Below are 98,822 nucleotides of genomic sequence, written 5' to 3' on the forward strand. Positions count from 1 at the left end.
AGCTGCCCGGCCCGGCGCTGCGCGGCGTCCCGGTCGGCCTCGATCACGGCCGTGCGCGCGGCCAGGTCGGCCGCCCGGGCCTCGGCGGCGCTCGCGGCCCGCCGCGCCTCGGCCAGCTCCGCGGCGAGCGCGTCCCGCTCGGCGGTACGGGCGGCAGCCTGCTCCACGGCGGCGGCCATGTCGGCACGGGCGCGCTCGACGGAGGCGGCAGCCTCGGCACGGACGGCCTCGATCGCCGCGCTCGCCTCGGCGCGGGCGCGTTCCAGCGCCGCCTCGGCGTCGGCGCGTGCCACGTCGGCGCGGTCCCGTTCGGCGACGGCCTGCCGCACGGCGGCGGCCTCGGCGTCGGCGCGTTCAGTGGCGGTCCGGGCCGCGCGCTCCGCCTCGGCGGCCCGCCCCTGGGCGGCCTGCGCGTCGGCGCGGGACTGCTCGGCCCGGTCCAGGGCCTCGGTCGCGGAGCGGGTGGCCCGTTCGGCGTCGGCGCGGGCGCCGTCCCGTTCGGCGGTCAGCTCGGCCGCCCGGCGGCGTTCGGTGTCGCGTTCGGCGCGTACCGTGCGCAGTTCGTGCCGGGCGGCGTCGCGGTCGCGTTCGGCCTGCACCCGCAGCGCCTGCGCGGCGCCGGCCTCGGCGCGGGCGGCGTCGCGGGCCTCCTCGGCCGCGGCGGCCCGCTCGGCCGCCGCCGTGGCCGCCGCGTCCGCCCGGTCGGCGCGGTCGGTGGCGGTGTCGCGTTCGGCGTACGCGGCGTGGGTCTGCTGACGGTCGCGGGCCGCCGCCGCGGTGGCGTCCTCGGCCTCCCGGCGGGCCTCGTCGCGTTCGGCGTGGGCCGCCGCGACCTGCGCGGCCGTCTCCGCCCGCAGTTCGGCGAGCTGCCGTTCCACGCCGGCCGGGGACAGTTCGGCGTGCAGCGCCTCGGTGAGCGTCTCCACGATCTGGTCGAGCCGGTCCACCGCCTCCCAGGTGCGCGCCACCTGCCCGGGCAGGCCGGGGGAGTTGCGGTGGCGCATCCGCGAGTTGCGGGCGGCCCGCTGGCAGGCGCCGTCGTTGTCCCGGCAGTAGCGGAACGGGCGGCCCGCGCCGACGCGTTGCGGCACGTCACGTCCGCAGTGGGCGCAGGGTCGGGTGTCGGTGGCGGGCTCGGCGTCCATCGGGGGCGGAGTCTATCCGGCGGCGTTCGCGCGGGCCGCGCCGTCGAGGGTGTAGCGGCGTTGCAGCAGCACCGCGACCACCATCACGGCGGCGGGCAGCAGCCCGAAGCCGTAGCGCAGCGCGTCGAGCGCGGCCGGGGACTGGGTCACGCTCTGCCCGGCGGTCGAGGCCACGAAACCGCCGGCGGCCAGGCACAACGCGTACGCGTAGGGGCCCAGCGCCGCCCCGGTGGCCTCGGTGGCGGTCCACACCCCGGTGTACGTGCCGGCCCGCTCGGTGCCGCCGGCCGCGCGGATCACGTCGGGCAGCATCGAGAACGGCAGCAGTTGCATGCCGGCGAACGCCACCCCGAGCACCGCCACGGCGGCCACCAGCACCGGCAGCCCGGCCGGACGGCCGATCGCCAGCACGAGCGACCCGGCGGCGAACGCGGCCTGCCCGGCGAGCAGGGCACGTTGCTTGCCGATCCGCCGCGCCACCGCCAGCCAGCCCGGCGTGACGAGCAGCGCGGGCGCGACGAACGCGGCCACCAGCACCGTGGTGAGGCCGGGGCGGCCCAGCTCGTACTCGGCGTAGTAGGGCACACCGGCCAGCACGAGGTGGGTGGTGGTGGACATGGCCAGGTACGCGCCGACCAGCCAGCGGAACTGCCTGTCGCGCAGGCTGGCCGCCAGCGCCCGCCACCCGCCCGGGCCGTGCGGCGGGACCGTGTCGGCGGCGGTGCGGCGCAACCGGCCGATCCCGGCGACGCCGACGAGCATCGCGGCGAGCATGCCGGCCGCCAGCACCACGCCCATCCGCAGGTAGCCGTCTCGGGTGGCGTCGTCGCCGCCGGCCAGCAGCGGCGCGAGCAGCCCGGAGACCAGGATGCCGAGGGTCAGCACCACCATCCGGAACGCCATCAGCCGGGTCCGCTCGTGGTAGCCGATCCGCAGGTCCGCCGGGGTCGCCAGGTAGGGCACCTGGTACGCGGCGAACAGCAGGTTGCCGGCGACGAAGAACACCGCCACCCAGCCCGCCGCGGCGGCGCCGGTGAGGTCGCCGGGGACCGCGAACAGGGCGGCGAACGCCAGCGGCAGCGCGCACCCGGCCAGCAGCAGGCGGCGGCGGTGCCCGAGGCGGGCCTGCTCGACGTCGCAGCGGTGCCCGATCCACGGGTGCAGCAGCACGTCGGCGATCTTCGGCAGCAGTAGCGTGAGCCCGGCGAGCCACGGTGCGACCGCCAGCACGTCGGTCAGGAAGTAGAGCAGCAGCAGGCCGGGCACGGTGACCCAGACGCCCATGCCGAGCGATCCGGTGGCGAACCCGACGAGCGGGCCGCGCGGCAGGGTGACCGCGTCGGAGCGCTGATCCAGCCCGGTCATGGCGATCTCCTGTCCTCGGGGCACGCCGCCCCCAATCCAACGGTTGCTGGATTGTAGGGGGAACAATGGCCGGATGACCATGCCTCGCCGCCGGCCGGGCCGGCCCCGCCGCGACGACCAGCGGCCGACCCGTGACCTGGTGCTCGCCGCCGCCACCGCGTTGTTCGCCGAGCGGGGCTTCGACGCGGTCAGCGTCCGCGACGTCGCCGCCGCGGCGGGCGTGGACGCCGCCACCGTCGTGCACCACACCGGCACCAAGGCGCAGCTCTACGACGCCTGCTTCGCCCGGGTCTTCAGCGCCGAACGCGAGGTCGTCGAGGCGGCCGGGGAACGTGCCCGGGCGGCCCTGTCGGCCGGGCCGCCCGACGCGCTGCGGGCGCTGCACGACCTGGTGGACGTGTTCGTCGACTTCCTGGAGGACCGGCCGGAGACGACAGCGCTGTGGCTGCGCCGCTGGCTGGAGCCGCAGCGGCACGGCGAACTGGACCGCCGCTACGCCGCGCCGCTGTACGCGTTGGTCGAGGAGCTGTTGCTGGCCGCGGCCGAGGCGGGCACGCTGACCGAGCCGACCCCGCACGTGACGGTGCGCAGCCTGGTCTGGGCGGTGCACGGGCACGTGGTGGCGCTGGCCGCCGGGGCCGGGTCCGGCGCCCGGGAGCGGCGCGAGTTCCGGGCGTTCGTGCACCGGTTCCTCGACGCGCTCTACCAGGGCGGCCCGAACGACACCCGGACTTGACGCCGGCCCGCCCTCCGGGGATTATCCATCGGTCGTTGGATTAAGGAGGCGGGTATGGCCACACCGAGGGTCGCGGTCGTCGGCGCCGGCGCCGCCGGGCTGGCCACGCTCAAGGCGCTCGCCGACGCCGGTGTCCCGGCGATCGCGTTCGAGACGGCCGACACGCTCGGCGGCCTTTGGGTGTACGGCGCACCCGACTCGCCCGCGTACCGCACGCTGCACCTGAACACCAGCAAGGGCCGCACCGAGTTCGCCGACCACCCGATGCCGGCCGACTGGCCCGACTACCCCGATCACACCCGCGTCGCCGGCTACCTCGGCGACTACGCCGACCGGTTCGGGCTGCGCGATGCGGTACGGCTGCGGCACACCGTCGAGCGGGTCACCCGCGCCGGCGACGGCTGGCGGGTGCGTGCCACCGGCCCGGACGGCCCGGTCGAGGTCGACGTCGAGGCGGTCGTGGTCGCCAACGGGCACAACCGGTCCCCGAAGCGGCCCGAGCCGTACCCGGGCGAGTGCACGGCCGAGCAGATGCACAGCCACGACTACCGGGGACCGGAGCAGCTCGCCGGGCGGCGGGTGCTCGTGGTCGGCGGCGGCAACTCCGCCATGGACATCGCCGTCGACGCCTCGTACGCCGCCGAACGCACGCTGCTGTCGCTGCGCCGCGGCGTCTGGGTGGTCCCGAAGTACCTGCTCGGCCGCCCCTCGGACACGCTGAACGGCGCACTGGCCCGGCGGCTGCCGTGGCGGCTGCGGCAGCGGATCAGCCAGACCATGATCACCACTGCGGTCGGGTCGCCCAGCCGGTACGGGCTGCCCGCGCCGGCGCACGGCTTCCTCCAGGACCACCCGACGCTGTCCGACGCGCTGCTGTCCCGGCTCACCCACGGCGACATCCAGGCCCGGCCCGGCATCGCCCGCTTCGACGGCGACCGGGTCGAGTTCACCGACGGCCGCGCCGACGAGGTCGACCTGGTCGTGTGGTGCACCGGCTACCGGGTCGAGATGCCGTTCCTCGACGCGGCGCTGGTCGGCGACGGCGCGGACCGGCTGCCGCTGTACCGGCACGTGTTCCACCTGGACGCGTCCGGGCTGGCGTTCGTCGGGCTCATGCAGTCCACCGGCGCGGCGTTCCCCCTGGTCGAGGCGCAGGCCCGGCTGGTGGCCGCGCGCCTGGCGGGCACCTGGGCGCCACCGGACGCGGCCCGGCAGGCCGCCGCCTGCCGCGAGGAGCTGCGCGCCGCCACCGCCCGGTGGGGGCAGCGCCGCCCGCACATGCGCGTGGACTTCGACGTCTACCTGGCCCAACTGGGCCGCGAGCTGGCCGCCGGGCGGCGCCGGGCCGGAGCGGCCCGATGAGCGCGGCAGGCCGGGACCCGGCCGCCGGGCCGCAGCGGACCGGAGCCGGCGCGCCGGGCCGCAGCGCTCTGGCCGGGCGGCGGGTGCTGGTCACCGGCGCCCGGGGCACGTTCGGGCAGCATCTGGGCGCGGCACTAACCGCCGCCGGCGCCCGCGTGGTCGGGCTGGACCTGCACGCCGACCTCGACGCCACACCGCCGGTGCTCGGCGTCGACCTGACCGACCCGGCCGCGACGCCACCCGCGGTGGCCGCCGCCGTCGACCGGCTCGGCGGGCTCGACCTGCTCATCAACAACGCCGGGGTGGGCGGGCCCGCGCCCGCCGAGCTGCCGCCGGACGAGGTGGTGCGCCGCCAGATCGAGGTGAACCTGCTCGCCGCCTGGCGCACCACCGCCGCCGCCATGCCCGCCCTGGAGGAAGCCCGCGGTCGGGTGATCTTCGTGGCGAGCCGGATGGCCGTGCTGCCGCTGCCGCTCGCCGCCGCGTACGGGGTCAGCAAGCGGGCGCTCGTCGCGTACGCCGACGCACTGCGCCACGAGGTCGGCACGCACGTCGGCGTCAGCGTCGTCTACCCCAGCATGGTCGCCTCCCCGATCCACGACAGCACCGTGGCGGCCGGGCTGTCGCTGAGCGGGGTGTCCCGCCCGGAGCCGGTCGAGGGGGTGGTCGCCGCGATCCTGCGCGCCGCCACCGCCCGGCGCGCCCCACGGGACGTGGCCACCACCCGGCGCGGCCGGATCGAGATGGCGCTGGCCCGGCACGCTCCGGCGCTCGCCGACCGGATCGTGCGCCGTACCGTCGCCGGGCGGCTGGCCGCCGGTGCCCTCGACGGAGCGGCGCTGGCCGAGGGAATGGTCCGGCGGCACCGGCAGGACCGCCGGTAGCGTGCTCGCATGGCTGTCTCGCCCTACATCGCCCGGCTGCGCCGGCACGTCGGCCACGACCTGCTGATGCTGTACGGCGTCAGTGGGGTGGTCACCGACGGCGCGGGCCGGGTGCTGCTGGCTCGCCGGGGCGACAACGGCCGCTGGTCCGTCCCGGCCGGCACCGTCGACCCGGGCGAGCAGCCCGCCGACGCCCTGGTGCGTGAGGTGCGCGAGGAGACCGGCGTAAAGGTGGCGATCGACCGGCTCGCCGGCGTCGCGACCCATCCGGTGGTCTACCCCAACGGCGACGCCTGCGAATACCTGAACGTCTGGTTCCGCTGCCGGGCGGTCGGCGGGGCGCCGACGGCCGACGGCGACGAGTCACTGGCGGTGGCCTGGTTCGCCCCGGACACGCTGCCCGACCTGGACGACTGGTCCCGGCTGCGGATCGGCACCGCTCTCGCCGACGACGCCCCGCCCTGGTACGCCGCGCCGGGGGAGAGTCACCCGGCGCTGACCTGCCCGGACAACATCTAGCCGAACGCCACCTCGTACGGCCGGTCCGGGGCCAGTTCCACCACACGGTGGCCGCCCGGCGCGTGCACGACCACGCGCTGCGCCACCGGGGACACCAGCCGCGCCCGCAGCCGGCCCGGCGCCCAGGTCAGCTCATCGACGGTGACCCGGCCCCGGCAGGGGATGCCGCGCAGCGTCCCGGCGGGCAGGCCCGGCAGCGGCGCGGGCAGCAGCCGCAGCGTTACCGGACGCGACTGCACCAGCGACTCGATCAGCACCGCAGGCACCGTGCAGACTGCTGCCGGGCCACGCCCACTCGGCGAGCGCACCGCGCCCGTCGACCAGGAAGCCGGTGGCCGTACCCCGGCCCACCGGTCGGCGCCGGTCACCTCGGCGGCCCGCCACAGCGCGTTCCGGGCCGCGGCGACGTCCATGGTGGCGTTGGCCGCGACGGGTGCGGTCCGGCCGGTGTCGTCGTACGGGCCGTTCTCGGGTCGGACAGCGTCAACCGTCGGTGAACCGAATGCGGCAACGACGGCGATAGCTCTTGTGTGCAGCGAATGAGTGAAGACGGGGGCGGGCGCGCCACGGAGCTCAGCAGCGATGTCGAGCTGCTGCGCGCGGTGGCGCGTTCGCAGGTGGATGCCCTGCAACTCCTGCATCGGCGGCATGCCCCATGGCTGCGCGCCCGGCTGACGCGTCGGTGCGCCGACCCCGACGTCGTCGACGCCGCCATCCAGGACACATTCGTGGCGGTGTGGCGCGACGCTCACCGGTACTCGGACACGGGAGCTGACGCTGCCGCGTGGATCTGGACCATCGCGATCCGTCGTCTGCTCTCCACGCTGCGGGGGCCGGCTCATCGATGGCTGGGGGTTTCGGGGGTGGCCGTGCCCGAGGGGGCCGTGACGACGCCGTCCGCCGAGGAGTTGGTGCTGCTCGGGGTCGAGCACGGTGATCTGGGTGCTGCCCTCTCCCGGCTCCCGCCGGAGCTGCGGGCGGTCATCCAGACCACCGCGATCGACGGGTTGACGGTGCGCGAGGCGGCTCGGCTGCTCGGCGTTCCGGAGGGCACCGCCAAGACCCGCTTGATGCGGGCTAGGGCAAGGCTGCGGGAGTTGCTGACGTGAACGCGGAGGAGGGGCGGATGAGCTGGCACGTGCATCCAGAGTTGATTGACGAGTACCAGCGGGGTGGGCTCGACGCGGCCCGGGTGATGGCGGTGGAGGTCCACATGACCGGGTGTGAGCCCTGCCGGGCCACTGTCCGTGGCGATCCCCGCTGGCTCGACGACAACTTCCAAGCCGTGCTCGACGTGGTGCAGGCGCCCCGCCGCAGCCTCGCCGAACGGATGCTGTGCCTGCTCGGTGTGCCCGAGCACCGGGCGCTCGTCCTGGCGGCCACCCCGGCGCTGCGCCGCTCCTGGCTGGCGGCCACCGCGGTGGTGCTGGCCTTCGCCGTCTCGGCCGCCTACCTGGGCCGGGAAGGGCAGCCCACCCTGCTGTGGTTTCTCGTGGCGGCGCCGGTGCTGCCGGTGCTCGCCGTGACGACCGCGTACGGCGCGGTGGTCGACCGCCTGCACGAGATCTCCTCGACGACCCCGATGGCCGGTCCGAGTCTGGTGTTGTGGCGGGCCCTGGCCGTGGTGGGGGTCTCGATGAGCATGGGCGTCGCGGCCGCCATGCTGCTGCCCGATCGCGGCTGGTACGCCGTGGCCTGGCTGCTGCCCGCCTTCCTGCTCTGCCTCGGCTCCCTGGCCATGGCCACGGTGATGCCGCTACAACTCGCCGCCGGCCTGCTCGGCGGCGCCTGGCTGACGATGGTGACCGTGCTGGCGAACGTGCTGGCCGCGCCCGGTGTCTCGGTCGACACGGCCGTGCAGCGGCAGATCTTCGGACCCACGGCCCAGGCGGCGTATCTGGTCGCCGGGCTGGTGGCCGCCCTGATCCTGATCATGCGGCGGCGCCGCCTCGAACTGGGAGGTTCCCGTTGACCACCGTACGTATCGCCGGGCTCGGCAAGCGCTTCGGCTCCACTGTCGCCTTGGACGACGTCGATCTGGAGATCGGCACCGGGCTTACCGGCTTTCTCGGCCCTAACGGCGCGGGCAAGACGACCCTGCTGCGCTGCCTGGCCACGGCGCTGGCCCCCGACTGCGGCCGGCTCCACGTCCTCGGACACGACCCGGCCGCGGCCGAGCAACGGACGGCCCTGCGCCGCCGCCTCGGCTACCTGCCGCAGAACCCGGGCCTCTATCCGAACTTCACCGCCTTCGCCCTGCTTGACTACGTCGCCGTGCTGAAGGAGCTGACCGACCGGCGCGAGCGGCACCGTGAGGTGCGCCGGGTGCTGGAGGAGGTCCAGTTGAGCGACCGAGCCGGGACGAAGGTTCGCAAACTGTCCGGTGGGATGCGCCAGCGGGTCGCTCTGGCGCAGGCCCTGTTGGGGAACCCGGCCCTGTTGATCCTCGACGAGCCGACCGTGGGGCTCGATCCGGAGCAGCGGATGAGCTTCCGGGCCCTGATCTCTCGTCTCGGCGAGAGCCGGACCGTGCTGCTGTCCACCCACCAGACGGAGGACGTGGGTGCGCTGTGCGAACGGGTCGTCGTGATGCGGGACGGGCGGCCGGTCTTCGACGGTACGCCCGCTGCCCTCGCCGGCCTCGCCGGCGACCGGGTCTGGCTGTCCGCGCAGCCGCCGGGCGGGTCGCGAACCTACTGGCGTACGGCTGACGGGCGGTACCGGACGCTGGGTGAACGGCCGGACGGGGGAGAGCCGACCGCGCCCTCCATCGAGGATGGCTATCTCACGCTGCTCGGCCCGGCCGCCGTCGGGACGCTGCAATGAGCGCCACCGTGGCGGCGCCGGCCGTCTTCTGGTCCGTGCCCGCACCACGCGTCGCCACCCTGGCCCTCGCGGTCACCGAGACGCGGATCCTGTTGCGGAGCGTGACGCTCTGGGCCGGCGCGCTGGTGACGGTGGCGCTGGGCACCGTGTGGGGCTGGACCCGGATGCCGACCTGGGACACCGTCGGGGACAACGCCGGCATGGCCGCGGTGGTGCTGGCCGGCGTCCTGCTCGCGCTCGGACACCTCGCCGTGTCCCGCGATCACCGGCACGGAGTGACCGAGGCGACCATCACCCTGCCGGCCGAGCGGGCCCGGCGAACGATCGCGTTGCTGGTGTTGATCCCGGTCGCCGCGCTGCTGGGCGCGCTCGTGCTGGGTGCTCAGCTGGCGTTGCTGCTGCCGGACGTGCCGGCCGGCACCTTCGACGGGTGGAACCTGGCACCCGTCGTGCTGATCCCGCCGATCGGCGCCGCCCTCGGGGTCGCCGTGGGGCGGTGGCTGCCGGCGACCGCGGCGGGCCCGCTCGCGGTGGTGGCCAGCGCGATTATGATCCACGTGCTGCCTGGTATAGGCAACGGTGGCAACAACGTCGGCTGGTGGCTGTCGCCAGTGCTGCTGCGGCAGAACTGGGCGCCGGGCGCGCCGGAGCCCACCGGCTGGCATGCGGCCTACCTGCTGGCGCTGCTGGCCGTGGTGGTCGCGATCGCACTGGCGCGGTACCGCATGGTGGTGTCGACGGTGGTAGCGGTGGTAGCCATGGCGCTGGGCGCGGTGGCGGTGTCCCAGCAGATGCGGGACCAGCCGGGTAGTTTCAGCCAGCCCGTGACCAAGGCGATGATGGACGACTACATCGGGCCCGCCGTACTGCGCTGCGAAGAGCACGACGCCGTGCGGTACTGCGCTCTGCCGGGCTACCAGAGTTGGATCCCGCTGTGGCGGGATGCCGTCGAACCGGTGACGCGGGCCGTGCCGGCGGGCGTGGCCGGTGTCCTGCCTGGCGTGCGGCAGCGCGACAACGTCCAGTTTTTGCAGTCGGCTACGGCGGAGAGGCCGACTGTGGACACCGACCTCATCTGGGGCCGACACGGCAAATGGGCAGCACAGTCCAGGGTCGGCCTGGTCCAGCGGTACGTGCGGGCGCTCACGGCCCTGCCGGCGGCGACCGCGGACGATCCGTTCGGCAAGCAGTCATGTTCGGGTGCGGGTCAGATGCGCACCGTCGTGGCACTGTGGCTGATCGCGCAGGCCCTGCCCGATGGACGAAAGGTGCTCGAAAGCAACCAGGTGCGACTCGGCCGGCTCAAAGCAGGCCGTGCGGAGACCGACGCCGCCGTCACGCTGCTCGGTCAGCCGCGCGAACGGGTGACGGCGATCCTGGCGGCGCACTGGGACGCCGTCGTCTCGGCCGCTCTGGTCGGCGACATCCTCGATCCGCTCGGCGTCCGGGGCATCGCCGCCGCGGGGACCGAGCAGGTCACGCCGTGTCGGTGAGGATGCGTTGGCGGCAGGCTCTCCTGCTGCTACGGCCGCTGATCCGCGCGGTACCGTGGGGGCCGCCCGCCGTAGCCGCGTTGATGTCGGGCCTTGCCGTGCTGCCCGCCCTGCTCGACGACCCAGCACCGGGGGTCGGGCTGTGGGGGCTACGATCGGCAGCGGTGCTGTTCGGGGCGGCGGTGAGCTTCGCGATGGTGGACCGGATGGCCCCGCTGACAGTCGTGCCCATGCCGCGTTGGCTGCGCCAGTGGCTGCGGCTGATGGTGATGTTGGTGCCGGCGGCGATCGTCTGGCTGGTGCTGTACGCGATGGTTCGCAGCGCCTTGGGCGCGGCCGCCATCGGGCCCGCCAAGGACCTCGTCGTCGAGGCCGCGGTGTGCGGGCTGACCGGCCTCGCCGGGGCCGCCGTCGCAGCCCGGTACTGGCACACGTCGACAGCGGCACTGGCCGGGCCCGGCACACAGGCGGTCCTCGTGGCGGCAAGCCTCTTCCTCAGCGGGACGTACTCGCCGTGGCCGGTGCCGGGTACGCCGAACTGGTCCCCGGTTCACCGGTACTGGCTCGCCTCGCTGCCGATCATCGTGCTAGCGCTGGTCCTGGCGAACCGGGACACCTGGCCGCTGCGGTTCCGGCCGGCACGGCGAGCCGCCGCTCCGATCCCGGCCCCAGCTCGCCGTTGCCGGTGAGGAACGCGTCCGTCCAGTCGTCGGCCGGCGCGTGTCGTGGACGCGGTGCGCCGTCACCGGCCGGTCCCGGCGCTGGTGTCCCGCACTGTCAGGTGCGGCTCCAGCAACGTTACCTCCGGCACCGACTCGCCGCTCAACCGCCGCATCAGCAACGCCACCGCCTGCCGGCCGACCTCCTCGGCGGGCACCGGCACGCCGGTGAGCCCGGACTGTTCGGCCAGCTCGTCCGGGCAGATCGCGACCACCGACACATCACGGGGCACCCGCCGGCCCAGCAGCGGCAGCGTGGCCAGCACCGGCCCGACGGCCGACTCGTTCTGCACCACCAGCCCGGTGACGTCCGGGTGGTCGGCGAGCAGCGCCTCCAGGTCGTGGCGTACCGCGGCCGGTCCCTCCTCGCAGGGCCGGGTCACCGCGTCGACGCCGAGCCGCCCGGCGGCGGCGCGTACCCCGGCGCGGGTGCGGTGGGCGAACCCGGTGCCCCGGTCGTAGACCGCGGCGGGCGCGCCGAGCAGCGCGATCCGCCGGTGCCCGGCGGCGGCCAGGTGTTCCACGCACAGCTCACCGGCGCGCCGGAAGTCGAGGTCCACGCAGGCCAGGCCGGTGCTGTCGGCGGGGTGCCCGATCAGGACACCCGGTAGCGCCAGCTCCCGCAGCAACGGCACCCGGGAGTCCTCCAGCTCCACGTCCATCAGCAGCACGCCGTCGACGAGCGCGCTGCCGGCGATGCGGTGCAGGCCCGCCGGCCCCTCGTCGGCGGTGACCAGCAGCACGTCGTGGTCGTGGCGGCGGGCGGTGGTGACCACCGCGGTGGCGAAGCGCATCACCACCGGCACCTGCATGCCGGTACGCAGCGGCAGCACCAGGGCGATCACGTTCGCCTTGCGGCTGGCGAGCGCGCGGGCCCCGGCGTGCGGGTGGTAGCCCAGCGCGCGGACGCTGGCGAGCACCCGGCCGCGGGTGGTGGCCGAGATGGTGCGTTTGCCGCTGAGCACGTACGACACGGTGCTGGCCGCCACCCCGGCGTGGCGGGCCACGTCGGCGATGGTGACCTGCTCACCGGGGCTCCGGCCGGTCACCGGGCCGCCCCGAAGCTGGTCCCCGCCGGTTCGGCTGTGGCGTCGCCGCCGGTCACCGTGAGCGCGCCGACGAGCCGGATGTCCCGCGCGGACCGGCCGACCAGCACCGAGTGGACGGCGTCCTCCACCACCATCGCGGCGCGCGTCTCGTCCCACCAGGCCAGATCGGCGGTACGCAGCCGCATCGTCACCCGGGCGGCGCAGCCCGGGTCGAGCGTGACGCGGGCGAAGTCGCGCAACTGCCGCAGCGGCTGCTTGACCCGGGAGCGCCGCTGCCGGGTGTAGAGCTGCACGACCTCGGTGCCCGGGCGGCGGCCCGTGTTGGTGACCTCGACGCTCACCTCCACCTCCTCGCCGGCGCGCGCCGTGGCGGTGCTCAACCGGAGGTCAGCGTAGTCGAACTCGGCGTAGCTGAGCCCGTGCCCGAACGGGTACAGCGGCTCGCCCCGGTGGTAGAGGTAGGTGGCGTCGGCGCCGATGACGTCGTAGTCGAGCAGGTCGGGCAGTTCGGCGGCGTCGGCGTACCAGGTCTGGGTAAGCCGCCCGCCCGGGTCGGCGGCGCCGAGCAGCACGTCGGCGAGCCCGTTGCCGTGTTCCTGGCCGCCGTGGGCGCTCCACAGCACGGCCGGCAGGTGTTCCTGCGCCCAGCCCACCGCGTACGGGTAGCTGCTCGTCAGCGCCAGCACGGTACGCGGGTTCGCGGCGTGCACGGCCCGCAGCAGCTCCGCCTGGCCGGTCGGCAGCGCCAGGTCGGCACGGTCCTCGGTCTCCCGGCCGTTGACCATCGGGTGGTTGCCGAGCACCACCACCGCCGCGTCGGCGGCGGCCGCCAGCGCGGCGGCCTCGGCGGCCCCGTCCACGAGCAGCGTCACTGTGAACACGGCCGGGTCGCCGGTGGCGACGCTCAGCCGCCCGTCCGGTGCGACGCCGACGTGCCGGCCGGTGGCCAGGTGGTGCAGCAGCGCGGTCCCGTCGGGCCGGTGGTGCAGGCGGAACGTCTCGCGTACCACCCAGCCGCCCGGTCCGTCGCGGTCGGCGACGAGCGCCCCGGAGTCGTCGGCGCCGACGTACCGGCCGGTGTCCACGGCGCGCAGCGCCACCACGTCCTGCCCCCAGTCGACCACGTCGAACTCGGACGGGCTGTCGCCGAGTGCCAGCGGGCCGTCGCCGTCGTGGCGTACCGCCCGGTCGCCGACGTGCAGCGTGATCCGGTCCGTGCCGGGGTGGGTGGTCACCTCGGGCAGGCGTCCGAGCAGCCCGGCGTACGCGCTGATCGCGTACGGCGGGGTGCCGCTGTACCAGTCGGTGAGCACGGTGTCGGCGAGCGGGCCGAGCACCGCGACCCGGGTGCCGGGGCGCAGCGGCAGCAGGCCGTCGTTGCGCAGCAGCACCACCGACTGGCGGGCGGCCTCGCGGGCGAGTTCCCGGTGGGCGAGGCTGTCGAGCGTGTCGGGCGGCACGTCGTCGTGCGGGTCCGGGTCCAGGTCGCCCAGGCGCAGCCGCACGGACAGGATCCGGCGCACCGCCCGGTCCACGTGGGCGGGCTCGATCAGACCGCGGGCCAGCGCCTCGGTGAGCCGCTCCACAGTGGGGGCACTGTCCTCGTCGTCCTCGGTGAAGCTGTCGATGCCGGCCCGCAGCGCGGCGGCGAAGCCGGCCACGTGGTCGGGCAGGTGTTCCTGCACGCCGGCGATGTTGCCGACGGCTCCGGCGTCGCCGACCACCATGATGTCGTCGTCGGCGTAGCCGCGCAGTTCGCCCTCGATCAGCGGGCTCAGGTGCGCCGGCACGCCGTCGACCAGGTTGTACGACGCCATCACCGCCACCGCCGCGCCAGCCGCCAGCGGGGCGCGGAACGCCGGCAGCTCGTACTCGTGCAGCACCCGTGGCGGCAGGTCGCTGGAGGTGGTGGCCCGGTCGGTCTCGTTGTTGTAGCCGAGGAAGTGCTTGAGCGTCGGCGCGGTACGCAGCCTGATCGGGTGGTCGCCGCGCAACCCGAGGCCGTACGCGGTGGCGAGCCGGCCGGTCAGCCACGGATCCTCGGACCAGCCCTCCTCGTTGCGTCCCCAGCGGGGGTCGCGCAGCGGGTTGACCACCGGCGCCCACACGTTGAGGCCGACGCGATCCGGGTCGGCCCGGTGCTTGACCCGCACCTCGTCGCCGACGGCGGCGCCGACGGCCCGGATCAGGTCCGGGTTCCAGCTCGCGGCCAGGCCGATCGCCTGCGGGAAGACGGTGGCGGTGCCGAGCCACGCGACGCCGTGCAGCGCCTCGGTGCCGGTGCGGAACGGGCGCAGGCCGAGCCGGGGCACCGGCGCCTGCCACTGGTGCAGCAGGCCGAGCTTCTCCGGCAGCGTGAGCCGGGCCAGCAGGTCGTCCAGACGGTGGGGGACGGGGTCGGTCATGGTGGGCGCCTCCGGTCGGCGTACGGGTCGCCACTCGTTCGTCGAAGCGCTTCGACGAACGAGCCGGTGATGCGGCGGCGCGCACGCGAGTCAAGGGTGGTGGTGGCCGGTCGGCGGGGTCGGCCCGGAGCGGTGGTGAAGCGCTTCGACAACCGCCGAAAAACACGCCGCTTCGGGGTTGCCCGGTCCCGGAACGCGGCGTTACCGAGGTTGACACCTTCCGGCCGGTGCGGTCAAGGGGTCAACCGGCGGGCAGCCGCCCCGCCTCCACTGTGGCCAGCGCGGCGGTGGCCCCGCCCAGCGCACCGGCTGCGGACCCGAGCGTGCTGGCCTCCAGCCGTACGCCGGGCGGGACCGGCGCGCGGGACGCGATCTCGGCGTGGGCGGCCGGCAGCAGCCACGGCGCGAGCGCCGCCAGGTGCCCGCCGACCACCACCACCTCCGGGTCGAGCAGCCCGGACAGCACCGACGCCGCCTGCCCGAGCAACCGGCCGATCTCGGTGAGCCCGGTCCGTGTCGGCTCGTCCCCGGCGCGGGCCAGGGCCTGGATCCGTTCGACCTCCGGCAGATGGTCGGTGACCGGCCCGGCGCCGGGCAGCAGACGGCCGACCACCGCGTCCACGCCCAGCAGCGCGGTGAGGCAACCACGCCGCCCGCAGTCACACGGCGGGCCGTCCGCCGCCAGTGGCAGGTGGCCGACGTCGCCGGCGAAGCCCCGGCCGCCGCGCAGCAGCCGGCCGCCGCTGATCAGTCCCGCGCCGATCGCCGGACCGCCGGTGAGGTGGATCAGGTCGGTCGTGGCGGCGTACGGGCCGTGCCGCCGCTCGGCCAGCACGGCGAGGTTGGCCTCGGTGTCGACGGCGACGGGGAAGCCGGGATCGCGCAGCGCGCGGCGGACCGACGCGGCCAGCGGCACGCCGCGCCAGCCCAACGCCGGGGCGGCCGGCACGGCGCCGTCGGGGTCCACCAGCCCGGGCACGGCGATGGTCAGGCCGAGCACCGTACGGTCCGCGCCGACCCGGGTGACGGCACGCCGGGTCAGCGCGGCGAGCGCCTTCACCGTCTCCTCGGGAGCGGCGGTAGCGGCGGGGAACGCGCGCCGCCAGGTGAGCACCGGGTCGCCGCCCAGTCCGGCGGCGACCGCCACCAGTTCGTCCGCGCCCACGCGCAGGCCGAGCCCGACGTAGCGAGAGCCGTCGAGGACGAGCATGGTGGCGGGGCGGCCCACCCGGTTCTCGGTCAGCCCGGTCTCGCGCAGCAGGCCGTGCTCGATCAGCTCGGCCACCAGGCTGGAGACGGTCGCCTTGTTCAGGCCGGTCCGTGCGGCCACGTCGGCCCGGGAGCAGGGGGCGTGCCGGCGGACGTGCCGGAGCACGGCGGCCCGGTTGGTCACCCGCACGTCGCCGAGGTCGGCCGTCGGCCGGTCGATGCTGATCACGTACTGCCCGCCTCCTGCGCCCGGCCCCGAGTTCGGCTACAGCTTAAACTAAAGGGGCGAGATTCCGGCCGGCCGGTCGTCGCCGCCGAACCACGGCGCGAACGGCGTCACCGGGGCCGGCTCGCCGTCGAGCACCGCCCGGCGCGGCGGGTCCGTCCCGACGACGCTGACCCGCCGGACGTCCAGCGGCCCGTCCACGCGCACGCGCAGCGTGTCGCCGTCGCGCACGGCGGTGACAGTGGTGTCGCCTTCGGGGTCGTGCACCACGCTCACGCCGTCGACGCCGCCCCAGGCCACCAGCGTGACGTCCCGGAACGGGCCCGTTCCGACCGTCGCCGCGGGCGCCACCGTGGGGATCAGCGCGCCGTGCCGCACGTACAGCGGCAGCCGGTCCAGCGGCACGCTCACCCGCAGGTGCCGTCCGCCGGGGTGCCGCTGCCCGGTGTACGCGTCGAGCCAGTCGTCGCCGGCCGGCAGGTACACGACGCGTTCCCCGGACGGGTCGAGCACCGGCGCCACCAGCAGGTCGGGGCCGAGGCGGTACTGGAGGTCGGTGGCCCACGCGACCGGGTCGTCCGGGGTGTCGACGAGCAGCGCCCGCATCATCGGGCCGCCCGTGCGGGCGCTCGCCACCGCAGCCGACCAGAGGTACGGCAGCAGCCGGTAGCGCAGCCGCAGCGCGTCCACCGCGTGTCGTTCCGCCTCGGGCGGGAACTCCCACGGCAGCCGGCTGGTGGTGCCGTGCAGCCGCACCAGCGGCGAGAGCGCGCCGAACTGGGTCCAGCGCACGTAGAGGTCCGGCTCGGGGGTGCCGTGGAAGCCGCCGGTGTCATGGCTCCAGAACGGCACCCCGGACAGGCCGTGCGACAGGCCGCCGCGCAGCGTGCTGGCCATGCCGGGCCAGGTGGCGTTGACGTCGCCGCTCCACTGCGCGCTGTGCCGCTGCCCGCCCAGGTACGACGAACGGGCCCACACCGCGCGGTGCCCGGCGACCTCCTCGGTCACGTCGGCTACCGCGTCGTTGTACAGCAGCGCGTACACGTTGTGCAGTTCGACGCCGGTCATGCCGTTGTGCGCGACCGCGTCGGCGGGCACGCCCTCGGCGAAGTCGGTCTTGAACACCGCGACGCCCTGGGCCAGCAGGGGCCGCAGCAGACCCTGGAACCAGCGCACCGCGGCCGGGTTCGTGAGGTCCACGATGGCGCCGGCCGGGTAGCTGCCGTGCCAGGTGTCGGCGACGTACGTGCCGCCGTCGGGCCTGCGCAGCAAGTATCCGGCGGCCTCGGCCTCCGCGTAGAGCGGGCTGCCGGTCATCAGGTACGGGTTCATCCACAGGCACACCCGGAAGCCCTGCTCGGTGAGGTCCTTGAGCATGCCGTCCGGGTCGGGGAAGGCGTCGGCGTCCCAGCGCAGGTCCGACCAGTGCCCGGCGACCTGCCAGTAGCAGTCCAGGTGCAGCACGTCGCAGGGGATGTCCCGCTCGCGGAGGCGCCGGGCCCGTTCCAGCACGCGCTGCTGGCTGTCCGGGAAGAAGCCGGACGAGATCCACGCACCGAACGCCCACCTCGGCGGCAGGTACGGCCGCCCGGTGAGCGTGTCCAGCCGGTCGAGCACCTGGGCCGGGGTGGGCCCGGCCAGCACGTAGTAGTCGAGCAGGTCGTCCGGGACGAGGATCTGCACGGTGCTGTGGGTGCTGGCGCACATGTCGAACTGCACCGGCAGCCCGCTGTCGACCAGGACGCCGTAGCCGCGGTCGGACAGGTAGAACGGGACGTTCTTGTGCGAGCGGTCGGACTCCCCGCCGAAGGCGTCGAAGTTCCACATCAGCGGGCGCTGGCCGCGCTTGTCCAGCGGCGTGAACTTCTCGCCGAAGCCGACGAACCGTTCGTCGCCGGGCGCGACGAAGCTCTCGTGCCAGGCGACCGGCTCGCCGTCGACTGTGGAGCGGCCCAGCGGCAGCGTGCGCCGCCGGCCGCTGATGTCCCGGGTGCCGGCGTCGGAGGCCAGCAGCAGCCGCCCGTCGGGGGCGCGGAAGCGCAGTCCCCACGGGTCCAGGCGCAGCTCGGCGACCACGCCACCGGCGCCGACGCGGACGTGGTCGCCGTCGACGGTCACGGTGGCCGGGTGCGGCCGCGGGTCGACCAGCGTCAGCGCTGCGGCGGAGCGGCTGCGGACGGAGAGGTCGTCGGCGAGGCGTACCCGGATGATCCCGTCCCCGGCGGCCTCGATGCGCGCGACGAGCGTGCGACCGGACGTGCAGGTCGCGGTCAGCGTGACGCCGTGCGCGTCGGTCGCGGCCACCTCGGCCCGCAGCACGTCGTCGGCGCCCTCCTCGCCGGGGGCGCGGACCGGCAGGTCGGGCGGGTCGGCCACGAACGTCTCGTACGGGACCAGCGGCGGGCGGTACGGCATGGGCGTCTCCTCGCGGCGTCCACGGGTGGTCCCGCCAGTTTCTTTGGAATCCCAACTAACTGTCAATGATCGACGGCATTGACTTTCCGTCGCACCTCTTCCTATTTTGGCCGGGATGCCAACTAAAACGTTGTGGGGCGACGGCCGGCTCTGCTACGGCGGGGACTGGAACCCGGAGCAGTGGCCGCCCGAGGTGTGGCGCGAGGACGTCGGCCTGATGCGCGCCGCCGGGGTCAACCTGGTCACCGTCGGCGTGTTCGCCTGGTCCCGACTGGGACCCGAACCCGGCCGTTACACGCTCGACTGGCTCGATCGCGTGCTGGACCTGCTGCACTCCGGCGGCATCCGGGCCGCCCTGGCCACCCCCACCGCGTCGCCGCCGCCGTGGTTCTCGCTGCGTCACCCGGACGCGCTGCCGGTCACCGCCGACGGCGTACGCCTGACCCACGGCAGCCGGGACACCTACTGCGCCGCCGCGCCCGCGTACCGGGACGCCGCCCGGAACATCGCCGGGGTGCTGGCCGCCCGCTACGCACACCACCCGGCGCTGGCGCTGTGGCACGTGCACAACGAGTACGGCACCACCTGCCACTGCCCGCACGCCGAGGCGGCGTTCCGCCGCTGGCTCACCACCCGGTACGGCGACCTCGACGCGCTCAACGACGCCTGGGCCACCAGCTTCTGGAGCCAGCACTACTCCGACTGGGCGCAGGTCGGCACGCCCCGCGCCACCCAGTACCTCGCCAACCCCGGCCAACTGCTCGACTTCCGCCGCTTCTGGTCCGACACGTTGCTGTCCGCGTACACCGAGCAGCGGGACCTGCTGCGCGCGGCGAACCCGGCGGTGCCGGTCACCACCAACTACGTCCTCGGCGACTGGGTGCCGGTCGACCACGCCCGCTGGGCGCGCGAGGTGGACCTGGTCGCCGTCGACCACTACCCGTCGGCGATCGACGTGGGCGCGGAGGAGCAGACCGCGTTCGCCGCCGACCTCGCCCGCGGCTGGGCCCGCCACGGAGCCGGGCACCCGGTGCCGTGGCTGCTGATGGAGAGCGCCCCCAACCAGATCCACACCGCCGGGCGGATGCACACCAAGGAGCCCGGCCGGATGACCCGGCACAGCCTCGCCCACGTCGCGCGCGGCTCCGCCGGGGTGATGTTCTTCCAGTGGCGCGCCCCGGCCGGCGGCGCGGAACGCTTCCACTCCGCCGTGGTGTCGCACGCCGGAGCCGACACCCGCGTGTTCCGCGAGGCCACCGACCTGGGCTCCGCGCTGGCCCGGCTCGCCGGGACCGCACCGGGCCGCGTCGAGGCAGGCGTGGCCATCGCGTACGACGCGGCGAGCGACTGGGCGCTGCGGCACCCGGGGATGCCCCGCGCCGGACTCGACCACAGCGGCGAGGCGGCCGCCGCGCACCGGACGCTGTGGCACGCGGGCGTCACCGCCGACGTGGTGCCGCCCGGCGCTCCGCTCGACGGTCACCGGCTGCTCGTGCTCCCCGCCCTGTACCTGGCCTCGGACGCCACAGTCGACTGGGTACGCCGGCACGTCGACGCGGGCGGGCACCTGCTGGTGACCTGGCTCAGCGGCGTCGCCGACGAGCACGCCCGGGTACGCCTCGGCGGCTACCCGGGCGCGTACCGGGATCTGCTCGGCGTGCGGGTCGAGGAGTTCCATCCCCTCGCCGACGACCAGCGGGTGCCGCTGACCGGCGGCGGGACCGGCCGGATCTGGTCGGAGACGGTCCACCCGGCCGGGGCGGAGACGATCAGCGCGTACGCCGGGGGAGCGCTGGACGGCCGGCCCGCGATCACCCGGCGCCGGATCGGCGACGCGTACGCCTGGTACGTCTCCACCCGCCCCGACGACGACACCTACCGGCGGCTGCTCACCGAGGCGGCCCGGCTCGCCGGTGTCACCCCTGCCTGCCCGGACGCGCCGCCGGGCGTCGAGGCGGTACGCCGCCACGACGGCGACGGGACCCTGCTCTACCTGCTCAACCACACCGAGGAACCACAGCGGGTGCCGGCTGCGGGGTTAGAACTGCTGACCGGCGCGGCGGTCGACGGCGTATTGACCGTGGCACCGGGTGGTGTGGCGGTGGTGCGCGAGGAGAACCCGTGACGCCGCCCCGGCGGTGTTCACGGGCTGCCGCGCGTACCCCGGGTCAGGGGGTGGCGACGGCGGCGCGGGAGCGGTCGGCGGCGATCCGCACCGCGAGCGCCGCCAGCACGGTGCCCATCACGTACCGCTGAAGGCGCGCCCAGCCCGGCCGGCGGGTGAGGAACGCCGACACCGAGCCGGCGCTGAGCACGATGAGCGCGTTCACGGTGAGCGCCACGACGATCTGGGTCAGGCCGAGCAGCAGGCTCTGCACCGCCACGTGCCCGCGCGAAGGGTCGACGAACTGCGGCAGCAGCGACACGTACAGGATGGCGATCTTCGGGTTGAGCAGGTTGGTGACCAGCCCCATGGTGAACAGGCGCCGGGGCCGGTCCGGCGGCAGCGGCGCCGGGGTGAACGCCGACCGGCCGCCCGGGCGCAGCGTCCGCCAGGCCAGCCACAGCAGATAGGCGGCACCGGCGAGCTTCACCGCCGTGTACAGCGGCGGGACCAGCACGAAGACGGTGGCGATGCCGGCCACCGCGGCGGCCAGGTAGACCAGGAAGCCGGCCGCCACGCCGAGCAGCGACACCAGCCCGGCCCGCCGCCCCTGCGTCACCGACCGGGACACCAGGTAGACCATGTTCGGGCCGGGTGTGAGCACCAGACCGAGCGCCACCAGGGCGATCCCCATCACCGCGCCGACAGTGACCACGTCGCCTCCCCGCTACCGACCGTGAACCGGACCCTACGCCGGTTGCCGGTGTCCGCGAGCGCCCATGGGACGGTTGTGGGCTGTTGCGCGGGTCACGTGATCGGGTGCGCGGCGGTGATACTTGCCGCATGCCGATCGTCCTGTCCGCGCCGGCCACTTCGACCGCACCCGGTCTGCTGCTGCGCCCGTGGCGCGACTGTGACGCCGACGCGCTGATCGAGGCCTACCGGGATCCGGTGCTGCGCGCCTGGACCCGTCATCCGGTGACCGGACCGGCGCAGGCGCGGGTGTTCCTGCGCCGCAGCCACCACGGCTGGGCGGCCGGGCACCGGTTCATGTTCGCGGCGCTGGAGGGGGAGCAGGTGGTGGCCTGCGTGGTGCTCAAGGACGTCCGCCCGGGACGCCCGGCCGCCGAGGTCGGCTACTGGACGGCCGCTCCGGCGCGCGGCCGGGGCGTCGCGCCACGAGCGGTGGAGGCGGTCACCGCGTGGGCGTTCGCCCGGTTCGCCGCCGTCGGCCTGACCCACCTGGAACTGCTGCACCAGGTCGACAACGAGGCATCCTGCCGGGTGGCGGAGAAGAGCGGGTACGCCTTCGCCGAGGTGCTGCCGGCCCGCCCGCCGTTCCCCCGGGACGGCCACCGCCACGTCCGCCACCGGCCGGTCTCATGACGGAGGAGACGTGACAGTGCCGCCGAGCAGGCGCAGCAGCAGACGCGGCTCGCCCGGCCACGCGTCGAGCAGCACCTGGCGGGGCACCTGCCGGGCGGCGTAGCGCAGCGCGAGCGCCACCACCACGATGTCGTCCAGCGGGCCGATCACCGGCAGGAACTCCGGGATCAGGTCGATCGGACTGGCCACCCAGAGCCCGGCGACGACGATCGCGACCCGGGCACGGCGGGGCACGCGCGGATCGCGGCGCAGCCGTCGCACGGCCGTCACGCAGTCGGGCACGAACGCGGCCAGATCGCGCAGCACCCCCGGCGGCAGGCGCCGGGCCAGCAGCACCAGCACCGCCCAGCTCACGACCAGGCAGGCCGTCGCCACAGCGAGGCCGATGACCCAGTCCCGCACGCCGTCACCCCTTTTTCGTACCCGGTGGCACGCTACGCGGCGGCCCCGCCCGGCCTACGGGAACAGCCCGGCCGCGGGCGACGCTGACCCTTGTCGGACGGCGGCGGATAACGTGGGTAGGGGAGGTGACGGCGGTGACGACAAGCTGGGAGGCCGCGGTCGAGGCGCAGATCCGCTCGGCCCAGGAGCGCGGCGAGTTCGACAACCTGCCGGGCGCCGGCAAACCCATCCCGGGCCGCGACACGCCCTACGACGAGGGCTGGTGGATCCGCAGCTTCATGGAGCGCGAGCAGATCCCGTCCGACCTGCTGCTGCCCACGCCGCTGCAACTGCGCCGCCGCATCGAACAGCTTCCGGCCGAGCTGCGCGACCTGCCGACCGAGGAGTCCGTCCGGTCGTACGTGGCGGCCCTCAACACCGAGGTGGTGGCCTGGCTGCGTACCCCGACCGGGCCGCGCGTGGTCGTCCGCCCGGTGAACGTCGAAGAGGCGGTGCGCCGCTGGCGGGCCGACCGGGAACGCGCCAGGCCGGGCGTCGCGGCGCCCGAGCCGCCGCGCGCCGCCCAGACCCGCCCGCGCCGCCGTTGGCGCTGGTGGCGCCGCTGACAACGCGTCAGGGACGCGCCGCCTGCCAGGTCCAGGCGGTACGTCGTGGCCGGTCGCCGAGCGGTGCGCGTCCGGTCAGCCACAGCAGCACCGGCGCCGGGTCGCCCTCCGGGGCGTCCGGGAACAACCGGCGCACCACCCGGGCGCACAACTCGGCCGGTGGCGACCAGTCCAGCCCGAGCCCTCGGGTCAGGTCGTGGGTGTGCAGCAGGATCTCGGCCACGCCCATCGCGGCGAAACCGCCCGGATCGCACGGGCCGAAGTGCCACGCCCGGTCGTCCGGGCTCGCGGCGTCGATGGTGGCGGCGAGCATCCCGGCCGCCGACGCCGCGACAGTCAGCACCTCGGCGGGCGCCGCGTCGGCGCGTACCCGTAGGTCGAACGGGAGATAGCCGCCGTCGGGCCGGCCGGACACCTGACCGGCGTACGCGGTCAGGTCGTGCGCGATGTGCGCGGCGGTGGTCCAGCAGGACCAGTCCAGGTCTCCCGCGCGTCCCGTCCAGTCCCGGTCGGTGGCGGGCCGCAGCACTGCGGTCATCGCGGCGGCGGCGGCCCGGACGTCCGCGCTGTTCACCTGCGCCGCACCCGCAGCACGCAGGTGAGCATCGGCAGCGTGAACTCCCCGTCGGCCGTCTCCGGGCGGCTCGCCAGGTACGCGCGGATGCGATCGAGTGTCTGCGTGCGTTCCCGCTCCGGCATGACCAGCATCCCGGCCCGGGTGGCCAGCGTCGCCACGAGCGAGTCGGCGGTACGGCGCTGCCCGTGCGGGAACTCCGCCTGCTCCGGTGAGTCGAACCGGGCCTCACCCGTCCTCGGCAGGTACATGCCGGCCGTGGCGGCGCGCCAGCTCGCTGGCGTGTCCCGGGGGCCGATCGCGGCGCTTCCGCTGACCGCCGCGAGCCCGGCCACCCAGTCGACCCGGTCGTCCACCACGTTCCACAGCCCGGCCAGGACGCCGCCGGGCGCGAGGACCCGGGCGATCTCCGGACCGGCCACGGCCATGTCGAACCAGTGCATGGCGTTGCCGGCGACCACGGCATCGACGGAGGCGTCCGGCAGCGGGATCTCCTCGGCGCTGCCGGGCAGCGCACGTACGCCCGGCGCGGCGCGACGCAGCTCGGCGAGCATGGCCTCGTCCGGCTCGACCGCCGTCACGTCGCCGCTCACCTGAGCCAGTGTGGCGGTGAGCTTGCCGGTGCCCGCGCCGAGGTCGAGCACCCGCGCGCCGGGTGCGGGTTCGAGCGCCCACCGCACGGCGTCCCGCGCGTAGTCCGGGCGGTGTTCGGCGTAGGCGGTCGCCGCCGCGCCGAACGACGACGAGTGCTGGCGTCGTGCGTCCTCATCCATCCGGTCACCCTATCGACGGCCGGCGATCGCCGCGTGGGGCTAGCCGTCCACGCTGCGCGAGAGCTCACCGATGCTCGTCTCCAGCGCGTCGATGTAGGCGTGGATGCGCCACGCCGTCACCACCACGATGCCGAATTGCACGCCGGCCGACGGTACGGGGATGCCGGCGGGCACGCCGGTGACCCAGGCGATCACCCGGGCGAACAGGTCACCGATGACGCCACGGACGATGTCGGTGGTGAGGCCGACCAGCTCGCCGGCGTGCCTCGTGATCACGGCCATGCTCGCGGCGACCTCGGCGAGCCCGAGGAGGGCATCGACGTTGTACGCCATCCGGGCGTGATACGACCGGACGTCCAGCCGGTCGCGCCGCGGCATGTCCTCGGCCACGCACTGCCTCAGGAGCACGCTCAGACACAACAGGTCCCTGCCGTTCGCCTCCCATCCGTCGGCGTCGCACGCGACGACCCGCGGCAGGCCGGCGAGGCCGTCGATCAGGTGACGCAGCGGCTCGATGTGCGTCAGGGCGTACTCCAGGCCGCCGACGCGCAGGGCGGCGTACCAGTCGTCGACCGGCGCGGCGAACTCGGCCACGGGCGCGGCGTCGGCCAGTGGTGCGGCGATCCATTCCCGCTGCTCGACCCGCGAGGTCACGCCGGCCTGGAGACCCTCGAACGAGTGTTCCGGCCCTTCCACCACCGGCGTGCCGTCACGGGTGGCGACGTCGTCGTCGTGACGAACGATCGTCTTCAACTCCTGGTCGCCGTCGGCCACCCGGCGCAGCAGGTCCGCCCACGAGAACATCGTCTCTTCCACGTACGCGATCAGCTCCTGCTGCCTGACGTGGCGGTCGTGCATGCCGGACAGCAGCCAGCCGGCCACCGAACCGAAGGCCGCCACGTCCTGCCCGGCTCGCCCCTGGGCGGCGTGGACCTCACCGAGCAGCGACCGTACGGCGTCCAGGTTCGCCGCGTGCGCCCGGAACTGTTCCGGGCCGACCGGCGCTTCCGGCTGATTCTTGATCACCGCGGCATGGTATTCGCCGCAGCGACGGCACTACCATGTGCGAATGGGCTCCAGTGGAGCGTCGGTCGAGTCCATCTTCTTCGGCACGTCGACCGTCCATGTGTCCGACGGGACGTCGGGCATCCTGATCGACGGTTTCCTGAGCAGGCCCTCGCTGCTCCGTGTCGCGCTGGGACGCGTGGCTCCCGACCTCGGGCGGATCACCGCTGCGCTCTCCCGGGCCGGCGTGACCCGCCTCGACGCGCTCTTCGTCGCCCACTCGCACTACGACCACGTCATGGACGCCCCCGTGGTCGTCAAGCAGCTCGGCGGCAGGCTGTTCGGCTCCGAGTCGACGCTGAACGTGGGACGCGGCGCGGGCCTCGGCGAACAGTCGATGACCCGGATCGCCGACGGCGACGAGTACCGCGTCGGCGCGTTCACCGTGCGCGTGCTCGGCGGCGTCCACAGCCCGGGCAACAGGTTCCCCGGCACGATCGAGGAGCCGCTCGTCCCGCCGGTCAGGGCGAGTAGCTACCGCGACGGCGGATGCTTCTCCTTCCTCATCACCCACCCCGACGGCTCGCTGCTGATCCATCCGAGCGCCAACTTCGTCCCGCACACCTTCGACGGGCTCGACGTCGACGTCGTCTACCTCGCGATCGGCGCGCTGGGTATGCAGTCCGAACGGTTCCGGGACGACTACTGGCGGCACGTGGTGGACGCGACCCGGCCCCGCCTGATCGTGCCGATCCACTGGGACGACTTCTTCGTCTCCCTGGACCGCGGGCTGCGGCCGCTGGCGGGGTTCTTCGACAAGGTCGCCGTGGCCAGGGCGTTTCTCGACCGCAAGAGTCGGGAGAGCGGCATCGCCGTACGGTTCCCGGAGCCCTTCGAGGTCGTCAGGCCGTTGGAACGCTAGTTGTTCTCGCCACACGCGGCGCCTATCGCCAGGCGGACCTCGACCTGCTGTCCCTCAGACCGGATCACCAGTGGTACGCACGCCGGGCTCGCCACCCAGGTGCCGCCGGTGTAGACCGACCACGCGGCCGGAGCGCTCGCGGCCGGGCACGCCTCGACCTGCACCGTGGTCGTCGGGGCGGCGCCCGGGCCCCACCCGATGCGGGCGCGGTCCTCCCAGCCGGGCACCACCCGCACCTCCACAGCCGCTCCGGTCCGTACGAGCAGGCCCCATTTGGCGAAGAGACGCGTCGGCCCTGGTCCATCGGATGACTCGTCGGGTTGCAGCACAGTGGATGACACCGCCACGCTGCCGGCCACCACGCGGTACCGCTCACCGGGAGCCGGTGTCGTGGTGATCGAATCGGCGCACCGCAGACGCTGGCCGCCCTCAGGCAGCGCTGGCAGCGGCGCGGCCTGTGCGCTGGGGGAGGCGGACTGCGACACTGCCGGTTCAGGCCGCTCCGCATCGTCCTTCCTCGTGCAACCGGCCGCCCCGAGCAACAGGCAGGGGATCAGGGCGACGTGCCCCCATCTCCGGTTCGCGGCTCGCACACCTCGATCCTTCCAGACCTCAATACTGAGGCAACCCTGTGCTCTGTCTCATTAATGGATTACCGGTAATGGAAATCCGATACCGAGTCCGACAAAAGGTGCAAACACTCATCACACCATAATGACAGTTATGTGCGCGCGGCGGTGGTGCCGCGAGGGACCGTGTCTCGGTCCTCAACCGACTACCGTGAGGCGGGTACGTCCGAGAGGGGGATGGCGATGCGGATCGCGGTTGCCGGGGCAACAGGCCGCATCGGGGCGCTCACCGTCGCCGCGCTGGAGCGGCAGGGCCACGACGTCGTACGCATCAGCCGCTCGCAGGGTGTGGATCTCCTGAAGGCGACGGGCTGGACGAGGCGCTCGCCGGCGTCGAGTCAGTGGTCGACACGACCAATGTGGCGGCACGTGAGCGTTCCGAGACGATGGCGTATCTCGGCGCCCTCACGCGCAACCTGCTGGCGGCCGAACAGCGCGCCGGCGTACGGCACCACGTGCTGCTGTCGATCGTCGGCATCCACCGGGTCGACGACAACGCCCACTACGCGGGCAAGCGGGAGCAGGAGCGACTGGCGGCAGGCGGGCCGGTGCCGTGGACGATCGTCCCGGCCACCCAGTTCCACGACTTCGCCGCGATGGTCACCGGCTGGACCGAGCGCGACGGCACCGCCACTGTCGCGCCGCTGCTGGTACAACCGATCGCACCCCGGGACGTCGCCGACATCCTCGCCGAGGTCGCGGTCGGTGAACCGCAGGGACACCACGTCGACATCGCCGGGCCCGCGACGGAGGATCTCGTCGACATGGCTCGGCGTACCAATGAGGCGCGGGGTCGCCGGGTCCGGCTTGTCCCGACGTGGTCGGGTGTGTTCGGTACGTCGATGGCAGGCAACGTGCTGCTGCCCGGCGACGACGCGCGTATCGCGCCGACCAGCTTCGACGACTGGCTAGTGGCCGGCGCCCGCTGACGGGGTGACCGCGGCGACGACCAGGTCGACGATGCCGTCGGCGTAGTCGTCGGTGAGTGGGCCGTTGCGCAGCAGCCAGCGGTGGTAGAGCGGGCCGAACAGCAACTCCACCACCAGGTCCAGGGGAGCGTCGGGGCTGACCTGGCCGGCCTCACGGGCGGCCTCCAGGCGGGCGCGGACCGCGTTCAACTGAGGGCGGAGCAGCCGGTCGCGCGCCTGACCGGCCAGGTCCTCGTCGGCGAGTGTCTCGATGGTGATGGCGCGGGTGGTGGCGGACAGCCGTGGATCGGCGAACTCGGCGACGGTGGCCCGGAGAACCTCACGCAGATCAGCCCGCAGGTCGCCGGTGTCGGGCAGGGCGAGGGCCGCCGGCACATTGTCGGCGAGCGCGTCCAGGATGACCGCGCCCTTGCCACGCCACCAGCGGTAGATGGTCTGCTTGCCGACCCCGGCGCGGGCGGCGATCGCCTCGACGGTCAGGGTCTGGTATCCGGTCTCGGTCAGCAGCTCCAGCGCGGCGGCGAGAATCGCGCGGCGGGACTGCTCGTTGCGGCGGGTGGGCTGCGGGGTCACAGCGGCAGCCTACAGCGAGACGAGACGTATCGTCTTGACGGGCGAGGCCGCGCCATGCTCTGCTGGGTAAGCGAGACGGGACGTCTCGTCTCAGCAGAGATCAGGAGACCCCTTGCCGCACATCGCCATGGTCAGCATTCCGTTCCACGGCCACGTCAACCCGAGCCTGGATATCATTCGTACCCTCGTGCGGCGCGGCCACCGGGTCACCTACGCCAACGACCCCGCCTTCGCCGAGGTCATCCGGTCCACCGGCGCGGAGCTGAAGCCGTACGCCTCGACGCTGCCCGGCGACGGCGGCGCCGGAACCGACGACCCGATCGCGCAGCTCACGCTCTTCCTCGACGACGCCGTCGCCATGCTGCCGCAGCTGCGGGCCGCCTACGCCGGCGACCGGCCGGACCTGTTCCTCTACGACATCGCCGGCGCGCCTGCCCGGCTGCTCGGCGAGCAGTGGGGGATCCCGGCCGTCCAGCTCTCCTCGACGTTCGTCGCCTGGGACGGCTACGAGCAGGAGATGGCGCCCGTCGTGGAGGCGATGCGGGCCGATCCCCGCGGCGCCGAGTACTACCAGCGGTTCACGGCATGGCTGACGGCGGAGGGTTCGTCGGTCACCGACAGCATGGCGTTCCAGGGCCGGCCGCCCCGCAGCCTCGTCCTGCCGCCGGAGGCGCTCCAGCCGAACGCCGACCGGGTGGACCGGTCGGTCTACAGCTTCGTCGGCCCGGTCCTGGGCGACCGCGCCGACCAGGGTTCCTGGGTACGACCGGAGCACGCCGAGAAGGTGCTGCTCGTCTCGCTCGGCTCCGCCTTCACCCAGCGGCCCGAGTTCTACCGCCGCTGCGTCGCCGCGTTCGGCGATCTGCCCGGCTGGCACACCGTTCTCCAGATCGGCAAGTACGTCGACCCGGCCGAACTCGGTCCCGTCCCGGACAGCGTCGAGGTTCACCGGTGGGTGCCGCAGCTGGCCGTACTGGAGCAGGCGGATGCCTTCGTCACCCACGCCGGCATGGGCGGCAGCAGCGAAGGTCTCTACTGCGGGACGCCGATGATCGCCGTACCGCAGGCGGCCGACCAGTTCGCCAACGCCGAGCAACTGGCCGCCCTCGGCGTCGCCCGGGTCGTCGACTCGACCGGCGTCACCGCCGCGGAGCTGCGTGCGACGCTGCTGGCCCTCACCGCGGATCCCGCCGTGGTGGCCCGCAGCGCCGAGTTCAAGCGGCAGGCCCGCGCCGCCGGGGGCGCGGACCGGGCCGCCGATCTGATCGAGGCCGAACTCGGCGCGGCGCGCGGCGGGTGAGAAGCGGCGTGGTCGCGGCGGCCGGGTGCCGCCGCGACCACGCCGCGGTCAGTCCTCCGCCAGCACGGTGAAGGTGAATCCGGTGCTCGTCGGACGGTTCAGCGGGATGTCGCACTTGACCCGCCGCAGCACCTCGGACCGGGTGAGGCCGAACCGGTGGGCGATGAGCCGGTCCGGGCGTACCGGCACCGGATCGTCGAAGGTGACCTCCACCCGGACCGGCCACCCGTCCAGCGGCACCGTGGGCGCGTCCACCGTCCACGCGTCCGTCCAGTCCAGGGTGAAGCGGCAGCGCCGGGCGAACGCCGGGTCCAGCAGTGTGGCCGCCACCAGGGCGGGATCGTTGAGTTGATGGCCGTGCAGCTCAACGGGGTCGAACGAGCTGACCGTCGCCCGCTCGCGGACAGTGAGCTTGACGGTGCGGTCGCAGGACACGCAGTGCACCAGCAGCCACACGTCCAGGAGCTTGCCGTTGGCGTTGACGCGGAACCTGCCCCGGGCGGCGGTGGCCGACTCCGCCCCGCAGGTGACGCAGCGCAGCGACAGCAGTGGAAGGCGGGTCCGGCGGACGACCCAGGGCAGCACGATATGAGGTTGGGATGACATGGAGACCTGATCTCTGAAGACCTGACGCGAGGCCGATTACGCGCGGCCTCGGACGCTGTGGCCGGGCGCGCGAGGGCAGCCCGGGCAGCCGGCGCGCAGGCGGCGGCTACAGGCGTGGGGAACGTGTCAGGTTCTAGAGAGCAGGAGGGGTCACGCGGAATCGTCCTTCTTCGCTGCGACAGAGGTGCGAGAAACGTACGGGACGCCGGAAACCGCGCTCAAGCCGTTTTTCGGCACCGCTGCGGTGCGTCACACATCACTTCACTCACTAAAACTTTGCACTCTATGCAAGATCCCTCGTAGAGTTCTGGCATGACCTCCGTTCAGGGCCGCCCCGGCCTGCGTGACCGCAAGAAGCGGCAGACCCGCGCCGCCCTCAGTGCCGCCGCCCTGCGCCTGGTCGCCGAGCGCGGCCTGGACCAGGTGACGGTGGAGGAGATCAGCGAGGCCGCCGACGTGTCGGCTCGCACCTTCTTCAACTACTTCCCCAGCAAGGACGAGGCGGTGCTCGGCGACCAGCCGACCGACCGCGAGGCGCTGGCCGCCCGCGTCGTCGCCGCGCCGCCGGAGGTGTCCGCGTTCGACGCGCTGCGGCTGGCCTTCGACGACGTCGTCGAGACCATCGAAGCCGATCGGGACGTGTGGCTGCTGCGCCTGCGGGTGATCGCGGCGAACCCGTCACTGCTTCCGCGGCTGATCAGCGGCAACGCCGATACGGAACAGGTGATCGTCGCGGCCGTGGCCGCCCGGCTGGGGCTCGACCCGTGCCACGGGCACCCGACGCTCGTCACCACCGTCGCCGGCGCGGTCTTCCGCACCGCCCTGATGCAGTGGGTCGAGCAACCCGACACGACCACGCTGCGCGAGCTGACCGCCCAGGCGTTCGCCGCAGTCGCCGCCGGCCTGCCCGATCCGTACGCCACGACCTGAGCCATTTCGTACCGGCCGCCGCCGTCGCGCGGCCGCTCGCCCGTGCACAAGACAAGGAGTCCGATGACCACCGCCACTGTTCCGCCCGCCGAGACGAGTACGCGGATGTCGCGCCGGGAGGTCCTCCAGGCGTTGTCCGGCCTGATGGTCGGCATGTTCGTGGCGATCCTCGCCTCGACGGTGGTGGCGAACGCGCTGCCAAGGATCATCGCCGACCTCAACGGGAGCCAGACCGTCTACACCTGGATCGTCACCAGCGAGCTGCTGGCGATGACCGCGACGGTGCCGCTGTGGGGCAAGATGGCCGACCTCTACAGCAAGAAGCTGCTGATCCAGCTGTCCCTCGGCCTGTTCGTGGTCGGCTCGCTCATCGCCGGCTTCACCCCGAACGTCGAGGTGCTGCTGCTCAGCCGGGTCATCCAGGGCATCGGCGCGGGCGGCATGACGGCGCTCGCCACGATCGTCATGGCGGCCATGATCCCACCGCGTGAGCTGGGCCGGTACGCCGGCATCTTCGGCGCCGTCTTCGGCGTCGGCACCATCGCCGGCCCGCTGATCGGCGGCGTCCTGGTCGACACGTCCTGGCTCGGCTGGCGTTGGTGCTTCCTGATCGGCGTTCCGTTCAGCCTGCTGTCCATCGCGCTGCTGCAGAAGACGCTGCACCTGCCGGTGGTCCGCCGCAAGGTCCGTATCGACTGGCTCGGCGCCCTGCTGATCACCTCGGGCGTGTCCACGCTGCTGATCTGGTCCTCGCTGGCCGGCAACAAGTTCGACTGGGCCTCCGGCTGGACCGCGCTGCTGGTCGGCGGCGGGCTGGCGCTGCTCGCGCTCGCCGTGTTCGTCGAGTCCCGTACCGAGGAGCCGATCATCCCGCTGGGCATCTTCCGCAACCGCACGGTCAGCCTCACCACTGTGGCCAGCATCCTCGTGGGTGTGGCGATGTTCGGCGGCACCGTGTTCCTGTCGCAGTACTTCCAGACCTCGCTGGGCAAGTCGCCGACGACGGCCGGCTTGATGAGCCTGCCGATGGTGCTCGGCCTGCTGGTCTCCTCGACAGTGGCGGGCCAGCTCATCACCAAACACGGCCGCTGGAAGCGGTTCCTGGTGGCGGGCGCCGCGGTGATGACCGTCGGCATGCTGCTGCTGAGCACCATCGACGCCAACACGAGCGTGCCGGTGCTGTCGGTGTACATGGCGGTGCTGGGTGTCGGCGTGGGCATGCTCCTGCAGAACCTGGTGCTGGCCGCGCAGAACGACGTGCCGGCCGCCGAACTCGGCGCGGCCACCTCGGTGCTGACGTTCTTCCGCAGCATGGGCGGCGCGATCGGGGTCAGCGCGCTCGGTGCCGTCCTGGCGAACCGGGTGACCTCGCTGACCGTCGAGCGGCTGGGGCCGATCGCGGCCGGCGGCGGTTCGGCCGAGGTGCCGGACCTGTCCGCCCTGCCGGAGCCGGTGCTGCGGATCGTGCAGGACGTCTACGGCACCGCCACGTCGGAGATGTTCCTCATCGGCGCGCCCTTCGCCCTGCTCGCCCTGATCGTGGTGCTGTTCATCAAGGAGAAGCCGTTGAACACGCTCAGCGGCGACGAGCGCCGGGCCCGCGAGGAGGCGGCGGCCGCCGCCGGCACGCACTGAGGCGTCCGAGCGGGCGTGGGGCCGCCCCCGGGATCACCGGGGGCGGCCCCTTGGTGCGTACGGTCAGCGTCGGGTGCGGTCGTTGATCTCGGTGCCGGACTCGCCGGGCATGGCGCCGATCGCCTCCTCGGCGGCGCGTCCACCCGTACTCTCGTCGCCCTGCTTCAGCGAGCTGCGGGGCAGCCCGGCCAGGTGCGCCGGATCCTCGATCGGCTGGGGCGGCCACTGGTCCTGCGTACCGTTCGTCACCCCGGCGCGGCGCAGCGCCTCGACCAGTTGGTCCGGCGACAGGCGGTCGACCTCCTGTATCCCGGCCCCGCGCGCAATCGCCTGCAGTGTCTTCAGGTCTTCGCTCACGAATGTCTCGGCCATGTCCGAGCCTTCCCGGCGCTCAAGACAAGGAAACCCGGCCCGCCGCACCCACTCGTCGACCATGAATCAATGCCGGGCAAAACGGACATCAGGCACCGCCAACTTCATGATCGACCAGAATTGGGGAGGGCTGGTCAGCGGCGGGCGGGTTTGCGGTCGGGGCGAGGGCGGTCGCGCTCCGGGTCGACACCCACCTGCACGGCGAACGCCGGGTCCACGGCCAGCAGCGGCCGAGGGCCGAACAGCGCCATGCCGGTCAGCAGCGTGTCGGTGTCCCGGCCCTGCCAACTCGGGCGGCGCTCCGGGTCGAGGTCGGCGTGCTCGCGACGCAGCCCTCGCAGCAGCCGGCGGGCGGCGGCGCCGGTCTCCGGCACCTCGGTCAACCACCAGCCACCGAGCGCGGTGGCCAGGCAGCACAGCAGCAGCCCGGCGACCGAGGCCGGGCCGCCCGCGGAGCGCCCCTCGACCGCGCTGTCCACCAGCCGGGTCAGGCCGGCCACGGCAACCGCGAACAGCGGCACCGTACCCAGCGCGATCCGCCGCCGCTGCGCGCGGCTGAGCAGCCAGCCGTCGCGGACCAGCCGCCCGACCGTACGGCGCAGCGCCCGGCCGACGTCCGGGTCGGCGAGCGCGGCCGCCCAGGTCTGCGGGCGGCGCAGCGCGGAGTGCAGGGCGCGCACCAGCGCGGGCGAACCGGCCGGGGGCCGCCCCTGTGCCTGCAGGGTGGCGAGTTCACCGACTTCGACCCCTCCGGTGCGACGCAGCGCCGCCACTCCGACCTGGCAGGCCAGCAGCGCCCGGTCGGTCAGGTACGCCAACTCGACCCGGTCGGGCGTCGCGCCCCGGGTACGGCGGCCGGTCAGTTCGCGTACCGCCAGGGCGATCACGACGGCCACGGCGACCGCGCCGAGGTAGTCGAGGAGGAAGATCGGCCCGCTGACTCCCCAGAGCATGACGACAAGTATTCAGGAGCCGTGGCGTACCTCGATGTCCCAGATCTGGGGTCACGGACGCCGCAGGTCCCGGGCGGGTGTCGGCGGTGCGCAGCATGATGGACGGAAACCGTTGGCCGATGGGCCGGACCGCGGCTAGCGTGCCTCACGATGCGGATCCGTGACTATGCCGACGCCGACTGGGACAAGGTCTGGCCGATCGTCTCCGACGTCCTCACCGCCGCCGACACGTTCGCGTACGATCCGGCATGGCCGCCGGAGACGGCGCGCGAGGTGTGGGTGGAGCGCCCGCCGGGGCGTACCTCGGTCGCGGTGGACCACGACGGCGCGGTGCGCGGCACCGCGAAGATGGGCCCGAACCGGCCCGGGCCGGGGTCGCACGTGGCGACGGCGAGCTTCATGGTCGCGGCGGACGCCCGCGGGCGGGGCGTGGGCCGGGCGCTGTGTACGGAGGCGCTGGACTGGGCCCGGCGGCAGGGCTTCGCCGCGATGCAGTTCAACGCCGTGGTGGAGACCAACACGGCGGCGGTGGCGCTGTACCGGCGGCTGGGATTCACCGTGATCGGCACCGTGCCGGAGGCGTTCGCGCACCCGACGGGGAGACTGGTCGGGCTGCACGTCATGCACCGGCGGCTGTGAACGCGATCGGAAGTGACCTGGAGCGTCGCCACCGGGGCGGCGGCGGCCGGAAAACGCCTCGCCGGATCCGGTGGGTTGCTGGCAGGCTGCCCGCTATGACCGCTCAAGCCCTCGCCGGTGCGCTCGCCGACGAGCGCCGCCGGATCGTGTTCGCCGCGATCGTGCTCGGCGCCCGGGACGTGCCGGCCGTGGTGGCCCGTACCGGACTGCCCGCCCGCGACGCCGCGGTGGCCGTACGCCGTCTCACCGACGCCGGTGTGCTCGCCGACGACGGCGGCGGGCTACGGGTCGACGCCGAACGGCTGCGCGAGTTCGCCCGGGCCGCGGCGGCGTCCCCGGCGGCGCCGGCGGCGAATCCCCGCGAGACGATCCTGCGCACCTTCCTGCGCGACGGCGTGCTGACCCGGCTGCCCGCGCAGCGGGGACGCCGCCGCGTCCTGCTGGAGCACATCACCGAGCGCAGCTTCGAGCCGGGGCGGCGCTATCCGGAGCGGGAGGTGGACGACCTGCTGCGCCGGTGGTGCGAGGGCGGCGAGGCCGACCACGTGACGCTGCGCCGCTACCTGATCGACGACATGCTGCTCACCCGCGAGCAGGGCGTCTACTGGCGGACCGGCCCGTGAGCGGCTGGAGCACGCAGGTCGTGCGCCCGGATGAGCCGGACGCGACGCTGATGCTGCGCGAGTACATGGCCGAGATGGTGCGCCGCTGGTACGCCCGCCCGGAGCAGCCCGGTGAGGTGGACGCCGCGCTGGCTGAGGACCCGAGCGACGGCCTGGCCCCGCCGACCGGGTTGCTGGTGCTGGCCCGCCGCGACGGACGGGTCGCCGGGTGCGCCGGGCTGAGGTGGGAGCCGGGCTGGGCCGAGATGACCCGGGTGTACGTGCGCCCGGAGCACCGGGGCGCCGGCGGCGGCGCGGTGCTGATCGACGCGATCGAGGCGTACGCGGTCGCCGGTGGAGCGGCGCGGATCCGGCTGGACACCCGCTCGGACCTGGTCGAGGCGCGCGCCCTGTACGCCCGGCTCGGCTACCGGGAGATCCCTGCTTTCAACAACGGCCCGTACGCGCAGCACTGGTTCGAGAAGACGCTTCCGAGCCGAGTTGACGACACGGCGGAGGCGCGCTAAAACAGAACCAGGAACTTGAGTCACCCGGACTCAACCTAAGACCTTGGGTCAGGAGAACCGAGGAGGCAAGAGCCATGTTGATGCGTACCGACCCGTTCCGCGAGATCGACCGGATCGCCGAGCAGTTCTTCGGCACCACCGCCCGGCCCGCCGTGATGCACCTGGACGCCTACCGCGACGGTGACCACTTCTACGCCGCCTTCGACCTGCCCGGCGTGGACCCGGACAGCATCGACTGCACCGTCGAGCGCAACGTGCTGACCGTCCGCGCCGAGCGACGCCGCCCCACCGGGGAGAACGTCGAGCTGGTCGCCGCCGAGCGGCCGATGGGCACGTTCACCCGGCAGCTGTTCCTGGGCGACACGCTCGACACCGACCGGCTGGAGGCCGGCTACGACAACGGGGTGCTGACGCTGCGCATCCCGATCGCCGAGCGCGCCAAGCCCCGCCGGATCGCGGTCGCCACACCCGCCGAGGGCAACGGCCGCCGTCAGCTCACCACCGTCTGAGCACGTCACGCCGACGCGGGGGAGGCCGGAGCACCGGCCGACCCCGCCTCGCCGTAGAGCCGGGTCAGCGCGTGCGCGGTCGCGGTGAACCGGTCGCGCAGCGCCGCCGGGGCGAGCACCTCCACCTCGGCACCGAGCTTCAGGAATTCGGTGTGGGCGTGCCGGACCGACTCGATCGGCACAGTGGTCTCCAGCCATCCGTCCGGGCCGGGCTCACCGGCCGCGGCCCGGGCGGCCCGGCTCATCTCCGGCGGGAACACGTACGGCATGAACTCCAGCGCTGCCACGGTGAGCCGGATGCGGGCCTGGTCACGGTAGACGTCGCGTTCGTAGCGGGCGGTCCACTCCCGCCAGTACGCGGCCAGGTCGAAGTCGTCGGGCCGCGTGTACGGCTCGTCGGTGACCTCGACGTCGAGGACCGCGCCGACCCGGTAGGTGCGTACCTGCTCCTCGCACCGGCCCACCAGATACCAGCGGCCCGCCTTGAGCACCACGCCCAGCGGGGCGACCAGCCGGGTCACCTCCCGGGGCGCCCGCCAACGCCGGTACCGCAGCCGCACGAGCCGGTCCCGCCAGACCGCGCCGGCCAGCGCCTCCAGGTGCGGGGTGGCTTCCGGGCGCCGGAACCAGCCGGGGGCGTCCAGATGGAACCGCTGCCGGATCCGGCCGCTGCGGTCGGCCAGCTCACCGGGGAGCGCGGCACGCACCTTCAGCTCGGCGGCGGCCACCACCGACGCGAGGCCCAGTTCGGCGGCCGGGCCGGGCAGGCCGGCGAGGAACAGCGCCTCGACCTCCGGGCCGGTCATCCCGGTCAGCCGCGTCCGGTAGCCCTCCAGCAGCCGGTAGCCGCCGGCCGGCCCCCGGTCGGCGTACACCGGGACACCCGCGGCGCCGAGCGACTCGACGTCGCGGTAGACGGTCCGCACCGACACCTCCAGGGCGTCGGCGAGCTCGTGGGCGGTCATCCTCCCCCTGGTTTGTAGGAGCAACAGCAGGGAGACCAGCCGGCTGGCACGCACCCGGTGACGGTAACCCGGATCCGCGACAGCGCGCCTCGTCGCGAAACCCCGCGCTTACTGAGAGCCTTTCTCACATGCTTCGCCCCGAGGTGCTGCCCCGCGCCCGCCCCGCACTGCCCGCCGGTCCGGCCGACATCACCGAGGCGTGGCTACGCAACCGGCGGCTGTCCGAGCACACCCGCGACGCGTACCGCCGCGACGTCACCGGCTGGCTGAGCTGGTGCGCCGAGCACGCCGTCGACCCGCTGCGGGCCACCTTCCTCGACGTCAACGCCTACGGCCGCGAACTGGAGTCCACGCCCCGCGGCCCGGCGGGACGCCCGCTCACCCCGGCCACCGTCGCGCGCCGGCTGTCCGCGCTGTCGAGCTGGTACGACTTCCTGGTCAAGCTGGGCGCGGTTCCGGCCAACCCGGTGTCGGCGGCGGACCGGCCGCGCGTGGACCGGGACCACTCCGCCACCGTCGGCCTGACCCCCGAGGAGGTCGACGCGCTGATCGCCGCCGCCGAGGCCGACACCGGCCCGGCCGCAGCGCGCAACCGGGCCGCCGTCGCGCTGCTGGCCGACCTGGGGTTGCGGGTGGGGGAACTGGTCGCGCTGGACGTGTCCGACCTGGGCACCGAGCGCGGTCACCGCAGCGTCCGCTTCGTCGGCAAGGGCGGCAAGGTACGCCGGCGCGCGCTCACCCCGGGCACCGCGTACGCCGTCGACGCCTACCTGGCCGTACGGGCCGCCGCGCAGGGTGTCACGGTGCCGGAGCTGACCGGTCCGCTGCTGGTCACCGCCACCGGCGGTCGGTTGGACCGGCACGCCGTGTTCCGGCTGGTACGCCGCCTCGCGCAGCGCGCCGGGATCGCCGCGTGGGCGAAGCTGTCCCCGCACTCGCTGCGGCACGCGTTCGCCACCACGGCCCGCTCCGAGGGGGTGCCGCTGGAGGACGTGCAGGACGCGATGGGGCACGCCGATCCGCGTACCACCCGCCGCTACGACCGCGACCGGCACAACCTGGACCGCGACCCGGCGTACACGATCTGGGCGGCCCGGGCCCGCCGCCGCGGCTGACCGTCGCACCCCCGCCGTAGGGTGCCGCCATGCGGCACGGGTTGGAGATCGCCTGCGGTGGCGGCACGCTGACGGTGGCCGAGCTGGTGGCGCTCGGTGAGCTGGCGGAGCGGGCCGGCTGGGACGGGGTGTTCCTGGAGGACTACCTCGTGCACCACGCCGGGGACGACCCGCCCACCTGGGATCCCTGGCTGGTGCTGGCCGCGGTGGCCGGGCGCACCGGGCGGGTGCGGCTGGGCACCACTGTCACCGCGCTGCCTCGACGTCGTCCGGCGAAGCTGGCGCGGGAGGTGCTCACCCTCGACCATCTCTCCGGCGGCCGGGCCGGCGTCGCGGTCGGGGTCGGCGACCCCGCCGACCGGGGCCTGGCCGCGTTCGGCGAGCCGACCGACCTCAAGACCCGCGCCGCGATGCTCGACGAGGGCCTCGACCTGCTGGTCGGGCTGCTCGGCGGCGAACCGGTCACGCACCACGGCGTCACTACCGGGCCGAGGGCGTGGCGCTGCGTCCCCCGCCTGTGCAGTCGCCCCGGGTGCCGGTCTGGGTGGGCGGCAGCACCCAGGCGAAGGCGGTGCTGCGGCGCGCCGCCCGGGCGGACGGGATCGTGCCCTACAAGCTGACCGACACCGACGGCTGGTCGGACTTCACGCCCGACGAGGTGGCCGGCCTGGTCGCCGCGCTGCCGGCCCGCCGTGCGGACGGCCAGCCGTTCGACGTGGCCGTCGGCGGCCGGCGGCGCCGTCCCGACGAGCGTGCCGAGCGGGCCTACCTGGCTCAGCTCGCGCAGGCGGGGGCCACGTGGTGGCTGGAGTACGTCCCGGCGGGTGATCCGGCCGCGATGCGGGCCGCGGTGCTCCGCGGCCCGCTGCGCTGACCGGTCAGCCCTGCGGACGGGGGCAGAGGCAGAACGGCTGGCCGATCGGGTCGAGCAGCACGGTCCACCGCTCGCCGCCGGGCTGGAAGTCCGGCCGGGTCGCGCCGGCCGCCACCAGGTCCTTCTCCGCGACCGTCACGTCGTCGACGTAGAGGTCCAGGTGGTAGCGCTTGCTGCCGCTGTCGTCCGGCCAGGCCGGTGGCGCGTACCCGGGCACCAGGCCGAAGCCGATCGACGTGCCGTCCTTGGTGATCATGGCGTACTCGGCCTCGCTGTGGGTGATCTCCCAGCCGAGCGCGTGGGCGTAGAAGGCGGCGTGCGCGGCCGGGTCGGAGCTGTCCAGGCTGATCATGGCGATGTCGGCGTGAGTTGTCATGCCGGCAGTCTGCCGCCGGTGCCTGCCACCTCCTGTCAGGTACAGCCGCGCGTCGTAACCGGCTGCGCGTCGGCCTCCGGTTGCCTACCGTCGACGGTGATGGGCAGGCAGCGGCAGTGGCAGCACCCGGCCCGGCGTCGCCGGCCGCTACGCGCGGGCGTGCTGATCGCCGGTCTCGGCGTGGGCACCTGCCTGATCGGGGTGGCCGGTCTGGCGGTGTGGAACGCGCAGGTCGTGTTCCAGGCCGACGGGCCGGTGCGGGAGACCGCCGACGGGTTCTTCCGCGACGTCGCGTCCGGGGACACCGACGCCGCGTACGAGCGGCTGTGCGCCGAGGCCCGAGGTAAGTGGAGCAAGACCGGCTTCGCGAGCTGGGTGCGGACCCCGCCGCAGGTCAGCGGCTACGAGATCGTCGACGTGTCGGTGGCGACCCGGTCCGGCCGGCCGCGCGGGACGGTGGTCGTGCGGATCAACCGTGACGGCGGCGGCAGCGAGGAACGTGAGCTGCCGGTGGTGCCGGAGGGCGACGGCTGGCGGGTTTGCGGAGATCCGTTCTGAGGCTCAGGCGCGCGGGCCGAGGTCGCCGGAGCGGTAGTGGCGGCGGCACAGCACCTGGTAGCGCACGTCGGCGGTGTCGACGGTGTCACCGATGACGACCTGGGCGCCCTCGCGGACCACCCGGCCGCCCACCACGCGGGCGTTGAGCAGCCCTTCCCGGCCGCACCAGCACAGCACCTCGATCTGGATGCGGGCCACCTCGTCGGCCAGCTCGAACAGCCGCTGCGCGGCCGGGAACAGGCAGGAGCGGAAGTCGGTGGCCAGGCCGAAGGCGAAGACGTCGACGTCGAACCGGTCGACCAGCTCGGCCATCTGCTCGATGTGTTCGAGGTTGTAGAACGACGCCTCGTCGCAGATCAGGTAGTCCACGCGTACCCCCTCGGCCCACGCGTCGCTGACCAGGACGCGTAGGTCGAGGTCGTCGGTGACCTCGACGGCCTCGTGGGCCAGGCCGATGCGGGTGGTGACCTGCGGGCCGAGCGAGCGGTCGATGCGGGTGGTGACCAGGCCGCGGCGGCCCTGCCGGGCGTGGTTGTGGTTCATCTGCAACGCCATGGTGGACTTGCCGCAGTCCATCGGCCCCCAGAAGAACTTCAACGCGGCGGCGTGCAGCGGCCGGCCGTCGACGCCGCGCGCGGCGGCGCAGCCGGCGGCTCGGTCGTCGCCGGGCCCCGGCAGGGGGCGGGCCAGGCAGGTCGGGGCGGCGTCGTCGGTCACGTCGGGGCAGCCTAGTCCATCGACGCCGCCGGATCGGGCCCGCGATGATCCGCAGGTCGGGACGCGGCGGGTCAGAGCACCCGGGGCGGGGTGTTGCCGGCGGCGATGATGGCCCGGCGCATGGGCACGGCGGCCAGTAGCGCGAAACCGACCACGAAGAAGATCAGCAGCGACACCAGACCCACCCGGTACGACGAGGTCAGCTGGAACACCAGGCCGAACGCCAGCGGGCCGAGCCAGCTGGTGCCCTTGTCGCTGATCTCGTAGAAGCCGTAGTACTCGCCCTCCTTGCCGGCCGGGATGAGCTGGCTGAACAGCGACCGGCTCAGCGCCTGGCTGCCGCCGAGCACCAGGCCGATGCAACCGCCGAGGATCATGAACGGTACGGGCGCCTCGGCGGGCAGCCGGAACGCGGCGATGATCACACCGGTCCAGAGCACCAGCGACAGCAGCACGGTCTTCCAGGCGCCGATGCGCTTGGCGAGCGCGCCGAGGGCCAGCGCGCCGCCGAAGGCGAGGAACTGCACCAGCAGGATGGTCACGATCAGGGTGCTCTGCTCCAGCCGCAGCTCCTCGGTGCCGTACTGGCTGGCGAGGGTGATGACGGTCTGGATGCCGTCGTTGAAGACCAGGAACGCGAGCAGGAAGTACAGCGTCAGCGGGTACTTCTTGATCTCCCGCAGGGTGTGCCCGAGCTGACGGAACCCGTCGGTCAGCACGTTGGCGCCGCTGCCGTCCCGGCGGGCCGCCTCGGTCGGATGCTCGCGCAGCCAGCGCAGCGGCACCAGGGTGAACGCCGCCCACCACACGCCGGCCGACACGATCGACCAGCGGGCCAGGTCCAGCGTCCGCTGGGCGTTGCCCTCCTCGCTGAGCATGGTGACCGCGACCAGGTTCAGCGCGAGCAGCAGTCCGCCGCCGAGGTATCCGATGGCCCAGCCGCGGCTGGAGATGCCGTCGCGCTCGTCCGGGCCGCCCAGTTGCGGCAGGAACGAGTTGTAGACGACGACGGCGGCGCCGAAGGAGATGTTCGCGATCAGGAACAGCGCGCCGCCGAGCAGGTAGCGCTCGCCGGTGACGAACGCGAACGCGATGGTCGCGGCGGCGCCGGTGAATGCCGCGGCGGCGAGCAGCCGCTTCTTGTGCGCCGACCGGTCGGCGATCGCGCCGACCACCGGGAGCACGAACACGGTGAGGAAGACCGACAGCGAGATCAGGTACGGGTAGAACGAGCCGGCGGCGACCTTGATGCCCAGCGGGTACACCGCGCCGTCGCAGGTGTCCGCGCCCAGTTCACAGCCGGCGGCGAGTTCGGTGACGGTGGTGAGGAACGGCCCGAGGAAGACCGTGATGACTGTGGTCTGGAACGCGGAGTTCGCCCAGTCGTAGAAGTACCAGCCGGTGCGCTCGCGGCGGGTGCTGCCCGGTCCGGCGGGGTCGGCGACGGCGGGGGTGACCGTATCGGCCATCGGGGGTCGTCCTCGGGGGGTCAGGCGGCCCAGTGGCCGCGGCTGCGGTAGACGTCGCGGAGCACGCCGACGTGATCGGTCATGATGCCATCCACACCAAGATCAAGTAAGTGGTGCATCTGGGCAGGTTCGTCGATCGTCCAGACGTGCACCTGCAACCCGATCCGGTGGCAGTACGCGAGGAACCGCTTGTCGACCACCGGCAGCCGCCCGAAGGAGACGGGCACCTGCGCGGCCACCACGGACGGGGGCAGCCGCACCGGCCTTCCGTGCAGCGAGGCCAGCCGCAGCCGGGTCACCCCGCGCATGCCGAGGCCGGTGGCGACCTCCGGCCCGGCCAGCGCCCGCAGCCGGGTCAGCCGGGCGTCGCTGAACGAGGCGAGCAGCACCCGGTCGCTCGCGCCGACCCGGGCGACCGTGGCGACAGTGGGTTCCACGCCGCCGTCGGCCTTCACGTCGATGTTGAACCGCACCTGCGGCCAGGCGTCGAGCACCTCGTCCAGGCGGGGCACCAGGGTGGCCCCGCCGACGCGTACCGACGACAGGTCGGCCCAGCGCAGATCCGCGATGCGGCGCGGTTCGCCGGTCACCCGGCGCAGCGTCGGGTCGTGGAAGACCACGGGTACGCCGTCGGCGGTGGCGTGCACGTCGGTCTCCACGTACCGGTAGCCCAGGGCGACGGCACGGGCGAACGCGGCGGCGGTGTTCTCGTCGCCGTCGGCCGCGCCGCCGCGGTGGGCGAACGCCAGCGGCGCGGGCGCGTCGAGGTAGCCGTGACGGGGCTGCACGCGGGCAGTATGCCCGGCGTGGATGGCGCACACATGGCCGGGCGGGGAAATTACCTATCCTTCCCCAACCCGGCTAGCATAGGGTGCGATGAGTAATGACATGTACTCGGTGGAGCAGGTTGCGGACCTGCTCGGCCTGCACGTGCGCACCGTGCGCGGCTACATCCGATCCGGGCGGCTGCGGGCCACCCGGATCGGCAAGCAGTACCGGATCGCCCGCACGGACCTGGACGCGCTGACCGGCCGGCCGGCGCGGGCGGCGGCGCCGGGGGCGGAGGTGTCCAGCGTCGTCCGCCTCGACGGCGTCGACCGGGCCGCCGCCGACCGGCTCGCCACGCTGGTGCTGGCCGGCGTGAACACCCACCACGACCCGGACCGTCCAGTGCGGGTGCAGACGGTCCACGACGAGGAGCGGTACCGCATGACGATCGTGATCCTGGGCGACCTCACCGACACCGCGGACCTGTTGCGCCTGCTCGACGGGGTGCTCGACGGCGGCAACGGCCTGCTCGGCGGCGGGGAGCGCGGCCGTGGCTGACCTGATGCAGGAGCGCGCCGGCGTGCAGGTGCTGGTCTGCGACCCGGACGGCCCGCCGATCGCCACCGAACGCGACGCGTTGGACCTGATCGGCGCGGCGTTCCTCGGCGCGACGGTGGTCGCGGTGCCGGCCGCCCGGCTCGATCCCGGCTTCTTCACCCTGGGCACCCGCTTCGCCGGTGACGTGATGCAGAAGTTCGTCAACTACCGGCTACGCCTGGCGATCGTCGGTGACATCTCCGCCCACCTGTCGCGCAGCGGCGCGTTGCGCGCGCTGGTGGCCGAGTCGAACCGGCACGACCAGGTGTGGTTCGTACCGGACCTGGACGCGCTCGACGAGCGCCTGCGCGCCACCACCTGACCCGGGTCAGCCCGGCCGGCCGCTGGGTCCGACGCCCGCGTCCCGGGCTCCGGGCGGGGGGTACGGCCGTTCCGCGAGCAGCCGGGCCAGGTGGGCGCTGTTGAGTGCCAGCGCGGCGGTGGTGCGGCCGGTCGTGTCGGGTTTGGGGCGGGCGTCGACGTAGTCGGTCTTGTGCAGCGCCTCCCCGACCCAGTAGGTGGCCCCGGCGGCCGGGCAGGTGAACCCCACCTCGTTGAGGGCCTGCTGCACCTCGGCGATGGTGTGGTGTGCGCCGTCCTCGTTGCCGACCACGGCCACCCCGCCGACCTTGCCGTAGGTGCGCAGGCGGCCCTGGTCGTCGGTCTCGGACAGTTCGGCGTCCAACCGTTCGAGGACCATCTTGGTCACCGACGAGGGCTGACCGAGCCAGATCGGCGTGGCGATGATCAGGATATGGGCGGCGAGCAGCTTGGCGCGGATCGCGGGCCAGCCGTCGCCGTCGCCCTCGTCGACGGAGACCCCGAAGCGCACGTCGTGGTCGACCACCCGGACGATCTCGCCGTCGACGCCCTGATCGGCGAGCGCGTCGAGCACCTCCTGACCGAGCACCTGTGAGCTGGACGTCGCCGGGGAGCGCTTCAGGGTGCAGTTGAGAACCAGTGCTCGAACAGCGGTCATGACCGGGTCCTCTCCGCGTACGGGATGCGCCTTGATACCCGCCACCGCGGCCGGGATGCGTCAGCCGGTGCGGTGGCGGCGGTGGGCGCGGGTGGTCTCGACCGGCCGGCCCGGGTCGACGTGGCGCGGCAGGTCCGGCTCGTCGGGGCGCAGCGCCATCAGGTCGTCGGTGATCGCGTCGATGATCCGGTCGGTGGCCTGCCGGGCCGCGCCGGGGGAGTCCGACCGCAGGTCGTCCAGCGGCACCGGGGCGCCGAAGTGCACCCGGATGGCAGGCCGGCGGACGATCGCCCGGGCCACCGCGCGCAGCATCCCCTCGGGCGCCCGGTAGGGCAGCACCTCGTGCGAGCCCCACTGCGCGACCGGCACGACCGCGGCGCCGCCTGCGAACGCGAGCCGGGCGGCGCCGGTCTTGCCGCGCTCGGGCCACATGCCCGGGTCGAGTCCGATGCGCCCCTCCGGGTAGACCAGCACCACCGAGCCGCCGGCGACGGCCCGGGCCGCGACCCCCAGGGAGCGGTGCACCGCGGCGGTGCCCCGGTCGACGCGGATGTGCCCGGCGCGGCGCATCAGCGCCCCGAGCACCGGGGTGCGGAAAAGTCCGCCGGTGGCCATGATCCGGGGCGCGACGCGCCGGACCCGGCAGGCGGCGGCGAGGACCACCGGGTCGAACGGGCTGATGTGGTTGGCGGCCAGGACCAGCGGGCCGTGGCGCAGCGCGTCGGGCACGTCGCCGGTGACCTCCAGCCGGCCGACCAGCCCGACGGCGGCCCGGGCAAACGTCTGCGCGCCCCGCCACAGCAGCGGCGCGCGCCAAGGGGTGCTGCTCATCAGTGCTGGATGGTCGCACGGGCCGGGGTGATCCCGGTGCCCGGCACGTGATTCCGGGACCGGCGGGCCCTCCGGCCAGGTGATCAGGGTCATTGGTCCCGGGTCGGGTGGGGCCCTGCGGCCCTGCTGGTTCCGCTACGACGACGAGTAGTATCTACTACGTCTCGTAGTATGCGCAGCTGGGGGTTTACAGGTGGACGCGTTGGACGTCGCCCGCTGGCAGTTCGGTGTCACCACCGTCTACCACTTCTTGTTCGTTCCGTTGACCATCGGCCTGTCCGTGCTGGTGGCGATCCTCCAGACCATGTGGCACCGCACCGGCAACGAGCGGTACCTCAAACTCACGAAGTTCTACGGCAAGTTGTTCCTGATCAACTTCGCGATGGGGGTGGTCACCGGCATCGTGCAGGAATTCCAGTTCGGCATGAACTGGAGCGACTACTCCCGCTTCGTCGGTGACATCTTCGGCGCGCCGCTGGCCATCGAGGCCCTGGTGGCGTTCTTCCTCGAATCCACGTTCATCGGCCTGTGGATCTTCGGCTGGGACCGGCTGCCCAAGCGCCTGCACCTCGCCTCGATCTGGGCCGCCGCGATCGGCACCAACCTGTCGGCGTACTTCATCCTCGCCGCCAACTCGTTCATGCAGAACCCGGTCGGCTTCCGGATCAACCCGGAGAGCGGCCGCGCCGAGCTGACCGACTTCGTCGCCGTGCTCACCAACAAGGTCGCCCTGATCACCTTCCCGCACACGCTGGCCGGCGCGTTCCTGGTCGCCGGGTCGCTGATGGTCACCGTCGGCCTGTGGCACGTGATGCGCAACCGCGACAGCGCCGACACCGGCGCGTACCGCTTCGCGACCAAGCTCGGCTCCTGGGTCGTCCTGGTCTCCTCGGCGCTGGTGGTCCTCACCGGCGACATCCAGGGCAAGATCATGACCGACGTGCAGCCGATGAAGATGGCAGCCGCCGAGGGCCTCTACACCACCGAGAGCCCCGCCTCGTTCTCCGTGCTCACCGTCGGCAGCCTCGACGGCAGCCGCGAGCTGTTCGCCATCAAGATCCCGTACCTGCTGTCGTTCCTCGGCACCGGCGACCCCAACGGCACCGTCCAGGGCATCAACGACCTGCAGGCCCAGTACGCCAGCCAGTACGGCCCCGGCAACTACGCCCCGATCATCCCGGTCACCTACTGGAGCTTCCGCTTCATGATCGCCTTCGGGCTGGCCGCCGCCGCGATCGCGCTGCTGGTGCTCTGGAGCCAGCGCAAGGGCCGCACTCCCACCAGCAAGTGGCTGCTGCGCGCCGGCCTGGTCATGCCCGTGCTGCCGCTGCTGGCCAACTCCTTCGGCTGGATCTTCACCGAGATGGGCCGCCAGCCGTGGATCGTCTTCGGTGAGATGCTCACCCGCGACGGCGTGTCCCGCAGCGTCTCCCTGACCGAGGTGCTCACCTCCTTCACCGCGTTCACGCTCATCTACGCCGTCCTCGCGGTGGTCGAGTTCAAGCTGCTGGTCCGCTACGCCCGCGCCGGCGTCCCGGACGTCACCCCGCAGACCGACGACGACGACACCGACGACGCCGAACGCCCGCTGGCGTTCGCCTACTGACACCCCGGAGCCCAACCGTGGAACTGACGACCGTCTGGTTTCTCCTCGTGGCCGTGCTCTTCACCGGCTACTTCATCCTCGAAGGCTTCGACTTCGGCGTCGGGATGCTGCTGCCGGTGCTCGGCCGCGACGACCGGCAGCGCCGCGTCCTGATCAACACCATCGGCCCGGTCTGGGACGGCAACGAGGTGTGGCTGATCACCGCCGGCGGCGCCATGTTCGCCGCCTTCCCCGAGTGGTACGCCACCCTGTTCTCCGGCTTCTACCTGCCGCTGCTGCTGATCCTGCTGGCCCTGATCGCCCGCGGCGTCGCCTTCGAGTACCGCCACAAGCGGTCCGAGGCGTCCTGGAAGCGCCGCTGGGACCAGGCCATCTTCTGGGGCTCGGCGATCCCGGCCGTGCTCTGGGGCGTGGCGTTCGCCAACATCTTCCGCGGCGTCCCCCTGGACGCCGACCACGAGTACGTCGGCGGCCTGTTCAACCTGCTCAACCCGTACGCGCTGCTCGGCGGCCTGACCACGCTGGGGCTGTTCCTCACCCACGGCGCGGTGTTCCTGGCCCTCAAGACCACCGGCGACATCCGCGAGCGCGCCGGCGCCCTCGCGGTCAAGCTCGGCGTCGGCACCGCGGTGGCCGCCGTGGCGTTCCTGAGCTGGACGCTGACCATCCGCTCCAGCGCCGCCGCCGTCGTTTTCGCCGTCGGCGCCGCGCTCGCCCTGCTCGGCGGTCTGGCCGCCGCCAAGGTACGCCGGGAGGGCTGGGCGTTCACCGGCACCGCCGTGGCGATCGCCCTGGCCGTGGCGACACTGTTCGCCGCGCTGTTCCCGAACGTGATGCCGTCCACCCTCGACGCGGCCGGCACGCTCACCGCCACCAACGCGGCGTCCACCCCGTACACCCTGAAGATCATGACCTGGGTGGCAGTGGTGTTCACTCCGATCGTGCTGGCCTACCAGGGTTGGACGTACTGGGTGTTCCGCCGCCGAATCGGGGTACATAACATTCCGCAACACTGATCGACCTGTGGGCGCAGGGGTGACGCGGGGCCGGTGCGAGGGGGTCGCACCGGCCCCGCGGGACGTTCCGGGCTCAGCGCGCCTCGCGCAACTCCGCCAGCCGCGCCTCGATCTCGGCCAGCTCGGCGCGCAGCTTCTCCGCCTGCTGTTCCGCCTCGGCCCGCTCGGCCGCCATGATCTGCTCCACCGCCTCCTGCACCCCTGGCACGTCCACCAGCGCCACCATCCGCAGCGCCTCGGCCGGCTTCACCACGTACGGCCGGGCCAGCGCCTTCGTGCCCTGCTGCGCGGCCACCGTCCACTCGCCCTCGGCGTAGGCCAGCGTCACGGTCAGCCCGGCCGGGGTCTTCGGCTTGGCGGCCTTCGCCGCCCGCTTCGCCGGCTTCGGCTCCGGCTGCGGCTGCTCGGCCTTCGGCTCCTCCCGGCGCGGCGCCGGCACCCGCGGCGTGTCGAGCACGAACGCGGGCTCCGGCGCGGCCGGCGGCTGCTCCGGCTCCGGCTTCGGCTCGGCGGCCGGACGCCGCCCGCCGCCCTTGGGGGCGATCGCCACGTCGGCGGGGGAGAACGGCAGCTCGTCGCGGCCGAACCGGACCACCACGAACTCCTCCGACGCCTCCGGGTCGGTCAGCTCCACCACCTGCCCGAGCTGCCCGGCGATCTGCCCGGCCGTCTCGGTGAACACCACCCGGGGCTTGCGGCCCGCGGCCAGCGCCTCCCGGATTCCCTGAACCTCGTCAGTGGACAAACCCTGACCCGCCATCACGCCCTCTTCCGTACACCTGTTTGACGCAGCCTTGATACCAGCCGGCTGCGACACCACGAAGATCAGCCCCCGAGGGCCCGCAATGCCGCGTCGGCGTGCTCGTTCATGCTCAGCTCACTGTGCACCACTGCGAGCACCCGCCGGTCCGTGCCGATGACGAACGTCATCCGCCGCGTGCTCAACGCGCCCAGCGGCAGCCGCCGCCGCACCCCGAACGCCCGCGCCACGGTGCCGTCGACGTCGGACAGCAGCGGATAGTCGAACCCGTGCTTGCGGGAGAACTCCGCCTGCCGCTCCACCGGGTCCCGGCTGATCCCCACCCGAGACGCGCCCACCGCCGCGAACTCCGCCGCCAGGTCCCGGAAGTGGCAGCTCTGCGCCGTGCAGCCCCGCGTCATCGCCGCCGGATAGAAGAACAGCACCACCGGCCCGGCGGCCAGGAACTCCGACAGCCGCCGCGGCGTGCCCGTCTCGTCCGGCAGCGTGAAATCCTCGACCAGGTCACCGACACCCATCGCGTCACTCATGACGCGAGGATATGTAGACATCGGCGATCCCGCTCCGTCGTACCCGGCGAGCGGCGGAGAGGCACCGCCGCACGACGCGAAGGACCGACAGTGAAGTACGTGATCATGATTCATTCCAACCCGGAGCCGTGGGGTCACCCCACCTCCGACTACCTCGCCGCCCACCAGGAGCTGCCCGCCGAGGTACGCGACCGGCTCAACGCCGACTTCGAGCAGGTGCTGACCGAGCTGCACGCCAACGGAGAGCTGGTCGTCGGTGAGGCGCTCGCCGACCCCGGCACCGCACAGCTGTACCGGTGGAGCGACGGCGCGCCACTGGTGACCGACGGCCCGTACTCCGAGGCCAAGGAACATCTCGCTGGTTTCTTCCTCATCGACGTGCCGGACCAGGCCCGCGCGGAAGCCGTCGCCGCGCAGTTCGCCGGCCCGGGGGAGACCGTCGAACTGCGGCCCCTGATGTGGCCGGGCGGCTCCGATCAGTGATGTGACGCTGGCGGACGTGTGGCGCCGGGAGGCGCCGCACGTCCGCGCCGCGCTGCTGCGCCGCTACGGGCACCCCGACGCCTGCGAGGACGCCCTCCAGGACGCGGCGGAGGCGGCCGCCGCCCGGTGGCCGCTCACCGGCGTGCCCGACGAACCCCGGGCCTGGCTCATCCGGGTCGCCGCGCACCGGCTGATCGACCGGATGCGCGCCGACACCGCCCGCACCCGCCGCGAACGGCTCGACGCCGCCCGGCAACCCGACGCCGGCCGCGTGCCGGCGCTCGACGAGACGCCTGTGACCGGCACCGACGACACGCTGCGCCTGCTGTTCCTGTGCTGTCACCCGGCGCTGAGCCGCCCCTCACAGGTAGCGCTCACCCTGCGCGCGGTGGCCGGCCTGCGCGTGGAGCAGATCGCCGCCGCCTACCTGGTGCCGGCCCGGACCATGACCCAGCGGCTGAGCCGGGCCCGCGCGACGCTACGCGAGGCCGGCGCCCGGTTCACCATGCCACCGCCGGACGCGCTGCCCGACCGGGTGGCCGCCGTGCTCGACGTGTGCCACCTGGTGTTCAGCGAGGGCTACACCCGCACCTCCGGCGACCAGCTCCTGGACGTCGAACTCGCCGAGGAGGCGATCCGGCTCACCCGGCAGGTCCACGCCGCGCTGCCCGACCACCCCGAGGTCACCGGCGCGCTGGCCCTGATGCTGCTCACCCACGCCCGCTCACCCGCCCGCACCGACGCCGCCGGTGACCTCGTGCCGCTCGCCGACCAGGACCGCTGCCGCTGGCGCCGCGACCTCATCGACGAGGGCGTCACACTGCTCGGCCGGGCCCTGCCGCACGGCCCGGTGGGCCGCTACCAGCTCCAGGCGGCCATCGCCGCCGTCCACGCCGAGGCCCCGACCTTCGACGACACCGACTGGCTGCAGATCAGCGTCCTCTACGACATGCTGAGCCGGGTCGCCCCCAGCCCGTTCGTCACCCTCAACCAGGCCGTCGCCGTGGCCATGGCGCACGGCCCCGCCATCGGACTGGCACTGCTCGGCCCGCTGCTGGCCGACCCGGCGATGCGCGGCCACCACCGGCTGCACGCCGTCCGCGCCCACCTGCTGGAGTTGGGCGGCGACCCGGCGGCGGCCGCCGAGCACTACCGCACCGCCGCCCGCCTGACCGGCAGCCTCCCCGAACAGCGCTACCTCAACCGACGGCTCGCGCACCTGCGCCGGCAACATCCCGGGGCGTGACCCGACGACCGCCCCGGCCGCGGCCCGGCGGTTCACCCGCCGCTCACGCATCATCCCTGCCGACGCCCGAACGTGACGCGGGCCGTCACGCCCAGACCGCCGCCACCTCACCGGCCACCGCCGAGGCCTGCGCGAACCCGGCCCGCGCCGACGCCGCGCGCCGCGCGGGATCCAGCACGTTACGCCCGATCGCCGCCCGCGCCGCCCGGTCCGGCGACACCACCGCCACCCGCGCCCCTGCCGACCGCAACGCCGCCACCTGCGCCGACAACCGCGGCATCGGCCCCACCGCGGCGCGCGTCGGCGCCAGCACCACCACCTGCCCGCACCCCGCCGCCAGGTCAGCGTTCACCGGCGAACGGACCCCACCGTCGACGTAGCGGCGGGGACCGATCGTGACCGGCGGCCACACCCCCGGCACCGCGCAACTCGCACCGACCGCGTCGACGAGCGGCACCCCGCTGTCCGCGTCGAACACCACGAACTCACCGGAGACGGCGTCGACAGCGGTGACCAGCAGCCGCCGCGCCGGCCACCGCCCGGACGGCAGCCGAGCCGCGATCACCGCCCGCCGCGACTGCTCCGAAGGGGTACGCGCCGACAACGCCAACGCCCCCAGCCGCGCCCGGGCCCGCACGGCGTCCCGACCCCGCCCACCGGCCCACGCCCACCGCGTCAACACACCCACGCCCAGCCGCGCCGGCACCTCGTCGCGCGGCGGGCGCAACTGGGCCGCGTACAACTCCCGCAGCGGCGTCCCGGAACACACCTGCGCCCCGACCACCGACCCCGCCGACGTGCCCACCACCAGATCGGCCTCGTCCAGCGGCAGCCCTTGCCCGGCCAGCCCGGCCAGCAACCCCAACTCCCAGGCCACACCGGTCACCCCGCCGCCACCCAGCACCAACGCCCGCCCCATGTGACCGTCCTCTCTCCAGCGCGGGGAACGCCCCGCCCACGGTAACGTCACCCGTACCGCCAGGAGGGGAGAGATGCATTGACCTGCATCACCGTCGTCACCGGGGGAGGCCGGGGCATCGGCGCGGCCACCGCCCGCCGGCTCGCCGCCGACGGGCACGACCTGGTGATCGGCTACCGCACCGACCACGACGCCGCCGAGGCGGTGGCCGCCGACGTGCGCGCCGCCGGCCGCCGTGCGGTCACCGTCGCCGCCGACACCACCGACCCCGACCAGGTACGCCGCATCTTCGACGCCGCCGACCGGCTCGGCCCGCTCACCGGCCTGGTCAACAACGCCGGCGTCACCAGCCCGATCGGCCCGTTCACCGACCTGCGCGTCGACGACCTGCGCGAGGTCGTCGACGTCAACCTCATCGGGTACGTCCTGTGCGCCCAGCAGGCCACCCGGCGGCTCACCAGCGGCGGCGCCATCGTCAACGTCTCCTCAGTGGCGGCCACGCTCGGCTCACCCGGCGAGTACATCCACTACGCCGCCGTCAAGGCCGCCACCGACACCCTCACCGTCGGGCTGGCGAAGGAACTCGCGCCGCAAGGGATCCGGGTCAACGCCGTCGCCCCCGGCATCATCCGCACCAGCATCCACGCCCGCTCCGGCGTGCCCGACCGCCCCGACACCGCCGCCGGCCGGATCCCGATGGGCCGAGCCGGGGAACCCGAGGAGGTCGCCGGCGCGATCGCGTACCTGCTCGGCCCGGACGCCTCGTACACCACCGGCGCGGTCCTGCGCGTCGGCGGCGGTCTCTGACCCGGCGGCGGCCCGGGGTTCCCGCCGCGGGCCGCCGCCGCGCGTCCCCTACTGGGTGAACAGCTTCGCCGCCGTGATCACCGTCTGCACCACCCCGTAGCCCAGCAGCACCGACACCACCAGCCACGACACCACCAGGCGAACCTGCTGCCCGCCACCGCTGCGCTCGTTCACGATCCGCTCCTCTCCGTCGCACCCGGTGCTGCCTCGTCCCGCCCGGACGCCGGCTCGTGGTAGCGCTCTGGCACCGGCCGCACCAGCAGGTTCGCCACCAGGCCCACCGCCAGCACGCCGACCATCGTCAACAACGCCGGCCGGTACGCCGCCGCTGTCAACGTGCCCGGCTCGCCCTGCGCGTCGAGGAACCCGTTGACGATCAGCGGGCCGGCCACACCCGCCGCCGACCACGCGGTCAGCAGCCGGCCGTGGATCGCACCCACCTCGAACGTGCCGAACAGGTCCCGCAGGTACGCCGGCATGGTGGCGAACCCGCCGCCGTAGAACGACAGGATCACGCACGCCAACAGCACGAACAACGCCGTCGCGGTCTGCCCCACCAGCGCCAGGAACAGGTACAGCACCATGCCCACACCCAGGTACACCACGTAGATCGGCTTACGGCCGATCACATCCGACGTGGACGACCACACGAACCGGCCCGCCATGTTGAACAGCGACAGCAGCCCCACGAACCCGCCGGCCGCCGCCACCGACACCACCGACGTGCCGTCCTCGCGGAAGAAGTCCTGGATCATCGGGCTGGCCTGCTCCAGGATGCCGATCCCCGCCGTCACGTTGCAGAACAGCACCACCCACAGCAGCCAGAACGACCGCGTCCTGACCGCGTTGGCCGCCGACACGTTGGCGGTCGTCACCAGCGGCTTCTCGGCCACCTGGGCCGGATCGAACCCGGCCGGGCGCCAGCCCGGCGCGGGCACCCGCACGTTGAACACCCCGAACATCATGATCACGAAGTAGCCGACGCCGAGCGTCACGAACAACCACACCAGCGCCGACCCGGACGCCGTGGAACCGCTGTCCGACGGGTCGTAGCCCGAGTCGTAGAACGACAGCAGCTGCCGGGACAGGGGAGAGGCCACCATCGCCCCACCGCCGAACCCCATGATCGCCAGCCCGGTCGCCAGACCCGGCCGATCCGGAAACCACTTGATCAACGTGGAGACGGGGGAGATGTAGCCGATCCCCAGACCGATGCCGCCCAGCACCCCGTACCCCAGGTACAGCAGCCACAGCTGCCCGGTCGCGATGCCCAGCGCCCCGACCAGGAACCCCGCCGCCCAGAAACACGCCGAGACGAACATCGCCTTACGCGGCCCGTTCGCCTCCACCCACGTACCGGCCACCGCGGCCGACAACCCCAGCATCACGATCGCGATGCTGAAGATCACCCCGATCGCCGTCTGACCGGTGTCGAAATGCGCGATCAGGGAGTTCTTGTACACGCTCGTCGCGTACACCTGCCCGATACACAGATGGATCGCCAGCGCCGCCGGAGGAATCAGCCAGCGGCTGTACCCCGGCGGCGCGACGGTGTGCCGACGATCGAGTGCGGAAAGCATCGTTGCTTCCTCCGTCCAGATGGCGAGAACGCCCGGTTCGTACCCCCACCGCACGCAGTGCCCAAACCCGCCCCGCGCCAGACGGTCGAACCCTGAGCCGAACGGTCACCGCCGCAGCCACCCGTCATCACCCCACCACCGCCCGTCACACCCGCCCCGGGATGCAACGATGACCGGGTGAAGATCCTGTCCATCCAGTCGTCGGTCGCCTACGGCCACGTCGGCAACTCCGCCGCCGTGTTCCCACTGCAACGCCTCCGACACGAGGTCTGGCCGGTCCTGACCGTGCACTTCTCCAACCACACCGGCTACGGCGCCTGGCGCGGCCCGCTACTCGCCCCCACCGACGTCGCCGACGTCATCGCCGGAATCGAAGACCGTGGCGTGCTCGGCACCGCCGACGCCGTCCTCTCCGGCTACCAGGGCGACCCCGCCGTCGGCGCCGTCATCCTCGACGCCGTCGCCCGCGTCAAGGCAGCCAACCCGGCCGCCCTCTACTGCTGCGACCCGGTCATGGGCGACGTCGGCCGCGGCATGTTCGTCCGCCCCGGCATCCCCGAATACCTGCGCGACACCGTCGTCCCCCGTGCCGACATCGTCACCCCCAACCAGTTCGAACTGGAATTCCTCGCCGGCCGCACCACCGACACCCTCGACGACCTCCTCGCCGCCGTCGACACCGTCCGCGCCACCGGCCCCCGGCACGTCCTGGTCACCAGCGTCCTGCACGGCGACCTGCCCGCCGGCCACCTGGAAGTCGTCGCCGTCTCCGACGACGGCGCCTGGGCCGTCACCACCCCGCTGCTGCCGATCACCCCCAACGGCGGCGGCGACGTCACCGCCGCCCTCTACCTCGCCCACCTCGCCACCACCGGCTCACCCCGGACCGCGCTGGAACACACCACCAACTCGATCTACGCCGTACTCGAGGCCACCCTCGAAGCCGGCACCCGCGAACTGCAACTCGTCGCCACCCAGGACGCCATCGCCGACCCACCCACCCGCTTCACCGCCCGCCGGCTGCGCTGACCGCCGCTCAGGTGCACCCGCACGGCAGGTGCACCCGGGCGGCGACTCGCCGCTCGAACAGGTGGACGACCCGCCGCCGAACAGCGAAGATGCACGAGTGCCCCCGGTCACCGACGACCCCGCGTTCGCCCAACGCCTACGCGACCTGACCCGGCTACGCCGCGTCCGCGACCGCATCGACCGCGAATACGCCAGACCCCTCGACGTCGAAGCCCTCGCCCGCGGCGAGCACATGTCCGCCGGACACCTCAGCCGCAAGTTCCGCCAGACCTACGGCGAGTCCCCGTACGCGTACCTCATGACCCGCCGCATCGAACGCGCCATGGCCCTGCTGCGCCGCGGCGATCTCAGCGTCACCGACGTCTGCTTCGCCGTCGGCTGCCAGTCCCTCGGCACCTTCAGCACCCGCTTCACCGAACTCGTCGGCGAACCGCCCAGCGCCTACCGCGCCCGCCACGCCCTCGACACCGCCGAACCACCCCCGTGCCTGACCAAACAAGCCACCCGACCGATCAGGAATCGAGAAGCCCGCACCGGCCGGCACCACTAGCGTGACCACCATGACGATCACCATTCACTACGCGTTCCTGCCGCACACCGACGCCGACGCCGCCATCGTCTTCTACCGCGACATCCTCGGCTTCGAACTGCGCAACGACGTCGGCCGCGGCGACACCATGCGCTGGCTCACCGTCGGCCCACCGAACCAGCCCGAGACCGGCATCGTCCTGCACCCACCGGCCGTCGACCCCGGCATCAGCGACGACGAACGCCGCACCATCCTCGAACTCGTCGCCAAGGGCAGCTACGGCGCGCTCACCCTCGCCACCGACGACCTCGACGGCCTGTTCGACCGCCTCCAGGCCAGCGGCGCCGACGTCGTGCAGGAACCCACCGAACAGCCCTACGGCGTACGCGACTGCGCCTTCCGCGACCCCACCGGCAACCTCATCCGCATCAACGAGCGGCGCTGAGCCTGGCGCGAAGCCGACGAACTGCTCGGCCGCACCCTGATGCGCGACGGCCGCTGGCTCGACTGACACCCGCACCACCGGACGGAGAAACCATGAGCGAGGCCACCACCGGCCCGCACCGCGCCGACAGCCACGACATCATCCGCGTCCACGGCGCCCGCGAGAACAACCTGCGCAACGTCGACGTCGAGATACCCAAACGCCGCCTCACCGTGTTCACCGGCGTCTCCGGCTCCGGCAAGAGCTCACTGGTCTTCGGCACCATCGCCGCCGAGTCCCAACGCCTCATCAACGAGACCTACAGCGCCTTCGTCCAGGGCTTCATGCCCACCCTGTCCCGCCCCGAGGTCGACGTCCTCGAAGGCCTCACCACCGCCATCATCGTCGACCAGGAACGCATGGGCGCCGACCCCCGCTCCACCGTCGGCACCGCCACCGACGTCAACGCCATGCTGCGCATCCTGTTCAGCCGCCTCGGCGACCCCCACATCGGCCCACCGAACGCCTACTCGTTCAACGTCCCCTCCGTACGCGCCGCCGGCGCCATCACCGTCGACCGCGGCCCCGGCAAGACCCAGACCAAGAAGGGCACCTTCAACCGCCTCGGCGGCATGTGCCCCCGCTGCGAGGGCCGCGGCACCGTCACCGACTTCGACCTCACCGTCCTCTACGACGAGAAGCTCTCCCTCAACGAGGGCGCCATCACCATCCCCGGCTACAGCATGGACGGCTGGTACGGCCGCGTCTTCCGCTCCAGCGGCCTGTTCGACCCCGACAAGCCCATCCGCGACTACACCAAGCGGGAACTGAACGACCTGCTCCACAAGGAACCCACCAAAATCAAGGTCGACGGCATCAACGTCACCTACACCGGCCTCATCCCCGCCATCAGCAAGTCGATGCTCGCCAAGGACGTCGACGCCATGCAGCCCCACATCCGCGCCTTCGTCGAACGCGCCATCACGTTCACCATCTGCCCCGACTGCGACGGCACCCGCCTGGCCCCCGAGGCCCGCTCCTCGAAGATCAACGGCATCACCATCGCCGACGCCTGCGCCATGCAGATCAGCGACCTCGCCACCTGGGTACGCGACCTGCGCGAACCCTCCGTCGGCCCACTGCTCAAAGCACTGGGGGACACCCTCGGCTCCTTCGTCGAGATCGGCCTCGGCTACCTCAGCCTCGACCGCCCCGCCGGCACCCTCTCCGGCGGCGAGGCCCAGCGCACCAAGATGATCCGCCACCTCGGCTCGTCCCTCACCGACGTCACCTACGTCTTCGACGAACCCACCATCGGCCTGCACCCCCACGACATCGCCCGCATGAACAACCTTCTGCGGCAACTGCGCGACAAGGGCAACACCGTCCTCGTCGTCGAACACAAACCCGAGACCATCGCCATCGCCGACCACGTCGTCGACCTCGGCCCCGGCGCCGGCACCCACGGTGGCACCATCTGCTACGAAGGCACAGTCGCCGGCCTGCGCGCCAGCGACACCACCACCGGCCGCCACCTCGACGACCGCGCCACCCTCAAGACCGCTGTGCGTACGCCCACCGGCGCCCTGCCCATCCGCGGCGCCCGCACCCACAACCTGCGCGACGTCGACGTCGACATCCCGCTCGGCGTCCTGGTCGTGGTCACCGGCGTCGCCGGCTCCGGCAAGAGCAGCCTCATCCACGGCTCACTCGCCAAACGCGACGACGTCGTCTCCGTCGACCAGACCGCCATCCGCGGCTCCCGCCGCAGCAACCCGGCCACCTACACCGGCCTGCTCGACCCCATCCGCAAAGCCTTCGCCAAGGCCAACGGCGTCAAACCCGCCCTGTTCAGCGCCAACTCCGAAGGCGCCTGCCCGACCTGCAACGGCGCCGGCGTCATCTACACCGACCTCGGCATGATGGCCGGCGTCGCCAGCACCTGCGAGGACTGCGAGGGCAAACGCTTCCAGCCCGCCGTCCTCGACTACCACCTCGGCGGCCGCGACATCAGTGAGGTCCTCGCCATGTCCGTCGACGAAGCAGAGACGTTCTTCAGCGACGGTGAGGCCCGCACCCCGGCCGCCCACACCATCCTCGACCGGCTCGCCGACGTCGGCCTCGGCTACCTCACGCTCGGTCAACCGCTGACCACGCTCTCCGGCGGGGAGCGGCAGCGCCTCAAGCTCGCCACCCGGATGGGGGACAGGGGCGGTGTGTACGTCCTCGACGAACCGACCACCGGCCTGCACCTGGCCGACGTCGCCCAACTGCTCGGCCTGCTCGACCGGCTCGTCGACGCCGGCAAGTCCGTCATCGTGATCGAGCACCACCAGGCGGTCATGGCGCACGCCGACTGGATCATCGACCTCGGGCCGGGCGCCGGTCACGACGGCGGACGGATCGTCTACGAAGGCACCCCGGCCGACCTGGTGGCCGCCCGGTCCACGCTCACCGGCGAACACCTCGCCGACTACGTCGGTGCGTGAGCGCCATTCCGGATCTCAGCGGGACAGGCCCCGCCGGCGGCCCGGCTCGGCCTCGCGCAGCGCGTCATCACCTCGGCTCGCCGGAGCACGGTTTCAAAGATTCGATAATGTACATTATGTCAAGTAAAGCGGAGACAGGCCTCCCCACGCGCCCATAGCGGACTGACCGCCAGGAGCGACGTGCGTTCATAGGACGCCTACTCCTTGCGTGGCTTGCAACGCTGTCACGCGCGGGCGCTGGCACATTCATTCGACCCAGCGAGCGGCCGGGCTCGCCTCAGGTGATCAGCACCGAGGCTGCGAGGCCACTGACCCACCGGCACAGGCGCCGGTCGCGCCGTCATCCGCGCGCGGCGACTCCGAACCCCGGAGCGCCCTCGCACGCAGACCTATCCCGGCCACGTCCGCTCACCGCCCCGGCTCTCCGTCGATCATGAGGTTGGCGGCGACAAAGCGGACACCGATTGCCGCCAACTTCATGATCGACGAGGCGGGCGGCCGGCGGGGCGGTGGCCGGATGGTGAAGTCTCGCCACTCTCCCCCGGTGAGCGCTTCTGGCGGGAACACGAGAATCATGCATAATATCCCTTATGCATGACAAACCGGACGAAGCGGTGGGCGCTCTGATCGAGGAGTTCCTGACTGCCCGGGCCACCCGTAAGCCCTCCCCCCACACCCTGGCCGCGTACCGCAGGGATCTGACCACTGTGGCCGAACTGGTCGCGGCGGACGGTGACGCCACTCCCCTGGACCGGCTGGCGGTCGGCGCCCTCTCCCCCCGGGTGATGCGCGCGGCGTTCGCGCGGTTCGCCGCTCCCCGTGCCGCCGCCTCGGTCCATCGTGCCTGGTCGACCTGGAACAGCTTCTTCACGTTCCTGGTCGCCGAGGGTGTCGTGCCGGGAAATCCGATGCCGGCGGTGGGGCGTCCCCGCACGCCTCTCCCCCGGCCCAAGCCGCTGCGGGGTGAGGACACCCCGGAGGAACTGCTGGCGGCGGTGGCCCGGTCGGAGGGCGGGCAGCGTGATCCGTGGCCGGAGCGCGACCTGGCGGTGCTGGCGCTGGCGTTGTGCGCGGGGTTGCGCCTGTCGGAGCTGCTGGCGCTGCGGGTGTCGTCGGTGGCCGGGCGCGACGGCGAGCGGCGGGTGGACGTGGCGGGCAAGGGTGGGCGGCCGCGTACGGTGCCGATCGAGGACGCCGTGGACCGGGTGCTTGCGGGTTACCTGGACAGCCGGCGGTACCGGTTCGGGTCGCGCAGTGTGCGGCCGGACTCGCCGTTGCTGGTGGACCGCCAGGGTGAGGCGTTGCGCCGGGGTGGGCTGCAGTACCTGGTGGAGTCGTGTTACCGGCGGGCGGGCATCGGTGACCGGGTGCCGCGCGGTGCGCGGTTGCACGCGTTGCGGCACACGTTCGCGACGCGGCTGGCGGAGGACGGGGCGAGCGCGGCGGAGATCATGCGGCTGCTGGGGCATGCGTCGTTGGCGTCGTCGCAGACGTACATCGAGGTGACGGCGGGTCAGCAGCGGGCGGCGGTGGCGGCGAACCGTACCAACCGGGCGTTGTCGGGGTTGACGTCGCCGCGGTGACGGTCGCGTGGCGGTCGGCGCGAGGGCTGGTGCGCTGGCAGGATCGGCCGGATGCGGGTGGGTGCGGCGCGGGCGGTGGCGGTCGAATGGGTGCGGGAGCGGATGCGCGCCGATGCGTCGATCGAGGGGGCGTTGTTCAGCGGGTCGACTGTGGGGTTGCCGGCCGACGCGGTGCTGCCGGTGTGGTCGGACGTGGACGTGTTGCTGGTGCGCCGGGAGCCCGGCGCGAAGGTGGGCAAGTTCGTGCACCGGGGGGTGCTGCTGGAGATCAGCACTGTCACCTGGGAGGAGTTGGGCGGCCCGGAGGACGTGCTGGGGTCGTGGGTGTTCGCGCCGATGTTCCGTACCGATGGGGTGATCGCGGATCCGTCGGGGCGGTTGGCCGCGGTGCGGGAGCGGGTCGCCGCGGGGTTCGCGGATCCGGTGTGGGTGCGGGCGCGGTGCGCGGGGGTGCGGCGGCGGATCGAGGCAGGGTTGCGGGCGGTCGGCGGTTCGGCGCCGGTGGCGCAGCAGGTGCTGGCGTGGGTGTTTCCGACGTCGTTGCTGGCGGTGTGGCCGGCGGTGGCGGGGTTGGTGGATCCGACGGTGCGGCGGCGGTACGTGCGGGCGGAGCGCGTGCTGTCGAGGTTCGGGTTCGGGGATCGGTATGCGGGGTTGCTGGACACGCTCGACGGCGGCGGGGTGAACCTGGACGCGGCGCGGGTGCGGGAGCATCTGGCCGGGTTGGCGGTGGTGTTCGACGAGGTGGCGCGGTTGTCGCGGGAGGGGTTCGCGTTCGGGGCGGATCTGGGTGCGGCGGGGCGTCCGGTGGTGTTCGACGGTGCGGCTGAGCTGATCGCGGCGGGGCGGCATCGGGAGGCGATGTTCTGGGTGCTGGTGACGTACGCGCGGTGTCATGTGGTGTTGGGCGAGGTGGCGCCGGAGCGGGAGCGGGCGTTCGGTGCGGTGCTGGCGGATCTGGGTGTGGCGTCGGTGGCGGATCGGCGGCGGCGGGCGGATGGGCTGCTGGCGGCGTTGCCGGGGTGGCAGACGGTGGTGGATGCGGTGGCGGCGGAGGCTGTGGCAGGCTGAGGGGGACGCGACTGGCGGCACGGGGATGGGTGAACCATCGGGGAGCTCGTCGTGGGGGTCGACCGCCTGGGCCCCTGCGGGCGAGGTGTCGTATGTCTTCTGCGCGGTTGTTGCCGGGTGCCCCGGTGGCGGAGCGGGTGTTGTCGGAGGTCGCCGGGTCGGTGGCGGAGCTGCGTGCGGCGGGGGTGACGCCGGCGCTGGCGACGGTGCTGGTGGGTGACGACGACGCCAGCGCGGGCTATATCCGGATCAAGTCTCGGCAGGCGGCGGAGTTGGGGTTCGTGTCGCCGCACGTGCATCTGCCGGCGTCGGCGTCGCAGGCGGATCTGCACGCGGTGCTGGCGGATTTCAACGCGGACAAGACGGTGCACGGGGTGCTGGTGCAGTATCCGATCCCGGGGCATCTGGACTATGACCGGGCGTTGGCGGTGCTGGACCCGGACAAGGACGTGGACGGGATGCATCCGGTGAACATGGGCCGGCTGGCGTTGGGGTTGCCGGGTCCGTTGCCGTGTACGCCGGCGGGCATCGAGGCGTTGCTGGCGTTCCACGGTGTGCCGGTGGCGGGCCGGGAGGTGGTGATTCTGGGCCGGGGTGCGACGTTGGGGCGGCCGCTTGCGATGTTGCTGGCGCAGAAGCGGCCGACGGCGAACGCGGCGGTGACTGTGGTGCACACGGGGGTGGCGGACTGGCCGCGGTATACGCGGCGCGCGGAGATCCTGGTGGCGGCGGCGGGGGTGCCGGGGATCGTCCGGCCGGAGCATGTGCGTCCGGGTGCGGTGGTGGTCGGTGGTGGGGTGCGGTACGAAGGGCGGCGGTTGCTGCCGGACGTGGACGAGTCGTGTGCGCAGGTGGCGGGGGCGATCACGCCGCGGGTGGGCGGGGTGGGTCCGACGACCGTGGCGATGTTGTTCCGTAACGCGGTGGAGGCGGCGCGGCGGCAGAGCGGGCTGGGCTGAGGGTCAGCCGAGGTCGACGACGAGGGGCCGGTGGTCGGAGATGGTGGCCAGCGGGGTGTGCACGGCGGTGACGGGTGGCAGCCGGTCGAGCCCGTGGCGGTCGGCGAGGATGTGGTCGAGTTGGACGCGGGGTTGCCCGGCCGGGTAGGTGGGGCGGCGGGCGAGGGGCTGCCAGCGGGTGAGCGCGGCGGCGGGTCCGGCGGGCAGGTTGAGGTCGCCGAGCAGGATCCGGGGCGCGGGCAGGGTGCGCAGGACGCGGACGACGCGGCGTAGTTGCCAGGCGTTCCAGCCGGGGACGAAGGACAGGTGGGTGGCGGCGACGGTGAGGGGGCCGTGGGGGGTGTCGAGGACGGCGGCGAGCACGACGCGGGGTTCGTCGCGGAGCAGGATGAGTCCGCCGCCGGGGCCGGGTGCGTAGATGGGTGAGCGGACGGGGGCGGCTCGCAGCCGGGTGACCTGCCAGGAGCGGACGGGGTAGCGGCTGATCAGGCCGATGCCGTAGAGGGGTTCGCCGCGGCCGTCGTCGTCGTGGGTGAGGGGGCGGAACTGTTCGCCGGGGGTGCCGACGACGGCGGCGGCGAAGCGGTGGTGGTCGGCGTGCAGGGCGTGCGCGGCCAGGGCGGTGAGGTCGAGTTTGCCGCTGCGGCTCTGGTCGCGGTCGACTTCCTGGAGGGCGAGGACGTCGGCGTCGAGGTCGGTGACGGCGGTGGTGAGCCGGTAGGGGTCGACGAGTCCGTCGGTGAGGGATCGGCCGTGCAGCAGGTTGAAGGTGGCCAGGCGCACCTGGACACCCTACGTCGTCGTGGGAGTCTTGCCGGGTGCTGAAGCTGTTGTGCTGTTCGATGCTGGTGTTCGTGGCGGTGGGGTCGGTCGGGGTGTGGTTGCGGCGTCGCCGGGGGCGGTGAGGCTGGCCACAGGTGGCCTCGTCGCTGGTGGCGGGGTGGGCAGAATGCGGCGGTGGATGCCCTGTCGTTGACGACGTTGCTGACCGCTGCCCTTCTCGCCGGGTGGGTGGACGCGGTGGTGGGTGGCGGTGGCCTGTTGTTGTTGCCGGCGTTGCTGGTGGCGGCGCCGGGTGTGCCGGTGGCGACGGCGTTGGGCACGAACAAGCTGGCGGCGATCTTCGGTACGTCGACGGCGGCGGTGACGTACGCGCGGCGTACGAAGCTGGACTGGGCGGTGGCGGGTCCGGCGGCCGGGTTGGCGGTGCTGACGGCGGGGTTGGGTGCGGCGTTGGCGGGTGCGGTGCCGGGCAGCGCGTACCGGCCGGTGGTGCTCGTGGTGCTGGTGGCGGTGGCGGTGTTCGTGCTGGCGCGGCCGTCGCTGGGTGTGGTGGCGTCGCCGCAGCGTCGGACCCCTCGGCGGATGGTCGTGGCGGTGGCGGTGGCCGGTCTGGGCATCGCCCTGTACGACGGGTTGATCGGGCCGGGTACGGGCACGTTCCTGGTGCTGGCGTTCACGGCGATTCTGGGTTCGGATTTCGTGCACGCGTCGGCGATGGCGAAGGTCGTGAACGCGGGCACGAATCTGGGTGCGCTTGTGGTGTTCGGGTTGACCGGGCACGTGTGGTGGGCGCTCGGTGCGGCGATGGCGGTGTGCAACGTGGTGGGGGCGGCGGTGGGCGCGCGGATGGCGTTGAAGCGCGGGGCCGGGTTCGTGCGGGTGGTGTTGCTGGTGGTGGTGCTGGCGCTGGTGGCCCGGCTGGGTTACGACCAGTGGATGGCGAGCTGATCGCGCTGGCGGTGCGGGCGGAGCACGATCGGGCGGTGCTGGCGGGTCTGCTGGGCCGGGATCCGGTGTTGCACGCGTATCAGTTGGGTGATCTGGACGATTTCTTCTGGCCGTACACGTCGTGGTTCCGGCGTGGCGACCAGGTGGTGTTGCTGTATCACGGGGTGGAGTTGCCGACGTTGCTGGCGTTCGCGGCGCCGGATGGGGTGGCGGAGTTGTCGGCGTTGCTGGTGGAGGCGGCGCCGGTGTTGCCGGCACGGTTGTGGGCGCACCTGTCCCCCGGTCTGGAGGAGACCGTGAGCCGCTGGTTCGTGGTGTCGGAGGCGGCGCCGCATCTGCGGATGGCGTTGACGGATCCCGGCGCGCTGGCTTCGGTGGCGGCGGTGGGTGAGCCGTTGAGGCCGGCGGATGCGGCGGAGCTGGCCGGGTTGTACGCGGTGGCGTATCCGGGGAACTGGTTCGACGCGCGGATGCTGGAGACGGGCCAGTACGTGGGGGTGCGGGAGCGGGGCCGGCTGGTGGCCGTGGCGGGGGTGCACGTGTTCTCGCCGCGGTGGCGGGTGGCGGCGCTGGGGAACGTGACGACGCATCCGGATGTGCGGGGTCGTGGTCTGGGGGCGGGTGTGGTGGCGGCGTTGTGCGCCCGGCTGCGCGCCTCGGTGGATCATGTGACGTTGAACGTGCGGGCGGACAACGTCGCGGCGGTGCGGTTGTACGAGCGGCTGGGGTTCACCCGGGTGGCCGGGTTCACGGGGTGCGCGTTGACGCGGCGGGTGGGGTCAGCGGCCGCGGCTGGGTGAGTCGAAGCGGCCGGCGCGGATCTCCCGCAGGGCGCGGCGGCGGGTGTCGCCGCGCAGCGTGTCGACGTAGAGGCGGCCGTGCAGGTGGTCGGTCTCGTGTTGCAGTGCGCGGGCGAGGAAGCCGCTGCCGGTGACGGTGAGCGGTTGGCCGTGCTGGTCGTAGCCGTGGGCGGTGGCGTGCATGGCGCGGGGGGTCGGGAAGTACAGGCTGGGGATGGACAGGCAGCCTTCCTCGTCGTCCTGGAGTTCGTCGGACACCTCCACGGTGGGGTTGACCATGTGGCCGCGGTGGCCGTCGGCGTCGTAGACGAACACCTGGGCGTTGACGCCGATCTGGGGTGCGGCGACGCCGGCGCGGCCGGGTGCGCCGAGCAGCGTGTCCATCAGGTCGGTTACGAGGGCGCGCAGTTCGGCGTCGAAGCTGGTGACGGGTTCGCTGGGGGTGCGCAGCACGGGGTCGCCGATGATCCGGATGGGGCGCATAGTCATGTCCGGAAGGCTATCCGTTGCTTACCGTTCGCGGGTGTCCGGTGGGGTGTCGAGGAGCCCCGTGTCGGCGATGCGGTCGCGCAGGGGGCGGCGGCGCAGGGCGTCGAGGACGGCGTACAGCTCGTCGGCGAGCGGCACCGGCAGTTCGGTGTCGAGGTGGCGCACGGCGGCGGTGGTGGCGGCCCATTCGGCTTCGACGGCGGGCAGTAGGGCGCGGGCGCGGCCGGTGAGGGTGACGATGCGGTGCCGGGCGTCGGCGCCGGGGCGCAGGTCGACGAGGCCGGCGCGGCGCATCTGGGCGACGGTCTGGCTGGCGGCGGAGTGGGTGACGCCGATACGGGTGGCGAGGTCGCGGATGGGCAGCGGCCCGTCGGCGACGAGCGCGCGCACGACTGGTGAGTAGCGGGGCCGGTAGTCGGTGAGGCCGAGCCGGTCGTGGACGGCGGCGACGTCGCCGTCGAGGACGTCCAGGACGTGGCGTAGCAGGGTGCCGAGGGCGTCGCGGTCGGGGGCGGTCACGTCCACTAATGTAACAGCGCTGTTGTATCTGACCCGGGGAGGCCAATGATGTATCCGCCGATCGAGCCGTACGCGCACGGCATGTTGGACGTCGGGGACGGGCAGCGCGTGTACTGGGAGACGTGCGGCAACCCGGACGGCCGTCCGGCGCTGGTGGTGCACGGCGGGCCCGGCTCCGGGGCGGGCGCGTCGTGGCGGCGGCTGTTCGACCCGTCCGCCTACCGGATCGTGCTGTTCGACCAGCGTGGCTGCGGGCGCAGCACTCCCCCGGCCTCCGATCCGGCCACCGACCTGTCGGTGAACACCACGGCGCATCTGCTGGCCGACATGGAGGTGCTGCGCGTACACCTGGGGATCGACAGGTGGCTGCTGTGCGGCGCGTCGTGGGGGTCGTCGCTGGCACTGGCGTACGCGCAGCGCCACCCGGATCGGGTGAGCGCGCTGGTGCTGTTCAGCGTGGTCGCCAACACCAGCCGCGAGATCGAGTGGGTGACCCGGGACATGGGGCGGGTCTTCCCGCAGGAGTGGGCGCGGTTCCGCGACGGCGTGCCCGGGTCCGACCGCGACGGTGACCTGTCCGCCGCGTACGCCCGGCTGGTCAACGACCCGGACCCGGCTGTGCGGGAGCGGGCCGCCCGGGACTGGTGCGACTGGGAGGACGTGCACGTGTCCCTGGCCGGCGGGTACGCGCCGAGTCCCCGGTTCGCCGACCCGGTGTTCCGGTTCGGGTTCACCCGGCTGGTGACCCACTACTTCGCCAACCGGGGTTTCCTGCCCGACGGTCAGCTGATGCGCGACGCCGGCCGGCTGGCCGGCATCCCGGGGGTGCTGGTGCAGGGCCGGCTGGACGTCAGTGGGCCGCCGGACATCGCGTGGCTGCTGACCCGGGACTGGCCGGACGCGCGGCTGGAGATCGTGGAGTCCGGCGGCCACGGCGGCGGGCACGGCATCAGCGAGCGGGTGGTAGCGGCTCTGGACGCGTTCGCCGCCGCGCCCGGCCCCGCCGCCTGAGCCGCAGCGCCGACCGTCAGCCGGCGAGCAGGGCGCGGATCGGGGCGGCCTTGGCGGCGGCTTCGGCGACCTCGGCGGCGGGGTCGCTGTCCCAGGTGATGCCGCCGCCGGCCCACAGGTGCAGCCGTCGCCCGTCGGCGGCGGCGGTGCGGATGGTCAGGCCCAGGTCGAGCCGGTCCGGCCCGACCCAGCCGAGCGCGCCCATGCCGGCGCCGCGCCCGACCGGCTCCAGCGCGGCGATCTGCGCCAGCGCGGCGCGCTTGGGCGCGCCGGTGACCGACCCGCCGGGGCACAGCGCGCGCAGCAGGTCGGCCAGGCCCAGCCCGTCGGCGGGCGCCGCGGACACCGTCGACTCCGCCTGCCACAGGTCACACCAGCGGCGTACGGCGAACAGCTCGTCGACGCGCACCGAGCCGGTACGGGCCACCCGGGCCAGGTCGTTGCGTTCCAGGTCGACGATCATGACGTGTTCGGCGCGTTCCTTGGCCGAGGCGAGCAGGTCGCGGCGCCCGGCGGCGGTGGCCGGGCGGGTGCCCTTGATCGGGCGGGTGACCAGCCGGCCGTGCTCGACCGCGATCAGCGTCTCCGGGGAGGCGCAGCCGAGCGCCCAGCCGGGTCCGCGCAGCGTGCCGCCGTAGCGGGCGCCGGGCAGCGCGGCGAGGCGGGCCAGCGCCGGCAGCGGGTCACCGGTGTACGTGGCGGCGGCGTGCCCGACGACGTTCACCTGGTACACGTCGCCGCGGGCGATGGCGGCGCGGACCGCCTCGACGGCGGCGGCGTGCGCGTCCGGGGCCCAGCTGTCCCGCCACGGCCCCAGCCGCCAGGGCGCGAGGGCCGGGCGCGGTGGCGGCACCGGCCGGCCGGTGTGGTGGTAGACGACCACGACCAGGTCGGGCAGCACCGGCGCGGGACTCGGTGCGCCGGGCGACACGCCGATCGCGTACGCCCCGGCGGCGGCGGACAGATACAGCGCGGCCCCGCACACGCCGCGCTGCGGGTCGTGGTGGCCGGGGCGGGACAGGTCGTCGCGGGCGATGCCGTGCGCGGCGAGGAAGCGTTGCGCCAGATCAGTGGGGTCCCCGCCGTCGCCGACGGACCAGTGCAGGCGAGCGGCCTCGACCAGCCGGTGGCGGCAGCCGGGCGGCGCTCCGGGCGCATCGACCTCCACCTGTGGGAGCGCTTCCACGACGTCCGGGCCGTTACGGGTCATCCGTTCAGCCCATTCTGGGTGAACAAGACGCATCCTTGCTCGTTGCCGCTCAGTTTTCCTTGGTACTGTGCGTCACTGGTCATGTGAACCATGACACAGTGCCCCCACAGTCCGGAGAACCCGATGTGTCAGCACCAGCCCACCTGCCCCTCTGCCGACGCGACCGACCGTGAGGCCGCCCGCGTCCTCGCCTGCTTTCCTGAACAGGGCTGGAGCCTGCTCTGCAACGGTGTCATCATCTTCGAGGACACCGGTGAGCTGCTCCCCGACGGGCGCACCATCGCCCCGCACCGGGGTCCGGCCCGCCACGCCCTCGTTGCCTGATCCATCACGCAGCGTCAGTGAGCGTACGCGCCGGCCCTGACCGGCCGGCGCCCCGGCCGGGGCGGCGACAGTCCCACCGCCCCGGCGTAGCCGCTCAGTCCTCGAACGCCTCCGGCGCGGGGCACGAGCAGACCAGGTTCCGGTCGCCGTACGCGCCGTCGACACGCCGCACCGGAGGCCAGTACCGGCCCGCCCGTTCCACCCCTGCCGGGTAGGCCCCCACCGACCGCGGGTACGGATGCGGCCACTCGTCGGCGGACACCATCGCCGCGGTGTGCGGCGCGTTGGACAGCGGGTTGTCCCCCGCCGGCCACTGCCCCGAGCCGACCTTGTCGATCTCCGCGCGGATCGCGATCATCGCGTCGCAGAACCGGTCCAGCTCGGCCAGGTCCTCACTCTCGGTCGGCTCCACCATCAGCGTCCCCGCCACCGGGAACGACATCGTCGGCGCGTGGAAGCCGTAGTCGATCAGCCGCTTCGCCACGTCGTCGACGCTCACGCCGGTCGCCTTGGTCAGCGGACGCAGGTCCAGGATGCACTCGTGCGCCACCAGGCCCTTGTTTCCGGAGTACAGCACCGGGAAGTGGTTACGCAGCCGCGCCGCCACGTAGTTCGCCGCCAGGACCGCGACGCCGGTGGCGCGCGCCAGGCCGTCGGCGCCCATCATCCGCAGGTACGCCCACGGGATCGGCAGGATCCCCGCCGACCCGTGGTTCGCCGCCGAGATCGCCGGCCGCCCCTCGGCGCGCGCGCCGAGCGGGTCACCGGGCAGGAACGGCGCCAGGTGCGACCGCACCGCCACCGGGCCCACACCGGGACCGCCGCCGCCGTGCGGAATGCAGAACGTCTTGTGCAGGTTCAGGTGCGACACGTCCGCGCCGAACCGGCCCGGCTTGGCGAACCCGACCAGCGCGTTGAGGTTCGCGCCGTCGACGTACACCTGACCGCCCGCGTCGTGGACCTTCGCGCACAACTGGGCGATGCCGGTCTCGTAGACGCCGTGCGTCGACGGGTACGTCACCATGATCGCGGCGAGCGCGTCCCGGTGCTTGTCGATCTTCGCGTCGAGGTCGACCAGGTCGACGTTGCCGTCGGCGTCGCAGCCGACCACCACCACCCGCATGCCGGCCATCACCGCCGACGCGGCGTTGGTGCCGTGCGCCGACGACGGGATCAGGCACACCTCGCGGTGGCCCTCGCCGCGCTCGCGGTGGTAGGCGCGGATCGCCAGCAGACCGGCCAGCTCACCCTGCGACCCGGCGTTGGGTTGCACGCTGACCGCGTCGTAGCCGGTGACCTCGGCCAGCCAGCCCTCCAACTGGGCGATCAGCTGCCGGTACCCGGCGGTCTGCGCGGCCGGCGCGAACGGGTGCAGGTGCGCGAACTCCGGCCAGGTGATCGGTTCCATCTCGGTGGTGGCGTTGAGCTTCATCGTGCACGACCCCAGCGGGATCATGCCCCGGTCCAGCGCGTAGTCGAAGTCGGCCAGGCGGCGCAGGTAGCGCAGCATCGCCGTCTCCGAGTGGTGGCTGTGGAACACCGGGTGGGTGAGGAACTCCGACGTGCGGGCCAACCCGTCCGGCAGGCTCGCACCGGCGTCGCCGTCGAAGCCGTCGACGCCGAACGCCGCCCACACCGCCTGAAGGTGCGCGGTCGTGGTCGTCTCGTCGCAGGACACGCCGACCCGGTCGGCGTCGACCAGCCGCAGGTTCACGTCACGCTCGGCCGCGGCGGCCACCACGTCGGCGGCCCGGCCCGGCACGATCGCGGTGACGGTGTCGAAGAACGGCACGTCGGCCACGTCGACGCCGCCGGCGCGCAGGCCCGCCGCGAGCCGTGCCGCCGCCTCGTGGGTACGCCGGGCGATGGCGCGCAGCCCGTCCGGGCCGTGGTAGACGGCGTACATGCCGGCCATCACCGCCAGCAGCACCTGCGCGGTGCAGATGTTGCTGGTCGCCTTCTCCCGGCGGATGTGCTGCTCGCGGGTCTGCAACGCCAGCCGGTACGCCGGGTTGCCGTCGGCGTCGCGGGACACCCCGACCAGGCGGCCGGGCAGCATCCGCTCCAGGCCCGAGCGCACCGCCAGGTAGCCGGCGTGCGGCCCGCCGAAGCCCATCGGCACACCGAAGCGCTGGGTGGTGCCGGCGGCGATGTCGGCGCCGATCTCGCCCGGCGGGCGCAGCAGCGTCAACGCCAGCAGATCCGCCGCGACGGCCACCAACGCGCCCACCCCGTGGGCCGCCTCGACCAGCGCCCGGTGGTCACGTACCGCGCCGGACGCGCCCGGGTACTGCAGGTGCAGGCCGAAGAACTCCGCCGGCAGGTCGTCGCGCTCGACGTCGACGACCCGCACCTCGATGCCGAGCGGCTCGGCGCGGCCGGCGATCACCGCGATGGTCTGCGGCAGCGCGTCGGCGTCGACCACGTACACCGGGCTCCTGCTCTTGGACGCGCGGCGCGCCAGGGTCATCGCCTCGGCCGCGGCGGTGCCCTCGTCGAGCATCGAGGCGTTCGCGGTGGCCAGCCCGGTCAGGTCGGTGACCATGGTCTGGAAGTTCAGCAGCGCCTCCAGCCGGCCCTGGCTGATCTCCGGCTGGTACGGCGTGTACGCGGTGTACCAGGCCGGGTTCTCCAGCACGTTACGGCGGATCACCGCCGGGGTGTGCGTGCCGTGGTAACCCAGGCCGATCATGGAAACGGCGACGGTGTTACGGGCGGCCAGGGCGCGCAGCTCGGCGATCGCCTGCCGCTCGCTGGCCGGGGCCGGCAGGTCCAGGGTGCCGTGCCAGCGGATCACCTCGGGGATCGCCGCGTCCATCAGCTCGTCGACGGAGCCGTAACCGACGGTGTCCAGCATCCGGCGTTCGTCGCCCGGGCCGGGGCCGATGTGCCGGCCGGCGAACTGCTCTGCGGTCATGCGCTGCGCTCCTTGGTGGGGCGAGGTCGACGGGTCGGCCTCCCCCTGAGTCGCGCTGACGCGCTCCACAGCGCCTGCCCACGTGGTCCTTTTGCCTGAGAGGTTCCGGGGAGAATCTGCCCCTTCGGCGCCGTCGGGTCGACGGTCTCTCCCACGTGGGTGGTACCGGCATCTTCCACGCTACCAGCGGGCGTGTTTCCGGCTCATGTCCCGGGGGACGATCACACCGGAGCCGGAGCCGGAGCCAGCCGGTCGGCCAGCGCGCTCAGCGTGGCGCCCAGCGGCGCGTCCAGGCGTAGCGCCGCGTACCCGTCGCCGCGGGTGACACCCTGGTTGACGATCGCCACCGGGACGCCGTGGCGGGCCGCGCGCAGCACGAACCGCCGCCCCGACATCACCGTCAACGACGAGCCGAGCACCAGCAACGCCCGCGCCCGCTCGACCAGGGCGAAACAGTCGGCCACCCGGGGCGCGGGCACCGTCTCGCCGAAGAACACCACGTCCGGTTTCAGCATGCCCGTGCCGCAGATCCCGCAGTCGACAGTGCGGAACCCGGCCACCGCCTCGTCGGGCAGGTCCACGTCGCCGTCGGGGTTGACGCGCGCCACCCGCGCGTCGAAGCCCCGGTTCGCCTCGGACAGCCGCCGGTGCAGCTCGTCGCGGCCGGTGGCGTTGCCGCAGTCCAGGCACGTCACCTCGTCGAGGCGGCCGTGCAACTCGATCACCCCTGTCGCACCGGCCGCGGTGTGCAGCCCGTCGACGTTCTGGGTGATGATCCCGCCGAGCAGCCCGGCCGCCTGCAACCGGGCCACCGCCCGGTGCCCGTCGTTCGGCACCGCCCGCGCGATCATCTGCCAGCCCAGGTGGCTGCGCGCCCAGTACCGCCGCCGCGCCAGCGGATACCGGGTGAACTCCTGATACGTCATCGGGGTGTGCCGGCGGGCCGCGCCGCTGGGCCCCCGGTAGTCGGGGATGCCCGACTCGGTGGACAGGCCCGCGCCGCTGAGCACCACCACACCACCGGCGGCCACCAGCCGCGTCAACTCCTCGAACGCCTCACTCACCCGTCCATGCTCCCTCGCCGACCTGCTGATCGGCGAGGCCGGTCACCCGGCGGGGCGCGCCCGGGCGGGCTAGGTTGATCGTATGCGCGTCGTCATCGCCGGAGGGCACGGAAAGATCGCCAAACTGCTGGAGCGGGAACTGGCCGGACGCGGAGACACCGCGCTCGGGCTGATCCGCAACCCCGACCACGCCGCCGCGCTGCGCGCCGCCGGCGCGGAACCGGTCGTCTGCGACCTCGAACACACCGACGTCGACACGCTCGCCGGTCACCTGGCCGGCGCCGACGCGGTCGTGTTCGCCGCCGGCGCCGGCCCCGGCAGCGGCGCCGACCGCAAGGACACCGTCGACCGCGGGGCCGCCGTGCTGCTCGCCGACGCCGCCGTCCAGGCCGGGGTGCGCCGCTACCTGCTGGTCTCCTCCATGGGCGTGGACGCCGCCCCGGCCAACGGCGCCGACGACGTGTGGGCGGCGTACCTGCGGGCCAAGAAGGCCGCCGAGGACGACGTCACCGCCCGCGACCTCGACGTGACGGTGCTGCGGCCCGGCCGCCTCACCGACGACGAACCCGAAGGCCGCATCGCCCTGGCCCGGCACGTCGAACCCGGCGCGATCAGCCGCGCCGACGTGGCCCGGGTGCTGCTCGCCCTGCTGTACGCCCCGGCCACCGCCGGGCACACCCTGGAACTGGTCGGCGGGGACATCCCCATCGCCGAGGCGATCGCCGCCGTCTGACCCGGCACGTCCCGGCCCGCCGCACAGGCGGGCCGGGACACCGCTCAACGCTGGTGACGGGACAACGCCGGCTGCGGCACGCCCCCACCGGCCTGCGGCAACTCCCGGGCGATCCGCTCCATCGTGCGCGCCAACTGCTCACTGCCGTCGTCGAGGTGCCGCGCCGCCGCCTGCATGTGCGAGATCATCATCTCGCCGAAGATCCGCAACGCCTCCCGCGTCGCCACCGAGTCGTCGAAGCCGCTGCCCGCGGTGCTGCGGTACTCCGTCACCGCCCGCTCGGCCTCCCGCTTCGCCTCCTCCGCCGCCGCACGCATGTAACTCTCGTACTGGGTACGGGCGTACTCGGCGACCCGGCGGGCGTAGTCGTGGGCCTGCGCGATGATCTGCTCGGCCTCCCGCTGCGCCGCCGACAACAGGTTGACCTCCTTCGCCGCCGGCGCCACCGCCGCCTCGGCGCTCGGGATCACCCCGTGCCGGTGCAGCTCCAGACGGTCGCTGAGCCGCTCGTTCTCCGCCCGCAGGTTCGCCACCTGCGCCGCCAGCAGATCCAGCTCGTCGGCCACCTGCAACCGGAACCGGTCCACATCGGTCTGCTCGTAGCCGCGCCGGGTGAACGCCGCCGACCCGAACTCCCACCGCCGTACCCGGTCGGCGGTCAACCGCACCTGCACCGGACCGGACACCTGCTGCGCGTCGTAACCGCTGATCGGCTCGGCGCTCACCGGCTCACCTCCGTTGTTCCCGGCCCGTCGGCGCCGGTCGTCGTCCGCCACGACGGGCCGTACCAGTGCTTGCCGTAACCCTCGTGATGCACCTGGCCCGGCTGGTAGCCGGCAGCGGCGAACGCCGCCACCGAATGACCCACCATCTCGTCGGACCCGCACACGTACACGTGCCGCGACCGCCAGTCCCCGTCGGCCAGCACCCGGTCGGCGATCCGCACCGACTCCCCCGGCCGGCCCGGCTCCGTCCCCGCCACGTACGACACCCGCAGCCACGGATGCGTCGCCGCCAACTTGTCGATCGCCTCGCTGTCGTAGAACTCCGTCCGCGAACGGGCCCCCACGTACAGGTCCACCCGCCGCCCCGAACCCTCCGCCACGACCTGTTCCACGAGCGCCTTCACCGGCGCCCAGCCGGTGCCACCGGCCAGCAGCAGCAGATCCGACGACCCGGCCCGCCACAACGTCAACCGGTCCCCCACCGGCGACGCCAGATGGATCCGGTCACCGGCCGCGCACCCGTACACCAGACGCGACGACACCACACCACCCGGCGCGGCCCGCACATGCAACTCCACAGTGCCGTCCGGACGCGGCGCGTTCGCCGGCGAGTAGTACCGCCACGACCGCACCGCCGGATGCGACACCCCGATCGACTGGCCCGGCGTGAACGGCAACAGGTACTGCGGACGCACCGTCAGCACCGCCACGTCGAACGTGCGCTGCTCGTGGGTCAGCACCTCCGCCACCCACCACGGCGGCGACTGCGACTCCGCGGCCTGCGCGCCCTCGGTCATCACCTGCGCCACCAGCCCGTACGCCGCCGCCCAGTCGGCGGCCAGCTCCTCGGTCCACGCCTCACCGCAGAAGTGCCGCAGCGTCGCCAGCAGCGCCTCACCGACGGCCGGGTAGTGCTCGGCGCGCACCGCGAACTTCCGGTGATCCGCGCCGAGGTCCCGCAGGAACCCGACCAGCCGGTCCACCTGGTCCACGTGGGACACCACATGCCCCAACGCCGCCACCAGACGGTCCCGCTGACCGGCCATGTTCGTCGGGAACATCTGCCGGGTCTCCGGATGCGCCAGGAACAGCGTCGAATAGAAGTAGAGCGGCACCTGGTCGCCGTGCGCGACGACCAGGGACCAGCTCTGCTTGAGCCGTGCGACGTCCACGCTCAGGCGTCTCCCGCCGACACGACCTGCTCCCGCACCTGCCCGAGCACGACCTGCACATCGGCGACCACGTCCGCCGGCACGCCCAGCTCCACCAGCGTCGCCGTCAGGTGCCCCCCGACCTTCGCGTAGTGCTCACCGGTGATGTTCAGCGGCTGGTGCGCCTCGGCCAACCCGCGGCCCGCGTACTCGTTCGGGCCACCCAGCACCACCGCCAGCATCAGCGCCAGATGCCGCCGCTGCTCCACCATGTCCACGTCGGCGAAGTAGCCGGCCAGATCAGAATCGGCCAGCACCTTGGCGTAGAACAGCTCCACAGCGGCCTTCACCGCCGCCGCGCCACCGATGCGCTCGTAGTGGGAGATCGGGGTGGTCTCGCTCGTCACCGTCATGCTCGGTCCTTCCAGCAGGGGTCCGCGGGCAGCGCCGCGGCAGGGGCTCGCCAGCCGGCGCGGCGTCACACAGCGTTCCGCCGTGATGTCGACACGCCGACGACCGGAACGGACCATAGCGCGCCCGACGCGGCAGTTCACGCCGACCCTGTCCGGATCCCGAGAACTGTCAACTACGGCCAGTCAACAACCGGGCCGAAGTCGACAGACATAGCGCAACCGAGCGACAACAGGACGTGAACACGGATGACGTACCGTCCTTTTCGGACATCACGAGGGCGGCAGCAGTGACCTGCGCACATTCACGCCCTGCTCGGACCGCGCGCCCACCCGTCTCAGGCCACCCGGAAGGAGCACACCCCGTCACCAAAACACGAATCGCGCCCCACCCCTTTTCGGGCGCGGCGCGATCCCGTCAACGAGACGCGACGCAGGTCACCCGGCCCGACGCCGGGCCCGACGAGCCGCCAGCTCGTCACCCACCGACTCGGCCTCCGGCTCCACCGCGGCCGCCGGCTCCTGCCCACCCACCGGCTCCGCCGGCAGATGCGACAACGAACCCTGGATCTCCTTGAACGCGCCACCGATCGCGATGCCGAACACCCCCTGGCCGCCCTGCAACAGGTCGACCACCTCCTCCGGCGACCGGCACTCGTACACGGTCGTCCCATCGGAGATCAACGTGATGCCCGCCAGATCGTCCACCCCACGCGACCGCAACGCGTCGATCGCCTTACGGATGTTCTGCAACGACACCCCGGCGTCCAACAGCCGCTTCACGACCTTCAACACCACCAGGTCGCGGAACGAGTACAACCGCGACGTCCCCGAACCCGACGCGTCGCGCACACTCGGCACCACAAGCGCCGTACGCGCCCAGTAGTCGAGCTGCCGGTAACTGATGCCCACCGCCGAACACGCGGTCACACCCCGATAACCGACCTCGCCGTCACCGGCCGGATCGGCCCTCACACCCGCCTGCTGCTGCCCCACACTCGGACCAGGATCTCGCGGCTCGTGCATCCGGACCAACCTCCCCGCGCCCGTGGCGGTGCCGCGTCGACTCCCCGTACGCGCACCACTCGACACGGCAACCCTAACGCCGCCCCCCGCACTTCACCCGCAGGAGACACCGCGACACGCCGCGCCCACCACCCGGCGACACCACGCGCCGGCACGCCTCAACCCGCGAAGTCCTCCGGACGGACCTGATCCAGGAACTCCCGGAACTTCTCCACCTCGTCCTCCTGCTCGTCCGGGATCACGATCCCCGCCTCGCTGAGGACCTGCTCCGCACAACGAATCGGAGCACCCACCCGCAACGCCAACGCGATGGAGTCACTCGGCCGCGCCGACACCCGCACACCGTCACCGAGGAGGAGATCCGCGTAGAACACGTTCTCCTTCAACTCGGTGATCTCCACCGCCCGCAACGGCGCCTGCAACGCCGCCAGGACATCCCGCAGCAGATCGTGCGTCAACGGCCGGGCCGGCTTGACCCCCTGCTGCTCATAGGCGATCGCCGTCGCCTCGACCGCGCCGATCCAGATCGGCAGATAGCGGTCCCCCTCGACCTCCCGCAGCAGGACGATCGGCTGGTTACTGGGCAGCTCCACCCGAACTCCGACCACGCTCAGCTCGCGCACCGCCGCCTCCGTGTCGTCGTCACCTAGCACCGCGCCCTTCCCTGCACGGTACACGGACCAGGACACGGGAGTCCCACGCGCTACGTGCACCACGCCTCGCCGGACGGGCATACCCCGGCAAGCCTACGACACGCGCCACCGACCAGATCTTTCCGCGCCCACCCACAACGTGAAGGGCCGGACGCCGCAACGGCATCCGGCCCTTCACACCGACCTCACCGGCCCAACGTCGACCGCAGCCCCACCCGCACCAACGCCGCGTGCAACCGCTGCGACAACGCCACCAGCTCCCGCGCCGTCTCCGCCGCCCGAGCCCGCGCCGCCGGATCACTCTGCCGCGCCAACGGCGCCACCAACTGCGCGAACAAGCCGACCTCACGATCCGCCGAAGACCGGTACGCCCGCAGATGCCGCGGCTCCAACCCGTACGCCGCAAGACCCGCCACCGCACTCGCGATGATCAACGCATCCGCGTCGTACCACCCCGGCGGATCCGACACCAGCACACCCAGCCGCTCCAACTCCGCAAGCGTCGACTCGTCCACACCGCTACGAGCGATCAGACCGGCCCGGTCCAGCCGCACCTCCGACTCCATCGGCTCCCGGCCCGGCACCTCACCACCCGGACCCACAGCCACCAGATTCGGCCGCCCCCGCCCCGGCGACGGACCAGACCCGTCCCACCGGGCCAACTGCTCCCGGATCACCCGCAACGGCAGGTACTGATCCCGCTGCGCGGTCAACACGAACCGCAACCGCGCGACATCGTCCCAGCCGTACTTCCGATAACCCGCCGGCGTCCGCTGCGGCTCCACCAGGCCCTCAGCCTCCAGGAACCGCAACTTCGAGATCGTGACGTCCGGAAACTCCGGCCGCAACTGCGCCAGCACCTCGCCGATACTCATCAGCGCAGGGGCCCGCGCCGCCCCGGACGGCGTCGAAGCCGCAGGCTCGTTCACCCCCGGCCGGCCTCCTCCGGACGCGGACCGGCGATGAACACCACCCGGAACTTGCCGATCTGCACCTCGTCACCGTTGCTCAACGTCGCCGCCTCGACCCGCTCACGATTCACGTAGGTGCCGTTCAGGCTGCCCACATCCCGCACCGTGAACGTCCCACCGTCACGGTGGAACTCCGCGTGCCGCCGCGACACCGTCACGTCGTCCAGGAAGATGTCACTGTCCGGGTGCCGCCCACTCGTCGTCACATCGTGGTCCAGCAGGAACCGGGCACCCGCATTCGGACCCCGGCGAACCACCAGCAACGCCATACCCGGCGGCAACGAACCGGACATCCGGCTCGGCACCACATCGGTGTCCGGCCCTTCCAGCACTTCGTCGAGCGAACCGAGATTGAGCGTCGAAGTGACGTCGAGCGGGGGGAACTCGTCGTCTGGGCGCGTCATGGGACCACCTCACGGATCTGTTCGGTCGGCGTCAGGGAATGGCGGGTCTGGCCGCCGGGCAACACCACACCCGGCGGCTGGCTCCCCGTGCCCGGGAAGGCGCATTCCGCAACGCTCAAACTATTGGTTCTCGGTCGACTGGGCGAGCCTAGCCAGCGCCGAAATGCAGGGCAACCGGACGCGCGGAACCACGCCGCCGCCCGGAACAGCATGAACTCAGCTCTCGGTGAGCTCGCGGTACGCATCGGCGGTCAGCAGACCCTCGACCGCCGATGGATCTTCCGGAGTGATCTCGACCAACCACCCCGCACCGTACGGATCCGTGTTGATCACCTCAGGGGTGTCGGCCAGCGCCTCGTTGCGCGCCGACACCGTGCCACTCAGCGGCGCGTAGATCTCCGACACACTCTTCGTCGACTCGATCTCGCCCAGCGACTCACCCGCCGCCACCACCGCACCGGCCTCCGGCAACTGCACGAACACGATGTCACCCAGGGCGTCCTGCGCGAAGTGCGTGATACCGACGCGGACGACACCACCGTCACCACCGACCACCCACTCGTGCTCGGCGGTGTACCGCAGATCCTCAGGAATCACCAACTGCGTCCTTCGTCATCGGTGCACCGGAGAAACCGGCGCCGCCGCGACCGGTCACGAAACCGGCCGGGCGTGGTCCAGCTTGATCGGCGCGTGCAGCTGCGAAACCTCCACAACCTCACGATCCTCGGAGGTCACGTTACCGCCGCCGTCCCGCACCGATGCGACCACCCCGCCGGGAATGTTCAACGCCGTACGCATCGTCGCCGGATCACCGATCACCATGATCGTGAACGGACCCGTCAACCGCCGCCCATCCACCACCAGCGCACCGTCGGGCCCGTCCACGAAATACGTCGACGCGATGATCCGCGCCGCCGTACCGTCCGTGCCCTGGATCTGCATCGCCTCCGCGCCCGCACCCCGCAACTCCTGCACCGCGTCCAGGATCCGCGTCGACGACACCGCCTTCGCCGGCCCCGAGAAGCGCACCTCAAGACCCGGACCCACCGCCGGCAACGTACCCGCCAGGATGCCCAGCTCGTCCGCCCGCCGCGTCGCCTCCTCCAGCGCCGCCTGCCGGCCCTGCTCACCCGACCGCAACTGCCGCTGGCTCTCCTCCAGCAACTCGATCTCCTGGCGCAGCCGCCGCTCCCGCGAATCCAGATCCGACGAGATCCGCACCAGATCCTCCTCCCGCGTCGCCGCGAGCGTCGGATCCGTCGACGTCGTCTTGAACTGCACCACCAGCGTGAAACCCAGCAACGCCAGCAGCACCGCGATCATCGCGCCCGCCGACGAGAACCGCCGCGCACCCGACGGCGACCCGGCCGCCGCACCCGGCTCCGGCTCAGCCTCCGGAACCGCCTCCGGCTCCGCGGGCTCCGCCGCCTCGTCCGGCACCGGCTCCACCGGCGCCAACGGGCTCAACTCGTCCGGATCGGGCGCGTCCGGGCGCGGATCCGGCTCACCCGCCGGACCCGACGGCCGCGCCGGCTCTCCCGGCCGCGGCCACCCCGTACCCGTCTCCCTGTGTCCCTCGCTCATCGCCACAAACCTACGCCCGGAACAGGTGCCGGCGGATCGCCGCCACGTTTCCGAAGATGCGCACGCCGAGCACGACCACCACACCCGTCGACAACTGCCCGCCCACGCCCAACTGGTCACCCAGGTACACGATCAGACCCGCCACCAGCACATTCGAGATGAACGACACCACGAACTGCTTGTCGTCGAAGATCCGGTCCAGCTTCGCCCGCACCCCGCCGAACACCGCGTCCAACGCGGCCACCACGGCGATCGGCAGATACGGCTGCAACGCCGCCGGCACCGTGGGGTCCAGATACACCCCGAGCACCACACCGGCGAGCAACGCCAGCACCGCGATCATCGGCCACCTCCCGAAGGGCTGGAAGAAACATCCGGGCCGGACGACCCGGGACTCGACGAACCGGCGGCGCCCGAACCCGACGGGCGCGGACCCGAAGTCGCCGGAGGCTCGGCGTAGCGTAGCCGCGGCTGCGGCGCCGCCGGCAACGTGAGGTCACCGACCCGCTTCACCCCGAACGACAGACCCGTCGTCCGCGCCACCTCACGCATCAACGCCGCCGCGCGGCTCTGGTCGAACCGGTCCCGCATCGACCTCGGCCCGATCGCCTGCACCTCGTACGGACCCGTCACCGGCCGGTAGTCCACCAGGATCGCCTCACCCGCCGACCGGATCGTCGACGTCGCCGTCAACCGCTGGCCGTTCACCGCCACCGCCTCGGCGCCGGCCGCCCACAACGCGTTCGCGACCTTCTGCAGATCCGAATACAGCACCCGGGAGGGACCCGCGTCCCCGCTCGTCACACCGTCCTGATCCGCCGCCGCGTCGGCCAGCCGCACCACCACACCGTCCCCGCGCACCCGGGCCAGGCCCGTCCCCGCCTCCAGCGTGCGCAACCGGGACGCCTGTGAACCGCTCAGCGTCGCGTCGCGCTGCCGGCCGACCTCCTCGCGCAACTGCTCGGCGCGCTCGGTCAACCGGTCGGTCTCCGCCTCCCGGCCCTTGATCTCGGCGACCAGGCCCGCCCGCGCCGTCGCGCGGCTCGGCTCCTCCGCCACCGTCTCCCGGTACGCCACCGCGAACAGGAACCCGATCACCGCCAGTACCAGCAGGCTCACCGGCCGGCCGAGCACCTGCCGCACCCGCGACATCGAGCCCGTCGCCCGGCGAGCCGCCGCGTCGCCGTATCCCGGATCCAGCGGATTGCGGAACAGCTCGGTCAGGAAGTCCGGCGCGTACACCCGGCTCGACGGGTCGCGCTCCTTCTCCCCGTCCCGTGACGGCGCGGTCATGCCGCCGCCCTCGCGCGCCGCTCCCGCATGGCCCGCACGAGGCGGCTGGCCTGCACCACGTACATCGCGCCGGCCACCCAGTAGAGGACCAGGCCCCACCAGGCCACGCCCCAGCCGATCGCGCCGGCGGCGGTGCCGGCGCCCGGCACCGCGTCGGCCAGCAGGAGGATCGGGAACGCCGCCAGCAGCAGGAACGTCGCGGTCTTGCCCATGTAGTGCACCGGCGGCGGGCCGTAGCCGTACCGGCGCAGCACGCCGAGCGACACCAGCAGCAGCAGCTCGCGGGCCAGCAGTGCCCCGGTGAACTGCCAGGGCACCACCTCGCGGGCGGTGAACGCGAGCAGCGTGGCGAGGATGTAGAGGCGGTCGGCCAGCGGGTCGAGCAGCTCGCCGAGCCGGCTCACCTGGCCCAGGCGGCGGGCGATCCAGCCGTCCACCCAGTCGCTGGTGCCGCCCACGGCGAGCACCGCGACGGCGGCGACGTCGGCCCGGACCACGAGGAACAGGTAGAGGAAGATCGGCACGCCGACGAGCCGGACGAAGCTGATCAGGTTGGGCAGCGTGAGGACGCGGTCTCCCACGACCGTGGTGGTCCCGGAATCCGGTTGCTCAGCTGGAGCCGGCCGACGCGACACCGAACCCTCCCTTCGCAGCACGGTCCGGCAGCCGGACGAGCGGCCGCTGGAGGGACGTGCGCGTTGCCGGCCGGTCAGACGCCGGCGCCCTCTGTGATCCCGGGCTGGGACCTCCCCGACGCGGCCCGTGATCATGGGCCGCCCAGTTGCGCTGCCACTATATCGGGCTCGCCGTTCTCCCCCGTCCGTCCGCTGCGTGGTTGCTCAGCGGTGTCGCGGTGGCGACGGTCACAACCGCTAAGGCATCCTAGGACACTAGTCGAGCGGTGGAGGCGAAGGTGACGCTACCGCGCCGGGGTCAGGCCGTACGGGCGGTCGAGTCGGAGCCGGCCTGCGGGGCTGTCGTGGTGGCCGCCTGGCTGAACGCGACCAGTGCCAGCAGAAGCTCGTGCTGCAACCGGTTGGGCATCCGGTCGAGCACGGCCTGCACCGCCCGGTGCCGCCTCTCCTGGAGGTCGCGCAGCAGCGTCTCCGCCGCCGCGGTCGGAATCAGCCGCACCTCCCGCCGGTCGCGCGGGTCGGCCACCCGGCGCAACAGGCCGACCGCCTCGAGGCGGTCACAGAGCCGGCTCGCCGACGACGGGACCACGTCCAGCAGCTCGGCCAGCCGGTTCACGTTGGTGTCCGGATGCGACACGATCAGCGACAGCACCCGCAACTGGGTGGGCGAGACGCTGACGGTGTGCCGGGAGGTCGCGGAGTCGAGCACACCGATGAGCGCCTCCGCAGCCGACTCGATGGCCGCGGCAAGATTCGGAGGTCGCTCCACTCGCTGTCCCCTGCGATCGTCCCGCTCGTGTTCGCTCCGCCGCCCCGGTCACTGCCCCGTCGCGTCGTCGGACCGGCTGGAGCCCAGCCAGTCCAGGCAGACGACCACCGCGTCGTCGCGGAGATCCGCGTCGGCATGGTACGCATGCAGTTCGCGCATCACCGTACCAACTGCCTCGGTCGCCGGCTGCAGCCGAGTCGACCGCATCGCGCGCGCCATAGCCCGGACGCCGTACGGCTCCTGGTCGTCGGGCTCCGCCGCGTACACCCCGTCGCTGACCACGAAGAGACGGTCACCCGGATCCAGAGTGAACGCCTGCACGTCGTAGCGCGTCTCGGCGAACATGCCCAGCGGCAGTTGCTGCTCCAGCGCGATCGGCGTGACGCGGCCCCCGCGCAGCCGCAGCAGTTGCGGAGAGCCGGCGTCCACCACCCGCATCACGCCCCGCCGGCTGTCCAGCTCCAGCAGCAGGGTGGCCACGTGCCGGCTGCCCCTGTGCTGGTAGTAGATGGTGTCCGAGGCCAGTTCCGCCTGCTCCACCAGGCTGCCGCCGGACCGCCGGGCGTTGCGCATGGCGTTGACGGTCACCGCCGTGAGCATCGACGCGGCCAGGCCGATGCCGGTGCCGTTGAGCACGGTGAGGGTGAGCCGGTCACCGTCGACCGACCAGTCGAAGTGGTCACCGCCCACCGTGTACGCCGGTTCGAGCTGCCCGGCGAGCAGCACGTCGCCCAGCCGTACGCTGCGCCCGGGCAACAGGTCCCACTGCATCTCGGCGGCCATGCTCAGCCGTTCCCGCCGCCGGGCCCGCCGGTACCGGTCGGTCTCCCGGTCGGCCGCCCGGATCGCCACGGCGAGTTCGCCGGCGGCGTCGCGGGCCGCCTCCACTGTGGCCGCGTCCGGGTCGCCGGGCAGCTCCACCATCAGCACGCCGAGCCGCTCGCCCCATACCGACACCGGCAGGTACACCCGGCAGCGGCCGTCCTCGACGATGTCCAGGACCGGCTCCTGGCTGCTGAAACAGCGCTGGGCCACGCTGTGCGCCAGCAGCGGGCCGCCGCCGGGCACGTCCGGGTCGAGCACCGGCCAGAGTCCGCTGGCGCGGTAGTCGGCGACGAACAACTCCGCCCGCGCGGCTCCGAGCGTCTGGCGCAGCACCGCGTCCGCGGTCTCCGCCAGTTTGTCGGGTGGCGCCGTGCGCAGGGCACGCGACACCGTTCCGGACGCCTCCGGCATGCTCATCCTCCGATGACGACTATTGCTACAGGGCAAACATCATACGAAGGCCGCAGGACGGCGTCCGCTCCGCCTCGGCCGCACGTGCCGGGACCGGCTCAGCCGGCCGGGCGCGACGCCAGCGCGCCGTGGAACGCGTCCGGCACCGGCTCCGGCTCCCCCGCCGGCCGCCACCGCGCCACCGGCACGATGCCGTCGCCGGTCGGCTGCCAGCGGCCCAGCAGCGGCGCGAACCGCTCGGGTGCCCGCATCCGGAACGCCGGGCCCATCATGGCCAGCGCCTCGGGGTGCCGGGCCAGCTCCTCGGTGTCGAAGTCGATCGCCAGCCGGCTGCCCGGCGCCACCGCCTGGTACAGCTCGTCGAGCGTACGGGCGAGGGTGTCGTCGTCCAGGAACGCCGCCAGCCCGAGGAAGACCACCCCCACCGGCCGTCTCCCCCAGCCCGGCACGAACCGGTGCAACTGCACCCGGTCGACGGTCCCGATGTCGGTGGCGTCGCCGTAGCCGTAGCCGGCGCGGTCGCTTCCGGCGAGCAGGCGCCGGCCCAGCCGGACCGTCTCCGGGTCCGCGTCGGTGTACAGGACCGTCGCCTCCGGCGCGACCTCGTGCACGTTGCCGCAGGTGGGCACGCCCGCGCCGAACACCAGGAAGCCGTCGATCCCGTCTTCGGCCATGACCCGGACGGTACGGCCGAGGAAGCCGCGCAGCGACCGGAAGATCGCCGCACAGGGCCCGTACGCCGCCTCGAACGCCGCCGCGGCGGCCACGTCCAGCGGGCGGTGGTGCCGGCCGCCGAGCCAGTAGTCGATCATGCGGGCGGTGCTCGGTCCGTCCGGCTGATCCATCGACGGGGCTCCCTCCCCTGGGCGCTGCACGCCAGCGTACCCAGCGGACGAGCCCGCCGGTAACGCCCCGGGCCGCCCGTCCCGGCCGCGATACTGGCCGCGGGAGCGGCGGCCACGAGGAGGTGCTGGTGAACTCGGCGAACGGAGCCGCGGTGGTAGTCGGAGTGGACGGCTCCGAGCCCGCGACGCGGGCGGTACGCCTGGCGGCCCGGGAGGCGCGGAGGCGCAACCGGCCGTTGCGTCTGGTGCACGGTTTCATCTGGCCATTGATGCGCGTGCCGGTCTCCGCGCCGGCCGGGTCGCCACCCGGCGCGGGGCTGCGCCACCAGGCCGAGCAACTGGTCGCCGACGCGGTCGCGGTGGCCGAGGCGGAGTCGCCGGGGCTGCGCATCACCGGCGAGATCATCGACGGTGAGGCCGCCGCGGTGCTGCTCGCCGAGTCCCCCACCGCCGCCGTGATCGTGCTCGGCGACCGGGGCCTGGGCGGCTTCGCCTCGCTCGTGATCGGGTCGGTCGCCCTGCAGGTCGCCTCGTACGCCGACTGCCCGGTGCTGATCGACCGCGGCGCCGCTCGCGCGGACGGCCCGGTCGTGGTCGGCGTGGACGGCTCCGCCCTGTCGCGCGGCGCCGTCGAATTCGCCGCCGACAGCGCGTCGGTGCGCGACGCGCCGCTGCATGTGCTGCACGCCCACCCGGCCCCGCGCGGCCGGGACGACGCCGAGCAGGAGCGGGTGCTCGCCGAGGCGCTCGCCGGGATCGGCGAACGGTGGCCGGGGCTGGCGGTGCACACCGAGGCGGTACGGGCCAAGCCGGTCGCGGCGCTGGCCACGGCGTCCCGCGACGCGCAACTGGTGGTGGTGGGCCGGCAGGGCCGGGGCGAGCTGAGCGGGCTGCTGCTCGGCTCGGTGAGCCAGGGGATCCTGCACCGGTCGGCCTGCCCGGTCGCGGTGGTCCGCGCCCCGGACTGAGTGCCCGCCCGCGCCCCGGACTGAGCGCCTGCCCGCGCCCCGGACTGAGCGCCTGCCCCGCCCCGGCTGCGCGGCGGGTCCGGCACGGTTGGTCCCGGTCCGGGCGGGTAGACGCCTACCGTCAGCGCACAGCGATCCGCAGGAGGCAGAGATGCCAGGACCACGGCCGGGCAGCAACGCGTACGACAAGCAGCGGGCACGCCTTCGCGACCTCGTCGAGCAGTCCGGACGGGCCGCCGACAAGGAGGCGAACCAGGTCGCCAACCGGATCCTCCAGGACGACCGGGGGCAACGCGGCGTCGTCCGGGGCGAACGGACCTACGGCCCCAAGGGCAACCGGGAGCCGGGTGACCCGAAGTGAGAGCGGCAGCGGTTGTCGACGGCGCCATCGCGGGCGCCGTCGGCAGCGCCGTCCTCAACGCGGTCTCCTACCTCGACATGGCGTTGCGGGCCCGCCCGGCCAGCAGCACCCCGGAGTCGGTGGCCGGCCGGCTGGCCGACGTCACGCACGTCGACCTGGGCCCCGGCGACGAGGCCGCGAACCGCCGCTCCGGTCTGGGGCCGTTCCTGGGGTACGCCACCGGCATCGCCGCGGGGGCCGCGTTCGGCCTGCTCGCCGCGCGCCGGCGGGTTCCGTTGCCGCTGGCCACGGTGCTGCTCGGCGGCGGGGTGATGGCCACCTCCGACGGCTCGATGACGGTGCTCGGCGTGACCGACCCGCGCACCTGGCGGCGCGACGACTGGGTCTCCGACCTGATCCCGCACCTGGCGTACGGGCTGTCGGCCGCAGCCACCTGGCGGCGGCTGCGGCCGACGTCGGCTCGCGGTTAGCTCTCGTCGTCGGCGACCGGCTCACCGGCCGGTCCGTACGGCGACACCTGTCCCCTGGGGACGGGCCGGCCCGCGTCGGCGTTCGACGTGCCCCGGCTTCGCGAGCGGCCGCCCGCCTGGGTGGCCGTCTTGCGGCTGTCCTGGCTGGTGGCGCCGAGGTCGTTCCGGCGCAGTTCCTCCTGCTGCGGCTTGACCACGGGTCTCTCCTTCCCGGTGGGAGCGCACGGCCGTCGACCGCGCACCCGCCCCGCGTACCCGCCGCCGCCCGGCGCATTCCGGATCGGCCCGGAGGTCTGGCCGGGGCCGGGGCGGGTAAGCCGGACGGATGCCAGACGATCGCAACGTCGCGCGCGCCCTGCTGGACCGGCAGTCCCGCACGTACGCGGAGGAGGCCGGCATCGCCCTCGCGGACCGGCCCGGCCCGCTGTACCAGCTGCTGGTGCTCACCACGCTGCTGAGCACCCGGATCCGGGCCTCGGTGGCGGTGGCCGCCGCCCGGGAGCTGTTCACCGCCGGGCACCGCACCCCGCAGGCGATGGAGGCGGCGACCTGGCAGGACCGGGTCGACGCGCTGGGCCGGGGTCACTACCGGCGCTACGACGAGCGGACCGCCACCATGCTCGGCACCGGCGCGCGGCTCTGCCTGGACCGCTGGCACGGCGACCTGCGGCGGCTGCACAAGGAGGCCGGCGCCGACCGGGCGGTGCTGCGCCGGCTGCTCACCGAGTTCCCCGGAATCGGTCCCACCGGTGCGGACATCTTCCTGCGGGAGGCGCAGTCGGTGTGGCCGGACGTGCGCCCGTACGCCGACCGGCGCACGCTCGCCGGGGCGCGGCGGCTGGGCCTGCCGGCGAGCCCCGCCGACCTGGTCGGGCTGGTCGGCGAGGCCGACTTCGGCCGGCTGGCGTCGGCGCTGGTGCGGGTGGCCCTGGGCGAGGAGTCGGCGGGCGAGGTGGGCCGCAGCGCCGCGACCGCCCACTGACGGGGCGGCTACTTGGCCGGGCCGGGTTTGGTGAGGTTCCAAGCCAGCAGCGAGGCGAGCAGCGCGAGCAGCACCACGCCGCCGGAGACGCCCTCCTCGCCGTTGCCGCGGCTCCCGGAGAACCCGAAGTAGATCACGGCCAGTCCGGCCAGCACGGTGATGAACGTACGCAGTCCTCGGTCCTTCACGCCCGCACCGTACGACCGGCGACCGGCGCCGGGACGGGGATCGGGCGGTTGTCCCCCGTCCGGGTGTCAGTCCGGGGTGCGGCCGACGGCCGGGCCGCGCAGCCGGACCCGGCGGATCGCGCGCCCGGCGACCTCGACCACCTCCACGGTGAGGCCGGGCAGCCGCACCCGCTCGCCCGGGCCCCCGGGCAGCCGGCCCAGCCCGGCCAGCACCAGCCCGGCCACCGTGGTGTACTCGCGCGACAGCGGGAACGTCACGCGTACGCCCACGTCCGGCAGGTCGTGCAGCGGAAAGTCGCCCGGCAGGAGCAGCGCCCCGTCCGTCTCCCGCACGGCCCGGCGCACGTCCTTGTCGGTCTCGTCGTACAGCTCGCCGACCACCTCCTCGAGCAGGTCCTCCATGGTGACCAGGCCGTCCACACCGCCGTACTCGTCGACCACCAGGGCGAGCTGTTCGTGCCGCTGGCGAAGTTGCCGCATCGCGTCGGCCACCGGCAGCGTGCCGGGCAGCAGCACCGGCGGGCGGGCCCGGTCGCCCACGAGCACCCCGTCGCCGTCCACCAGGTCGCGGATGTGCACGGTTCCGCACACGTCGTCGAGGCCGCCGGGTCCGATCACCGGTGCCCGGGACCGCCCGGTCGCGGCCAGGTGACGCATCGCGTCGGCGGCCGGCAGGTCGGCGGGCAGCGTGGTCACGTCGCGACGCGCGACGAGGATCTCCCGCAGCGTGCGGCCGGCGATGTCGAATGCCCCGGCGAGGATCTCCCGCTGCTGGGCGGACAGGCCGCGCTGGCTGACCAGCATCTCCCGCAGCTCCTCCTCGGTCACCTCCTGCCGGCTGGCGCGCGGGTCGCCGCCGGTGAGCCGGACCAGCAGGTCGGTGGAGCGGCCGAGCAGCCACACCGCCGGCCGGGACAGCCGGGCCAGCAGGTCCAGCGGCCCGGCGCTGATCAGCGCCCACCGTTCCGCCGTCTGCATGGCCAGCCGCTTGGGTGCCAGCTCCCCCACCACGAGCGTGAGGAACGTCAGCAGCAGCGTCACCACGAACACCGCCACCGGGCGGGCGGCGCCGCCGAGGAAGCCCAGCGGGCCGATCAGCGGCTCGGCGAGCGTCACCGCGGCGGCGGCCGAGGCGAGGAACCCGGCGAGCGTGATGCCGAGCTGGATGGTGGCCAGGTAGCGGTTCGGCTCACGGGTGAGGCGGCTCAGCCGCGCCCCGGCCCGCCCGGAACGCGCCAGCCGCCGCAACTGCCCCTCCCGCAGGCTCACCAGCGCCATTTCGCTGCCGGACAGGGCGGCGTTGACCAGGATCAGGACCAGCACCAGCGCGACCTGCACGCCCATCAGTCCGTCTCCAGGTCGTCCAGCGAGATCGCGTGGGTCATCAGCCAGCGGGCCAGCGCGGCCATCCCGAACAGCCACAGCGGCGCCGACTCGGTGGGGCCGTTCGTGGCGAAGACGGCGAAGCGCAGGTCCGGTGCCCGGTACGCCTCGATCCGCCACTTGTGGTTCTTGTCCCGCCAGACCGCGGAAGGGTCCATGGCGTCACGGTAGGTGACCGCCGTGGGCCAGTGGCGCCGGTTGGCTCAGCCCGGCGGACGGACCACCTCGCGGGCGTCGTCGGGCAGCCGCCGGGTGGCCCCGCGCCGGTCCAGCAGTTCCAGCAGCGGCACCGCCACCCGGCGGGTGGTGCCGAGCGCCTGCCGGGCGGCGCTGAGCGTGAACGGCTGCGGCAGCCCGGCGAGCACGCGCACCGCGTCGTCCGGGGCACCGGGTAGCAGCACCACGTTCTCGGCCAGCTGCAGCAGCGCGCCGGCCCGCACCGCGGCGCCGATCTCGCGGGGACCGAACCCGAGGTCGGCCAGGTGGTGCGCCTCGGGGGCCTGGAACGGGCGGTCGCCGTACTCGGCCCGGACCCGCTCCACCGCCCGGGCCACCGGGTCGGGCAGGGTCTGCTGCGGGGTGGCGGTGACCAGGCCGTCGCGCAGCCGCAGCGGCGGGCGCAGCAGCGCCGTGACCAGGGCGCGGTCGGGCAGGTCGAGACGGTGGCGCAGCACGTCGACGGGTACGCCCGCGGCGAGCGGATGCTCGGCGGCGTACCGGGTCACCTCCTCGGTGAGGCGGCGGCCCAGGTCCCGCCAGTGCTCCGGGTCGGCCAGCCACTGCCCGGCCACCGGCGTCGCGGTCGGCGGCACGCCCATCCGGCTCAGGTCCCCGGCCCGGATCAGCCGTCGTCGCCGCAGTTCCCCGGCCAGGTCCGGCCGCCCGTCGAGGCCGCTCAGCACCGCCGCGCGGGCGGCGGCCGCGCCCCGGCGGCGCAGCGGCGGCGGGTCCACGTCCAGCACCGTCACGCCGCCCGCGACGTGGTGGCGGCCGGGGTCGCGCAGCAGCGCCCGGTCTCCGATCAGCAACGGCAGCGGGCGGGCCAGGCGCAGCCGTACCGTGTCCGGGCCCAGCGGCCGGACCCGGGCGGGCACCGCCGCCGAGCCGGCGTGCAGGGTGAGGGTGGCCGGCAGGTCGGCGGCCGGGTCGCCGGACAGGCGCACGTCGAGCAGGTCGGTACGGCCGAACCGGCCGGGGGTGAGCAGCGCGTCGCCGCGCCCGACCCGGTCCCGGTGCAGGCCGCGCAGGTTCACCGCGACCCGGGCCACCGCCTCGACGGCGGTGTGCGCGACGCCGAGCGAGTGCAGTCCGCGTACCCGTACCGTCTCGCCGGTGGCGGCCAGTTCCAGCTCGTCGCCGACGCGCAGCCGGCCGCCGCCGAGCGTGCCGGTGACCACCGTGCCGCTGCCGCGCACGGTGAACGCGCGGTCCACCCAGAGCCGCACCGGCGCGTCCCGGGCCGGGTCGGGCAGCCGGGCGGTCAGGCGGTCCAGGGCGGCGCGCAGCTCGGGCAGCCCGGCGCCGGTGACCGCGGAGACCGGCACCGCCTCCACAGCGCCCAGCGACGTCGCGGCGATCTCCGTGCGGGCCCGCGCCGTGGCCGGTCCGGGATCGGCCAGGTCCGCGCGGGTGACCGCGAGCAGCCCGTACGACACGCCCAGCGCGTGCAGGGCGGCCAGGTGCTCGGCGGACTGCGGCATCCAGCCCTCGTCGGCGGCCACGACGATCAGCGCGGCGGGGACCGGGCCGACACCGGCGAGCATGTTCGGTACGAACCGCTCGTGCCCGGGTACGTCGACGAAGGCGAGGGTGCCGCCCGAGGGCAGCGTGGTCCAGGCGAAGCCGAGGTCGATCGTCATGCCCCGGCGGCGTTCCTCCGCCCACCGGTCCGGTTCCATCCCGGTCAGCGCCCGCACCAGCGTGGACTTGCCGTGGTCGACGTGCCCGGCGGTCGCCACCACCCACATGCCGGTCAGTCCTCCACGCTCAGCACGGCCGCGCGGACCCGGTGGTCGGCGCCCTCCGGGACGGCGCGCAGGTCCAGCAGGAGCCGGCCGTGCAGCACCCGGCCGAGGATCGCCGGGTCGCCGGTGCGCAGCGGCTCGGCGTACCGCTCGGGAAGGCTCAGCGCCCACGAGTCCAGCTCCACACCGGGCGCCCCGCCGCCGCCGACGACGGCGGCGCTGGGCACCACCTCGGCCTTGCAGCCGTCCTCGCCGAGCCGGTCACGCAGCCGTTCCAGCCGCTCCCGCAGCCGGGCCGGGTCGGCGTGCAACGCGTCCCGGGTGGGCGTGCTCGGCGCGTACAGGGTGGCGGCGAGCGCGGCGAGGGTGAGCTTGTCCACCCGCAGCGCCCGCGCCAGCGGGTGCCGGCGCAGCCGCTGCACCAGGTCGGCGTCGCCGAGCAGAAGACCGGCCTGCGGACCGCCGAGCAGCTTGTCGCCGCTGGCGGTGACCAGGTGCGCGCCCGTGCGCAGGGTGGTGGCCGCGTCCGGCTCGTCGGGCAGCAGCGGGTCCGGCGCGAGCAGCCCCGACCCGATGTCGACCACCACCGGCACGCCGAGCGTGGCCAGCTCGGTCACCGGCACCGCCGAGGTGAAGCCGGTGACCACGAAGTTCGACGGGTGCACCTTGAGCACGAACCCGGTGTGCTCGCCGATGGCGGCCTCGTAGTCGGCGCGGGTGGTGCGGTTGGTGGTGCCCACCTCGCGCAGTCGCGCGCCGGTGCTCTCCAGCAGGTCGGGCAGGCGGAACCCGTCGCCGATCTCGACCAGCTCGCCACGGCTGACCACGATCTCCCGGCCGGCGGCGAGCGCGGTAGCGGCAAGCACCAGCGCCGCCGCGCCGTTGTTCACCACGTGCGCCGCTCCCGCGTCGGGCACCGCCGCGGCGAGCGCGTCGAGCGCCTCCCGGCCGCGCCGGGCCCGGCGCCCGGTCCGCAGGTCCAGTTCCACGTCGGTGTGCCCGGCGGCGGCGACGAGCGCGTCCACGGCGGCCGGGGCGAGCGGGGCACGGCCCAGGTTGGTGTGCAGCACGACGCCGGTGGCGTTGAGGACCGCGCGTGGCGTACGGCCGGGCAGGTCGGCCAGCGCCGCCTCGCGTACCCCCTCGGGGGTCAGCTCACCGCGGCGGGCGCGGTCCTGCGCGCGGACGATCGCGGCCTTGACCCGGTCGCGGCCGAGCGTGCCGGCGGCGGCGGCCAGCGCGGGATCGGCGAGCAGCGCGTCGGTGCGCGGCACCCGCCGTCGCGGGTCGACCTCACGCATCGCTGCTCTCCCGGGAACGGTTTGGCGGAGACGGACGGGAATCGAACCCGCCTGGCCCGGGTCCCGGACCACACCGGTTTTGAAGACCGGGAGGGGCACCAGCCGCCTGAACGCCTCCACGCAGCAGTCAATCACAGCGCGGCGCGGGCCGCCCGAGAAGGTCTCAACCCTTGTCGGCGGCCCGCCGGTCGGCGCGTTCGCGCTGCGGCACCACCGTGTACCGCGGATCGCGCGCCGAGGCGACCCCGCCGTGGAAGATGCCGAACCGGGTGCACGCCGACGCGGCGATCAGCGCGCCGCCGGACAGCGCGGACAGCACCCGGCTGCGGCGACCGATCAGCGCGCCCGCCACCCCGGCGGCGGTCAGCGTCCGGCCGGCGCGCAGCAGCTTCCCGGGCGTGCCCTGGGTGTAGGGCTCGCTGAGCAGGCCGAGCCGGTTCTCCACCCGGTGCGAGCCCCACAGCTCCATCGCCGCGCCCGCGACCGCGAGGCGCCGCGCCGGACCGGCCTGCGCGCAGGGCGCGGCCACCAGCCCGACGCCCGCGCCGCTGGCCAGGGCGCTGCCCGCGAAGATGGCGGGCAGTTCCGGGTACGCCTCGTGCCACGACGGCACCGCCGTGTCCGCCAGCAGCACCCCGGTGTACGTGGCGAGCGCCGGCGCGGTGACCGCGGCGGCCAGACCGGCGGCGTGCCCGGCCGGGGGCAGCAGCCGGCGGCCGAGCCCCAGCACACCGCGCTCGGGCAGCAGCGGGGCCGCCTCGGCGATCGCGGCCAGACCGGCGGCCGGGCCGAACACGCTGAGGATCCAGGTGCCCACCGACATCGGCGAGGTCACCTTCGCCACCCGCAGCATGTGGTGGAAGCGCGACGGCCGGCCCAGGTCGTTGACCAGGAAGTACGTGCTGGCGCCGACGGCCGCGAGCGAGGTGATCCGGCCGGCGCGGCGCAGCGCGGGGCGGCCGGTGAGCTGCCCGCCCGCGGCCAGCAGCGACGAACCGGCGGCGAGACCGCCGGTGAACAGGTACGCGGCGATGTCCCACCGCCACACCGGCGGCTTGAGGACGGGCCGGCCGTAGTAGGACGTGAACTCGGCCGGTGGGACGTTGAGCTGCTCCCCGCCGCCCTTGCCGCCCTTACGGCGGGGTCGGTGCGGCACCGCGTCGCGGGGCGGGGCCGGGGCCAGGCCGGCGTCGTGCGCGCCCCGGTCGGTGCGACCCACCCCGGGACCGGCGCCGGTCGCCCGGCTGTCGTTCTCCCACCCGGCGGCGTCGGGACGCTCGCCGGTCATGCGTTCGCGGAAGCGGCGGAACAGGTCACCGACCGGGCGGTCCGGGCTCACGACGATCCTCCGACGAACGCGGCGACGGCCGCCGCCGCCATGGTCAGCGCGGCCAGCCCGGCCCGCTTCCACATCTTCGGCAGGTCCCGGGTGGTCACCACCGGATCCGGCGGCAGCCCGTACACCTCGGGCTCATCCAGCAGCAGGAAGAACGCGCCGTCGCCGCCGACACCGTCGGTCGGGTCGTGGCCGTACAGCCGCGCCTCCGGCACGCCGCGCTCGTGCAGCGCGGTGACCCGCCGGGCGGCCCGTTCCCGCAGCTCGTCGAGCGGGCCGTACTGGATCGACTCGGTCGGGCACGCCTGCGCGCAGGCGGGCGTCATGCCCGCGCCGATCCGGTCGTAGCACAGCGTGCACTTCCACGCCCGGCCGTCGCCCTTGCGCTGGTCGATCACGCCGTACGGGCAGGCGGAGATGCAGTAGCCGCAGCCGTTGCAGATGTCCTCCTGCACCACCACCGTGCCGAACTCGGTGCGGAACAGCGAGCCGGTCGGGCACACGTCCAGGCAGGCCGCGTGCGTGCAGTGCTTGCACACGTCCGACATCATCAGCCAGCGGAAGTCGGTGCGGCTCTCCGCGCCGGTGCCCCGCCCGGGCGGCTGGGCGCCCGGCATGCCGAGGAACTCCGGACCGGCGGCCATCCGCGCCGCCGCCTCCGGCTGCCCCGGTGGCAGGCCGGGATTCGTGCCGGTGTCAGGTGCCGTGACCGCGCCGGCCGCCGCTGACGCCGGGCTGGTCGCCGGGCCGGTCGGGTCGCCCGCGAACGGCGGCGTGCGGTGCCCGGCCGGGCGGGGCTGCTCGATGAACGCGACGTGCCGCCAGGAGTTCGCGGTGAGCGCGCCCGTGTTGTCGTACGACATGCCGAGCAGGTCGAAACCCGAGTCGGGGACACCGTTCCACTCCTTGCAGGCCACCTCGCACGCCTTGCAGCCGATACACACGCTGGTGTCGGTGAAGAAGCCCATCCGGGGCGGCGCGTCGACCCAGCCCGCGTCCGGGGCCGGGTCCAGCGGGCCGTACAGGCTGTTGGCGTCAGGCATGCGGTTCCCCGTCCTGGTGCGCGGCGGCCGACTGCTCGTCGGTGCTGCCGGCGGCGTCGTCCCCGCCCGCCGCGTCGGTGGTCACCATGGGCACCTTGCGGTCCGGCGTCATCCCGGCCCGCCGCTGGTAGTCGCCGACCAGGTCGAGCAGCACCGGCCCGGTGGGCCGCCGCCCGGGCCGGATGTCGCAGGTGCCGACCTTGCTCTCCTGGATGAGGACGTTCGGGTCCAGCGTGATGCCGAACAGGTCGTTCGCCGAGTCGCCGGTGACCAGGCCCTCGGTGCCGAAGTGGTACGGCAGCCACACCTGGTGGATGATCCGCCCGTCGATCCGCAGCGGGGTCAGCCGGTCGGTGACCAGCACCCGCGCCTCGATCACCGCGCGGCCGCTGATCAGGTGCGCCCAGCCCAGGTGCGCCAGCCCGACCTCACCGGCGAGCTCCGGGGACACCTCGACGAACATCTCCGGTTGCAGCTCGGCCAGGCGCGGCACGGTACGGCTCATCCCACCGGCGGTGTGGTGCTCGGTGAGGCGGCTGACCGTGAACACGTACGGGAAGACCTGGCTGTGCGGCTCCGGCGGGCTCGGGTTCATCCGGTTGATCGGATGCTCGTAGACCTTGCGGGTCGGGTTGGCCTGCTGACCGTAGAGCGGGTTGCGCATCGGCGACTCGGCTGGCTCGTAGTGCGTCGGCAGCGGGCCGTCCAGGACGCCGCCCGGCGCGTACAGCCACGCCTTGCCGTCGCCCTGCATGACGAACGGGTCGTCACCGGCGAGCGCGGCCGGACCGGAGGCGCCCTCCGGCGGCCGGTACGACGGCGGCTTCGTCTTCTCGAAGTCGGGTACGTCGTACCCGGTCCACTCGCCGGCGTCCGGATCCCACCAGACGTACTTCTTCCGCTCGCTCCACGGCCGGCCGTCCGGGTCGGCGGAGGCGCGGTTGTAGAGCGTGCGGCGGTTCGCCGGCCACGCCCAGCCCCACTCGGCGGCCACCCAGTCCTGCTCGTGGCGGGACCGGCGGCGGGCCGCCTGGTTCACCCCGTCGGCGTAGACGCCGGAGTAGATCCAGCAGCCGATCGCCGTGGAGCCGTCGTCGCGCGCCTCGGCAAAGCCGCCGAGCGGACGGCCGGTGGCGACCTCGTACCCGTTGATCTCCTTGAGCACCACCTCGGCGCTCGGCTCCGCGTGCGGACCGTGCGTCGGGTAGTCCCAGGCCAGGTCCAGCAGCGCCCGGTCGCGGCGCTCGGTCGAGCCGGCCAGCTTCTCCCGCAGCACCCGGCCGAGGTGGTAGAAGAACCACAGCTCGGAGCGGGCGTCGCCCGGCGGGTCGACGGCCTTCTCCCGCCACTGCAGCAGCCGCTGCGTCTGGGTGAACGTGCCCTCCTTCTCCACGTGCGAGGCCGCCGGCAGGAAGAACACCTCGGTCCGGCACTCCTCCGGGACGATCTCGCCGGTGGCGACCTCCGGGCCGTTCTTCCAGAACGTGGCGCTCTCGATCATGAACAGGTCGCGAACGACGAGCCAGTCCAGGTTGGCCATGCCCAGGCGCTGCGCCCGGCCGTGCGCCGAGCCGACCGCCGGGTTCTGGCCGAGCAGGAAGTAGCCCTTCACCCTGCCGTCGATCATGTTCAGCACCTGCTGGTACGTACCGTGATCGCCGGTCATCCGGGGCATGTACCCGTAGCAGAAGTCGTTCTCCGGTGTCGCCGCGTCACCCCAGTACGCCTTGAGCAGGCTCGCCGCGAAGGCCCGCGCGTTGCCCCAGAAGCCCTTCTGGCCCGGGTGCCGGATGCTGTCCACCCACTCGTCGAACGTCGGGTGGTCGGCGTGGTGCGGCATCGGCAGGTAGCCGGGCAGCAGGTTGAACAACGTCGGGATGTCGGTGGAGCCCTGGATGCTGGCATGCCCGCGCAGCGCCAGGATGCCCCCGCCCGGGCGGCCCATGTTGCCCAGCAGCGTCTGGATGATCGAGCCGGTACGGATGTACTGCACGCCGACGCTGTGCTGCGTCCAGCCCACGGAGTAGACGAGCGCGCCGGTGCGCTCCCGGCCCGAGTTCTTTGTCCAGGCGCGGGCCAGCTCGAGGAACTTCTCCTCCGGGATGCCGCACACCCGGGCCACCATCTCCGGTGTGTAGCGGGAGAAGTGCCGCTTCAGGATCTGATAGACGCAACGCGGGTGCTGCAACGTCTCGTCCCGGGGCGCCTGCGCCGGCACCGGCTCGCCGTGCGACTCGTGCTCCAGCCCGGCGGCCGAGTCGCGCTCCTTGCCGGTGCCCCGGACCTTGGCGTGGTCCTCCTGCCCCTCGTACTGCCAGCTCGCGTGGTCGTACGAGCCGGTGTCCGGGTTGTAGCCGGAGAAGAGGCCGTCCAGGTCCTCGGTGTCGACGAACTGCTCGCTGACGATGTTGGCCGCGTTCGTGTACGCCAGCACGTACTCCCGGAAGTCCAGCTCGTTGTCCAGGATGTAGCGCACCACGCCGCCGAGCAGCGCGATGTCGGTGCCCGCCCGGATCGGCAGGTACGTGTCGGCGAGCGCGCTGGTACGCGTGAACCGCGGGTCCACGTGGAAGACCTTCGCGCCGCGCTTCTTCGCCTCCATCACCCACTGGAAGCCCACCGGGTGGGCCTCGGCCATGTTCGAGCCCTGGATGACGATGACGTCAGCGTTGACGAGGTCCTGCTGGAAGTCCGTGGCGCCGCCACGACCGAAGCTGGTCCCCAGACCGGGGACGGTGGCGGAGTGTCAAATACGGGCCTGGTTCTCGATCTGGAGTGCCCCCATCGCTGTGAACAGCTTCTTGATGAGGTAGTTCTCCTCGTTGTCCAGCGTCGCGCCGCCGAGGCTGGAGATGCCCAGCGTCCGGTTCAGCGGGCGGCCCTCGTCGTCGACGTCCTCCCAGGTCTCCGCGCGGGCGGCGAGGATCCGGTCAGCGATCATGTCGAGCGCGACGTCGAGGTCCAGGTCTTCCCACTCGGTCGCGTACGGCCGGCGGTAGCGCACCGTGGTCTGGCGCAGCGGGCTGGTCACCAGGCTCTTGCTGGCCGATCCCTTCGGGCAGAGCCGGCCGCGCGAGATCGGGCTGTCCGGGTCGCCCTCGATCTGGGTGACCTTGCCGTCGGAGTGGAAGACGCGCTGCCCGCAGCCGACCGCGCAGTACGGGCAGACCGAGCGGGCCATGCCGTCGGCGGTCTCGGTGCGGGGGCTCAGCACGGCGGAGCGCGCCGACTGGGCGGCGGCGCCGCGACCGAGCGGGTCGGTGCCGGTGAGTTGCCGGTAGACCGGCCACCCCTGGATGAAGGTCTTCAGACCCACCCGGGCACCCCCTCTGCGTCGAGAACGGCTCAGCTCTGCCTGCAACCCTAGGCCAGCGGTCCGGAGCGTGCGACCCGAGTCCACAGACAGAGCCGCCCCGGCCGGATGGCCGGGGCGGCTCTGGGCGTCGGTGTGCATGTCGCCTCTCGGCGAGTGGCGCGACGCGGCTCCAGCCGAACGGTATTCCGCGAAGGCAATTTAGGTGAGGCCCGGGGACACTGAACACACCGACGCTCTGCACAACGGTACCGGGGTCACGGTTCTTCCGCTCGTTGGTCGTGACCCCGGTCACCGCCGGGTCAGCTGTTCCAGTGCTGGGCGACGAGGTCGGCGGCCTGCTGCTCCCACTGGGCGTAGTGGTCCGGGTAGGCCGACACCTGGACGGTCTGGGCGGCCTTGGTC

Annotated in this window: 107 protein-coding genes, 1 tRNA gene, 1 pseudogene and 1 riboswitch (1 of these 110 running past the window's edge); of the genes and pseudogenes, 48 read left to right on the plus strand and 61 right to left on the minus strand. The window is 73.4% G+C overall.

All coding sequences use genetic code 11. From position 1 onward, the window contains the following. Together ACFYO8_RS23200 and ACFYO8_RS23205 are read right to left on the minus strand one after the other, a co-directional pair. Positions 1-1,145: the 5' portion of a hypothetical protein gene (locus ACFYO8_RS23200; protein WP_387189901.1), read on the minus strand. The gene continues 61 nt to the left of window position 1, outside the view; 1,145 of the gene's 1,206 nt are visible here — the first part of the coding sequence; it begins with the start codon at positions 1,143-1,145; the stop codon falls past the left edge of the window. Positions 1,146-1,157: 12 nt separating this feature from the next. Beyond that, on the minus strand, positions 1,158-2,510 hold the full coding sequence (locus ACFYO8_RS23205) for an MFS transporter (protein ID WP_355097457.1): 1,353 nt from the start codon (positions 2,508-2,510) through the stop codon (positions 1,158-1,160). Positions 2,511-2,583: 73 nt separating this feature from the next. Here ACFYO8_RS23205 and ACFYO8_RS23210 point away from each other — a divergent pair, with 73 nt between their 5' ends. From ACFYO8_RS23210 to ACFYO8_RS23225, 4 genes are read left to right on the plus strand one after another with little or no spacing between them, the layout of a single operon-like run. Further along, positions 2,584-3,246, plus strand: a complete 663-nt coding sequence (locus ACFYO8_RS23210) for a TetR/AcrR family transcriptional regulator (RefSeq protein WP_387189898.1) — start codon at positions 2,584-2,586, stop codon at positions 3,244-3,246. Between the two features lie 54 nt (positions 3,247-3,300). After that, complete coding sequence (locus ACFYO8_RS23215) at positions 3,301-4,608, plus strand: NAD(P)-binding domain-containing protein (RefSeq protein ID WP_357710834.1); 1,308 nt, start codon at positions 3,301-3,303, stop codon at positions 4,606-4,608. Then, a complete protein-coding gene (locus ACFYO8_RS23220) occupies positions 4,605-5,492 on the plus strand; it encodes an SDR family NAD(P)-dependent oxidoreductase (protein ID WP_357710831.1) in 888 nt (295 codons plus the stop codon). Before ACFYO8_RS23215 ends, ACFYO8_RS23220 begins: the two co-directional genes overlap by 4 nt. Before the next feature lie 9 nt (positions 5,493-5,501). Next, positions 5,502-6,011, plus strand: a complete 510-nt coding sequence (locus ACFYO8_RS23225; RefSeq protein WP_354869480.1) for an NUDIX domain-containing protein — start codon at positions 5,502-5,504, stop codon at positions 6,009-6,011. Here the strand turns inward: ACFYO8_RS23225 and ACFYO8_RS23230 are convergent. Then, a complete protein-coding gene (locus ACFYO8_RS23230) occupies positions 6,008-6,424 on the minus strand; it encodes a hypothetical protein (RefSeq protein WP_357710827.1) in 417 nt (138 codons plus the stop codon). The two genes, ACFYO8_RS23225 and ACFYO8_RS23230, sit on opposite strands and share 4 nt — an antisense overlap. Positions 6,425-6,550: 126 nt before the next feature. Between ACFYO8_RS23230 and ACFYO8_RS23235 the strand changes: the two genes are divergently transcribed. From ACFYO8_RS23235 to ACFYO8_RS23255, 5 genes are all read left to right on the plus strand, one after another. Further along, positions 6,551-7,120: an RNA polymerase sigma factor gene (locus ACFYO8_RS23235; protein WP_354869478.1), complete on the plus strand. Its 570-nt coding sequence runs from the start codon at positions 6,551-6,553 to the stop codon at positions 7,118-7,120. A gap of 17 nt (positions 7,121-7,137) precedes the next feature. Beyond that, positions 7,138-7,983 (plus strand): zf-HC2 domain-containing protein, encoded by an 846-nt coding sequence (locus ACFYO8_RS23240; protein WP_354869475.1) that lies wholly within the window; start codon positions 7,138-7,140, stop codon positions 7,981-7,983. Next, complete coding sequence (locus tag ACFYO8_RS23245) at positions 7,980-8,837, plus strand: ATP-binding cassette domain-containing protein (RefSeq protein ID WP_387257522.1); 858 nt, start codon at positions 7,980-7,982, stop codon at positions 8,835-8,837. Before ACFYO8_RS23240 ends, ACFYO8_RS23245 begins: the two co-directional genes overlap by 4 nt. Next, positions 8,834-10,330 (plus strand): hypothetical protein, encoded by a 1,497-nt coding sequence (locus tag ACFYO8_RS23250; RefSeq protein WP_387257523.1) that lies wholly within the window; start codon positions 8,834-8,836, stop codon positions 10,328-10,330. Before ACFYO8_RS23245 ends, ACFYO8_RS23250 begins: the two co-directional genes overlap by 4 nt. Before the next feature lie 83 nt (positions 10,331-10,413). Continuing rightward, the gene (locus ACFYO8_RS23255) at positions 10,414-11,019 is read left to right on the plus strand and encodes a hypothetical protein (RefSeq protein WP_387257524.1); all 606 of its coding nucleotides are present in this window, start codon (positions 10,414-10,416) and stop codon (positions 11,017-11,019) included. A gap of 53 nt (positions 11,020-11,072) precedes the next feature. Here the strand turns inward: ACFYO8_RS23255 and ACFYO8_RS23260 are convergent, their stop codons facing one another. From ACFYO8_RS23260 to ACFYO8_RS23275, 4 genes are all read right to left on the minus strand, one after another. Continuing rightward, the gene (locus ACFYO8_RS23260; RefSeq protein ID WP_387190026.1) at positions 11,073-12,098 is read right to left on the minus strand and encodes a LacI family DNA-binding transcriptional regulator; all 1,026 of its coding nucleotides are present in this window, start codon (positions 12,096-12,098) and stop codon (positions 11,073-11,075) included. Further along, positions 12,095-14,503 (minus strand): glycoside hydrolase family 3 C-terminal domain-containing protein, encoded by a 2,409-nt coding sequence (locus ACFYO8_RS23265; protein ID WP_387257525.1) that lies wholly within the window; start codon positions 14,501-14,503, stop codon positions 12,095-12,097. The genes ACFYO8_RS23260 and ACFYO8_RS23265 overlap by 4 nt, the downstream gene beginning before the upstream one ends. A gap of 241 nt (positions 14,504-14,744) precedes the next feature. Then, positions 14,745-15,941, minus strand: a complete 1,197-nt coding sequence (locus ACFYO8_RS23270; RefSeq protein WP_387190032.1) for an ROK family protein — start codon at positions 15,939-15,941, stop codon at positions 14,745-14,747. A 48-nt stretch (positions 15,942-15,989) separates the two neighbouring features. After that, complete coding sequence (locus tag ACFYO8_RS23275) at positions 15,990-18,353, minus strand: TIM-barrel domain-containing protein (RefSeq protein WP_357710816.1); 2,364 nt, start codon at positions 18,351-18,353, stop codon at positions 15,990-15,992. Positions 18,354-18,468: 115 nt separating this feature from the next. On the opposite strand from ACFYO8_RS23275, the gene ACFYO8_RS23280 reads away from it, so the two are divergent. Beyond that, entirely contained in the window at positions 18,469-20,478 is a 2,010-nt protein-coding gene (locus ACFYO8_RS23280; protein ID WP_354869454.1) for a beta-galactosidase, read from the plus strand. A 43-nt stretch (positions 20,479-20,521) separates the two neighbouring features. Here ACFYO8_RS23280 and ACFYO8_RS23285 read toward each other — a convergent pair whose 3' ends face one another. After that, the gene (locus ACFYO8_RS23285) at positions 20,522-21,172 is read right to left on the minus strand and encodes a LysE family translocator (RefSeq protein ID WP_354869451.1); all 651 of its coding nucleotides are present in this window, start codon (positions 21,170-21,172) and stop codon (positions 20,522-20,524) included. Between the two features lie 128 nt (positions 21,173-21,300). Between ACFYO8_RS23285 and ACFYO8_RS23290 the strand changes: the two genes are divergently transcribed. Next, positions 21,301-21,843: a GNAT family N-acetyltransferase gene (locus ACFYO8_RS23290; protein WP_354869449.1), complete on the plus strand. Its 543-nt coding sequence runs from the start codon at positions 21,301-21,303 to the stop codon at positions 21,841-21,843. Here the strand turns inward: ACFYO8_RS23290 and ACFYO8_RS23295 are convergent. Continuing rightward, positions 21,838-22,245, minus strand: a complete 408-nt coding sequence (locus ACFYO8_RS23295; protein ID WP_354869447.1) for a DUF1232 domain-containing protein — start codon at positions 22,243-22,245, stop codon at positions 21,838-21,840. The two genes, ACFYO8_RS23290 and ACFYO8_RS23295, sit on opposite strands and share 6 nt — an antisense overlap. Positions 22,246-22,379: 134 nt before the next feature. On the opposite strand from ACFYO8_RS23295, the gene ACFYO8_RS23300 reads away from it, so the two are divergent. Next, positions 22,380-22,850, plus strand: coding sequence for a DUF1992 domain-containing protein (locus tag ACFYO8_RS23300; protein ID WP_354869445.1), 471 nt, complete (start codon positions 22,380-22,382; stop codon positions 22,848-22,850). Between the two features lie 7 nt (positions 22,851-22,857). On the opposite strand, the gene ACFYO8_RS23305 is transcribed toward ACFYO8_RS23300, so the two are convergent. Genes ACFYO8_RS23305 through ACFYO8_RS23315 form a run of 3 tightly spaced genes read right to left on the minus strand, consistent with a single transcriptional unit; the run spans position 22,858 to position 25,223 of the window. Next, positions 22,858-23,424 (minus strand): maleylpyruvate isomerase N-terminal domain-containing protein, encoded by a 567-nt coding sequence (locus ACFYO8_RS23305; protein ID WP_354869443.1) that lies wholly within the window; start codon positions 23,422-23,424, stop codon positions 22,858-22,860. Further along, entirely contained in the window at positions 23,421-24,197 is a 777-nt protein-coding gene (locus ACFYO8_RS23310) for a class I SAM-dependent methyltransferase (protein WP_354869441.1), read from the minus strand. Before ACFYO8_RS23310 ends, ACFYO8_RS23305 begins: the two co-directional genes overlap by 4 nt. A gap of 39 nt (positions 24,198-24,236) precedes the next feature. Continuing rightward, entirely contained in the window at positions 24,237-25,223 is a 987-nt protein-coding gene (locus ACFYO8_RS23315; RefSeq protein WP_355015184.1) for a hypothetical protein, read from the minus strand. Positions 25,224-25,266: 43 nt separating this feature from the next. Between ACFYO8_RS23315 and ACFYO8_RS23320 the strand changes: the two genes are divergently transcribed. Next, positions 25,267-26,124 carry an MBL fold metallo-hydrolase gene (locus tag ACFYO8_RS23320; RefSeq protein ID WP_354869437.1) on the plus strand — a complete coding sequence of 286 codons (858 nt, stop codon included), beginning with the start codon at positions 25,267-25,269 and terminating at the stop codon, positions 26,122-26,124. On the opposite strand, the gene ACFYO8_RS23325 is transcribed toward ACFYO8_RS23320, so the two are convergent. Continuing rightward, complete coding sequence (locus ACFYO8_RS23325) at positions 26,121-26,366, minus strand: hypothetical protein (protein WP_354869434.1); 246 nt, start codon at positions 26,364-26,366, stop codon at positions 26,121-26,123. The genes ACFYO8_RS23320 and ACFYO8_RS23325 overlap by 4 nt on opposite strands. Positions 26,367-26,936: 570 nt before the next feature. On the opposite strand from ACFYO8_RS23325, the pseudogene ACFYO8_RS23330 reads away from it, so the two are divergent. Then, a pseudogene (locus ACFYO8_RS23330) lies at positions 26,937-27,682 on the plus strand (SDR family oxidoreductase). Here ACFYO8_RS23330 and ACFYO8_RS23335 read toward each other — a convergent pair. Then, positions 27,662-28,255 carry a TetR/AcrR family transcriptional regulator gene (locus ACFYO8_RS23335; protein WP_355047553.1) on the minus strand — a complete coding sequence of 198 codons (594 nt, stop codon included), beginning with the start codon at positions 28,253-28,255 and terminating at the stop codon, positions 27,662-27,664. The pseudogene ACFYO8_RS23330 and the gene ACFYO8_RS23335 sit on opposite strands and share 21 nt — an antisense overlap. Positions 28,256-28,382: 127 nt before the next feature. On the opposite strand from ACFYO8_RS23335, the gene ACFYO8_RS23340 reads away from it, so the two are divergent. After that, positions 28,383-29,555, plus strand: a complete 1,173-nt coding sequence (locus ACFYO8_RS23340) for a macrolide family glycosyltransferase (RefSeq protein WP_387190139.1) — start codon at positions 28,383-28,385, stop codon at positions 29,553-29,555. A 48-nt stretch (positions 29,556-29,603) separates the two neighbouring features. Here the strand turns inward: ACFYO8_RS23340 and ACFYO8_RS23345 are convergent, their stop codons facing one another. Beyond that, positions 29,604-30,140: a DUF1062 domain-containing protein gene (locus ACFYO8_RS23345; RefSeq protein WP_354869423.1), complete on the minus strand. Its 537-nt coding sequence runs from the start codon at positions 30,138-30,140 to the stop codon at positions 29,604-29,606. A gap of 333 nt (positions 30,141-30,473) precedes the next feature. On the opposite strand from ACFYO8_RS23345, the gene ACFYO8_RS23350 reads away from it, so the two are divergent. Next, positions 30,474-31,091 (plus strand): TetR family transcriptional regulator, encoded by a 618-nt coding sequence (locus ACFYO8_RS23350; RefSeq protein WP_355047628.1) that lies wholly within the window; start codon positions 30,474-30,476, stop codon positions 31,089-31,091. A 63-nt stretch (positions 31,092-31,154) separates the two neighbouring features. Continuing rightward, positions 31,155-32,726 (plus strand): MDR family MFS transporter, encoded by a 1,572-nt coding sequence (locus ACFYO8_RS23355; RefSeq protein ID WP_387190059.1) that lies wholly within the window; start codon positions 31,155-31,157, stop codon positions 32,724-32,726. Between the two features lie 63 nt (positions 32,727-32,789). On the opposite strand, the gene ACFYO8_RS23360 is transcribed toward ACFYO8_RS23355, so the two are convergent. Beyond that, a complete protein-coding gene (locus ACFYO8_RS23360; RefSeq protein WP_387190142.1) occupies positions 32,790-33,098 on the minus strand; it encodes a hypothetical protein in 309 nt (102 codons plus the stop codon). A gap of 134 nt (positions 33,099-33,232) precedes the next feature. Continuing rightward, complete coding sequence (locus ACFYO8_RS23365) at positions 33,233-34,051, minus strand: TIGR04222 domain-containing membrane protein (RefSeq protein ID WP_387257527.1); 819 nt, start codon at positions 34,049-34,051, stop codon at positions 33,233-33,235. Between the two features lie 150 nt (positions 34,052-34,201). On the opposite strand from ACFYO8_RS23365, the gene ACFYO8_RS23370 reads away from it, so the two are divergent. The 4 genes from ACFYO8_RS23370 (at position 34,202) to ACFYO8_RS23385 (ending at position 36,328) form a co-directional block, all read left to right on the plus strand. Next, a complete protein-coding gene (locus ACFYO8_RS23370) occupies positions 34,202-34,690 on the plus strand; it encodes a GNAT family N-acetyltransferase (RefSeq protein ID WP_354869411.1) in 489 nt (162 codons plus the stop codon). Between the two features lie 95 nt (positions 34,691-34,785). After that, a complete protein-coding gene (locus ACFYO8_RS23375) occupies positions 34,786-35,313 on the plus strand; it encodes a DUF2087 domain-containing protein (RefSeq protein ID WP_354869409.1) in 528 nt (175 codons plus the stop codon). After that, positions 35,310-35,819 (plus strand): GNAT family N-acetyltransferase, encoded by a 510-nt coding sequence (locus ACFYO8_RS23380; RefSeq protein WP_354869406.1) that lies wholly within the window; start codon positions 35,310-35,312, stop codon positions 35,817-35,819. The genes ACFYO8_RS23375 and ACFYO8_RS23380 overlap by 4 nt, the downstream gene beginning before the upstream one ends. A 74-nt stretch (positions 35,820-35,893) precedes the next feature. After that, on the plus strand, positions 35,894-36,328 hold the full coding sequence (locus ACFYO8_RS23385) for an Hsp20/alpha crystallin family protein (RefSeq protein ID WP_354869403.1): 435 nt from the start codon (positions 35,894-35,896) through the stop codon (positions 36,326-36,328). A gap of 5 nt (positions 36,329-36,333) precedes the next feature. Here the strand turns inward: ACFYO8_RS23385 and ACFYO8_RS23390 are convergent, their stop codons facing one another. Next, positions 36,334-37,347: a YafY family protein gene (locus tag ACFYO8_RS23390; protein WP_354869400.1), complete on the minus strand. Its 1,014-nt coding sequence runs from the start codon at positions 37,345-37,347 to the stop codon at positions 36,334-36,336. Between the two features lie 74 nt (positions 37,348-37,421). On the opposite strand from ACFYO8_RS23390, the gene ACFYO8_RS23395 reads away from it, so the two are divergent. From ACFYO8_RS23395 to ACFYO8_RS23405, 3 genes are read left to right on the plus strand one after another with little or no spacing between them, the layout of a single operon-like run. After that, positions 37,422-38,408, plus strand: coding sequence for a tyrosine-type recombinase/integrase (locus ACFYO8_RS23395; protein WP_387190070.1), 987 nt, complete (start codon positions 37,422-37,424; stop codon positions 38,406-38,408). 29 nt (positions 38,409-38,437) lie between these two features. Further along, positions 38,438-39,028: an LLM class flavin-dependent oxidoreductase gene (locus tag ACFYO8_RS23400; RefSeq protein WP_387190073.1), complete on the plus strand. Its 591-nt coding sequence runs from the start codon at positions 38,438-38,440 to the stop codon at positions 39,026-39,028. Continuing rightward, positions 39,013-39,282, plus strand: coding sequence for a hypothetical protein (locus ACFYO8_RS23405; RefSeq protein ID WP_387190076.1), 270 nt, complete (start codon positions 39,013-39,015; stop codon positions 39,280-39,282). The genes ACFYO8_RS23400 and ACFYO8_RS23405 overlap by 16 nt, the downstream gene beginning before the upstream one ends. Positions 39,283-39,286: 4 nt before the next feature. Here the strand turns inward: ACFYO8_RS23405 and ACFYO8_RS23410 are convergent, their stop codons facing one another. After that, a complete protein-coding gene (locus ACFYO8_RS23410; protein ID WP_387190079.1) occupies positions 39,287-39,658 on the minus strand; it encodes a VOC family protein in 372 nt (123 codons plus the stop codon). Between the two features lie 99 nt (positions 39,659-39,757). Between ACFYO8_RS23410 and ACFYO8_RS23415 the strand changes: the two genes are divergently transcribed. Further along, positions 39,758-40,216: a hypothetical protein gene (locus tag ACFYO8_RS23415; protein ID WP_387190082.1), complete on the plus strand. Its 459-nt coding sequence runs from the start codon at positions 39,758-39,760 to the stop codon at positions 40,214-40,216. 3 nt (positions 40,217-40,219) lie between these two features. On the opposite strand, the gene ACFYO8_RS23420 is transcribed toward ACFYO8_RS23415, so the two are convergent. The 3 genes from ACFYO8_RS23420 to ACFYO8_RS23430 form a co-directional block, all read right to left on the minus strand. Further along, positions 40,220-40,906, minus strand: coding sequence for a thymidine kinase (locus ACFYO8_RS23420; protein ID WP_387188514.1), 687 nt, complete (start codon positions 40,904-40,906; stop codon positions 40,220-40,222). A 98-nt stretch (positions 40,907-41,004) separates the two neighbouring features. Then, complete coding sequence (locus tag ACFYO8_RS23425; RefSeq protein ID WP_354869388.1) at positions 41,005-42,402, minus strand: MFS transporter; 1,398 nt, start codon at positions 42,400-42,402, stop codon at positions 41,005-41,007. A 20-nt stretch (positions 42,403-42,422) separates the two neighbouring features. After that, a complete protein-coding gene (locus tag ACFYO8_RS23430; RefSeq protein ID WP_354869386.1) occupies positions 42,423-43,190 on the minus strand; it encodes a glycerophosphodiester phosphodiesterase in 768 nt (255 codons plus the stop codon). A gap of 88 nt (positions 43,191-43,278) precedes the next feature. Between ACFYO8_RS23430 and ACFYO8_RS23435 the strand changes: the two genes are divergently transcribed. Both ACFYO8_RS23435 and ACFYO8_RS23440 read left to right on the plus strand, forming a co-directional pair. Beyond that, positions 43,279-43,728: a helix-turn-helix domain-containing protein gene (locus ACFYO8_RS23435; protein ID WP_354869384.1), complete on the plus strand. Its 450-nt coding sequence runs from the start codon at positions 43,279-43,281 to the stop codon at positions 43,726-43,728. Then, entirely contained in the window at positions 43,721-44,089 is a 369-nt protein-coding gene (locus tag ACFYO8_RS23440; protein ID WP_354869382.1) for a DUF4180 domain-containing protein, read from the plus strand. Before ACFYO8_RS23435 ends, ACFYO8_RS23440 begins: the two co-directional genes overlap by 8 nt. A gap of 6 nt (positions 44,090-44,095) precedes the next feature. Here ACFYO8_RS23440 and ACFYO8_RS23445 read toward each other — a convergent pair whose 3' ends face one another. Then, positions 44,096-44,746 carry an NAD(P)H-dependent oxidoreductase gene (locus tag ACFYO8_RS23445; RefSeq protein ID WP_355047592.1) on the minus strand — a complete coding sequence of 217 codons (651 nt, stop codon included), beginning with the start codon at positions 44,744-44,746 and terminating at the stop codon, positions 44,096-44,098. A gap of 60 nt (positions 44,747-44,806) precedes the next feature. Next, positions 44,807-45,577, minus strand: a complete 771-nt coding sequence (locus ACFYO8_RS23450; RefSeq protein WP_387188455.1) for a lysophospholipid acyltransferase family protein — start codon at positions 45,575-45,577, stop codon at positions 44,807-44,809. Positions 45,578-45,770: 193 nt separating this feature from the next. Between ACFYO8_RS23450 and ACFYO8_RS23455 the strand changes: the two genes are divergently transcribed. Beyond that, positions 45,771-47,183, plus strand: a complete 1,413-nt coding sequence (locus tag ACFYO8_RS23455) for a cytochrome ubiquinol oxidase subunit I (protein WP_354869381.1) — start codon at positions 45,771-45,773, stop codon at positions 47,181-47,183. Positions 47,184-47,200: 17 nt separating this feature from the next. Continuing rightward, on the plus strand, positions 47,201-48,199 hold the full coding sequence (gene cydB / locus ACFYO8_RS23460) for a cytochrome d ubiquinol oxidase subunit II (RefSeq protein WP_355047590.1): 999 nt from the start codon (positions 47,201-47,203) through the stop codon (positions 48,197-48,199). A gap of 73 nt (positions 48,200-48,272) precedes the next feature. Here cydB and ACFYO8_RS23465 read toward each other — a convergent pair whose 3' ends face one another. Beyond that, on the minus strand, positions 48,273-48,959 hold the full coding sequence (locus ACFYO8_RS23465) for a DUF6319 family protein (protein ID WP_355047570.1): 687 nt from the start codon (positions 48,957-48,959) through the stop codon (positions 48,273-48,275). Positions 48,960-49,024: 65 nt separating this feature from the next. Then, positions 49,025-49,489 carry a peroxiredoxin gene (locus ACFYO8_RS23470; protein ID WP_354869374.1) on the minus strand — a complete coding sequence of 155 codons (465 nt, stop codon included), beginning with the start codon at positions 49,487-49,489 and terminating at the stop codon, positions 49,025-49,027. A 90-nt stretch (positions 49,490-49,579) separates the two neighbouring features. On the opposite strand from ACFYO8_RS23470, the gene ACFYO8_RS23475 reads away from it, so the two are divergent. Together ACFYO8_RS23475 and ACFYO8_RS23480 are read left to right on the plus strand one after the other, a co-directional pair. After that, the gene (locus ACFYO8_RS23475; protein ID WP_355047569.1) at positions 49,580-49,972 is read left to right on the plus strand and encodes a YciI family protein; all 393 of its coding nucleotides are present in this window, start codon (positions 49,580-49,582) and stop codon (positions 49,970-49,972) included. 1 nt (position 49,973) lies between these two features. Further along, on the plus strand, positions 49,974-51,218 hold the full coding sequence (locus ACFYO8_RS23480; RefSeq protein ID WP_387190090.1) for an RNA polymerase sigma factor: 1,245 nt from the start codon (positions 49,974-49,976) through the stop codon (positions 51,216-51,218). A gap of 85 nt (positions 51,219-51,303) precedes the next feature. Here the strand turns inward: ACFYO8_RS23480 and ACFYO8_RS23485 are convergent, their stop codons facing one another. Next, positions 51,304-52,137, minus strand: coding sequence for a patatin-like phospholipase family protein (locus tag ACFYO8_RS23485; RefSeq protein ID WP_355047568.1), 834 nt, complete (start codon positions 52,135-52,137; stop codon positions 51,304-51,306). A 78-nt stretch (positions 52,138-52,215) separates the two neighbouring features. Between ACFYO8_RS23485 and ACFYO8_RS23490 the strand changes: the two genes are divergently transcribed. After that, entirely contained in the window at positions 52,216-52,944 is a 729-nt protein-coding gene (locus ACFYO8_RS23490; RefSeq protein WP_355047567.1) for an SDR family oxidoreductase, read from the plus strand. Between the two features lie 48 nt (positions 52,945-52,992). Here the strand turns inward: ACFYO8_RS23490 and ACFYO8_RS23495 are convergent, their stop codons facing one another. Next, the gene (locus ACFYO8_RS23495; protein WP_354869363.1) at positions 52,993-53,118 is read right to left on the minus strand and encodes a hypothetical protein; all 126 of its coding nucleotides are present in this window, start codon (positions 53,116-53,118) and stop codon (positions 52,993-52,995) included. Further along, a complete protein-coding gene (locus ACFYO8_RS23500) occupies positions 53,115-54,524 on the minus strand; it encodes an OFA family MFS transporter (protein ID WP_354869362.1) in 1,410 nt (469 codons plus the stop codon). Before ACFYO8_RS23500 ends, ACFYO8_RS23495 begins: the two co-directional genes overlap by 4 nt. Positions 54,525-54,701: 177 nt before the next feature. Here ACFYO8_RS23500 and pdxY point away from each other — a divergent pair, with 177 nt between their 5' ends. From pdxY to ACFYO8_RS23520, 4 genes are all read left to right on the plus strand, one after another. Then, entirely contained in the window at positions 54,702-55,553 is an 852-nt protein-coding gene (gene pdxY / locus ACFYO8_RS23505; RefSeq protein WP_354869360.1) for a pyridoxal kinase PdxY, read from the plus strand. A gap of 97 nt (positions 55,554-55,650) precedes the next feature. Then, positions 55,651-56,103: a helix-turn-helix transcriptional regulator gene (locus ACFYO8_RS23510; protein WP_354869358.1), complete on the plus strand. Its 453-nt coding sequence runs from the start codon at positions 55,651-55,653 to the stop codon at positions 56,101-56,103. 10 nt (positions 56,104-56,113) lie between these two features. After that, positions 56,114-56,527, plus strand: coding sequence for a VOC family protein (locus ACFYO8_RS23515; protein ID WP_355047566.1), 414 nt, complete (start codon positions 56,114-56,116; stop codon positions 56,525-56,527). Positions 56,528-56,619: 92 nt separating this feature from the next. Beyond that, the gene (locus ACFYO8_RS23520) at positions 56,620-58,995 is read left to right on the plus strand and encodes an ATP-binding cassette domain-containing protein (RefSeq protein ID WP_387190098.1); all 2,376 of its coding nucleotides are present in this window, start codon (positions 56,620-56,622) and stop codon (positions 58,993-58,995) included. 408 nt (positions 58,996-59,403) lie between these two features. Here ACFYO8_RS23520 and ACFYO8_RS23525 read toward each other — a convergent pair whose 3' ends face one another. Next, on the minus strand, positions 59,404-59,571 hold the full coding sequence (locus ACFYO8_RS23525) for a hypothetical protein (RefSeq protein WP_355096270.1): 168 nt from the start codon (positions 59,569-59,571) through the stop codon (positions 59,404-59,406). Positions 59,572-59,585: 14 nt separating this feature from the next. Between ACFYO8_RS23525 and ACFYO8_RS23530 the strand changes: the two genes are divergently transcribed. The 3 genes from ACFYO8_RS23530 (at position 59,586) to ACFYO8_RS23540 (ending at position 62,608) form a co-directional block, all read left to right on the plus strand. Continuing rightward, positions 59,586-60,578 carry a tyrosine-type recombinase/integrase gene (locus ACFYO8_RS23530; protein WP_387257531.1) on the plus strand — a complete coding sequence of 331 codons (993 nt, stop codon included), beginning with the start codon at positions 59,586-59,588 and terminating at the stop codon, positions 60,576-60,578. A 51-nt stretch (positions 60,579-60,629) separates the two neighbouring features. Then, positions 60,630-61,649, plus strand: a complete 1,020-nt coding sequence (locus ACFYO8_RS23535; protein ID WP_354869351.1) for a hypothetical protein — start codon at positions 60,630-60,632, stop codon at positions 61,647-61,649. A 92-nt stretch (positions 61,650-61,741) separates the two neighbouring features. Further along, complete coding sequence (locus ACFYO8_RS23540) at positions 61,742-62,608, plus strand: tetrahydrofolate dehydrogenase/cyclohydrolase catalytic domain-containing protein (protein ID WP_354869349.1); 867 nt, start codon at positions 61,742-61,744, stop codon at positions 62,606-62,608. Positions 62,609-62,611: 3 nt separating this feature from the next. On the opposite strand, the gene ACFYO8_RS23545 is transcribed toward ACFYO8_RS23540, so the two are convergent. Further along, positions 62,612-63,391 carry an endonuclease/exonuclease/phosphatase family protein gene (locus ACFYO8_RS23545; protein ID WP_354869347.1) on the minus strand — a complete coding sequence of 260 codons (780 nt, stop codon included), beginning with the start codon at positions 63,389-63,391 and terminating at the stop codon, positions 62,612-62,614. 174 nt (positions 63,392-63,565) lie between these two features. Here ACFYO8_RS23545 and ACFYO8_RS23550 point away from each other — a divergent pair, with 174 nt between their 5' ends. Together ACFYO8_RS23550 and ACFYO8_RS23555 are read left to right on the plus strand one after the other, a co-directional pair. Continuing rightward, positions 63,566-64,339: a TSUP family transporter gene (locus ACFYO8_RS23550; protein WP_354869344.1), complete on the plus strand. Its 774-nt coding sequence runs from the start codon at positions 63,566-63,568 to the stop codon at positions 64,337-64,339. Next, positions 64,324-65,139 (plus strand): GNAT family N-acetyltransferase, encoded by an 816-nt coding sequence (locus ACFYO8_RS23555; RefSeq protein WP_387257532.1) that lies wholly within the window; start codon positions 64,324-64,326, stop codon positions 65,137-65,139. The genes ACFYO8_RS23550 and ACFYO8_RS23555 overlap by 16 nt, the downstream gene beginning before the upstream one ends. Here the strand turns inward: ACFYO8_RS23555 and def are convergent. Then, entirely contained in the window at positions 65,119-65,628 is a 510-nt protein-coding gene (gene def / locus ACFYO8_RS23560) for a peptide deformylase (protein ID WP_354869339.1), read from the minus strand. The genes ACFYO8_RS23555 and def overlap by 21 nt on opposite strands. Before the next feature lie 21 nt (positions 65,629-65,649). Beyond that, complete coding sequence (locus ACFYO8_RS23565; protein WP_354869337.1) at positions 65,650-66,147, minus strand: MarR family transcriptional regulator; 498 nt, start codon at positions 66,145-66,147, stop codon at positions 65,650-65,652. A gap of 48 nt (positions 66,148-66,195) precedes the next feature. On the opposite strand from ACFYO8_RS23565, the gene pip reads away from it, so the two are divergent. Beyond that, complete coding sequence (gene pip / locus ACFYO8_RS23570) at positions 66,196-67,158, plus strand: prolyl aminopeptidase (RefSeq protein ID WP_387257534.1); 963 nt, start codon at positions 66,196-66,198, stop codon at positions 67,156-67,158. 16 nt (positions 67,159-67,174) lie between these two features. Here the strand turns inward: pip and ACFYO8_RS23575 are convergent, their stop codons facing one another. Further along, positions 67,175-68,368 (minus strand): chorismate-binding protein, encoded by a 1,194-nt coding sequence (locus tag ACFYO8_RS23575; RefSeq protein WP_354869331.1) that lies wholly within the window; start codon positions 68,366-68,368, stop codon positions 67,175-67,177. A 123-nt stretch (positions 68,369-68,491) separates the two neighbouring features. Between ACFYO8_RS23575 and ACFYO8_RS23580 the strand changes: the two genes are divergently transcribed. Beyond that, a complete protein-coding gene (locus ACFYO8_RS23580; RefSeq protein WP_107157847.1) occupies positions 68,492-68,692 on the plus strand; it encodes a DUF5999 family protein in 201 nt (66 codons plus the stop codon). Positions 68,693-68,786: 94 nt separating this feature from the next. On the opposite strand, the gene gcvP is transcribed toward ACFYO8_RS23580, so the two are convergent. Both gcvP and ACFYO8_RS23590 read right to left on the minus strand, forming a co-directional pair. Further along, entirely contained in the window at positions 68,787-71,609 is a 2,823-nt protein-coding gene (gene gcvP / locus ACFYO8_RS23585) for an aminomethyl-transferring glycine dehydrogenase (protein ID WP_354869327.1), read from the minus strand. A gap of 73 nt (positions 71,610-71,682) precedes the next feature. After that, a riboswitch (glycine riboswitch) is annotated at positions 71,683-71,773 on the minus strand. A 57-nt stretch (positions 71,774-71,830) separates the two neighbouring features. Continuing rightward, complete coding sequence (locus tag ACFYO8_RS23590) at positions 71,831-72,673, minus strand: NAD-dependent protein deacetylase (RefSeq protein ID WP_355095417.1); 843 nt, start codon at positions 72,671-72,673, stop codon at positions 71,831-71,833. A gap of 82 nt (positions 72,674-72,755) precedes the next feature. Between ACFYO8_RS23590 and ACFYO8_RS23595 the strand changes: the two genes are divergently transcribed. Further along, positions 72,756-73,406: an NAD(P)H-binding protein gene (locus ACFYO8_RS23595; RefSeq protein WP_355047469.1), complete on the plus strand. Its 651-nt coding sequence runs from the start codon at positions 72,756-72,758 to the stop codon at positions 73,404-73,406. A gap of 44 nt (positions 73,407-73,450) precedes the next feature. On the opposite strand, the gene ACFYO8_RS23600 is transcribed toward ACFYO8_RS23595, so the two are convergent. The 15 genes from ACFYO8_RS23600 to ACFYO8_RS23670 all read right to left on the minus strand — a co-directional run bounded on the left by ACFYO8_RS23600 (position 73,451) and on the right by ACFYO8_RS23670 (position 85,108). Beyond that, positions 73,451-74,131, minus strand: a complete 681-nt coding sequence (locus tag ACFYO8_RS23600) for a DivIVA domain-containing protein (protein WP_354869321.1) — start codon at positions 74,129-74,131, stop codon at positions 73,451-73,453. Then, positions 74,128-75,303 (minus strand): globin domain-containing protein, encoded by a 1,176-nt coding sequence (locus ACFYO8_RS23605; protein WP_354869319.1) that lies wholly within the window; start codon positions 75,301-75,303, stop codon positions 74,128-74,130. The genes ACFYO8_RS23600 and ACFYO8_RS23605 overlap by 4 nt, the downstream gene beginning before the upstream one ends. 2 nt (positions 75,304-75,305) lie before the next feature. Beyond that, a complete protein-coding gene (locus ACFYO8_RS23610; RefSeq protein ID WP_354869318.1) occupies positions 75,306-75,695 on the minus strand; it encodes a group 1 truncated hemoglobin in 390 nt (129 codons plus the stop codon). Positions 75,696-76,130: 435 nt separating this feature from the next. Beyond that, positions 76,131-76,718 carry a MerR family transcriptional regulator gene (locus ACFYO8_RS23615; protein WP_354869316.1) on the minus strand — a complete coding sequence of 196 codons (588 nt, stop codon included), beginning with the start codon at positions 76,716-76,718 and terminating at the stop codon, positions 76,131-76,133. 158 nt (positions 76,719-76,876) lie between these two features. Next, complete coding sequence (locus ACFYO8_RS23620; protein ID WP_091577612.1) at positions 76,877-77,341, minus strand: bifunctional nuclease family protein; 465 nt, start codon at positions 77,339-77,341, stop codon at positions 76,877-76,879. 215 nt (positions 77,342-77,556) lie between these two features. Beyond that, positions 77,557-78,246, minus strand: a complete 690-nt coding sequence (locus tag ACFYO8_RS23625) for a MerR family transcriptional regulator (RefSeq protein ID WP_354869314.1) — start codon at positions 78,244-78,246, stop codon at positions 77,557-77,559. A gap of 50 nt (positions 78,247-78,296) precedes the next feature. Further along, positions 78,297-78,746, minus strand: coding sequence for an FHA domain-containing protein (locus ACFYO8_RS23630; protein ID WP_046570336.1), 450 nt, complete (start codon positions 78,744-78,746; stop codon positions 78,297-78,299). Positions 78,747-78,962: 216 nt separating this feature from the next. Continuing rightward, positions 78,963-79,343: a glycine cleavage system protein GcvH gene (gene gcvH / locus ACFYO8_RS23635; RefSeq protein WP_354869311.1), complete on the minus strand. Its 381-nt coding sequence runs from the start codon at positions 79,341-79,343 to the stop codon at positions 78,963-78,965. A gap of 54 nt (positions 79,344-79,397) precedes the next feature. Further along, on the minus strand, positions 79,398-80,330 hold the full coding sequence (locus ACFYO8_RS23640; protein ID WP_354869309.1) for a DUF881 domain-containing protein: 933 nt from the start codon (positions 80,328-80,330) through the stop codon (positions 79,398-79,400). Between the two features lie 10 nt (positions 80,331-80,340). Beyond that, a complete protein-coding gene (locus ACFYO8_RS23645; RefSeq protein ID WP_007071104.1) occupies positions 80,341-80,673 on the minus strand; it encodes a small basic family protein in 333 nt (110 codons plus the stop codon). Further along, positions 80,670-81,623: a DUF881 domain-containing protein gene (locus ACFYO8_RS23650; RefSeq protein ID WP_354869306.1), complete on the minus strand. Its 954-nt coding sequence runs from the start codon at positions 81,621-81,623 to the stop codon at positions 80,670-80,672. The genes ACFYO8_RS23645 and ACFYO8_RS23650 overlap by 4 nt, the downstream gene beginning before the upstream one ends. After that, entirely contained in the window at positions 81,620-82,258 is a 639-nt protein-coding gene (locus ACFYO8_RS23655; RefSeq protein WP_387257536.1) for a CDP-alcohol phosphatidyltransferase family protein, read from the minus strand. The genes ACFYO8_RS23650 and ACFYO8_RS23655 overlap by 4 nt, the downstream gene beginning before the upstream one ends. A gap of 298 nt (positions 82,259-82,556) precedes the next feature. Next, positions 82,557-83,027, minus strand: a complete 471-nt coding sequence (locus tag ACFYO8_RS23660; protein WP_354869302.1) for a MarR family transcriptional regulator — start codon at positions 83,025-83,027, stop codon at positions 82,557-82,559. 48 nt (positions 83,028-83,075) lie between these two features. Next, positions 83,076-84,263 (minus strand): PP2C family protein-serine/threonine phosphatase, encoded by a 1,188-nt coding sequence (locus ACFYO8_RS23665; RefSeq protein ID WP_354869796.1) that lies wholly within the window; start codon positions 84,261-84,263, stop codon positions 83,076-83,078. Between the two features lie 98 nt (positions 84,264-84,361). Further along, on the minus strand, positions 84,362-85,108 hold the full coding sequence (locus tag ACFYO8_RS23670; protein ID WP_354869300.1) for an SAM-dependent methyltransferase: 747 nt from the start codon (positions 85,106-85,108) through the stop codon (positions 84,362-84,364). Between the two features lie 128 nt (positions 85,109-85,236). On the opposite strand from ACFYO8_RS23670, the gene ACFYO8_RS23675 reads away from it, so the two are divergent. The 3 genes from ACFYO8_RS23675 (at position 85,237) to ACFYO8_RS23685 (ending at position 86,907) form a co-directional block, all read left to right on the plus strand. Beyond that, a complete protein-coding gene (locus ACFYO8_RS23675) occupies positions 85,237-86,076 on the plus strand; it encodes a universal stress protein (protein WP_354869297.1) in 840 nt (279 codons plus the stop codon). 151 nt (positions 86,077-86,227) lie between these two features. After that, positions 86,228-86,437 carry a phosphatidylethanolamine-binding protein gene (locus ACFYO8_RS23680; protein WP_120569853.1) on the plus strand — a complete coding sequence of 70 codons (210 nt, stop codon included), beginning with the start codon at positions 86,228-86,230 and terminating at the stop codon, positions 86,435-86,437. Beyond that, complete coding sequence (locus tag ACFYO8_RS23685) at positions 86,434-86,907, plus strand: hypothetical protein (RefSeq protein ID WP_354869295.1); 474 nt, start codon at positions 86,434-86,436, stop codon at positions 86,905-86,907. The genes ACFYO8_RS23680 and ACFYO8_RS23685 overlap by 4 nt, the downstream gene beginning before the upstream one ends. Here the strand turns inward: ACFYO8_RS23685 and ACFYO8_RS23690 are convergent. Then, positions 86,904-87,104 carry a hypothetical protein gene (locus ACFYO8_RS23690; RefSeq protein WP_269697006.1) on the minus strand — a complete coding sequence of 67 codons (201 nt, stop codon included), beginning with the start codon at positions 87,102-87,104 and terminating at the stop codon, positions 86,904-86,906. The two genes, ACFYO8_RS23685 and ACFYO8_RS23690, sit on opposite strands and share 4 nt — an antisense overlap. Positions 87,105-87,232: 128 nt before the next feature. On the opposite strand from ACFYO8_RS23690, the gene ACFYO8_RS23695 reads away from it, so the two are divergent. After that, a complete protein-coding gene (locus tag ACFYO8_RS23695) occupies positions 87,233-87,889 on the plus strand; it encodes a hypothetical protein (RefSeq protein ID WP_354869293.1) in 657 nt (218 codons plus the stop codon). Between the two features lie 8 nt (positions 87,890-87,897). Here the strand turns inward: ACFYO8_RS23695 and ACFYO8_RS23700 are convergent, their stop codons facing one another. The 9 genes from ACFYO8_RS23700 to fdh form a co-directional block, all read right to left on the minus strand. After that, positions 87,898-88,077 carry a hypothetical protein gene (locus tag ACFYO8_RS23700; protein WP_354869822.1) on the minus strand — a complete coding sequence of 60 codons (180 nt, stop codon included), beginning with the start codon at positions 88,075-88,077 and terminating at the stop codon, positions 87,898-87,900. Between the two features lie 66 nt (positions 88,078-88,143). Continuing rightward, positions 88,144-89,421, minus strand: coding sequence for a hemolysin family protein (locus ACFYO8_RS23705; protein WP_354869291.1), 1,278 nt, complete (start codon positions 89,419-89,421; stop codon positions 88,144-88,146). After that, positions 89,421-89,618, minus strand: coding sequence for a hypothetical protein (locus ACFYO8_RS23710; protein WP_354869289.1), 198 nt, complete (start codon positions 89,616-89,618; stop codon positions 89,421-89,423). Before ACFYO8_RS23710 ends, ACFYO8_RS23705 begins: the two co-directional genes overlap by 1 nt. Before the next feature lie 45 nt (positions 89,619-89,663). After that, positions 89,664-91,427 (minus strand): selenocysteine-specific translation elongation factor, encoded by a 1,764-nt coding sequence (gene selB / locus ACFYO8_RS23715; RefSeq protein ID WP_354869286.1) that lies wholly within the window; start codon positions 91,425-91,427, stop codon positions 89,664-89,666. 5 nt (positions 91,428-91,432) lie between these two features. After that, the gene (selA, locus tag ACFYO8_RS23720) at positions 91,433-92,725 is read right to left on the minus strand and encodes an L-seryl-tRNA(Sec) selenium transferase (protein WP_354869284.1); all 1,293 of its coding nucleotides are present in this window, start codon (positions 92,723-92,725) and stop codon (positions 91,433-91,435) included. A gap of 22 nt (positions 92,726-92,747) precedes the next feature. After that, positions 92,748-92,843, minus strand: a tRNA-Sec gene (locus ACFYO8_RS23725). Positions 92,844-92,888: 45 nt separating this feature from the next. Beyond that, positions 92,889-94,064 (minus strand): NrfD/PsrC family molybdoenzyme membrane anchor subunit, encoded by a 1,176-nt coding sequence (gene nrfD / locus ACFYO8_RS23730; RefSeq protein ID WP_354869281.1) that lies wholly within the window; start codon positions 94,062-94,064, stop codon positions 92,889-92,891. Next, a complete protein-coding gene (locus ACFYO8_RS23735) occupies positions 94,061-95,104 on the minus strand; it encodes a 4Fe-4S dicluster domain-containing protein (protein ID WP_354869279.1) in 1,044 nt (347 codons plus the stop codon). The genes nrfD and ACFYO8_RS23735 overlap by 4 nt, the downstream gene beginning before the upstream one ends. Further along, entirely contained in the window at positions 95,097-98,420 is a 3,324-nt protein-coding gene (gene fdh, locus ACFYO8_RS23740) for a formate dehydrogenase (RefSeq protein ID WP_354869277.1), read from the minus strand. Before fdh ends, ACFYO8_RS23735 begins: the two co-directional genes overlap by 8 nt. Between the last annotated feature and the right edge of the window lie 402 nt (positions 98,421-98,822).

The organism is Micromonospora sp. NPDC005257 (assembly GCF_042872445.1).
GTDB lineage: Bacteria > Actinomycetota > Actinomycetes > Mycobacteriales > Micromonosporaceae > Micromonospora.

Coding starts and splice junctions, on each gene's coding strand:
- ACFYO8_RS23205 (WP_355097457.1), bottom strand. CDS start 2,510: ATGACCGGGCTGGATCAGCGCTCCGACGCGGTCACCCTGCCGCGCGGC.
- ACFYO8_RS23210 (WP_387189898.1), top strand. CDS start 2,584: ATGACCATGCCTCGCCGCCGGCCGGGCCGGCCCCGCCGCGACGACCAG.
- ACFYO8_RS23215 (WP_357710834.1), top strand. CDS start 3,301: ATGGCCACACCGAGGGTCGCGGTCGTCGGCGCCGGCGCCGCCGGGCTG.
- ACFYO8_RS23220 (WP_357710831.1), top strand. CDS start 4,605: ATGAGCGCGGCAGGCCGGGACCCGGCCGCCGGGCCGCAGCGGACCGGA.
- ACFYO8_RS23225 (WP_354869480.1), top strand. CDS start 5,502: ATGGCTGTCTCGCCCTACATCGCCCGGCTGCGCCGGCACGTCGGCCAC.
- ACFYO8_RS23230 (WP_357710827.1), bottom strand. CDS start 6,424: ATGGACGTCGCCGCGGCCCGGAACGCGCTGTGGCGGGCCGCCGAGGTG.
- ACFYO8_RS23235 (WP_354869478.1), top strand. CDS start 6,551: ATGAGTGAAGACGGGGGCGGGCGCGCCACGGAGCTCAGCAGCGATGTC.
- ACFYO8_RS23240 (WP_354869475.1), top strand. CDS start 7,138: ATGAGCTGGCACGTGCATCCAGAGTTGATTGACGAGTACCAGCGGGGT.
- ACFYO8_RS23250 (WP_387257523.1), top strand. CDS start 8,834: ATGAGCGCCACCGTGGCGGCGCCGGCCGTCTTCTGGTCCGTGCCCGCA.
- ACFYO8_RS23255 (WP_387257524.1), top strand. CDS start 10,414: ATGTCGGGCCTTGCCGTGCTGCCCGCCCTGCTCGACGACCCAGCACCG.
- ACFYO8_RS23265 (WP_387257525.1), bottom strand. CDS start 14,503: ATGACCGACCCCGTCCCCCACCGTCTGGACGACCTGCTGGCCCGGCTC.
- ACFYO8_RS23275 (WP_357710816.1), bottom strand. CDS start 18,353: ATGCCGTACCGCCCGCCGCTGGTCCCGTACGAGACGTTCGTGGCCGAC.
- ACFYO8_RS23280 (WP_354869454.1), top strand. CDS start 18,469: ATGCCAACTAAAACGTTGTGGGGCGACGGCCGGCTCTGCTACGGCGGG.
- ACFYO8_RS23290 (WP_354869449.1), top strand. CDS start 21,301: ATGCCGATCGTCCTGTCCGCGCCGGCCACTTCGACCGCACCCGGTCTG.
- ACFYO8_RS23310 (WP_354869441.1), bottom strand. CDS start 24,197: ATGGATGAGGACGCACGACGCCAGCACTCGTCGTCGTTCGGCGCGGCG.
- ACFYO8_RS23320 (WP_354869437.1), top strand. CDS start 25,267: ATGGGCTCCAGTGGAGCGTCGGTCGAGTCCATCTTCTTCGGCACGTCG.
- ACFYO8_RS23340 (WP_387190139.1), top strand. CDS start 28,383: ATGGTCAGCATTCCGTTCCACGGCCACGTCAACCCGAGCCTGGATATC.
- ACFYO8_RS23350 (WP_355047628.1), top strand. CDS start 30,474: ATGACCTCCGTTCAGGGCCGCCCCGGCCTGCGTGACCGCAAGAAGCGG.
- ACFYO8_RS23355 (WP_387190059.1), top strand. CDS start 31,155: ATGACCACCGCCACTGTTCCGCCCGCCGAGACGAGTACGCGGATGTCG.
- ACFYO8_RS23360 (WP_387190142.1), bottom strand. CDS start 33,098: ATGGCCGAGACATTCGTGAGCGAAGACCTGAAGACACTGCAGGCGATT.
- ACFYO8_RS23365 (WP_387257527.1), bottom strand. CDS start 34,051: ATGCTCTGGGGAGTCAGCGGGCCGATCTTCCTCCTCGACTACCTCGGC.
- ACFYO8_RS23370 (WP_354869411.1), top strand. CDS start 34,202: ATGCGGATCCGTGACTATGCCGACGCCGACTGGGACAAGGTCTGGCCG.
- ACFYO8_RS23375 (WP_354869409.1), top strand. CDS start 34,786: ATGACCGCTCAAGCCCTCGCCGGTGCGCTCGCCGACGAGCGCCGCCGG.
- ACFYO8_RS23385 (WP_354869403.1), top strand. CDS start 35,894: ATGTTGATGCGTACCGACCCGTTCCGCGAGATCGACCGGATCGCCGAG.
- ACFYO8_RS23395 (WP_387190070.1), top strand. CDS start 37,422: ATGCTTCGCCCCGAGGTGCTGCCCCGCGCCCGCCCCGCACTGCCCGCC.
- ACFYO8_RS23400 (WP_387190073.1), top strand. CDS start 38,438: ATGCGGCACGGGTTGGAGATCGCCTGCGGTGGCGGCACGCTGACGGTG.
- ACFYO8_RS23410 (WP_387190079.1), bottom strand. CDS start 39,658: ATGACAACTCACGCCGACATCGCCATGATCAGCCTGGACAGCTCCGAC.
- ACFYO8_RS23415 (WP_387190082.1), top strand. CDS start 39,758: ATGGGCAGGCAGCGGCAGTGGCAGCACCCGGCCCGGCGTCGCCGGCCG.
- ACFYO8_RS23425 (WP_354869388.1), bottom strand. CDS start 42,402: ATGGCCGATACGGTCACCCCCGCCGTCGCCGACCCCGCCGGACCGGGC.
- ACFYO8_RS23435 (WP_354869384.1), top strand. CDS start 43,279: ATGAGTAATGACATGTACTCGGTGGAGCAGGTTGCGGACCTGCTCGGC.
- ACFYO8_RS23445 (WP_355047592.1), bottom strand. CDS start 44,746: ATGACCGCTGTTCGAGCACTGGTTCTCAACTGCACCCTGAAGCGCTCC.
- ACFYO8_RS23450 (WP_387188455.1), bottom strand. CDS start 45,577: ATGAGCAGCACCCCTTGGCGCGCGCCGCTGCTGTGGCGGGGCGCGCAG.
- ACFYO8_RS23465 (WP_355047570.1), bottom strand. CDS start 48,959: ATGGCGGGTCAGGGTTTGTCCACTGACGAGGTTCAGGGAATCCGGGAG.
- ACFYO8_RS23470 (WP_354869374.1), bottom strand. CDS start 49,489: ATGAGTGACGCGATGGGTGTCGGTGACCTGGTCGAGGATTTCACGCTG.
- ACFYO8_RS23485 (WP_355047568.1), bottom strand. CDS start 52,137: ATGGGGCGGGCGTTGGTGCTGGGTGGCGGCGGGGTGACCGGTGTGGCC.
- ACFYO8_RS23500 (WP_354869362.1), bottom strand. CDS start 54,524: ATGCTTTCCGCACTCGATCGTCGGCACACCGTCGCGCCGCCGGGGTAC.
- ACFYO8_RS23515 (WP_355047566.1), top strand. CDS start 56,114: ATGACGATCACCATTCACTACGCGTTCCTGCCGCACACCGACGCCGAC.
- ACFYO8_RS23520 (WP_387190098.1), top strand. CDS start 56,620: ATGAGCGAGGCCACCACCGGCCCGCACCGCGCCGACAGCCACGACATC.
- ACFYO8_RS23525 (WP_355096270.1), bottom strand. CDS start 59,571: ATGATTCTCGTGTTCCCGCCAGAAGCGCTCACCGGGGGAGAGTGGCGA.
- ACFYO8_RS23530 (WP_387257531.1), top strand. CDS start 59,586: ATGCATGACAAACCGGACGAAGCGGTGGGCGCTCTGATCGAGGAGTTC.
- ACFYO8_RS23535 (WP_354869351.1), top strand. CDS start 60,630: ATGCGGGTGGGTGCGGCGCGGGCGGTGGCGGTCGAATGGGTGCGGGAG.
- ACFYO8_RS23540 (WP_354869349.1), top strand. CDS start 61,742: ATGTCTTCTGCGCGGTTGTTGCCGGGTGCCCCGGTGGCGGAGCGGGTG.
- def (WP_354869339.1), bottom strand. CDS start 65,628: ATGACTATGCGCCCCATCCGGATCATCGGCGACCCCGTGCTGCGCACC.
- pip (WP_387257534.1), top strand. CDS start 66,196: ATGTATCCGCCGATCGAGCCGTACGCGCACGGCATGTTGGACGTCGGG.
- ACFYO8_RS23575 (WP_354869331.1), bottom strand. CDS start 68,368: ATGACCCGTAACGGCCCGGACGTCGTGGAAGCGCTCCCACAGGTGGAG.
- ACFYO8_RS23580 (WP_107157847.1), top strand. CDS start 68,492: ATGTGTCAGCACCAGCCCACCTGCCCCTCTGCCGACGCGACCGACCGT.
- gcvP (WP_354869327.1), bottom strand. CDS start 71,609: ATGACCGCAGAGCAGTTCGCCGGCCGGCACATCGGCCCCGGCCCGGGC.
- ACFYO8_RS23595 (WP_355047469.1), top strand. CDS start 72,756: ATGCGCGTCGTCATCGCCGGAGGGCACGGAAAGATCGCCAAACTGCTG.
- ACFYO8_RS23610 (WP_354869318.1), bottom strand. CDS start 75,695: ATGACGGTGACGAGCGAGACCACCCCGATCTCCCACTACGAGCGCATC.
- ACFYO8_RS23615 (WP_354869316.1), bottom strand. CDS start 76,718: ATGCACGAGCCGCGAGATCCTGGTCCGAGTGTGGGGCAGCAGCAGGCG.
- ACFYO8_RS23625 (WP_354869314.1), bottom strand. CDS start 78,246: ATGAGTATCGGCGAGGTGCTGGCGCAGTTGCGGCCGGAGTTTCCGGAC.
- ACFYO8_RS23630 (WP_046570336.1), bottom strand. CDS start 78,746: ATGACGCGCCCAGACGACGAGTTCCCCCCGCTCGACGTCACTTCGACG.
- ACFYO8_RS23640 (WP_354869309.1), bottom strand. CDS start 80,330: ATGAGCGAGGGACACAGGGAGACGGGTACGGGGTGGCCGCGGCCGGGA.
- ACFYO8_RS23645 (WP_007071104.1), bottom strand. CDS start 80,673: ATGATCGCGGTGCTGGCGTTGCTCGCCGGTGTGGTGCTCGGGGTGTAT.
- ACFYO8_RS23650 (WP_354869306.1), bottom strand. CDS start 81,623: ATGACCGCGCCGTCACGGGACGGGGAGAAGGAGCGCGACCCGTCGAGC.
- ACFYO8_RS23665 (WP_354869796.1), bottom strand. CDS start 84,263: ATGCCGGAGGCGTCCGGAACGGTGTCGCGTGCCCTGCGCACGGCGCCA.
- ACFYO8_RS23670 (WP_354869300.1), bottom strand. CDS start 85,108: ATGGATCAGCCGGACGGACCGAGCACCGCCCGCATGATCGACTACTGG.
- ACFYO8_RS23680 (WP_120569853.1), top strand. CDS start 86,228: ATGCCAGGACCACGGCCGGGCAGCAACGCGTACGACAAGCAGCGGGCA.
- ACFYO8_RS23695 (WP_354869293.1), top strand. CDS start 87,233: ATGCCAGACGATCGCAACGTCGCGCGCGCCCTGCTGGACCGGCAGTCC.
- ACFYO8_RS23705 (WP_354869291.1), bottom strand. CDS start 89,421: ATGGGCGTGCAGGTCGCGCTGGTGCTGGTCCTGATCCTGGTCAACGCC.
- ACFYO8_RS23710 (WP_354869289.1), bottom strand. CDS start 89,618: ATGGACCCTTCCGCGGTCTGGCGGGACAAGAACCACAAGTGGCGGATC.
- selB (WP_354869286.1), bottom strand. CDS start 91,427: ATGTGGGTGGTGGCGACCGCCGGGCACGTCGACCACGGCAAGTCCACG.
- selA (WP_354869284.1), bottom strand. CDS start 92,725: ATGCGTGAGGTCGACCCGCGACGGCGGGTGCCGCGCACCGACGCGCTG.
- ACFYO8_RS23735 (WP_354869279.1), bottom strand. CDS start 95,104: ATGCCTGACGCCAACAGCCTGTACGGCCCGCTGGACCCGGCCCCGGAC.